The sequence below is a fragment of the Mycolicibacterium sphagni genome (genome assembly GCF_002250655.1).
Taxonomy (GTDB): domain Bacteria; phylum Actinomycetota; class Actinomycetes; order Mycobacteriales; family Mycobacteriaceae; genus Mycobacterium; species Mycobacterium sphagni.
In genome coordinates this window covers 230008-343209 of record NZ_NOZR01000002.1, presented here as the reverse complement: position 1 = coordinate 343209, position 113202 = coordinate 230008, and the positions used below count along the sequence as shown (strand labels likewise).

The following is a 113202-nucleotide window of genomic DNA, read 5'->3' as shown; positions in this document are numbered from 1 at the left end:
CGAATGTCGTTCTGGCGTTCCACGATTACTGCGGCCCCATTGGTGGTGCGTTATGCACCAAGATCGCCAATACGCTTGCCGTACAAGCGCAGAACTACTCGAAGAGTCACAACGTCCCAGCGGTGATGGACGAGTTCGGCGCCACCAGCGACGCGTCGATCCTGACCAAGGAGATGGCGGCGGGCGACCGATACTTGATGAGCTGGTCGGAGTGGGCCTACACCGGCGTAGGGGACGTCACTGGGTCGCCCGACGTGGAGGCGCTGGTGTACGACCCGACGCTGCCACCGGTCGGCGACAACGTGAACACCGGCAACTTGGCGATACTGGCATCGCCGTACCCCCAACTGGTCTCCGGTACCCCGAACTCGTGGTCGTTCAACAACGGCACGTTCGACTTCAGCTATTCCACAGCGAAAGTCGACGGCTCCGGTGCTTTCGCCGACGGAGCGTTGACGACGATTTCAGTTCCCGCTGTGGAGTATCCGAATGGCTACACGGTAACGGTTACGGGTGGGCACGTGGTCTCTACCGCGAACGCCGCCCAGTTGGTCATCGCGTCAGACTCCGGCGCTGCCACCGTCAGCGTCGTTGTCAGCCCGGCCTGATGCTCACAGGGCTTCGTGGCCCTGCTCGCCGGTACGCACCCGCGTCAATGATTCGACGGGTGTCACCCAGACCTTGCCGTCACCGATCCTGCCGGTACGAGCTGCGGCAATGAGGGCGGTCACCACAACGTCGACATGGTCGTCGTCCACGACGATGTCCACGCGAGCCTTGGGGATGAAATCCACCCGGTATTCCGCGCCGCGGTATACCTCGGTGTGTCCCTTCTGGCGACCGTAGCCGCGAACCTCGGACACGGTCAGTCCGTGTACTCCGGCTTCGTCAACGGCGGTACGGATATCGTCGATCGTGAATGGCTGCACCACAGCAGTTATCAGCTTCATGGGAACTCGCCTCTAGTCGACCCGGCCGCCGACGAGAGCCTCGTCGGGATAGGCCTCTTCTTGGTGGACCCCGATATCGCCCTGCTCCAGCACCTCGTCGGGTGCGCGCAGTTTCATGAACAGGCTCAACACTTTCAGAATGGCGAAGGTGATAAACGCGTCCCAGACAATGATGGTCAGCGCGGCGCAGAGCTGAACCAGGATCTGCGCCGGATGGTGGCCCCACAACCAGCCCGCGGCGGTGACGTCACTGACATCCTTGCCGTTGCCGAGGTAGATGATGACATTCGGGTCGGCGAGGACGCCGACAAGTAGGCCGCCGATCAGTCCAGCCACGCCGTGAGTGTGGACGACGCCGAGGGTGTCGTCGACCTTGGTGAACAACTTGGTGCGGCCCAACCAATTCCACGACATCCACACCAGCGACGAGGTCACGACGCCGATGATCATCGCGCCGAAGCTGTTGACGTACCCGGCGGCCGGAGTGATGCCGACCAGTCCGACGATCATTCCGTTGACCGCGCCGAGGAAAGTAGGCTTGCGTTCGCGGCTCACAAAGATATCCCAGATGACCCATGTCAGCAGGGCACAGGCGGTGGCGAGGTTCGTATTGAGCACTGCCAGCGAGGCATTCGCGCCGGCGAAGTACGGGTCCCCGCCATTGAATCCATTCCATCCCAACCAAAGGATCCCGGCGCCAACCGCAGCCATCGGCAGGTTATTGGGTACGGCCCGTTCACGGTCGCGGGCCAGACGCGGACCGATCACTGCCGCGGCGACGAATCCGGTTGTGCCGGCCGCCAAGTGGATGACGTAACCACCGGAGTAGTCCAGCGCGCCGGTGCTGAACAGACTGCTGGCTCCGGCGTGAGCTTGTCCCCAGAAGCCGCCGCCCCAGACCATAAATGCGTTGACCGAGTAGGCGAGGGTGGACCACAGCGGAACGAAGATCAACCACACTTTGAAGCTGATTCGGCCGATCACGCTACCCAAGAACAACAGCGGGGTGATGGCGGCGAAGACGAACTGAAAGTACGCCAGGGTGCTCTCGGAGAATCGGAACTTGGGCATGGAACCGTCGAGCAACGGGATCAGTGCTTGCTCTTGGTTCGCCGTGCCCAGGATGGAACGGGGCTTTCCTATGACTGATTCGAGGATGCCCGGGCCGAGCTTCATCGGTTCGCCGAAGCCCATCTTGAAGCCCCACAGCACCCAGACGACCAAAACCAGCGAGAAGCCGGTGAAGGCCATCAACATCGTATTGACAGCCCACTTCTTCTGGACGATGCCGGCATACAGGACTGCTATGCCGGGGATGCTCATCAGCCCGACCAGGGTCGCGGCTACCAGCTGCCAGGCGTTGTCTCCAGGGTTGAGCCAGTCAGGATAAGGGTTCACTGCAAGCGCCTCCGGTCGATGGGTACGGCTTAATGCAAATGGCAAAATCTTGACCCGGATGCGTTTCCCCTGCGTGATCTCGTGTTAACTTTCGATGTCGCGTTGAATCAGCAATAACATTCACAATTTACTCACTGCAATTACACGTAGTTCGACAAGCAAGTAGACAGCTCGCGTGCAGAGATTGCGCAGCGATCTCACGGTATTTATGCCGCTCATTGCCATGGGGCGGACTGCAATTGCATGGCATAACCGGACGCGGCTCTCCGTTTATTCGACACAGGGGAGTGCGGTATGCCTAGCACGCTTAATTAATTGATCAGCGCAATTGGGCTATTGAGTAAGTGGCCTCTCCAGGACCACAATCGGCAAATAGGGAAGTGGCATGGTCGCAGGAGTTGTATGCAGATGCGTCGGCGTCTTGGTCGAGCCTGGGCCGCTGCCGTCGCACCGAGCCACAATCCGATGTTGCGTTGGACCGATCGGGTCCAGGCCTGGGTTCTGCTGGTGGCGATCATGCTCGGACTGGCCATCGGCGCGCTGTGCACGGCCGGCAGCATCCACGTCTTCCGTTCCCATCTCGAGCAGTATCAGGACTCACAGACACACCGCGCTGTCGCAGCGACCGTTGTAGAGACCGCTCCGGGGCACCCTCAGCCGCATCAGAACAGCACTCCGGTGATGGCGATGTGGCTGGTCGGCGCCGGCGGTGCACGAGGTGGAGAAAACCTCCTGTCGTACAGCGGGTGGGTTCGGTCGGGGCGACAGGTCAGCGGGGGCGATCATGTGCGCATCTGGATCGACGACGAGGGGTTACCGACCACCGCGCCGACGCCCTCCTGGCAAGCCGGCGTCGATGCAGCCGCGTTTGGCATTGGTCTTGGCCTCGTCGGCGCGATGGGGCTGGTCGCACTGGTGCGGTTGATCGCGATGCCGCTCGACCGCATCCGGCTCGCGCAGTGGGAAGCCGAGATCGCCACGCTTGCAGGAAAAGGACGGCGCAACCGCCCTCAGTCCTAACAGCCTCGTTTGTCAGGCTGCTCGAATGCCGGCGGCGCGACATTGCGTCTGAACGGCTTGGGCGTGCGCGTCGTGTTGCGCGTATGCCTGTCGGCACCACTCGCGGGCGGCATCGCCGCACTGGTGCTCAACACCACCGCCCATGGAACTCGCCAGGGCGACCGTGACACAGGTCTGTCTGGTGCCTTGCGGATCGGCGGCACGGCTTACCAGCACGCACACCAACGTCGCCACGATGATGGTGGCAAGGACGCATCCGGCCACAATTGCCGCCGTTCGTCGCTCCCGGCGGGTGAGTGGATTCGTGGGGGGCGTCTTTCCTGCGTTGGGCGTGGGCGGTTCCTTCTCGAGGTTGGTCAGTTCGTCCACCATAGACATTGGCCGCTGAATGGGCGCCTGTTATCCGCCGATACCCGAACGTATCAACCCATTCGGGTCGTACTTCTGGCGAATGGCGTTGAAACGCTGCAGATTCGGTCCTAGGTACCGGGACAGCGGGTCGCCGGCTTCTGGATAGTTGATGTATCCGCCCGCCGACGTCGACCCCAACGTCTGATGGGCGGCGGCCAGCCACATGTTGGCCGTGTCGGGAGCGGCCTCGGTGTACCACTGAACCGACGCCGCCTGCCGCCGCCACGGGAAGGCGCTGCCCGCCGGCTCGACGTCGCTGACCGCGCCCGAGAGTGATTCGACCACCGCCGTCGCCGAACCCGCGGAATCGGGCCACGCCGACATCGCAGCGACGATGGAATCGGCTGCCGCCGAGCTCATCTCGCCGATGATGTCCGAGCCGGCCACGAACGCTCGCGGCACCTTTGCGGCATCGCCGCCCTCGAAGTAGTGCACGAACTCGAGGCGGCTGAGTGTCTGGGTACGGGTTGACGATGCCGAAAGTCCGGTGGTGGTGAGCATCTGGCCGGCGACCGAAGCCCCGGTGCCCGGGGGTGTCGCCAAGATGACCGTGCACCGTCCGGGTCCGTCGCCCGCTGTGATGTTGACCATGCCCCAGATATCCCGCGGGGCGGCACTGAGCCAGCCGTGCCAGCCGGTGATCACCGCCGACGCGGACTCCATCGGGAAGGTCAGTGTGGCCACGTCGCGGTCGGTGGTGGGACAGGTGCGGAACGTCAATGACGTCACCACCCCGATATTGCCGCCACCACCGCCGCGCAGCGCCCAGAACAGGTCATCGTGATCCTGGGCGGACGCGGTCACCACGTCGCCGCTGGGCAACACCAGCGACGCCGACTGCAACGTGTCACAGGTGAGACCGCGCAGCCGCGCGTCCGAACCCAGCCCGCCGCCCAGCGTCAACCCCGCGACGCCGACGGTCGGGCAGCTGCCGGACGGAATCGACCGGCCCCGAGCCGCGAGCTGGGTCTGCACCGAATCCAGATCCGCCGCGGGCGCCAGCGTCACCACGTCACCGCCGGTGTCGACCGGCTTGGGCAGCCGACGGAGATCGAGCACCAGCGTTCCGTCGAGCGCTGAGGCGCCGAGATAGGAGTGGCCGCCGCTGCGCACGCTGATCCCGATGTTGTTCGTCGCGGCGAACGCCACTGCCTTCTGCACATCGGATAGGGAAGCCACGGTGACGACCGCCACCGGCGTGGAACCGCTGAACCGGGTGTTGAAGACGCCTTTGGCTGCCGCGTAGTCGGAGCTGGACGGCAGCATCAGGCCGCCGTCCAGTTGGCCACCCAGTGCGGTCCAGTCCGGCAGGGCCGGGCCCGACACCGCCGTAGGAGTCACCGATCGACACGAGCCCAACAGGGCTGTGCCCGCCAGCCCACCGAGTGCCCGCCGCACGAACGCCTGGCGGGAAATTTCCCCCGACATGGGCGGAATGCTAGTGCTACTCCAAGACGAAAACCGGGATCAACCGTGTGGTTTTGGTCTGGTACTCCGCGTAGGGCGGGTATGCCGCAACAGCCAGCTCCCACCAGTGCTCGCGCTCGTCGCCGGAGACCTCGCGGGCGGTCAGGGTGACGACCTTGTCGCCGTCTTGAGCGGTCACGGTGGGGTTGGTCTTGACGTTGAAGTACCACGACGGATGCGCCGGGTCGCCGCCCTTGGAGGCGACCATTGCGTAGCGCCCGTCTTCTTCGACGCGCATCAGCGGCACGTAGCGCTTCTTGCCGGACTTGGCTCCTGTGGTGGTGAACAGGACGATCGGCCGGTCCAGGACCTCGACGCCGTCGGTGGTGCCCTGCTTCAGGATCTGTTCGGTCTGGTCGCGCACCCATTCGGTGGGGCTCAGTTCGGCGTGTTCAGTCATGGCGGGCGCAACAGCGGCGGGTGCAGCCCTATTCCCGAAGTCTGTCGCACGCAGATTCACGACGATCCGATATCTCTGGCGGGGGAGTTGTGTCGCCCATGATGGCGAGGCATCCAATGCCAACGGAGGATCTGCGATCGTGCAACCCAGTAGCTATCTGTCGAACTTGTCCGCTCAGCGTCGGCACCACTTGCAGCCGTTCGTCTGGGAGTGGGAATGGCAGTCATTGGGCCACTGTGTTGGTCAACCCGGGGAGCTGTTCTTTCCCGAAGACAGCCCCCGCGGAGATCGCCGCAAGCTCGAGCAGCAAGCCAAGGTCATCTGCGGGAGTTGCCCTGTGCGGTCACGTTGCCTCGAGCACGCGTTGAAAACGCCTGAGCCATACGGAGTTTGGGGTGCGACAACGGCTCGCGAACGGGACGAGGGTGAGCTGCGGCGGCGGAGCCTGAGCCCCGCGGCAGCCGGCCGCTCGAGGCTGGCGCGGCTCGGTTAGCGCGCCGCGCCCACGAACGGGATCGAGGCCGGCGCCACTTCGGTCCGCGTGCCGTCGAACAGGCCGCGCTCACGCAGAATGGGGATGACCCCTTCGCCGAACCAGAACAGTTCCTCCAGGTGCGGGTATCCGGAGAAGATGAACTCGTCGATGCCGATCTCGGCGTACTCGGCGATTCGGTCGGCCACCTCGGCGTGACTGCCGACCAGAGCCGTGCCTGCACCGCCGCGCACCAGGCCGACGCCGGCCCAGAGATTCGGGGCGACCTCCAGGGTGCGCGCGTCGTGCCATGAGCCGTCGGCGCGGTGTGTCTGGTGCAGTGCGAGCATCCGCCGCTGTCCTTCCGACTGGCTGCGGTGCAGGCCCGCTTGTGCCGAGCGGACGGTCTCTTCGTCGAGCGCGGCCACCAGCTTGTCGGCCTGTGTCCATGCCTCGTCGGCGGTGTCGCGCGAGATGGTGTGAAGGCGGATTCCGAACCGGACGGTGCGGCCTTCTTCGCGGGCCAGCGCACGGATCCATTCGATCTTCTCGCTCACCGCAGCCGGCGGCTCGCCCCATGTCAGGTACACGTCGGCGTGGCGTGCGGCGATGGGCCCGGCTGCAGCCGAGCTGCCACCGAAGTACAGCGGCGGCACCGGATTCGGCGGGATGGCCAGCGAGGCTTCCTCAACGCTGATGTACTCGCCGTGTGTCGTGACCGTCTCGCCCCGCCACAGCCGGTTGACGATGTCGAGGAACTCATCGGCTCGGGCGTAGCGCGCGTCTTTGTCGAGATGATCGCCGAATGCCCGCTGTTCGTGGGCTTCTCCACCGACCACCACGTTGAGCAGAATGCGGCCGGGTGCATGCCGGGCGAATGTCGCGGCCATCTGCGCTGACAGTGTCGGGCTCACTAGTCCGGGCCGGAAGGCCACCAGGAAGGCGAGCGACGTGGTTTCGCGTGCGAGCAGTGCGGCCGTGATGAACGCGTCCTCGCACCAGGCGCCGGTCGGTATCAGCGCTCCGGTGAAACCGAATGTTTCGGCGCCGCGCACGATCGAGGCGAGATAGTCGATCGACGCGTCGCGGTCGCTGTGGGCAGCGCCCGCAGGTGTGCCGTGACCGCCACCGACGATCAGGCGGCTGTCGCCGTAGGTGGGAAGGAACCAGTGCAATTTCACGGACATGGCGTGAACACTAACCAGACTGCGGCAAGCCGGAAAACGCGTCGATCTCCGTCAGCGAGGGGGTCCGGTGCAGTACGTACGCGGCGGAACGGTCCAGATGCGTTGGTGCGCTCCAGTCGGGCACAGGTTGTAGTCCGCCATCTCATAGCGTTGCAATACTTTGAATTCCGCTGATTTTTCGGTGCACAAAACCGACCTGAGGGTGTCGGTGCGGGCGGAGTGTCCTTGCACCGTGGCGTAGCAGTGATCGACCAACAGGTTCGGGATGAAGCAGACCGTCGAGTCGTCGTTGGTCCAGCGTGCAAAGTCGGTGTCGGCCTTTGCGCCGTCGGGGCACGCTGCATCCCGTCCACCGGTGCTGACCACCTCGAAGACTCCCGCCGCATTGGTGCACTCGGTGATGTCGTGTGCCCCGATCGCACCCGATGCCATCGCTTCGCCGGTGATGCACTGGCCGATTTTGACTGGGGGAGGGACATTTTCAGCCGCGCTGGAGTCGCCGGCAGCCATCGTTGCCCGGATGACGACTGCCACGAGGCTTATCGCGATCAGGATCGAGCCGCCGATGATCAGACCCCGACCGGCGGTGGGTCGTGGGGGCGGTGCCGGCGGATAACCCGGCGGCGGGAAACGGCCGGCGTAGGGCGGGTACAGGGGATAGCCGGGAACAGGCGACTGATATGGGGGCTGGGCGCGTCGGGACTTCGACCGGTCGTGTAGTCCTATGACCAGCAGAATGATGCCGATAATGGGGAACAGGAGCAGTCCGATCAGGCGGCCGAAATTCTCGGCTGCGTTGCCGTCGGCAAGCAGCGCAGCAGAGGCGGTGTAACTGAGCAGGGTCACTGGTCGTTGACTCTAGCCTCGATCGGATTAGCCTGCGGACATGATCTTCAAAGAGGAGTCGGCATGACGCCCAGGGTGCAGGTGGCGGTCCTCGACGACTACCAGAACGTTGCTCTCGAGATGGTCGATTGGTCGGTGGTGGCCGAACGCGCCGACATCACGGTGTTCAACGACCACGTGTTCGACTCCGACGAACTCGTCGCGCGGCTGGCGGCCTTTGATGTCATCTTTGTCATGCGGGAGCGAACTCCACTGCCGCGCAGCATCATCGAACGTCTGCCCCGGCTGAAGATGATCGCCTCCACCGGGCCGTTCAATGCCTCCATCGACATGGCGGCCGCCGAGGAGCACGGTATCCACGTCGGAACCACCGGTGGCACTGTGGCGTCGACCGTCGAGCTGACCTGGGCGTTGATCCTGGCCGGAGCCCGCAATCTCGTCGGCGAAAGCGTCTCGGTCCGCGATGGTGGCTGGCAGACCTCAGTGGGGCGCGAACTGTCTGGGCGAGTGCTCGGCGTTCTCGGGCTGGGCCGCATCGGGGCTCGGGTGGCTCGCATCGGCGAGGCGTTCGGAATGGATGTCATCGCTTGGAGCCAGAACCTCACCCCGGAGGCGGCCGCCGAAGCCGGCGCGACATATGTCGGCAAGGAGGAGCTGTTCGGCCGAGCCGACGTGCTGACCATCCACATGAAGCTCAGCGAACGGTCCACCGGCCTGGTCGGCGCCGCCGAACTGGCCCTGATGAAGCCAACCGCTTTGCTGGTCAACACCTCTCGGGGACCATTGATCGACGAGGCGGCGCTGGTCGAGACCCTGACAGCCAAGCGCATTCGCGCCGCCGCGCTCGATGTGTTCGACACTGAGCCGCTGCCCGAGGGGCATCCACTGCGCACGCTGGACAACGTCATCGCCACACCGCACATCGGCTATGTCGCCGACCGTCCCTATCGGATCTTCTTTTCCGATGCTGTCGCGGCAATCGCGCAGTGGCTTGACGGGCGCTGATCAGTAGGCGTTCGGATCCTGTTGGACGGCAGCGGGAACCGGATGCTGATAGAGCCGTGAAGCGTTCTCCCAGGTCACCTTTCGGACGATGTCCGCAGGGAGGCCGTTGATCTGCTCACGGATGGTGCGCTGGGTGTGCGGCCACGTCGAGTCGCAGTGCGGGTAGTCGGCCTCGAGCAGGATGTTGTCCGCCCCGATTCGCTCGTACTGGATGAACGACGACTGGTCTTCGACCGCGCAGAACCAGAAGTTGCGGGTGAAGACCTCCGCCGGTGTCAGGGTTTCGCCGAGCGCCTTCCACGTCCCGTACATCTCGTGATAGCTCAGCATGTGATCGAGTCGGTCCAGAAGCCCTGCTACCCAGCCGATTCCACCTTCGGACAGGCATATCTTCAGGTCGGGGTGGCGGCTGCACACGCCTGAGTACAACCAGTCGACCGCCGCGGTGATGGCGTAGGCGAAGAACAGCACGCCTGCGACGTCGGGCGGCGCATCGTCGGTGGTCGACGGGGACGTGCCCGACGATCCGATGTGCAGGTTGATCACCGTCCCGGTTTCCGCGCAGGCGGCCATCATCGGTTCCCAGTAGCCCGAGTGGATGGTCGGAAACCCCAGCAGTGCGGGGTTCTCACTGAATGTCACCGCATGGAAGCCGCGTTCGGCGTTCTCGTAGATCATCTTTGCGCCGACCTCGGGATCCAGCAGCCACGGCAGCTGACAGGGAATGATCCGGCCCGGGTACGTGCCGGCCCAGGAGTCGATATGCCAGTCGTTCCACGCCCTGACCGAGGCCATCGCCAAGTCGCGGTCGGTGGTCACCTGCTGCAGCCGCTGCCCGGCGAAGCCAGGGAGGAACGACGGAAAGTTCAGCGACGCGTACACGCCGTTGAGGTCCATGTCGGCCACCCGGGCATGGATATCCCAGGCGCCACGGCGCATTTCGTCGAACCGGGCCGGCTCGAAGCCGTACTCCGACACCGGCCGTCCGACAACGGCATTGAATCCGACGTTGGGCAGCGACTGGCCGTCGTAGACCCAGGTCTGCCCGCCGTCCGCGGTATCGACCACCCGTGGCGCCCGGTCGGCGAATTTGGCCGGCACCCGTCCCTCGAAGGTATCCGGCGGCTCGACGATGTGGTCGTCGACGGAGATGACGGTGTAATAGCGTTCTGCGCGTTCGGGTTCGGGCAGGAAAGTGACCCTGCGTTCGGCACCGGTCTTGGCGGTGGTGAAGTTCAGGTTCGACTGCAGCTCGTCGATGGAAGCCATGGGTTGAGCTCCTTTCAGTCCAGCACGCCGCGGTCGGCCTTGATGGTCATGCGGGCCGCGCCGGCCCAGTACACGTCGGCTGCCCGTTCGATCAGCGAGGCTTGCATGCCGATCATGTCGCCGCGGTTCATCTCCGACGGAGTGCGGCCGGTGACCATCACGTCGTAGGCCAGCCGGCACACCCGCTCGATAGACACCGCGCGATACACGGCGGCGGCCAGATCCTGCCCGGTGGCGATGACGCCGTGATTGGCCAGGATCACCAGGTTGGCCGAGCCGATCTGGCCGGCCAGTTCCGCTGCGCGCCAAGGGGCGTCGATCTCACCGTCGTACTTCTCCACCAGATACATGTCGTCGAGGAACAACGCGCCGGTCTGGTGGACGAGCTCGGGCAACACGCCAAGGGCGGCGATCAGGCTGACGTAGTAGGGATGGTTGTGGATCACCACCCGAGCGTCGGGACGCTGCCGGTGAATCTCGGTGTGCAGATGGATCGCCGGGGTGACATCCCAGCGGCCGCGGACCACATGAGCATCCTCGTCGACCATGCAGATGTCGGATGCGGTCAGTTCCTGCCACCACAGTCCCCACGGGTTGACGTACATGTCGCTTTGCCCGTCGGGCTGCCAGGTGATGTGCCCCGCCATGTTCTCGGCGAAGCCGATGTCGGCGAGGTGACGGAATGCCACCGCCATCTTCTGCTCGTCGGTGAGTTCGACGCCGATCGGTGGCGTCTTGGAAGGCGCCCACACGCCGAGGCCGCCCCGGCGCACTTCTGGTGTGGTCATGATCGCTCCAGTATCGACCGGATATTTTCGCGGAGTAGGCCTTTGGCGATCTTGCCGCCGGAGGATCTCGGAAGCTCGTCGAGCACCTCGAGCCGTTCGGGCAGCAGTTCCTTGGACACGCCCTGGGCCAGCAGGTGCTCGACAAGGTCGGGCAGTTCGAGGGTGTCGCCGGCTTTGGTGAGTTCGACGAAGACGCACACGCGTTCCCCGAAGAGGGGATCGGGCATCGACACTGCGGCAGCCACCGCGACGGCGGGGTGGGTGTCGACCACCTCCTCGACTGCCACCGCACTGATGTTCTTGCCGCCCCGCAGGATGAAGTCGGATGTGCGTCCGGCCAGGGTCAGGTAGCCGTCGCTGTCCAACTCGCAGATATCGCCCATCCGCATCCAGCCGTCCTTGGTGAACAACCTGTCGTGGTCGGTGCCGCCCAGGTAGCCGAGGCTGGTGGCCGGACCCCGGCAAACGGGCTGTCCGCGACCGGTTTCCGTCACATCGTCATCGCCGTCGAACAGGCGGACCTGCATCTCTGGGACGATCCGGCCCGCGGTGCGCAGCCGGTGGTGCAGCGAGTCCTTGAGCGTGGTGGCGCTGAGCAAGCCGGTCTCGTTGGAGCCGTAGAACTGCAGGATCGTGACGCCGGTCAGCTCTTCGAATTCGGCGGCCTGCGCATAGGGCAACGGCTCGCCGCCGGTGAAGACGACCCGCAAGCTGGACAAGTCGTATTCGCGGGAGGCCTGATTCGCCAGGAGCATCATCAATTGCGTACTCACACAACACAACACCGTGACGCGATGACGTTCGATCGCGGCGCACGTCGCGCTCGCGTCGAACCGTTCGATGCGTACGGTCGTCGCGCCCAGGTAGATCGGCGTGGTGTGGGAGGTCCAGATCCCGAACCCGAACGGGGTGGGAATGACAGGAAGGAAGACGTCGTCGGCGCGCAATTCGCCATTGGCGGCGGCCTTCTGGTGGAAGTAGTGCCAACGATTCTGGGTGTGCACGACACACTTGGGCAGCCCGGTGGTGCCCGAGGTCGAGTTGATGAGGAAGGTGTCGTCCGGGCCTACCGGCGAGAGTTCGTCCGCAGAGCCCGGGGACGTGTCCACCGTGAGGTCACCGGATCCGAGCACCAGGGCCTTCACCGAAGCGTCGGCTGCCGCCTCGGCGCCGTGCGCGGCCCGGGCCGCGTCGCTGACCAACAACGAAGGCTGAGCGGTCCGCATGATTTGCGCGGCCTCCCGGACCCCGGCGCGCGCTCCGAGTCCCACACTGACCGCACCGCAGCGTTCGATGGCCACCAGCAGGACGTGGATGGCGATGCTGTCGCTGTGCCAGACAGCCACCCGCTCACCGGGCATCACGCCAAGGCGGTGCAGCTGCGAGGCCAGGTTTGTGGCGGCGTTGTCGAACTCCGACCACGTCAGTGCCTGCTCCGGCGCGTCGAGAGTGAAGTCGACGTATGCCGGCTTGCCCGGCGAGGATGCGGCGTTGCGGCGAACGCACTCAGACAGAGTGGTGTCCGTCCACCAGCCCTCGGCCCGGTAGGTCGCCGCTTCGGCGCTGGTCGTGACAGCAGCGTCCACAGCCATCACCAAATCATATGAAAATAAGGCGCCGCGTCAATGGTCTCTCTGACGCACCATCGTGGGATCGACCGTTCCCGCAGATCCGGGGTAGTGCTGCGCATTGATCAGGTGGGCGGCGGCGAGGTCGTGGGCCAGCCGCGCATCCCCGGCATCGATGGCGTCGATCACCTGTCGGTGTTCCTCGAGGACCGCCAACCGCTCGTCGACAGGCACGATGCTGTGGTCGCTGACCTGTGTGGACCAGCCCTGTTCGTGTGCCGACCAGAGCGTCTCCAGTGCGCCCGCCAGCATGATCATGGTTTGGTTGCCGCAGTAAGCGACCAGTGCTTCGTGGTAGCGCCGACTCGCCGAGATGGCCCGCTCGAGATCGTCGGCGGCGTCGACGGCTTCAGCGTGCAGTTGGCGCAGCGCCGGGACGACGGCGCGCTTTCGGTCGACTCGCTCGGCGCACAGCGCTGCGCACGCCGGCTCCATCTGCCGAAGCGCCCCGCCGACGTCCGACAGGCTGACTTCCTGGGAGCCGAGCACCAAACCGATCGTGTAGGCGACGTTCGCGGCGTTGGGTCGGCGCACCACCGCGCCGCCCAACTTGCCGCGCCGCACGCGCAGCAATCCCTCGGCTTCCAGGATCCGCATGGCTTCGCGCAGCGACGGCTTGCTCACCGGGAACTCGCGCAGGAGTTCGTCCTCTGTGGGAAGGATGCTGCCGTCAGCGAGCTCACCCAGCAGAATGCGCCGTCGCAGGTGGTCGGCGATCTGCTCGGCGAGACGACGGAATTGAACAGTTGGCTCTGACACTGACCGGTTTTCTATCGTTCTTCCAAATCATCTGCATCGTACAAGCGTGAACTTGACGGCCGCGGTACCGGTCCCAGCTCCTATTGAGCGTCGACCAAAAGCCCTCCAGGACAATGACATCCATCCGCCGCGGCCCGGGTGACCACTTGGCGTCCAAGGGTGCGTCACAACCGTCCGCGCAGCCGGGTCGGCCGAAATGATCCAATGGGTGTAGCGTCAGCGGTGGCTGTGACTCTCAGCCGGTCTGGGACGGGTTTAGCTGTCCGCTGCACAACCCGAGGAGCGTCGGCTCCGGACCCTTACTTGCCGATATCTTCTGCGTGTCGGGATCACTCGTTGCTGAATCATGTGTGGCCCCTCCTCGCCATCAGCCCCATCGCCGGGATCTGACTGATCGCCACCAACGGATTCGCCGCTGTCGAACAGAACAGACTGTCGCATAACAACATTCACTACCTACGCACCACATTCACCACCTACGCACCACCCGAACCCAGGGAGCCGAAATGGCCACCACCACCGTCATCGTCATCGCGTTCTTGGTACTCGCCGCGATCCTTACCGCTGTCGCCCTCGGCTTTGTGATAGTCGGTAAGCGCAAGCAACACGGCCGCATTGAAGCTGGGACGATCCGCGCCGACGCCGCCGAAGAGTCGCACATCGTGGGTCAACGAGAATCGCTCGCTGACGAAACCGCGGCCCGCGCTCGCGTCGCTCAAGCCGAGGCAGACGTCAAGGTGGCGCACGCGGCAGGCCTCCAACACCAGGCCGACGCCCGTCGTAGCGACGCGGTGCACGCCCGTGACGAGGTGAACCGGCAGTACATGCGCGCCGATACGGTTGATCCGGATGTGCACACTCCCGACGCCGAGAATCCCGACGAGACACCGCGCGGGGAAGGTGAAACCGGCGCCGCACCAAACCCTCGGCCGATCGGCGGGGTCAGGTGACGGCGAGGGATCATCGCGTCGAGCATCGCCGGAAGAACCGGTGGTGACTCCGAATTCGGAGCATTGGAGTAACGTGCCGGGCTTGACGGGTGTCGTCGTACGCGACGGTGCCCACCTCGGATCGTCCGACCGCTCGTCTTCGGAGACTGACGCGGAGGTGGCCACGCGTTTCGAGCGGGATGCGATCCCCCTGATGAGAAACCTCTACGGCGGCGCGCTGCGGATGACGCGCAACCCTACCGACGCCGAGGATCTGGTGCAGGAGACCATGATCAAGGGTTACGTCGGGTTCCGATCGTTTCATGACGGGACGAATCTCAAGGCGTGGCTGTACCGGATCATGACCAACGCCTACATCACGACCTATCGCAAGAAGCAACGACAACCGCTGGAGTATCCGACCGACCTGATCACGGACTCGCAGCAGGCCTCGTCCGCCGAGCACACCTCGACCGGGCTGGCCTCCGCCGAGGTCGAGGCGCTGAATTCCCTACCGGATACTGAGATCGTCGCCGCTCTGCAAGCGTTACCCGAGGACTACCGGATGGCGGTCTACTACGCCGACGTCGAGGGCTTCCGGTACCGGGAAATCGCCGAAATCATGGCTATACCCCTCGGCACCGTGATGTCGCGGCTACACCGCGGACGACGACAGCTGCGTGCCCAGCTCAGCGACGTCGCCATACAACGCGGATTTGCCCGCGGGCAGCGGGATGACGTCAGGGGTGTTGCCTCGTAAGTCCCCGGCTCTCACCCGTTGTCCGCAGCGCCCGTTCGGGTAACTCGCTGTGCACCGCTGACGTACCAGGGTTTGGCGTGGCATGTCGTGGCGATGACCACGGTCGGTCAGGACGCGGACTGTGTGGACGGCGTCGAACTGCCGATAGTGCGGGTTGAGATTTCCCGGGTGTCGAGTCCGGGCGAACGTGCGCAGGCAATCCAGCCTTCGCCTCGGTGGTGGGCTTACTTGTGGGCGGGGCGCTTCAGCAGGTACTGCAGCCAGCGGACGTCGAGCAACATGAATCTCAAGCTAGGGCCCAAAAATAAGGTGGCGGCCCTCTAGCGGTAATACGTCGCTAAGAAAATTTGCCAGAGCGCCATTATGTTCCGGCTCGACACCGGCCCGCTCGATGGGTTTTGCCCCGCCAATCTGGCGATCAGCCTGCTCGACTGTTACTCGCTTGGAACCACTTCGTGTCCGTTTGCCAACGCATCCTCGACGCACGACCAGTAGCTGTGCTCCCGCTCGGTCAGGTGGTTGTCGATGATCGCGCCGAATGCCGCGGCCTCGCGGGCGAACCGGGTCGGGGCATTCGGCAGTGCGTCGGGACCCTCGAGCCGGAAGCAGCTCGGAGCCAGCGGGCCGAACAACAGGGCGCGCCGCAAGGCTGGCCAGTTCTCCAGCCGTGGCTCGACACCCGCGGCACGGGCGAACGCCACGGCCGCCAGATTCATCCGGGTTTTCCGCGGCCCGATGGCACGGCTGACGGCCACCGACGCGCGCTGGTCGGCGTCACTCGCGGCGTCGACCACACCGCCCCAGGTGTAGGCGATCCAGCGGGCCTGCAGCTCAAGGGGCACGAAGTAACCCCCCGACTGGTCCCACATCCCCATGAATGCCAGCCCCGGCAGGTCGGGATGGAAGGTGTAGCGGTCGGTGTCGAAGCCGCCACCGTCCAGGTTCAGGGTCGCCCGCACGTCGTCGCCCAGGAACGGCAGGCTCAGCGCGAAGCCGGTGCCGAACACAACGCCGTCGAACTCCTCGGCGTGCCCGTCGCCGAAGGTCACCGTGCTGCCGGCGACCGACCGCAGCCAGGGCCGGACGCTGATCGCCCCTTCTGCGACTGCCGGCAGATAATGCTGGCTGAGCGTCACGCCCGCGGCGAACAGCGACTCGGCAGGACGCGGGGCGCCGTACTGCTCAGGGCTGCCCACGGACTCGACCACGATCTCCTTGAGCTGACGATCGACCTCGGCGGGAGCCAAGGCTTCGTCGGCGAGCACTCCGTACCGGGTGAACATCCGGTGATCCGACGGCACGCCCGCGACGAACTTAGGTAGCACGTAGCGCTGCCGGCGGTGGGTCACCACAACGCGGGCGGCACCCCGACTGGCGAGCTCGGTGGCGATCTCCAGCGCGCTGACCGCGCACCCCGCGACCAACACCCGCTTGTCTCGATATGGCGACGGCCCCCGGTACTCGTATGAGGTGATCGCACCGGCCGAGCCGGTGAAACCGTCCAGGCCAGGAACGTGGGGCAGCACCGGGGTGTGGAATCTGCCGGTGGCCACCACCACCTTGTCGAAGGCCTCGTGCCCGCTGCCGTGGTTGACTAGCCACCCGCGACCGGTCTGGGTGACGGCCTCGACGCGAGTGCCGCATCGAATCCGCGACTTCAGGCCGAACAGGGCGGCATAGCGTTCCAGGTAGGCCAGGACATCGCGGGCCGACGGGAAGACGAGGTCGCCGTCGTGCGCGAGGTCGCTGAACGCGGTGAGGATGCGACTGGTGTTGGTATGCATGCCCGGCCACACGCCGCTTCGGCCGGCAGCCGCGGTCCACTGACCGCCCAGCGTCGGGCCCTGCTCGAAGATCGACGGCTCGAACCCTTGCGCCAGCAGCCAACGCGAGACCGCCAGCCCCGCAGGGCCGGCCCCGATCACCGCGACCGTCGCCGTCATCTGTGAAACTCTCCCACGTGCGGGCCGTCTCGATACGATCTTGTCGATTCCAGGGGAGGGGGCCTAGATGGCCGGTAGCACGGTAATTCCGGCGCTTGCGGGTGCGGCACTGATTGCGGCGGTCGGTCTGGCGAGTCCCGCGGTGGCGGAACCGCCCCCGACCCCTGGCATCGAGGTCGACGACGAAAGTGGCCGGTGCACAGCCGGTTTCGCCGCACAAGGCAATGATGGCAGTTACTACCTGCTGACCAGTGGGCACTGCGATGCGCACGATGGTTCGGATTGGACCTACGGCGGCGACGACACGGTGCTCGGGAAAATCAGTGCCAGCGAGGTCCACGGTGACAAGAGGGACGCCGCCATCATTCGCCTTGACCCCGGCGTCGGTGCCCCCAACGGGGACGTCGGCGGTCGTTATCAGGTGCGGGATGTGTTGAGCGCCAGTCAAATTAGCATTGGGATGCCGTTCTGCAAAGTGGGTGCAGTCACCGGGGAGACGTGCGGTGAGATCAAGGGCGTCGAGGGCGATGTGGTCGAGGCCAGCGTCTACAGCCTGGAGGGGGACAGCGGCAGTCCGGGCTTCGTGAAAAATCCCGACGGCACCGTGAGCGCGGTGGGCATCCTGATGTCCTCACCCGACGGTGACGACTACACGACGTACTTCACGATGGTGCAGCCCTTGCTCGGGCAGTGGGGATTGCGGATTCTGCCCTGACGCTAGCGGTAGATCGCCGGCCCGACGAGCCGTGCTCGCGAGGTCAGGCCGGCTGGCCGTACACCGCTACCAGGACCGATCGGTCCAGGCTGTTCACCGACCAGACGCCCATCGCGGTGTTGGCGCAGTTGGACATGATCGCGAAAGCGGCAGGGTCGTAGTACCACTGATTGATCACGTCCAGATTGTTGATCGCCAGTGCCGGATTGATGGCTACGGTTTGGGTGACCGTTCCCTTGAAACCGGCTGCGGCGGCGCGGCTCTGGGGTGTGGAGCCGTCGGATCCAAGATCGCCGTCCAGGGACCGGTTGTTGAGGACGTCGTCGGCGTGCCACTCCGCGGCCTGCGTCAGTGCGGGGTTCTTCTTGACGTCCCCGGTGCACCCTGCCTCGTGCTGGACGGTGTAGACGTTGGCGACTACACCGTTGTTGAGACGGGTGTTGTCGGCGTGCGCGACCGGTGCGGCCACGGCTGCCAGCAAGGTGGCCGCGCTCGCGGCGATACCGACCCGAATGCCTTTGTTTACCAACGTCTTTCCTTACTATGCGGACGGGACGTAGCCGGCTGCGGACTGCCGCAGCTGCCAGATCGCGGCGGGGCAGAGCTCTTGAGCGGACTGGCTGATCAGATACGACGCCTGGAACTCGTCTGTGGTGGAGAAGTCGGACTTGATGGTGTTGACCAGCTGGCCGTACTTCACGCCGGAATTGATCTGATCGCAGAGGCCATGGCCGTAGGCCAGGGCGGCGTCGGCGTTGGGGAAGTTGTAGCCGGGCCGGACGGTGACGTTGACCAGGTAGCCGATGTCATCGGCATGCGCCGGCTGGGCGGTGGCGAGCACGCTCAGCGTGCCCAATGTGGCCAAGGCGCCGGCGACGAGCAGACGAGGTGCAGCGATAGGCATTGCCATATTGTGTCCCATCGATGATCGGCGCAGGTCGGCGGAGCGCAGGGGATCGGCGCAATATACATCGACGCTGCTTGCCGTGATCTAGTATTCGGCCCATGATTCGGCCGATCCACGCGGTGTCGATGGCGTTTATGTTGGCTCTCAGCGGCTTCGCCGCAGGGGCCGTCGCGCATGCCGGACCCCTTCCGCCGTGCACGTACACGCTCTCCCCGCCCGTGGTCGGGCCGAGCGGGGTGACCGCTACCGCGGAACTGGCGGGATGTGGGCCGGCCGGCGGTCCGTATTCGGCAGTGGCCTGCCTGCTGGGGGCTGACGGTGTCACGCACTGCGCGCAGGCGCACGGAGCGGATCCCGCGGTGATCTCGGTGCCGTACAAGCCCGGCGCGACGTACACCGCGACCGGCCGTGGCTGTCCGATATGGCTCGGGCAGAATCCTGCGCCTGATTGCCAGCTCCTTGGCCCGTTCACCGCAACTCTCTAAGCGGTAATGACGTGTCGATCGACAAGGCCGCGGTAATCGCGGGCAGTATCCGGCTTGCCTCCGGCGTCCACTTCCTGGTCGACCCGATGGGTGCCAACAGACTTTGGGGTGAGCCCAACGACCCCGGGCCGTCGGCTCGGCTGCTGCTGCGGTCGATGGGCTATCGCGACGCGCTGATCGGCGGACTGCTGCTGTCGGCGGGGCTTCGCGGCCGCAACACCCGGGGCTGGTTCCTTGCCTCGGGCGGCGCTGATGCCGCCGACCTGCTGGGCGGGTCGAGCGTGCACAGCGATCTGACCCGTGGCCAGCAGATCATCGGGCTCGGCGGTGCGGTGGTCGGCATCGGCGTCGGCCTGTGGGGCGCCACCCGGCGCCGTAAGACCGCGCCAGAGGTAGCTCCCTAATCCCACGTTGCATGCGAGATCCCTGGTGGCCGGCACAACCCGATCGACTATCAACGCTTCGAGAAGCGCTGAAGGGACAGCCATGCAGATGTGGGAACTGGTCGCCCGCGAACGGATCCGTGACACCCTCGCGCTCTACAACTGGTCCGGTGACGCGGGACGCATCGAGGATCTGACCCAAACCTTTTGTCCGGACGGCAAACTCGAGGTGCGCGGCACCGTCGCGGCTGCCGGCCGCGCGGCGATCGCCGAGTTCCTAGGCGGGGTCACCGTCCCGTCGGCCGACGCTGGGGTCAAGCGGATCGTCCGGCACACCCTGACCAACATCCGGTTCACCGAGCTGACTCCTGAGCGCGCGCAGGTGTCGTCGTACTTCACGGTGTTCACCGAGATGGGCCTGGACCATTACGGCCGATACCGCGACGTATTCGCCCCGGTCGGTCAGCACTGGTTGATCTCCCACCGCTTCGTTTCGACCGACTGGCGTGCGCCGAACTCGACGATGGCGGCACCGTCGTCAGTGTTCTGATCACCCATCAAGTTCATCGAGTCTGCGCCCGGTGAATCGAGTCTGCCGACAGATCGCAGAATTGGCCAAAATCTCGATCTGACCGCAGACTCGATGCCCCGGGCCCTCAGGCCTGCAGACCCGACGCCATCGCGTTGCCGAACGCGATCAGGGCGACTCGGCCGATGGCCAGGGTGGCCTCGTCGAAATCGTTGTTGTCGCGGTAGGCCAGCTCGAGCATTCGGTCGGCCATCTCGACGCCGACCTGCATGGCCCGCGGGTCGGTCTCGCCGGGGATGAGCCCGGCAGTCACGAGGATGTCGTGCAGCCGGTTGGCCAGGGTGCGCATCCTGGCGTGGACGTGACTGGTGACCGTGGGGGAGGTGCGCCCGCCCAACCACAGCCCGGCCGCGCTCGGATGTTTGCGGTAATAGTCGACATGCAGGTCGAGCTCGCTATTGAGCAAATCGGCGATCGACGTAATCTGCCAAGTCTGCTCGGCCGCTACGCAGCGGGCGTCGATCTCGGCGCAGTGCCGTTCCATCAGCTCATCGAAGATGGCGTCGCGGTCGGCGAAGAACCGGTACAGCGAGGGATAGGACACCCCGGCGCGGTCGGCGATCGTGCGAGTGGTCGCGGCGTCCACGCCCTGCTCGTCGGCGATGGCCGCGGCCGCATCGAGAATTCGCTCCACGGTCTGGCGGCTGCGGGCCTGGACGGGCGCCCGCCGCGGAACCGACACCGTGGTCATCGCCTACCTCCCGGGAACTCTTGACAGCTGTCGGCGAAACTATAACACTATTCGCGTTATAGTTTTGCTGTTCGAACCGGAGAGTGCCCCGATGACCGTGAACTCCCTCAGCCAGGCCCGCCCAACACAGCCGCTCCGCGGCCACGTCGATGTGCTGATCGTCGGTGCCGGGATCTCCGGCCTCGGACTGGGCCACTACCTGGTGACCCAGCAGCCCGGAAAGACGTTTGCGATCGCCGACAGCCGTGACGCGATCGGCGGCACCTGGGATCTGTTCCGGTACCCCGGCATCCGGTCGGACTCCGACCTGCACACCTTTGGCTACGAGTTCAAGCCGTGGACTTCGGACAACGCGATCGCCGACGCCCACGAGATCCTCGACTACCTGCACGAGGTCATCGATGAGGACGACTTGGCCCGCCGAATCTATCTGCGGCACAAGGTGGTGCGAGCCGACTTCGATTCGGATGCCGCGCGGTGGACGGTCACGCTGGAACGCGACGGCGAGCAGTCCGAGGTGACCTGCGACTGGTTGTTCGGCGCGACCGGCTATTACGACTACGCCGGTGGGCACCGCCCACAGTTCGAGGGCGAAGAGGACTTCGAAGGTCTGATCGTGCACCCGCAGTCCTGGCCGGAGGACCTCGACTACGCGGGTAAGAAGGTCGTCGTCATCGGTAGTGGCGCAACCGCGGTCACGTTGATTCCCGCGATGGCCGGCGATGTCGAACACATCACCATGCTGCAGCGCTCGCCCTCCTACGTGATGCCGCAGCCACGCAAGGACCCGATCGCCAACTCGTTGCGAAAGGTGTTGCCGGCCAAAGCCGCCTATGCCGCGACGCGGCGGTTCAACATCGGCAAAGGCCGATTCATCTACAACCTGTGCCAGCGCAATCCGAAGCTTGCCCGCCGCATCATCCACGCGATCAACGTCAAGGCATTGCCCGAAGGCTACGACGTCGACACCCACTTCAAACCCACCTACAACCCGTGGGATCAACGCTTGTGTGCGGTGCCCGACGCGGACCTGTTTCGCTCTATTGCGCGGGGCAAGGCTTCGGTGGTGACCGACCGGATCGCTCGCTTCACCAAGAGCGGCATCCTGCTGGAATCCGGTGCGACGCTGGAGGCCGACATCATCGTCACCGCAACCGGTTTGAAGCTGCTTCCGTTCGGGGGCATCCAGGTCGCCGTCGACGGTGAGGTCAAGGATGTCCACCAGTCGCTGGTCTACAAGAGCTTCATGCTCTCCGATATCCCTAACCTGGCGTTCGCCTTCGGCTACACCAACTCGTCGTGGACCCTGAAGGTCGGGCTGGTCTGCGAACACCTGTGTCGCCTCATGGGGTACATGGATCGGCACGGCTACAGCACTGTCGTTCCCGTGGTGGACAATCCGATGATCGAGAAGCGCCCCATGCTGGACTTCTCCGCCGGCTATATCCAGCGCTCGGTCGACCTCTTTCCGCAACAGGGCACGAGCGGGCCCTGGACGGTCGAGATGGACTACTGGTCTGACCATTCCCGGCTGCGCAAGGGTGCGGTCGACGATCCGGCGCTGCGTTTCGGCACCACGGTTGCGGCGCCGGCGGTTTCGGCATCGGGCGCGACCACGGCATGAGCAGGCCTGCCTTTATCGAGGTCGACGGGCGGCGCACCCGGGTTCGGGCCGACGGCGATCCGGCTAACCCGCCGGTGCTGCTGGTGCACGGCATCGGGCGCAGCATGGAGGACTGGGCTCCCCAGTACGAACGGCTGGCGGGCTCCTACCGGACGATCGCCGTCGATGTTCCCGGCTTCGGATTTTCCGAACGAACCACGGAACCAATCACATTGGTGAGGCTGGCGCGCGGCGTCGCCAGCACCCTCGACACGCTGGGCGAGACCCGTCCCCTGCACGTCGTCGGCAACTCACTGGGTGGGGCGATCGCCCAGCAGCTGCTGGTCGAACAGCCTGACCGGGTCGCCAGCCTGTCGTTGATCAACAGCGCGGGCTTCGGCAGCGAGGTCACCCTGTTGCTGCGCATGCTCACCATGCCGGTGCTCGGCCCGATGAGCATCCGAAAGCCCAACCGAATGAGTGCCGTGTTGTTCGAGCGTGCGATCCACGCCGACAAATCGGTGGCTACCAAGGAGCGCATCGATCACGCGTTCACCGTCGGGTCGCAGCCCGGCGCCGGCGCCGTAATGCGCGAAGCCGCAATCGAACTGGGGTCGCCGCGCGGGGTGAGACCTGAGTGGCGCCGCGAACTGGCCGCCGGCGTGGCCCGCACGCCCCGCCCGACGCTGATCATCTGGGGCAGCCAGGACCGCATCCTGCCGGCACACCACATCGAGGAGGCGATGCGGGTCTACCCGCACGCCGAGGTGCATCTGCTCAACGGGGTCGGCCACATGCCCCAAATCGAATGCCCGAAGCGATTCGCCGACCTGCTGCTGCCATTCCTGGCGCGGGCCAGCGACTGATCAGCGGGTGCTGATCAGTCGGGTCACCGCGCGCATCACCTGACGGCTGGCCGCATGCTTGAGCCGGTCGGGCAGCGGCGGCGTCAGCGGAGTTGCTGTGCCCAGTCGGGGAAACAACCGCAGAGCATTGCCGCGGTCGATCGCGTCACGCTGCGGGGCGTCCAGTCCCGGATAGGTCTCCAACCCGGCGGTGAACATCGCGCCGGCCACCACCGGTGCGAAGGGGAAGTCGGACCCGAAGGTGATGTGTCCCGGTTTCGCGAACGCGAGCAGCGTCGGCAGGGCGGCCGCGCTGGACGACAACGCGGTGTCGAAATAGAAGCTCGCGAAATCGTCCAGGCTGTCGGCGGCGCTGCGCCCGATATCGCTCATGATCGCCAGCGCCATGCGGTGTGAGGCGTAGGGCACGAAACCGCCTGCGTGGCTCAGGATGAACTTGATGTTCGGATACTTCTGCCGAATACTGTTGCGCACCAGGAGATATGCGGCGCGCGTGGTGTCCAGCAGGAAGTCGGTGGCGAACGGCGGTACTCCGGACACCGGCGGCCCGGGCAGATCCGCGGGGTGGATGAACACGACCGCCGACCGCTGGTCGAGGGTGGCGAACAGGTCGTCCTGGCCGTCCTCGCCGAGGTACACACCGGCGTTGTTGGCCAGTAGCACCACCCCGTCGGCGTGAAGTTCGTCGAGAGCGCGGGCAGCCTCGGCGGCCGCTTCCCGGATGTGGGGCAGCGGCACCGTGGCGAAGAACCCGAACCGATCCGGTTGGGCCGCAACCGCAGATGCGAGGTAATCGTTGATGTCACGAGCCAGCGCAGCGGCGTCGGCGGCCGCGGGGAGAAACGAGGTGCCGGGCGTCGATACCGACAGGATCGCGGTGGAGACGTCCAGCGTGGCCATTGCGTCCAGCGCTGCCTCCGGGCTCCACTCGGGCATTTCGCGGCCGCCGGCCTCGCCGACTCCGGCTTTCCGCAACGCCGCGCGGTAGCCGGCGGGAATGGCGTGGGCGTGGGTGTCGATGCGTGCCATGGTGCGGTCCTCTTCAGTCGTCAGCGATACCGGCTCCGGCCAATGCCGGCACGGTGTCTTCGCGGTGCAGCACCGACTGCGCGCCAGTCTTGAATCGCCCGAACAGGTCGACGATATTCTGCCCCTGCGGGGTGTGCCCCCACATGCTGATGCCTTGATGAGTGGTTGGTTCCCAGGTCGATTCGTCGACGACGATCGGATTCCAGCCCACCTCCCACTCGAAGCCCGACGGGCTGACCGCGTAGAACGACAGTTCCTTGTCGTTGGTGTGCTGGCCGACCGACAGCGCGATATCGAACCCGAGTTCTTTGACCCGGTGATGAGCTGTGGTCATGTCGTACAACTCGGCGACCTGTATGTTGCAGTGCTGGATTCGCGTGCGAATCGGGTTGAGCGGCAGGCGTGTCGTCGCGGCGATCGCGACCGTGTGATGCCGTTCGTTGACCCGCAGGAACCTGATCTTGAACTTCAGGCCGCTGATCGTCTCGTCGATGTAGTCGGAGAGCCGCGCGTCGAACACGGTGCTGTAGTAACCGCGCATCTGGTACGGATTCTTGGTGGCGATGGCGACATGACCCATCCCGGCCGCCCCGGTGACGAATCCGCCACCGGCACCTAGCCGCAACGGTTCACATCCGCTGTGCGGACTGACATAGATCTCCTGGTCCAGTCCGTTGGGGCCGGGGAACCGGGCGAACCGCTCCACACCGCGCAGCGCGGCCTCTTCGGCGGAACCCTCGCTCACCGGCACCCCGTGGCTGCGTACGCGTGCCTCGATGGTCTCGAACGTGGCGTGATCGTCGACCTCCCAGCCCAGTGCGGTGGTGTCCTCGGCGGATCCACGGTGCAGCAGGAAGCGGCAGGTGTTGTCATCCAGACGAAACCGCAGCACATCGCTGTGGGTTTCGTCGAGATGCATGCCGATGGCATCGCGGCCGAACCTGCGCCAGTCGGCGAATTTCTCGGTCTCGATGACGAGGTAGCCCAGGTGAACCTTGCCGAACACTGTCATGCGACGGCCAATGTCGAAGCAGGGGAGAGGAAGTCGGTGACAAGCTGGTTGAACAACTCCGCGCGTTCCCACTGCATCCAGTGTCCGGTGTGCGACGTCATGACCAGCTCTGCGTTGGGCATGAGGCGCTGCAGCAGCGGGCCGCCCGAGGGTCGGTTGACCTTGTCGTCGCGGCCCCACAGGACGAGCGTGGGATTGGGCACTTGCCGGATGCGCTTATCCCGGGTCAGGTCCATGCGCCACAGCGTGCGTAACCCCGACGGTCGCTGTAGCGGCGGGTTGGCCACCACCTCCGGATCCAGCGATGCCCGGTAGCGCAGCTCGATGAGGTCCTCGGGGACTGCGGCACCGTCATACACGAGGTAGGTGCGGATGAAGTCCGCCAGCTTCTCTCGGCTCGGGCCGTCGCCGCCGTAGTACGACAGCAGGCTTTTCAACCCGGCGGTGGGCAGGCCCCGGGTGGTCCCGATACCGCCCGGCCCCATCAGGACGAGCCGTCCGACCCGTTGCGGAGTGTCCAGCGTCAGGCGCAGCGCGGCCGCACCGCCATAGGAGTTGCCCACCAGATGGGCTGACTGCAAACCCAATTCGTCGAGCAGCCCGCGCACCATGTCGGCGAGGTAGCCGAACGGGTCGGCGTGATCGAGGTACTTGCTTGACTGCCCGTACCCCGGCATGTCGGGCACTACCACCCGGAACTGGCGGGCCAAGGCGTCGACGTTGCGCGAATAGTTCGACAGACCGGATGCGCCCGGGCCGCCGCCATGCAGCAACACCACCGCCGGTCGGTCACCCCCGGAGTCGGCTGTGAAGATGTCGGCGCCCTTGACCCGCACCGTGTATTCGGATGTCAACTGCGTCATGCGTAGTCCTTTTCTCGTCTGAACGGCGCGGTGAATCCGCTCGGTGGTGGGGGCAGCGGTTGGCCGTTGCTGCATGCGGCGTAGACGAATCCGTCCGGCCGAACGGCTACGACCGCTGCCTTCTTCGACTCCAGCCAGGCGGTCAGCTTGCCGTCGCGGTCGACGATGCGATCGGCGCCCGGAGTGCCGCCGCAGGGGGCAACTCTCAATGCCGAGATACCGGCGGACCGCCACGCCTGGAAGGGCTGTTCCAAGCCGGTGTGCAGCACCACCCATCGGCCGCCGACGACATCGTCGAGGCGTACGTGGTCGCCCTTTTCATCGAGGACCCACGGCTGAGGGATCAGCCAACCTGTGGCCGGGTTGCCGTTCTGGGCGAGCAGCCCTGTGCGGTAGCGCGCGTCGGGCAGCCAGCGGTTGTTGCGAAGCCAGCTCGTGAAGGCGGGGAACTTACCGGCGAAGCGAAAGACGCGATTGCGCAGGGCCGCACGAATAGCGTTGCGCTCAATGATGATGTCGCCGACTTTCACCGCGCGGTTCGTCACGTCTTTGACATGCGGCAGCCGCTCAGTCTGATACGTGTCGAGCACCGAATCCGGGAGAGACTTGGATAACACGGCGTGCAGTTTCCAGCACAGGTTCGCCACGTCGCGTACCCCTGCGCACATGCCCTGACCGATCCACGGCGGCATCGCGTGCGCGGCGTCTCCGGCGAGGAAGACCCGGCCCGCCCGCCACCGGTCGGCGAACCGGACGTGGTGGTTGTAGCAGGCGCAGCCGATGATCGCGACATTCGCCTTCGTAATACCTTGGCCGGCAAGGACATGCCAGATCGCTTCGTCGGTGAGGAGGTCTTTCTCGTCCTCCTGATCGCGCACCGGGAACTCCCACCGATGGTGTCCCAACGGGGTGGGGCAGTCGACGGTGGGTCGCGCGGGGTTGCAGTGGAAACGCAGGCGATCGTGGCCGGGCCATTCCTCGAGGACCTTGGTGTCGATCACAATCCAGCGCTGCGAATAGGTCTTACCGGTGAAGCCGATACCCAGCTGCCCCCGAATGGCACTCGAGCCGCCGTCGGCGGCGATCACATACGTGGCCCGGATGCGCTTGAACTCGTCGCGGGTGAGGTCGGCGAGCATCAACTCGACCGAGTCGGGGTGCTGGACGAGGCGCAGACAGTCGTACTCGAGCAGGACCGAGACGTTAGGAAAGCGGTCGACGCCGTCGCGTAGCGTCCGGTCGACGGCAGGTTGGTAGATGAACTGTTGGGGTGGGTGCCCGTTACCGCGGTCCGCGGGGAGCAGCTTGATGATGGAGACGCCGGCGGGGTCGACGAAGTTGGCTCCTGCGCCGGGCTGCATATCGGCGTTGAGCCGGTCGGCCAGTCCGACCTGCTGCCAGATGCGCATCACCTCCTCATCGGTCGAGATGGCGCGAGCCCGGAAGTAGATATCCCGATCACGTTCTATGACAACGACATTGAGGCCGAACTGGCCTAGCAGGTTGGCGGCGGTGGCGCCGACCGGACCGTAGCCGACGATCGCGACGTCGTAGTTGGCTTCGTCACTCATGGCTGGCTCTCATCCGTGGTCCTCGTCGACCTGGGCTTGTTCTGTAGTGATCGGTACGGTAATGTAGCGATCACTACAGAGTCAAGAGGTGGGAACCGATGGCCCCGAAAGAAGCGAAAACCCGTCAGCGCCGGGCCGACGGCGAGATGTCCCGCGCCCGAATCCTGGACGCGGCCACCGAGATCGCCGGGGAACGTGGCTACGAGGGCACCAGCATCGGGGCGGTCAGCGCCAAATGCGGGTTACCCGCCAGCTCGATCTACTGGCATTTCAAGGACAAAGACGACCTGATCGCAGCGGTCATCGAGCGCAGTTTCGCCCATTGGTTGAAGGTCTGGCAGCTGCCGGAGGACCTGACCGGTCGGGACCGGCTGATGGAGGTTGCCGTAGGTACTGCCAAGGCGTTCATGGATTCCCCGGACTTCCTGCGGCTCGGGCTGATGCTCGCCCTGGAGCGCCGCCCGGTGGAGCCCCGCGCGCGGGCGATGTTCGTTCAGGTTCGCGAACAAGCCTTCGAGGCGTTGACCCGTAGCCTCGTCGATCTTGCCGCCGGATTGACCGGGGACCAGGTGCGCCAACTGGCGGCCTACGCGGTCGCCGGCGCCGACGGTTTGTTCATCGCCAAGGAGATCGGCGGTGACAGTGTGGATCTCGTCGCGATGTTCGAGATGCACGGGCAGGCGCTGTGGGACATTGCCCAGCGCATGATCGGCGAGAACTAGTCGACGGGCACGTCGATGATCGGTCGCTGGACGCCCGCGCCGGGTCCGTCGAAATGCCACCACTCGCCGGAGTAGGGCGCCAAGCCGCCATCGGACATCGCGGCGCGCAACCGGGCGCGGTTGGCCTGGGCGGCCGCGCTCACCCCGTCGGTGGCATACGCCTGGGCCCGCGCGGAGAAGTCGTCGAAGTCAGTGCCCATGTCGACCAGCTGGCCCTGCTCGGCGATGGTCACGTCCACCGAACGGCCGGCCTCGTGACTGCGCGAGAACGGCCCGGGCTTGGCCACCCACGCCGGATTGGGCACTGCGTCGAACATCCGGACCTGGACGTCATGCGGGCGGTAGCAATCCCAGAACACCAGCACGCCGCCCTGGGCTCGGAGCGTCTCGGCGGCCTTTGCCAGGCCCGGCGCCATCGACTCGTGCACCAGGCACCGTGCGTCGGCCGGATACAGCGGGACGCCCACGAAATTGTGCGGCGTGGCGTAGCGCATGTCGATCACGGCGTCGGGAACCACGGTCCGCACATCGACGAAGCCGACCCCGGCAGCCTGCGGGCTGACCGGTGGAACGTCGCTGCCGGGGGCCGCGGCCACCGGTGCCGCCACCGCCAGCGCGGCAGATAGGGCGGCGGTCAGGAGGGTGATGTCAGTGCGGCGGGGTCTCATTTGAGCTCACGATGCGCTGATCGGCGGTCAGGAGCAAGTTGTCAAAGGCCGATCGTTGAGGCGCAGTGTCGGTCTGGGCGAGACCGATGAAGTCGGCAACCACCTGATCGGCCAGGACCCGCAGCTTGACGTTGCCCTCCTGGGAACGCCAGCGCAGCAGGTCGAACGCTGCATCCGAGGCGATGCCATAGACGACCATCAGCATGCCTTTGGCCTGTTCGATGATCGCCCGGTTCTCGGCGATCTCGGCGATCGCTGCGCTCAGTTGTTCCTGCTGGTGGTGTTCGGCCGGGCTGACGTCGACATAGAAGCCATGGGTGCCGACGACCGCGCCGGACTCGTCGCTCAGCTTGTCGGCCACCACGATCACGTGATGGATCCGTCCGGCGGTGTCGATGATGCGATGTCGGGTGCTGAAGGCCTGATGGTGGCGGCGGACCTCGTCAAGGGTGGTGGCTACCTGCTGGTAGTCGTCGGGATGCTTGTGTGACAGCACCAGCTCGGTGGTGGGCGAGACCGTCCCCGGCTTATAGCCATGCATGGCCTGGACCTCGTCCGACCACTCCCAGCGTTCGTCGTCGAAGTAGAACCGAAACCAGCCCACCTGCGCCGGACGCATATCCGCCGCATCGACGTCGCCGTTCCCCGCCTCTGTCGGATTCTCGTCCGCAACCATCGCCGCCCCTCGCCCCAACGGACATCGCTGCCAAGCCGTCTACAAAACGCCGCACGTTCGGGATACCGACGATCGCCATGAAGGCAGAACCCATCGCCATCCCAGGTTCTGCGGGCTAAAAATTTCTACACCGTCACCAGCCGCGTTTTCAAGCGGCCCCACCCATGGCGATGAGCCTGCTGGGTGCCGTGAGGTTGTGGTGACATGAGTGACGGGTGTAACAAAATGATGCGATCGTCGAAATCACCGGTACAGGGCGCTCACGGGCGCGTGGGCGCCGCCCTGCCGGACCCGCGGAGGACACGACGGTGAAGACCATGATGAACACGCGACGCGTCTGCCTGGGGCTCGGCGCGCTGGGCGTTTCGGCGGCATTCCTGGCGGCCCCGGCCTGGGCTGACCCGGCCGATCCCGCAGTTCCGGGACCGCCGGCGGTGGTTCCCGCCGACCCCGCCCAGCCGGTGGCCGCCCCGGTTGCAGCGCCGGCCCCGGTCCAGCACTTGTCCAGCCCCGACAACCTGCCCCCGGGCACGACTAGCGATTCCGCACCGGAGGGCCGGCTGAACTACCTGCGGGACCTCTTGCACGCCATCCGCACCCAGGACGTGTCGGGTAGCGATGCCTTGCTGTTGCTCGCTCAGCGCCCCATGGATGCCGGGGCCGCCCCGCCGCCTGGCGTGGCAGCAGGCCCGTCCGGACCGGTCGGCTCCTCCGCGGCGCCGCCCGCGGTCGACGCGAGCGCGCCGTCGCCTGCACCTGTGGGCTAGGTCTGGCAGTCCGCCTCGACGACGCGTTTACCGCGGTTATGAACCTTTGCCGAGGGTGAATTGATTGACGTCGATGTAGCCGACGCGGAACATCTTGGCGCAGCCGGTCAGGTACTTCATGTACCGGTCGTAAACCTCTTCGGATTGGATCGCGATCGCCTGGTCGCGCGCGCCTTCCAGCGCGGTCGCCCACTGATCGAGGGTGCGGGCGTAGTGCGCTTGCAGGGACTGCACCCGCCCGACGGTGAAACCTGCTGCGGCGGCACGTTCTTCGACCATGTGGATCGATGGAAGTCGCCCGCCCGGGAAGATCTCGGTGACCATGAACTTGACGAACCGCGCGAACTCGAACGACAGCGGTATACCGCGGTCGATCATCTCGTTGGGGTGCAACCCGGTGATGGTGTGGAGCAGCATGACGCCGTCGTCGGGCAGTATCTCGAAGGATCGGGCGAAGAACTCGTCGTATCGTTCGTGGCCGAAGTGCTCGAAGGCGCCAATCGACACGATGCGGTCGACGGGTTCGTCGAACTGTTCCCAGCCCTCCAGCAGGACCCTCTTGGTGCGGGCGTTGTCCGAGGCGTCCAACAGTTGCTGCACGTGGGCAGCCTGATTCTTGCTCAGGGTAAGTCCGACGACGTTGACGTCGTAAGACCGCACCGCCCGCATCATCGTCGCGCCCCAGCCGCACCCGACATCGAGCAGTGTCATTCCGGGCTGAAGTCCCAATTTGCCCAGCGCCAGGTCGATCTTGGCGAGCTGGGCCTGCTCCAGCGTCATGTCGTCGCGCTCGAAGTAGGCGCAGCTGTAGGTCTGGGTGGGATCGAGGAAGAGGCGGAAGAAGTCGTCCGACAGGTCGTAATGGGCCTGGACGTCGTCGAAGTGTGGGGTGAGGTTGCCGCCCGGCGGCTCGTTGCCCATGAGTCAGCTAATCACGTATCGCCGGGGACGCCTACCACTACTTCGTTGCGCCGCAGGAACGGGACCGTCCACGGCGGATCGTAGAACCAGGAGAGCGGCTCGCCGGCAGGCTCGATGTCGTTGCGGCGCAAAGTATCCAGGAGCTGGCGGGCGCGCGCGGCGACTGCATCGGGGCTGATCGGGCCATTGAACCGCAGCACCGCGACCGTCTCGCCAGGCACGGGCACCAGATCGACCCGGTCGTCGTTCGGAGTGGGCAATGTGTCCAGGGTGTACTTCGACGGCATGAAGAACCGGACGACCCACTCCCCGGACGGGCTGAGCTGGGTTGCCACCGGCGCCGTCATCGCGATCTTCTGGCTCTGCTGCTGGGTGACTGGCGCTGTCATTGCGATCTGGGCCTTGGCGGAGTTCGCGCCGAAGATGTAGCGAGCCAATCGGCGGAAACCTTCATTGCGGGCCGACACCTCCTCCGCCGAGACCGCGGTCTCGGCGGCGATACGTGGTCCGTACCGCCGGATCTCGACACCATCAAGCTCACGTTCCACGCTGAAGTGGGGCTCCTCGGTGCCGCTGCGTATCCCGATGATCGAGCCACCGGCCTCCGCGACCTGTGTCAGGGCGCTGGCGATTTTGTCCAACATCACGATCTCCTCCAACCCCAGTCAACCGGTTCGCCACCGTATTGTCTCGCGATCGCGACCACGAATTTCTGACGGCGAGGAGGCTACGCGCGCGGCCTGCTGGCGGCTCGGCCACGCGCGGCGTATATCGTCCGGGCATGAGTCGGGTTTCGATAATTACCGGTGGTGCAGGTGGCATGGGCCTGGCCACGGCCAAGATCGTCGGTCAGGACCACACCTTGGTGCTCTGCGACGTCAGGCAGGATCGCCTGGACACCGCGGCCGCCGCACTGAGCGACCTTGGTATCACGGCGACGGCCGTCAACTGCGATGTCACCGATCGCAGTGCCGTCGTCCGACTTTTCGAGACGGCTTCCGGCATCGGACCGATCGCCTCGGTCATCCACACCGCCGGGGTCAGCCCCAGCATGGGTGACGCCGAGTACGTCAACACCACCAATGCGCTCGGCACGCTCAATGTCAACGAGGTGTTCTTCGCGGCCGCGCGCGAAGGCTCCGCGATCGTCAACGTTGCGTCGATGGCCTCGCACATGCTGCCCGAAGAGCTCGTCCCGACAAAGCATTTCGACCTCGCCTTCACCGACGAGAAGCGATTCCTGGCCGAGCTGCTCGCGGCGTGCGACATCGCGGGGGAGGAGATGCGCTCCGGGCTGGCCTACAGCGTGAGCAAGACGTTCGTGCGTTGGTACAGCTCGTCGCAGGCAGAACGGTTCAACAGCAGGGGGCTGCGAATCGTCTCGGTCTCACCGGGATCCGTCGACACCGAGATGGGCCTGCTCGAAGCGGATGCTGGCGCCGGCGCGATGGTCGCCAACGCCGCGGTGCCACGCTGGGGCAAGGCCGAGGAGATGGCCGAGCTGTTCGCCTTCTGCGCCAGTGACCGCGCCGGCTATCTCACCGGGACCGACATCCTCAACGACGGTGGCGTCATCGCCTCGATGAGGGAGCGCGCTCGGCAGGCCGCCGAAAACGCCTAGGGGCGAGTCAGTTTCGCATAACGTGCGCGGTGCTGGTCGGTGGATCCGAACTCGTACTGCAGCACGGTGAGCCGCTTGAAGTAATGGCCGATCGCCAATTCCTCGGTCATGCCCATCCCGCCGTGAAGCTGGACTGCCTCCTGGCCCAGGAATCGCGCGGCCCGGCCGATGGTCGCCTTGGCTGCCGAGACCGCCCGGGCTCGGGTATGCGGCTCGGCCTGAAGATTCAACACCGCGAGATAAACCGCCGCGACGGCCTGCTCGAGTTCCATGTACATATCCACCATCCGGTGCTGCAACACCTGGAAGTTGCCGATCGGCTGACCGAACTGCTGCCGTTGCTTGCAGTACTCGACGGTGTCAGACAGCACCTTTCGCATAGCTCCGACCGCCTCGGCGCAGACCGCAGCCGCGCCCTCGTCCCGGGCCTGGGCCAGTGACGGCACGGCGTTCTCGGCCAGCAGCGCGTCGAGCGGCAGGCGAAGGCCGTCGAGCTTCAGGTCGGCGGCGCGGCGATCATCGATGGTGCGGTAGCCGTGTACTTCCAGACCGGGTGGGGGTGCGGCCGGGTCGAACTCGGTGAGGAACAGCGAAACCCCTTGATCCTCATCGGATGTCCGTGCGGTGATCAGCAGGTGGGTGGACAGCGGCGCGGCGGTGACCACTATCTTGTCGCCAGTAAGCACCCATTCGTCGCCGTCACGGACCGCCTGTGTCGATACGCCGCCGTCGGGTTCGGCGCCGGCCAGGGCGACGATCGCGCTGCCCTCGGCGATACGCTCCAGAAGCGCTGCGGCAGCCGGGTGGTCGGCACGCTGCAGCAGACCACCGGCGACCACGACCGTGTCGACGAACGGCTCGATCACCAGCGCACGGCCCAATTCCTCGGCGATCACCATGATTTCGACCGGGCCGCCGCCGATTCCGCCGACCGACTCCGGAAAGGCCGCACCCAGGATGCCGAGCTCGTCGGCCAGGCTACGCCAGATGTCGGGCTGCCAGCCCGAACCGACTTTGGCTGCGGTGCGGCTCTTCTCGAGGTCGTAGCGGGTGGCCAGGAACTTGCCGAGGCCGTCGCGCAGGAGCTCTTGTTCTTTGTTGAGATTGAAGTCCATTACAGCCCCAGGGTCGCTTTGGCCAGGATGTTGCGCTGAATCTCGTTGCTGCCCGCATAGATCGAGCCGGCACGGTCGTTGAAATAGCGCAGCGCCGCCACCGCCTGCCACGGCTGCCCGCTGACGTAGCCGTCGGCCGGTGGTTCGAAGTCCGAGACCGGTCCGCCGGGGCGGGTCGCGTGCGGCTGATAGACCCGCCCGCGCGGTCCGGCAGCCTCCATCGCGAGTTCGGTGATGGCCTGCGAGAGTTCGGTGGACAGGATCTTCAGCATCGACGATGCGGCGCCGGGGTTGCGGCCCTCGGCAACCGTTGTCAGGACCCGGTATTCGAGAATCTCGAGTACTTCGGTGCGGATGCGGATGTCGGCGAGCTTGGCGGCGAACGCCGGGTCGTCGATCAGAGCGCCCCCGGCCGGGCCCGGCTGTTCGATGGCCTCGGTGGCGATCGACTCCGCCATCACCTGCAGCGCGGGTGCTGTTGCGCCGCCGCCGCGTTCGAACTCCAACAGGTATTTTGCCACCGTCCACCCGTCGTCGATCTCACCGATCACGTTGGATTTGGGCACTCGCACTGCGTCGAAGAAGATCTGGTTTTGCACCTTCTCGCCGGAGGTCATCACCAGCGGACGGATCTCGATGCCCGCGGTGGCCATGTCGATGAGCACGAACGTGATGCCTTGCTGCTTCTTGGCCGAGCGTGAGGTTCGCACCAGGGCGAAGATCCAGTTGGCCTCGGTGGCGTGGGTGGTCCAGATCTTGCTGCCGGTGCAGATCAGGTCGTCGCCGTCGTCGGTCGCCGACATCGTCAGTGCCGCCAGATCCGAACCGGCCTCGGGTTCGGAGTAGCCCTGGCAGAAGAAGACCTCACCGGTGAGGATGCGCGGCAGAAAGAAACCCTTTTGCGCACGCGTGCCGTAGGCGATGATCGCGTGGGCGACCATCCGGATGCCCATCGGTGACAAAGACGGCGCCCCGGCCAGGGTGGATTCGCGGCTGAAGATGTAGTGCTGGGTCAGCGTCCAGTCGCAGCCGCCGTGCTCGACCGGCCAAGCGGGGGCGGCCCAGCCCCGCTCGTGCAGGATCGCCTGCCACGCCATGCTGGCTTCGTGGTCGGCGTAAACGCTCGTCATCAGCCGGCCCGCTTGACGCAGATCCGGAGTGAGCTTCTCGTCGAGGAATGCCTGCACCTCGTCGCGGAACTCGAGATCCTTCGCCGACCACGACAGGTCCATCAGCTGTCCCCTTATCTGCGCACGGCTGTTTTCAGAAATTACCGTAGCCCGTCCGCCTCGGGCCGCGTGCCGTGGGTGGCGTCTGGAGTCATTTTGCGCGGGCTGGTTTGAGGTGCCAAGCGCGGGGGAACAGTGCTGGAGGCTGCCGCCAGGCGCCCCCCATACGTGACACTGAGAGGCCCGGTCCCTGCACAAGGGACCGGGCCTTTCGTCTGCGGTAGTTTGCAGCTCAGTGTCTGCCGCCGAACTGCTCATCGCCGAGGTCGCCGGACTGATCGACGCCACACAGGGCCGCCTGATCGTGGGGATCACGGGGCCGCCCGGCGCGGGGAAGTCGACGGCGGCCCAGATGCTGGCCGCCTACTTCGAGGGCGCTTCCTATCTGCCGATGGACGGCTTCCATCTGTCCAATGCCGCGCTGGATCGGCTGGGCCGTCGCGGGCGCAAAGGGGCGATCGATACCTTCGATGCGGCCGGCTACATCGCCGCGCTGCGCCTGGTCGCGCAGGAGTACGGCCGCCGCAATGTCTATGTACCCGCCTTCGACCGGAACCTGGATGAGCCGGTGGCCGACGGCTACATGGTGCCCGCCGATAGTCGGCTGGTGCTCACCGAAGGCAACTATCTAGGCGTCACCGACGGAGACTGGGCTCAGGTGCGTCCGTCGCTGAACCGGCTGTACTACGTGGACTGCCCGGTAGCGGTGCGCCGGGCACGGCTGGTGCGCCGGCACACCGAGGGTGGCCGCGCGCCGCAGGCCGCCGCCGCGTGGGTCGACGACGTCGACGAGCCCAATGCGCAGCTCATCTCGACAACACGGGAGTTCTGCGATCGCGTGGTCGACGGCTAGCAGCAGCGCGCGGTCGGGTTGGTGTCGGCGGCATGGTGGCGCTCGCGCCAGTACTGCGACTCGCTGAGCACCGGCTCGCCGGGGTGTGTGCGGGCGCGGTGCTCGACGTAACGGCGGTAGTGGCTATCGCCCATCAATGCGGCTACGTACCAACGGATTTGGCGTACGGCGCGGGTAGCGCGTCCCATTGCTTCTGCACCTCCTTCTCCGTAGAGGTGGCGCTCAGGCCGGACGGTCCGAAAATTGTCGACGGCACCGGGGTGTCCTCAGTCAGGGCTCGGCTGCCGCCGCGCATGGCCCGAATCGCCACGATCACACCGGCAAAGACCACGACAATCACCAGGACGGCGAACACGATCGACAAGGTGCCCTGGATGAAGGTGTTACGGATGACGGCGTGCAGCTGGTCGGTGTTCTTGGCCGAGCCGAACGCGGCCTTGCCGGCCTCCGCGGCGGCGCGGTATTGGAAGTGCTGGGTCCAGTAGCCGAGCTTGGGATCGCCGGAGAAGATCTTCTGCCATGAGGCGGTCAGCGTGACCATCAGATCCCACAGCAGCGGGATGCCCGGGATCCACGCCCACTTCAGCAGACCCTTCTTGATCACCACGACGGTCACCACCGTCAGTGCGATCGCCGCCAGCAGCTGGTTGGCGATGCCGAACAGCGGGAAGAGCGTGTTGATCCCGCCGAGCGGGTCGGTGACGCCCATCAACAGGATGGAGCCCCAGCAGGCGACCACGACCAGGCTGCAGACCCACGCCCCGACCCGCCAGCTCGGGTTGCGCAGCCGCTTGAGTGGGCCGCCGAAGTTGGCCAAGCCGTCGGAGAGCATGAACCGGGCCACCCGGGTGCCGGCGTCGACGGTCGTCAGGATGAACAGGGCCTCGAACATGATCGCGAAGTGGTACCAGAACGCCCGTAGAGAGGAGCCGCCGAAGACCTGATGCAGCACCTCGGACATGCCGAACGCCAATGTCGGCGCGCCGCCGGTGCGGGAGATGATCGAGTGTTCCCCGACGCTCTTGGCGGCCTCGGTGATCTCCGGCCCGGTGATCGGCGCGCCGGACAAACCCAGGCCGTTGACGTACTTCGCGGCGGTCTCGGCGGTGGTTCCGGTTTGGGCCGACGGCGCATTGATCGCGAAGTACAGATGCTGGTTGAGGATCGCGGCGGTGATCAGCGCCATGATCGCCACGAACGACTCGGTCAGCATGCCGCCGTAGCCGATCAGCCGCATCTGGCTTTCCTTCTCCAGCAGCTTCGGGGTGGTGCCGGAGGAAATGAGGGCGTGGAAACCCGACAACGCACCGCAGGCGATGGTGATGAACAGGAACGGGAATAGCGAGCCGGCGAACACCGGGCCCGAACTGTTCTCGGCGAACTGCGAGATCGCCGGCGCGTTCATGACCGGCCGGGCCAGCAGGATGCCCACCGCGAGCAGCGCAATGGTACCGACCTTCATGAACGTCGACAGGTAGTCGCGCGGCGCCAGCAGGAACCACACCGGCAGCACCGAGGCGGCTAGTCCGTAGATGATGATGCACCACGACAGCGTGATCTTCGACAGGGTGAACCAGTCTGCGCCCCAATCGGTTCCGGCCACCCAGCCACCGCCGGCCACAGCCGCCAGCAGTAGCACGACACCGATCAGAGAGACCTCGGACACCCGGCCGGGCCGCAGGAACCGCAGATACAAGCCCATGAAGATGGCGATCGGGATCGTCATCGCGATGGAGAACACGCCCCATGGGCTTTCGGCGAGTGCCCCCACCACGACCAGAGCGAGCACCGCCAGCAGGATGACCATGATGACCAGCACGGCGACGATGGCCGCGGCCCCGCCGACGGCGCCCAGTTCGTCGCGGGCCATCTGTCCCAGCGACCGGCCACGGCGACGAGTGGAGATCGCCAGCACGAGGTAGTCCTGGATGCCCCCGGCGAACACCGCGCCGATGATGATCCAGATGGTGCCGGGCAGATAGCCCATCTGCATGGCCAGCACCGGGCCCACCAGCGGGCCGGCCCCGGCGATGGCGGCGAAGTGGTGCCCGAACAGCACCCGCCGGTCGGTGGGCATGTAGTCGGTGCCATTCTCGAAAATCTCAGCCGGTGTGGCGTAGTCGTCGCGCGGACGGACGATCTTCATCTCGATCAGCCGGGCGTAGAACCGGTAACCGATGACATAGGTGCAGATGGCCGCGATGACGAACCACACGGCGTTGACGGTCTCGCCACGGAAGAACGCGATGACCGCCCAGGCGATCGCGCCGAGGACGGCAACGCCGCCGAACATCAGTTTGTGCCGCAAGGTGATCGGCGATCGGTCGATGATGGCGACCGGCGGCAGGTCCTTCTCGGTGCGGATGTAGGTGACGTCGCCTCTGGTTTCCTCGGTGCGTTCCGACGGCGCGGCGGGCGGTGAAGCCACAGTGTTTCTCCCTTGACGTGGCGTGCAATGTCGGACTGTGCGCCGATCCTTTCATTCACAGGTTCGGCAGTTCGAGGAACGCGGAAACGCTGCTCGACGATTCGGGTCGCTGGTAGCGGCCCCGCGCTGCAGTTCTTAGTGTTACCACAAGTTTCTCTTAAGTTTCTTAAAATTGGGGTACGGTCACTGCTCGTAGGGATGGCCGACAGCGCACGCGCGTGCGGAACGGAGGCGACGAGAATGGCCGAGCTTGGCTCACACGCGGTGGTTTTGGGTGCCGGCATCGCGGGGCTGCTCGCCGCTCGCGTGCTCACGGAGTTCTATGAGTCCGTCACGGTGATCGACCGTGACGGACTGCCCGATCGTGCCGAACACCGCACGGGAGTGCCGCAGGGGCGGCATCTGCACAGTCTTCTCGGCCGCGGCACGCAGGCGATCGGCGAGCTGTTTCCGGGGCTCCTGGACGAGCTCGGGGCGGCAGGGGCTGTGGTCGACGACGGCGACGACCTGTCGCGGCTCTATGTGCGGGTCGGGCGGTATGAGCTGAATCCTTCAGGTCGCCTGGCTGATCCGCGACCATTGGCCGCATACCAGGCCAGTCGCCCGTTCCTGGAGTTCCATCTCCGTCGTCGCGTCAACGCACTGGGGAATGTCACCATCCTCGACCGGAACAACATCGTGGCTCCGGTTCTCGCGGACAATGCTGTCAACGGCGTGCGAATCATCAACCGCGACAGCGGAACCGCCTCGACTGTGTCGGCCGATCTGATTGTCGACGCAACAGGGCGGGCGGGGCGAACCGCGCACTTCCTGGCGAATCAGGGCGTCGGCGTCGCGCCGGAGGAAAGGGTCCCGTCGGCCGGCGGATACTCCAGTCAACTGTTGAGCATCCCACCGGGGCGCATCGCGCAGCGGATGGCATTCGTCAATCAAGGCAGCAGGGCTCCGGGTGCGTTGCTGGTTGCCTACGAACACGACACCTGGATGTTGGCAATCTCCTGCCCCGCTGAATCTGGCAGCCCACCAACTAGTTTCGCGGACATGTTGCAAGCGGCGGAGTCGATGCTGCCGTCGACGATCATGGCAGGCCTGCGTGACGCGACGTGTGTGGGGGAGATCTCGGTCTCCCGCAACACCGCCGCCGTGTGGCGACGCTACGACCGAATGCCACACCTTCCGTCCGGTCTGGTGGTCGTCGGCGACGCGTTCTGCAGCCTCAATCCATTACACGGACAAGGTATGACGATGGCCGCGGTGCAGGCGCTCACGCTGCGTGACTGCCTGCGTGCGGGCAAGACCGATCTGCCGCAGCGCTTCTATCGCGACGCCGCCGAACACATCGGGCCGGTGTGGGCGGCGAACCGGGCGAACGACCGGCCGGCACCCCCCGCCGCGGAACGCGCCTCAGCGCGATGGCTGAACTCCTGGATTCAGCGGGCGGCATTGCGGGCCGCAAGTGCGGATATCGCTGTGGCCGAACGAATTCTGCGGGTGCGAGGCCTCATCGATTCGCCTGTGCGGCTGCGCGAGCCATCGTTCTTCGCGCGCATTCTATTAGCCAATCTCCGGCACCCGCGGCCCGCGCTCTACGTCCCGGCTCCTCCAATTCATTCGTCAGTGAGCCAGACCGACGAACGGGAGATCCGTGCGCTTGTCGACGGTCAGGCTAAGCGCCGCAGAGGGCGAACCGAGATCACCAGGCTGCGATACCTGACGCCCGATGTGGCCCTGATCCAGGCCCGCGCCGCGATAACGGGGCGGCTGCGGTGCAGGATGCGCCGCAACACCAGTGTCGCGGTACGCACCGATAACGGCTGGCTGCTGGCCTTTTCGCAGAACACCACATACTGAGGAGATCCTCACATGCTTGAGATGGCCTATCGCGCAGCCCGCGGCAGAGTCAATGAACTCGCTGCCTCGCTCAGCGACGACCAGCCCATCCCGCCGCGCTAGTCCCGTTCGTAGAACGCTCGGACCGTATCGATCGTGTCAGCCTCGGCGGGGCTTTTGTCGTCGCGGTAGCGCAGCACCCGGGCGAAGCGCAGTGCCATGCCCGCGGGATACCGGCTCGAGCCCTGCACCCCGTCGAACGCGATCTCGACGACCTGCTCGGGCCGCAGCTGGACGACGTACTGGTCCAGCGGTCCGGTCGCCAACTCGGTGAACCGCGCCGTCTGCCAGTCCAGCATCGCGTCGGTCATGCCCTTGAAAGTCTTGCCCAGCATCACGAAGCCGCCGGTCTGCGGATCCAAGGCGCCCAGATGGATGTTGGACAGCTTGCCCGTCCGCCGGCCAGATCCCCACTCCACGGCGAGCACCACCAGGTCCAGGGTGTGCACCGGCTTGACCTTCAGCCAGCCCGCGCCGCGACGGCCCGCCTCGTAGGGGGAGGTGGGCGATTTGGCCATCACACCCTCATGGCCGGCGGCCAGCGTCGCGTCCAGAAAGGCTTGCGCGGCAACGGCATCACTGGTGGAGAGCCGGTCGACGCGGTGTTCGGCAGGCGCGATCGCGTCCAGCGCGGCCAACCGGGTCTGGGTCGGCTCGTCGAGCAGATCTACCCCGTCGAGATGGAGGATGTCGAAGAAGAACACCGAAAGCGGTTGTGCCGCACGGGCTGCTGCCACATCGGTGCTCTTGCCGAACCGCGAGGCCGTGACCTGAAAGCGGTGCGGCCGGCTGTCGGGGCGCAGGGCGATGGCCTCGCCGTCGGCGATTATGTCGGTGACCGGCAGCGCCAGCGCGGCGTCCACGACCTCGGGCAGCCGGGCGGTCACGTCGTTGAGGCTGCGGGTGTAGACGGTGACGTTGTCGCCGCTGCGATGAATCTGCACGCGGGCGCCGTCGAGCTTGGCCTCCAAAATGGCGTCACCGCCGAGGCGTTCGAGGGCATCGACCACGCCAGTCGCGGTCTGGGCGAGCATCGGGCCGACCGGGCGGCCCACCGTCAACGTGAACTCGCTGAGCGCGTCGGCGCCTCCGGACAGCGCCGCGGCGGCCACCGCAGGCAGGGCACCACCGAGCATGGCCGCGCGGCGCACGGCCGAAGCGGGCAGCCCGGCGGCCTTGGCGACGGCGTCGGCCATCACCCCGGCCAGCGCGCCCTGGCGCAATTCGCCGCCGAGCAGCCGGCGCAGGAACACCTGCTCGGTGTCGGTGGCCGCGGCGAACAGTCCCGCAAGAAGCTCGGCTCGCCGGGCCTGGGAGCCCTTACCGACGACTCCGCCGATCTCGGTGAATGTCGCGTCGACGGTCAGCACGGTCAGCGTCGTCTCTGTCGCGGGGCCGGGCAGCGAACGCAACGCCGCCCAGCCCACTCCGATCTGACGTTGCGGCAATTCTCCGGAGAGCCACGACACCACGACCTGCGCCAGCCGTGGGTGGCTCGCCTGGGTGAGCAGTTCGGCGAGCCGCGCCACCTTCGCCAGCCGTGACGACGTCGCCGACACATCGGCCGAGGCGGCCGCGACCTCGCCAAGCAACATGTCTCCAGGTTGGCACGGCCCCCCGACACGAGCCTGTGTCAGGCGACCTCGAACGACACCGAGGGCCAGCCCGTTGCGCCGTCGGGCGCCGGCGGCGCCTGCTCTTCGGTTTGCACCGCGCCGGTGTTGTCGGTGGCCCTGGCCGTGACGGTGTGGAAACCGGTCTGGCTGGCCGTCCACGGGAAGCTCCACAGCCGCCAGGTGTCGTTCGAGTAGGACGCCCCGAGCTGGGCGGGCTGCCACGGCCCGTCGTCGATACGCACCTCGACGGCCTTGACCCCGCGGTTCTGCGCCCACGCCACTCCGCCGAAGGTCACCGGCCCCTTGGTGACCTTCTGCCCGTCGCGCGGCACGTCGATCCTTGACTCGGTCTTGATCGGGCCACGCTCCGACCAGCCGAGCTTGGTCCAGTAGGCCTGGACCCGGTCGAAACGGGTCAGCTCCAGGTCCACCACCCACTTGGTGGCCGAGACGTAGCCGTACAGGCCGGGCACCACCAGCCGGGCGGGGTAGCCGTGCTCGACCGGCAGCGGCACGCCGTTCATCCCGATCGCCAGCATCGCCTCGCGCCCGTCGGTCAGTGCCTCGACCGGGGTGCCGGCGGTGAACCCGTCCACCGATGTCGAGAGCACCATGTCGGCGTCCGGATGGATTCCGCTGTCGTGCAACAGGTCGGACACTCGGTAGCCGGTCCAGCTGGCGTTGGAGATGAGGTTGCCGCCGACCGGGTTGGACACGCAGGTCAGCGTTACGACCTTGGTGATCGGCTCGAACTTCTTCAGGTCGTCGAAGGTGTAGCTGACCTCGCGGTCGACCATGCCGTGGATGCGCAGCCGGAAGTCGGCGCGTGCGAGTTGCGGGACGCTCAGGGCGGTGTCGATGCGGTAGAAGTCGCCGTTGGGGGTGATGAAGCTGGGGAGTTGAACGCCCTGGGGCGTCACGTCGGCGGCGACGGGTGACGGTTGCGGGGCCGACGGCAGGGCGAAGCTGTTCCTATCGCCGGACACCGAGTGCAGGCGGCGGTTGACGACCACGCCGGCGACCCCACCGAGCAGCCCCAGTCCGGCGAGGCCGAACGTCAGTAGTGACAGTCGGCGTCCCGGGTCGACCCCGGTGGATTCAGTGGCCCCGGTGGCTTCGGCGGGCTTGGCCTCAGTGTCCTCGGCGCTCCCGGCGATCCGCTCGGAGGTGAGTAGGCGAAGCACGGCGATACCGCACACCGCGCCCAGCAGGGTGGGGACGATGTCGAGCGCTTCGGCGCCCGGGCGGGTCAGCACGGCAATGCTGCCGACCACCGCGGCCACCAGGAATGCCACCGTGCCCGCCGGGACGCGGGAGCGCTCCCAGATCGCGGCGGCGGCGGCCAGCACCCCGATCACCGCGATCACCGACACTGACAGGAACAGTTTGTCGGCGGTACCGAAGGTCAGGATCGCCCATTCCTTGACCGGCCCCGGAGTGAGGTTGATGACGGCGGTGCCCACTGCGGTCCTGGCGTCGGCGGCCGGCGGGAAGAACGCGGCCGTCAACTGGACGACGCCGAGGGCGACTGCGGCAGACGCCACCCCGGCACCCATGCGCTGACCGGTTGAGGATCGGGCCATACGAGCCAACCTACCGTTGGGTAGACACCCTTGTTCATGACCGTTTTATGACGAGCGGTAACGTGCGTACCGGCTCGGACGCCACCGGGTGTCCGCGAATGGAATAGCGAACTGTATGCGGCACGGTGAGCGTGCCGGTGTCAATCGACAGGAGTATCGGATGGAGATCTCGGGCAAGAAGGTAGTCGTCGTGGGCGGCGCATCGGGCTTTGGGCGGGCGAGTGCTGAACTGCTGGCCTCCCGTGGTGCCCAGGTGGCGATTCTCGACCGCGAGGGCACCGACGGCCCGGAGGTCGCGGCCGGCGTCGGCGGGCCGTTCATCCCGGTCGACGTTACCGATTTCGCGGGCACCGAGAAGGTGCTGGCCGAGGCGGTCGACAAGCTGGGCGGCCTGCACGTCGTGCTGACCACCGCCGGTGGCGGAGTCGCGGAGAAGACATTCGGCAAGAACGGCCCGCATGCCCTGGAGACGTTCCAGAGCACGATCAACCTCAACCTGATCGCCAGCTTCAACATCAGCCGGCTCGCCGCCGCGCACATGGCCAACAACGAGCCCGAAGAGGAAGAGCGCGGCGTCATCATCAACACCGCCTCCATCGCCGCGTTCGAAGGCCAGATCGGCCAGGTGGCCTACACCGCCGCCAAGGCTGGCATCGCCGGCATGTGCCTGACCATGGCCCGCGATCTGGGCCCGGTGGGTATCCGCGCGCTGGCCATCGCACCGAGCCTGTTCGCCACCGGCCTGACCAAGGGCATCCCCGACGAGTTCGCCAAGGCGCTGACCAAGGATGCGGCGTTCCCGAAGCGCCTCGGCAAGCCTGAGGAGTTCGCCAAGCTGGTGTCCGCGATCGTCGAGAACCCGATGCTCAACGGCCAATGCATCCGGCTGGACGCCGGGCAGCGTTTCGCCCCCAAGTAATGCCGCTGTGGTAAGGCATTAGAGCACTAGGCACCGCCGCCTCGAGGAGGACCCGATGGGTATCGCACTGACCGACGACCACCGTGAACTCAGCGAGGTAGCACGCTCGTTCCTGACCGCTCAGAACGCCAGGGCGGCGACGCGGGCACTCCTCGCCGACGATGCCGAGGAGACCCGTCCGCCGTTCTGGTCGGAGCTGGCCGAACTGGGTTGGCTCGGGCTGCATATCGGTGAACAGTACGGCGGTTCGGGTTTCGGCCTGCCCGAACTGGTGGTCGTCATCGACGAGCTCGGGCGCGCGATCGCGCCGGGATTGTTCGTGCCGACCGTCGTCGCCTCGGCTCTGGTGTCAGCCGTGGGCAATGACGAACAGAAAGCTCGCCTGTTGCCTGGCCTGGTCGACGGATCAGTCACGGCGGCAGTCGGATTCGGCGGCGACCTCACTTTGTCCGGTGAGGCTGCCAGTGGCGACGCGAGCGTGGTGCTCGGCGCCGGGCTGGCCGATCTGCTGGTGCTGGCCGCTGGCGCGGACATCCTGCTGGTCGAGCGGGGCGCCGACGGTGTCTCGGTCGAGGTACCCGGAAGCCTCGACAGGTCAAGGGGCTCCGGACGGGTGTCGCTGGGCGGTGTCTCGGTGTCCGGCAATGTGCTGGCCGGTGCTCGGCCGGTGGCAATTGCCTTGGCCCGCACGCTTTTTTCCGCCGAAGCCGCGGGCGGCGCGTCCGACTGTGTGGACACCGCCGTCGAATACGCCAAGGTGCGTGAGCAATTCGGCCGCACCATCGCGACCTTCCAGGCCGTCAAACATCACTGCGCCAACATGATCGTGGCGTCCGAGTCGGCCATCGCCGTCGTGTGGGACGCCGCGCGCGCCTTCGGTGAGGACGACACCCAGTTCGAGCTGATCGCGGCCGCCGCGGCGGCGTTGGCGTTCCCGGCCTATGTCGGCAACGCGGAGTTGAACATTCAGGTGCACGGGGGCATCGGTTTCACCTGGGAACACGATGCGCATCTGCACCTGCGGCGGGCGCTGACCGTGCAGGCACTGCTCGGCGGGGACGGCCCGGTCACCGACGTGTTCACCCTGACCGAATCGGGCTGCAGCAGGGCCAACAGCCTGGACCTGCCGGCCGAGGCCGACGAGCTGCGCGCCCAGATCCGTGCGGACGCAGTGGAACTCGCCAAGCTTGACGAGAAGGCGCAACTCGACGAGTTGATCGCGACCGGCTACATCATGCCGCACTGGCCCAAGCCCTGGGGTCGTGCGGCGGGCGCCGTCGAACAACTGCTGATCGAGGAGGAGTTTGCCGCGGCCGGGGTCAAGCGACCCGACTACGGCATCACCGGCTGGGTGATCCTGACGCTGATCCAGCACGGAACGCCAGGGCAGATCGAGCGATTCGTCGAGAAGGCGTTGCGCAAGGACGAGATCTGGAGCCAGCTTTTCTCCGAGCCGTCGGCGGGCTCGGACGCCGCGGCTGTCAAGACCCGTGCCACCCGCGTGGACGGCGGCTGGAAGATCACCGGGCAGAAGGTGTGGACCAGCGGGGCGCACTACTCCAAGCGCGGTCTGGCCACTGTCCGCACTGATTTCGACGTGCCCAAGCACGCCGGCATCACGACCGTGATCCTGGACATGGAGGCCCCCGGCGTCGAGGTGAGGCCCCTGCGTCAGATCACCGGCGGCGCCGACTTCAACGAGGTCTTCTTCAACGACGTCTTCGTCCCCGATGAGGACGTCGTCGGCGAACCGAACTCAGGGTGGACCGTCGCACGGGCAACGCTGGGCAACGAGCGGGTCAGTATCGGCGGCGGCGCCGGCACCATCGCGCCGGCCGCGGCATGGCTGGTGTCGCTGGCCAAGCGATACAGCGAGCGGCATGCCGGCGCGATTCAGTGGGTCGGCAAGTTCCTCGCCCGAGATCAGGCGCTGCGCCTGCTGAACCTGCGCCGCGTGGTCCGCGCCCTCGAGGGCGCCGGCCCCGGCCCGGAAGGCAACATCACCAAGCTCATCCTTGCCGAGCAGTTTCAGGAGCAGGGCACGATTGCCGCGGCCCTGGTCGGGGCCGACGTCGCGCTCGATGGGGGTGAGGGTGAAATGGCCGGCCGCACAGCGCTGGGGTCACGCGCCCTGTCCATCGCCGGCGGTACGTCGGAGATCACCCGCAACCAGATTGCCGAGCGCATCCTGGGCATGCCGCGTGACCCGCTGATCAAGTAATGGGCGCAGGGGTGCACCGGCCGCGAGGGTGACCTCAATGCTGCGGGTGCTTGCCTGAAGAACAGATCGTCGCTAGTGCTGCTTGGGAAATAGCTGCGGGAACATGTCGTGAAGTCGTTGCCGCACACTGGGTTCCCGCTTGGGTGTGGCTGCGGGTGTGGACGGCGGCGCGGCCAGAGTGGAGGCGGTGGCGGCCACACTCCACGAGGGACTGGGCGGCGCTGACGGCTGCGGGGCGAGTGCGACCGTGCTCACCGGCAGTGTCGTCGACGTGGCTGCGGGTGCCTGCGGGTGAGACTGCCCGATGGGGCGCGACGACTCGTGCGACACGGTCACCACGGCGGCCACCAAAACGCCGAGCACCAGGATGCCGAGCGCGCCCAGGACCGACGAGACCCAGCGGCGATGTGGCGGCTCGGTACCGAGCGGCAACGGTTTTGTGGCGGGGGCGTCGACGGCGAACTCCGGCCGTGTTGTGGCGTTCGTCGACATGCTTCACCTCCGGTTTTTCGTCTCGGCGGCTGATACTAGCGGCGGAGCCCGAAAACCAGCTGTGAACACTTCGGCAACCTTGTCCCCCCTCTCGTCATGGGGCATGCTGCCTGGCGTGGCAGGCACCGAAAAACTGGTTCTGGGCGCGAGCGGATTCCTCGGCTCACACGTAACGCGGCAGCTGGTCGAGCGCGGTGAGACGGTCCGCGTCATGCTGCGCCCCAGCAGTTCGACCCGCGCGATCGATGACCTGCCGGTGCAGCGCTTCTACGGCGACATTTTCGATGATGCCGCGTTGAAGGAGGCGATGGACGGCTGCGACGTCGTCTTCTACTGCGTCGTCGACACCCGCGCCAACCTGCGTGACCCCGCACCGCTGTACCGCACCAACGTCGAGGGCCTGCGCCACGTGCTCGACGTCGCGGTGAACGCCGGCCTGCGCCGGTTCGTGTTCACCAGCACCATCGGAACCATCGGGCTCGGCACAGGCGGAATCGTCGACGAAGACACCCCGTTCAACTGGGGCGACAAGGCCGGCGGCTATATCGGCTCGCGGGTGGCGGCCGAAAAGCTGGTGCTGGACTACAGCCGCGACAAAGGGCTGCCCGCCGTGGCGCTGTGCGTGTCGAACACCTACGGCGCGGGTGACTGGCAGCCAACTCCGCACGGCTCGCTAGTGGCCGCCGCAGCGGCCGGCAAACTGCCGTTCTACATGGGCGGGATGGCCACCGAGGTGGTCGGCATCGAAGATGCCGCGCAGGCGCTGGTGCTAGCCGCCGATCGCGGCCGGGTGGGGGAGCGCTACATCATCTCCGAGCGGTACCTGCCCTACCGCGACCTCTACGAGACCGCCGCCCGCGCCGCTGGCCGCCCCGCGCCCCGATGGGGCATCCCCAAGCCGGTGATGAAAGCGATCGGAGTGCTGGGCGGTGCCGCGGCTGCCGTCACCCGTCGCGATCTGCCACTCAACCCGACCACGGTGCGGCTGATGGGCATCATGGCGCCGATGGACCACGGCAAGGCGGTCCGCGAACTGGGCTGGCAGCCGCGCGACGTCCACGAGTCGATCCGGGAGGCCGTCGAATTCTTCGATCGGCGCCGACGTGACCACCGGGGTCGGTGAGAAGACCTCCGGCTGAGCGTCGGATGACTACGGTAGTGAGGTGCGTGCGGGCCGGCTGATCCACCGATCACGTGGAAGGCTCGGATGAGCGGGCAGAGCGCGCGCTATCGAATCGGGTACGCGGCGAGTCTGTTCGGGTGGGTGGCGGTGCCCTACCTGGCCGGTTCGGTGTTGTCCTGGGAGACATTCGGCGCGGGCATCGGGCCGGCGTTCTTCCCGCCGGCCGGGGTGACAGTCGCGGCCATGCTGCTCACCAGGCGGGCGTTGTGGCCGGTGATAGTCGCCGCCGTCGTGGTGATCGAGTTGGCCGTCGACTTTCACTACGGGACTGGCCTGCCGACGGCAGCCGGATACGCGCTGGCCAACTCGGTGGAGCCGCTGATCGGGGCGTCGCTGGTGCGAGCCTGGTGCAAGGGGCCGCCAGATTTACGCGAGCGAAACGATTTGGCGCGGTTCGTAGCTGGGGCGATGGTGCTGGGGCCATTGGCCGGCGGCGTGATCGGTGGGTTGGTCACCGCAGCCCACGAGCACACCTGGTGGCCGATCGCCATCTTGCACTGGTGGGCCGGCAGCGGTGTCGGCGTTCTGATGGTGGGCGCGCCAATTCTCCTGTGGCGCTTCCAATCCCAGATCCTGCGTTCTCGGATTTTCGAGACGTTCGCTGTCCTGTTCGCCATGGGTGGTCTGAGTGTGGTGGCGTTCCGGCTCGAACTACCGCCTGCGTTGTTCTTGCTGCCGGTGATGGCGTGGGCCGCGTTGCGCCTCGATATGATCGGCGCCGCCCTCTGCGGAGGGGTGCTGGCCTTCACTGCCAATCTCATGGCCAACCTTGGCTATACGACCTTCGAGAATCTGGATCTGCGTGCGCCGGGGCAGCTGGCGGTCGCCCAGGCCTTCATCGCCGTCGTCGTACTGGTCGCCATGTTGACGGCGCAGGAAGCTGCCGGGCGCGTTACCGCGGTGCGGCAGCGTCAGGCGGAGCGACGGGAACGAGCCCGCCTGGAGACGCTCGCCAATCTCGGCCGGCTGCTGTCAGGCGCGTTCACCCAGAAGCAGATCAGTGACGCCATCGTCGGGCAGGTGATCAACGACGCGGGCGCCCAGGCTCTCACCGTCGGACTGGTCAACGACGAGCGCACCCGGCTCGAGTGGGTGGCGATGGGCGGCTATCCCGATGTCGTGACCGAGCAGGACCAGTTCGCCGGCGGCGTGATGTTGACCGATTCCAGCGCGGCCACCGACACCGTGCGTACCGGCAAGCCCGTCGTCGTTCGGACGGTCGCCGAGTATCGCCGGCGCTATCCCGACAATGCCAAGTGGTTGGTCGCCAGCGGTGGCGCCTCGGTGGTCGGCTGGCCATTGACGGTAGGCGGCAAGGCGATCGGCGTGCTGGTGCTGGCGTGGTCCGAACCGCAACCGCTCGATACCGCCCAACTGGCCTACACCTCGGCGGTCGCCACCATGATCGGCCAGGCACTGGTGCGCGCGCGGATGTACGCCGACGAACACGCCCGCGCGGCGGTGCTGCAGGCTGCGGTGTTACCAAGCAGCCCGGCCATCATCGCCGGGGTGAACGTCGGGGTCAGTTATGAGCCTGCCGATACGGTGCAGGGGCTCGGCGGCGATTGGTATGACGCACTCGAATTGCCGCATGGGCGGACCTATCTGGCAGTCGGCGACGTGGTAGGCCACGGCTTGCCCGCCGTGGAGGACATGGCGCAGCTGCGCAGCGCCGGACGTGCCATGGCATTGCAGGGTCTGCCACCGGCGCAGCTGCTCGCCGAGCTCAACACGTTCGCCCGGCTGGCCAGCAATGGAAAGTTCGCGACAATGGGTGTGGCGGTGCTGGATCCGTCGTCGGGCACCCTGTCCTACGCGTCGGCGGGTCACCCGCCGCCGTTGTTGCGGCGCTCGTCGACCGGAATGGTGATCCGCCTCACCGGTGCCCACGGTCCGGTGCTCGGCCCCGTCGACCGCGCGTCCTACAGCGAAGGGCGCGTGGAGGTTCGCGACGGCGACATCCTCGTCATGTACACCGACGGGCTCATCGAACGGCGCGGCCAGGACATCGAATCCGGTATGACGCGCGTGCAGAAGCTTGTCACCCAGTGGAACGGCGAAGAGTTCCTGCCGTCGGCCTGCCGGCTACTGACGCAGACGCTGGCTCCGCCACCCCGAGACGACGACGTGTGCGTGGTCGCGGTGCGCTTCGGATGAGCAGCAGCGCTGCGATCCCAGGCACTATCGACGACGCCGCCGCGGCCGCACTCACCTCGTGGGTGCGTCGGCACGAAATCGGTTCGGCGATCAGCGATATCGAACCACTGGCCGGCGGCACCCAGAACGTCGTCATGCGGCTGCGGCTGGACGGTCGCCCCGTGGTGCTGCGCAGGCCGCCGCCCCATCCACGCCCCAATAGCAATCGCACCATGCAGCGCGAGATCGCAGTGCTGCGCACCCTGGCCGGCAGTGCGGTGCCACATCCGGAATTCATCGCCGGCTGTGAGGATCTCGACGTGCTCGGCGTGGTCTTCTACCTCATGGAGGACGTCGACGGTTTCAACCCCCTCACTGAGGTGCCACCGGCATACGCGACCGATCCCCGGATGCGCCATCAGGTCGGCCTGAACTACGCCGCCGACCTTGCCCGCCTGAGCGCAGCGCACTGGCAGGGCCGCCCGCTGCAACAGCTGCACCGGCCGGGATCCTTTCTGGCACGTCAGGTTCCGAACTTCCTCGGGCTGCTCGAGAGCTACCGTCACGAGCGCTACCGTCACGAGCGCTACCGGCCAGAGTCGCTAGAGGTCGACCGGCTCGCGAACTGGCTCGAAACGCACCGCCCGCCGGACGGCGAGCCCGGCATCATGCACGGCGACGCGCATCTCAACAATGTCCTGCTCCGCCGCGACGTGCCCAAGGTCGCCGCATTCGTCGACTGGGAGATGTGCACGGTCGGTGACCCACTGCTGGATCTTGGCTGGATCCTGGTCTGCTGGCCCGACGATCCCGACCCGATAAACGCCGGCCGGGAGCTGGCCGCGCTCGGTGGTCTGCCGAGCCGCACCGAACTGGTCGCCGCCTACGCCGATGCCGGCGGTCGGTCCACCGAGCACCTGGACTGGTACGTCGCGATGGCTTGCTTCAAGCTGGCCATCGTGATCGAGGGCACGTATTCGCGGTATCTGGTGGGGCAGGCGCATCGCGAAGCCGGTGAACGCCTGCATGATTCAGCCAGTCGGCTGATCGGACTCGGGGAGCGGGTCACGGCGGGGGACAGCCCCTTCGTGTGACCGGGTCAGTGCTGCGGGTGATCGGCCCGCGCGCAGGTGCACTGCTGGACCGGCGGCACGTCACGCATCACCTGGTCGACATGCTCGCCACAGCCAGCCCAGGTGGTCTTGTGGCAGCTCGGGCACTCAACGGGATAGCACATATCAATTCCTCCGCGTGGAAGCTTATGCGACAGATTCGACGTTATGCCGCCGAGGGTAAATTCGAGTGATCGATCTGAGGAGGTCACCATGGTTGGTGATGACGACGCCATTAAAGCGGTCCTCAACCGGCTACGTCGCGCACAGGGTCAACTTGCCGGTGTGATTTCGATGATCGAGCAGGGCCGGGACTGCAAAGACGTGGTCACCCAGCTCGCAGCGGTATCGCGGGCGCTGGACCGGGCCGGCTTCAAGATCGTCGCGACCGGGTTGCGCGAATGTGTTACCGGCACCTCCGTCAGCGGTGGCGCGCCGATGAGCGAGGCCGAGCTGGAGAAGCTTTTCCTGGCGCTCGCTTAACTCGGTTGCACCGCACCCGGGCCGAGGTCTAGCCTGGCGTCCGTGCATCGTGCGCTTGTCGTAGTAGCTACCCGCAGCGGGGTCTGATCCAGACCGACCCCCCGCTGTGGGTCGAAACTACGACGTCGGTCAGCCTCCGTTCGACGAGAAGACCGATCCATGACTCCGCACAGCACTTCGATCTCCGAATCCATCCCGCGTTTTGGCGTCCCGCTGCCTGTCGGCCTGCGTGAGCACGCCGAAGCCATGCCGTGGAGCGTGTTCACCGCCACCTACAGCCCCAGCGGCGGCCCGGTGCGCCTGGGCGCCTGGGAATGCGATGACGCGCCCCGGCTCAGCCCGCAGCCTCGCCGGTTTCGCGCGACGCTGGCCGTCGGCGACCGCATCGAGACGGCGACCGTCCACGCCAGCGGCCCGGTCGCCGCGCTTACTGCGATGCTCCACGAGCGGGGGATCGCGGTGGAGACGACGCACTTTCACCAGCTGGCCTCCGGCCCACACACCGCGACGTTTGTGGAGGGCAGTGACGGCCAGCGCCGGGAATGGGCGATGGGCTGGTCGGAAGACCCCACCCAGTCGGCGCTGCGCGCCGTCGTCGCCTGCGCCAACCGCCTCCTCGCGGCTTGAGTTCCTCGCCGCTGAATTGCTCGTCCAAGCTGACGTTCCGCCGGGAACGTGCGAGCAATCCCGACAGTTCGTCGATCTCGGCGTCAGTGCAGGGGTCGTAGCACGATCGGCATTCCGTCCATCGGCACCGGCATGCCGCCGTAGTCCTGCCGCGGCTCATATCCCGGGCGCGGCAGCTCGAGCCGGTAGCGGCGCAGAAGCCGGTGCATGATCGTCTTGATCTCCAGCTGGCCGAACACCATGCCGATGCACTTGTGCGCGCCGCCGCCGAACGGGGTGAACCCGTAGCGATGCTTCTTGTGCTCGTTGCGCGGCTCGGCGAACCGGGCCGGGTCGAACGTGTACGGGTCGGGGTAGATCTCCTCGAGCCGGTGCGTCATCCCCGGGTAGTAGATGACGTTCGTGCCCTCGGGCAGGTAGTAGCCCAACAGTTCGGTGTCGCGCACGGTGCGGCGCATGGCCCACTGCACAGGTGACACGAGCCGGATCGACTCGTTCATCACCAGGTCCAGGGATTCCAGCTTCTCCAGCGCCTCGATGTCGAGGGGACCATCGCCGAGCCGGTCGGACTCGTCGCGGCAGCGCTCCTGCCACTCGGGATTGGCGGCGAGGTAATAGGACATCGTCGTCGCCGTGGACGTCGACGTGTCGTGCGCCGCCATCATCAGGAAGATCATGTGGTTGACGATGTCGTCGTCGGAGAACTTGTTACCGTCCTCGTCCTCGCTCTGGCAGAGCACTGACAACAGATCGGAGCCGTCTTTGCCGCGACGCTCCCGGACCCGCTCCTCGAAGTAGCTTTCCAGGTATTCGCGTGCCTTGAGGCCCCGCCACCACGTGAACGGCGGGATGCCGGTGCGGATGATGGCGTTGCCGGCCCGGGTGGTCACGGTGAAGGCCTTGTTCACCTTGGTGACCAGTTCGCGATCGGCGCCCGGCTCATGGCCCATGAACACCATCGAGGCGATGTCGAGGGTGAGCTCCTTCATCGCCGGATAGAGCAGGAAGCGCGGGTCGTTGGCCACCCAGTCGTTGGCGACGACTTGTGAGACGACCTTGTCGACCTGCTCGGTGTAGCCGACCAGCCGGGTGCGGACGAATGCCTCCTGCATGATGCGGCGGTGGAACATGTGTTCCTCGAAGTCCATCAGCATCAAGCCACGGTTGAAGAACGCCCCGATCATCGGGGTCCACCCCTGCTGCGAGTAGTCCTTATTGCGGTTGGAGTAGATCGCCTGTCCCGCGTCGGGACCCAGCGCCGCCACCGTCGGGATGATCGGCGAATCGAGCAGCATGACCGGGCCGTGCTTGCGGTATTTCTGCAGCCAGAAGTCCGGTCCGCCACGGAACATCTCCACCATGTGGCCGATGATCGGCAGGCCGGCATCGCCCATCACCGGTTTGAGGTCGCTGCCGGCCGGTGGCGCAGCCATCTCGTGCTGCGGCCAATCACGCGCGTTCAGCCGCTTTTCCAGCCGGCCCATGCCCGGCAGCGTCAGCATCGGCGATGTAGTGACTCGGCGTTTCGCCTGGTCCAACAGGTAGTTGGGGGTGCTGATCGTGGTCATCAACGCTCCTGTGAAACGGGGGACTGGCATCCGGGGAGATGTGGCCGGGGCCACAGGTATCCCCATCCTCGCCAGTTTTCTTGACGCATGTCAAGTTTCACTTCGGTCGTGGCGTGGTGCAAGGTAAACGGGTGACCGCGCACCAAGAACCCGTCGAGGCGCCTCGCCGCCGCGGCGACAAGCAGCGGCACGCGATCGTTGCGGCCGTGCGCGAATTGCTCGAAGAGAAGCCGTTCGCCGAGCTGTCGGTCAGCACGATCAGCGATCGTGCCGGGGTCGCCCGGTCCGGCTTCTACTTCTACTTCGACTCCAAATACGCCGTGCTGGCGCACATCGTCGGCGAGGCCGCCCACGAACTCGAGGAGCTCACCCACCAGTTCGCGCCGCGCGGCGCTGATGAGACGCCGACGGCATTCGCCAAGCGGATGGTGCGTAGTGCCGCCGCGGTCTACGCCCACAACGACCCCGTGATGTCGGCGTGCAACGCCGCGCGCCACACGGATGCCGAGATCCGGGAAATCCTGGACGGATTCAACGACGCCGTGATCGATCAGATCGTGCCGATTGTCGAGGCCGAGATCCGGAACCACACCGCCGACCCGATCACTGCCGACATCAGGGGCCTGGTCCGTACCCTCGCCGCGACGACGGCGTTCACGCTATCCGGGGAGTCCGCCTTCGTCGGATCCGAGAAGAACCTGGACCGCTCGGTCCAGGTTCTCGAGAGTCTCTGGCTGCATGCGCTTTGGGGCGGACGGGTCGGCGACTAGCCCATGGCTGATGGCTTCGCGGGCAAGAGGGTGTTCGTCACCGGCGCGGCCAGCGGTATCGGCCGTGCCACCGCGCTGCGGCTAGCCCGCGATGGCGCCGAACTGTACCTGACCGACGTCAACGCCGATGGCCTGGAACAGACCGTGGCCGACGTCCGTGCGCTGGGCGCCGAGGTGCCCGAGCATCGGGCCCTGGATATCGCCGACTACGACGCGGTCGCCGGATTCGCCGCCGACATCCACACTCGCCACCCGGCGATGGACATCGTGATGAACGTCGCCGGGATCTCGGCGTGGGGCACCGTCGAGCAACTGACCCACCGGCACTGGAAGTCGATGATCGATGTCAACCTGATGGGCCCTATTCACGTCATCGAGACCTTCCTGCCGCCGATGGTCGCCGCCGGCCGGGGCGGCCAACTGGTCAACGTCTCCTCGGCCGCCGGCCTGGTAGCTCTGCCGTGGCACGCCGCCTACAGCGCGAGTAAGTATGGGCTGCGCGGACTTTCGGAAGTCTTGCGATTCGACCTGGCCCGCCACGACATCGGCGTCTCCCTCGTCGTGCCCGGCGCCGTCGACACCCCGCTGGTGCAGACAGTGCAGATCGCCGGTGTCGACCGCGACCACCCGAAGGTGCAGCTGTGGGTCAAGCGATTCAGTGGTCACGCCGTGACGCCGGAGAAGGTCGCCGAGAAAATCCTGGCCGGGGTGACCAAGAACCGGTATCTGATCTACACCTCGCACGACATCCGCGCGCTGTATGCATTCAAGCGGCTGGCGTGGTGGCCCTACAGCGTGGCGATGCGGCGGGTCAATGTCTTCTTCACCCGCGTGCTGCGGCCGCGTAGCGCGAACACTCCGCCGCCGGCCTGAATCATCAAGTGGGCGGCGCTAATTCCAGACGCACTCCGAGTAGGCGGATCGGGCGGTCGAGCTCGAACAGATCCAGCACGCGCAGGGCAGTGGACGTGATCACCTCGGCGTCGACGGTCGCCCGGTCGAGTTTGCGGATCTTGGTACGGGTGTAAAAAGTGTTGGTGCGCACCGTAACTGCCACTCGGGTAACGATGCGGGACTGGGCCACCACGTCGGCCAGTGCTTGGCGGGCGAGGTCGATGACTGCGACATCCATCTCGGCGCGTTCGGTCAGATCGCGCGGGAACGTCACCACGTGGCTGCGGGAGCGGGGGATCCACGGCTCGGCACTGACCGTCGCGTCGCCGCCGCCCTTGGCCAGCAGTAGCAGCCACAAGCCGGTGCGCGGCCCGAACGTGGCGGTGAGCAGTTCGGCGTCGGCGTGAGCGAGTTCTCGGACAGAGGTAATGCCAAGACTGTCAAGCTTTTTGGTGGTCTTGGGCCCCACACCCCAGAGCGCATCGACCGGGCGCGCGCCCATGACTTCCATCCAGTTGGCGTCGGTGAGGGTGTAGACGCCGTCGGGTTTGCCGAAGCCGGTCGCCACCTTGGCGCGCTGCTTGTTGTCGCTGATGCCCACCGAGCACACCAGCCCGGTCTCGACCGCGATCGTCGTGCGGATGCGTTCGGCCAGCTCCATCGGGTCGGCGACCTGCGCCCCGACATAGGCCTCGTCCCAGCCCCACACCTCGACGGGATGGCCGAGGTCGCGCAGCAGGCCCATCACCTGGTCGGACGCCTCGTCATAGGCAGCCGGGTCCGACGGCAGAAACGTCGCGTCCGGACACTTGCGCGCGGCACTGCGCAGGGGCATCCCGGCATGGACCCCGAAGCCGCGGGCCTCATAAGACGCGCACGTCACCACTTTTCGCGGTTCGGTGGGATCGCCGCTGCCGCCGACGATCACCGGCAAGCCAACCAGTTCGGGGTGGCGGCGCAGTTCGACGGAGGCCAGGAATTGGTCGAGGTCCACGTGCAGGACCCAGTCGCGCGGTGCGGGCGCTGTCATCTCCCGCACAGCTTGGTCGCGACGCTGTCCCACGCGTCGCCCAGGCTGTCGAGCGTGCGGCCGCGCCCGAGTTGATGGGTGACGTAGTCGGCATCCAGAAGTGCCAGCAGCGCGTCGGCTTGGGCGTCGAGATCGCCGGTCGTTCCCGCAGCTTCGAGCAGGACCCGGACGTGGGTACGCATCACGGCGAGCGGCGCATTGTGGCGGGTGTCGGGATCGCGGTTGGCTTCGGACAGCAGTGCGCGATGGGTCTGTGCGAAACGCAGCCGTTCGCGCCCGAAAGCCAACAGCCGCTGAAGGGGAGGAGCGTCGGGACCCAGCGGCGGCGGCCCGAACAAGAAGGCTTGCTGGATGGCACGCTCATCCTCGTCGAGCAGCACCATCATGAGGCCGGCTCGGCTGCCGAAGCGACGGAACACCGTGCCCTTGCCCACTCCGGCCGCCGCGGCGATATCGTCCATGGAGACGTTGTCGGCACCGCGTTCGGCGATCAGGGTGCGAGCCGCGTCGAGCAGCAGAAGCCGGTTGCGGGCCGCGTCGCCGCGCTCTTGTGGCGCGGAAACCGGCAGCTCGCTGGCCCGTTCGATCGCGCTCACTCCCACACTTTAGCTCAGCGGGAAATAAACCGGACCGTAGTCCGGTTGCGGCATGCGAGGATCTGGACAACAGAAGGGATCGCGGACATGGCCGATATCAAGGTTCTGACGCTGGTAGGCAGCCTGAGGGCGGCGTCGGTCAATCGCCAGCTCGCCGAGCTGGCGGTGGAGTCGGCGCCCGACGGCGTCACGCTGAATATCTACGACGGCTTGGGCGAGCTGCCGTTCTACAACGAGGACATCGACACCGAGGATGCGCCCGCCGCAGTGGTGGCATTGCGCGCGGCGGCCGCGGAGGCCGACGCCACGCTGGTGGTGACGCCCGAATACAACGCCAGCATCCCGGGCGTGCTGAAGAACGCCATCGACTGGTTGTCGCGACCCTTTGGCAACGGCGCGCTCAAGGGCAAGCCGCTAGCCGTCATCGGGGCCTCGTTCGGCCAGTACGGCGGCGTGTGGGCCCACGACGAGACGCGTAAGTCGTTTGGCGTCGCCGGGCCCAGGGTGGTGGAGTCGGTCAAGCTCTCGGTGCCGGCCAAGTCCTTCGACGGGAAGCATCCGCGCGAGAACGCCGAGGTTGCCGCGGCGGTGCGCGACGTAGTCGGCAAGCTCGCCGCCGAGGTGAGCTGAGCGCGTCGCCGCAGCTCCTAAAGCCGCCGGTGCCAGTGCACCGGCGGCTTTGCTGTCTGCGGGGGTTGTGAGGTCTCGGCAGGCCGGTGATGTCGGTGCCCGGTGGTACACCTATGCACGGTTGTTCGCGTGCGGCGTGTTGTGAGATGCGACACGCCGGGCGAAACCCCGTCGAGGCGCTTACGACCAGGGAATTTCACAATTGTTATTCAGAACATGTTGTATCTCTTCTCGCTGTCGGCCACTAGGTGTAGTGTTCGTCAGGCCGACAGACCCGAGATTCACAGGGCCGCCGGATCGCCGGAACCGAAGCTGAGATGTCGGTCCGCGCGGCCCCGGCAGCCAGGGAATTTCACGGTCCGACAGCTCGCTGAACGTTCATGAGTGCCTGCGCACAGACCATCCCGTGACCGTCTTGAGTCGATCTCTATGTTTCGCTGAGGAGCCATTCGCAGATGACCATCACCGTGTACACCAAGCCCGCCTGCGTGCAGTGCAACATGACCTACAAGGCCCTGGACAAGCAGGGGTTGCCCTACGACGTCGTCGACATCACCGAGGACTCGGAGGCTCGCGATTACGTGATGGCGATGGGCTACCTGCAGGCGCCGGTCGTGGTTGCCGACGGCGATCACTGGTCGGGATTCCGCCCGGAGCGGATCAAGGCGCTCGCCGGTGCCGTACTGAGCGCCTAGCGGTCCGGGCGCCACGAGGAGCGAAGTGATGAATCCGGATGGCAGCCTGGCAGGCCCGGAGCGGTTGGTGTACTTCTCCAGCGTCTCGGAGAACACCCATCGCTTCGTGCAGAAGCTGGGCGTGCCCGCCATCCGGATTCCTCTGCACGAGCGCATCGAGGTAGACAGGCCTTACGTCCTGCTTCTGCCGACCTACGGCAGGGGGCGCGGCGACAGCCCACGGCTCGACGCCAAGGGGTATGTGCCCAAGCAGGTCATCGCGTTTTTGAACAATCCGCACAACCGCTCCCTGATCCATGCCGTGATCGGGGCAGGCAATACACAATTCGGTGCCGAGTACTGCTTCGCGGCCAGGCTGGTCTCGCACAAGTGCAAAGTGCCGCTTCTATATCGCTTCGAATTAATGGGAACCGCGGAGGACGTGGAAGCCGTCCGCGCGGAGTTGGCGAAATTCTGGGAGGACGAGGACACGTGGCACCTACAGTCACAGCTGCAGAGCCTGTAACGACTTCGGGGCATGCGTTGCCCGGGGAGACCGATTACCACGCGCTCAACGCGATGCTCAATCTGTACGACAAGGACGGCAAGATCCAGTTTGACATGGATCGTCTGGCCGCTCGCCAGTACTTCCTCGAGCACGTCAACCAGAACACCGTCTTCTTCCACAATCAGGACGAGAAGCTCGACTACCTGATTCGCGAGAACTATTACGAGCGTGACGTTCTCGACCAGTACTCGCGCAACTTCGTCAAGACGCTGACTGATCGCGCCTATGCCAAGAAGTTCCGCTTCCCGACCTTCCTGGGCGCGTTCAAGTACTACACCTCCTACACGCTGAAGACGTTCGACGGGAAGCGTTACCTGGAGCGCTTCGAGGACCGTGTGGTGATGGTGGCGCTGACGCTGGCCGCCGGTGACACCACGCTGGCCGAGAAGCTGGTCGACGAGATCATCGACGGCCGCTTCCAGCCGGCCACCCCGACCTTCCTCAACTCGGGCAAGGCCCAGCGCGGCGAGCCGGTGAGCTGCTTCCTGCTGCGCATCGAAGACAATATGGAGTCGATCGGCCGCTCGATCAACTCCGCACTGCAGCTGTCCAAGCGCGGTGGTGGAGTTGCGTTGCTGCTGACCAACATTCGCGAGCACGGCGCCCCGATCAAGAACATCGAGAACCAGAGCTCGGGCGTCATCCCGATCATGAAGCTGCTGGAGGACTCGTTCTCCTACGCCAACCAGCTCGGTGCACGCCAGGGCGCGGGCGCGGTCTACCTGCACGCCCATCACCCCGACATCTACCGCTTCCTGGACACCAAGCGGGAGAACGCCGACGAGAAGATCCGCATCAAGACCCTCTCGCTGGGCGTGGTGATTCCCGACATCACCTTCGAGCTGGCCAAGAAGAACGAGGACATGTACCTGTTCTCGCCGTATGACGTCGAGCGGGTGTACGGCGTTCCGTTCGCCGACATCTCGGTCACCGAGAAGTACCACGAGATGGTCAACGACGGCCGGATCCGCAAGACAAAGATCAAGGCCCGCGAGTTTTTCCAGACGCTGGCCGAGCTGCAGTTCGAATCGGGCTACCCGTACATCATGTTCGAGGACACGGTCAATCGAGCTAATCCCATTGATGGAAAGATCACGCACTCGAACCTGTGCTCGGAGATCCTGCAGGTGTCGACGCCGTCGCTGTTCAACGAGGATCTGTCGTATGCCAAGGTGGGCAAGGACATTTCCTGCAACCTGGGCTCACTGAACATCGCCAAGGCGATGGACTCGCCGGACTTCGCGCAGACCATCGAGGTGGCCATCCGCGGATTGACCGCCGTCAGCGACCAGACGCATATCTGGTCGGTGCCGTCGATCGAGCAGGGCAACAATGATTCGCACGCCATCGGCCTTGGCCAGATGAACCTGCACGGATACCTTGCACGCGAACGGATCTTCTACGGATCCGAAGAGGGCATCGACTTCACCAACATGTACTTCTACACCGTGCTCTACCACGCACTGCGGGCGTCGAACAAGATCGCCATCGAGCGCGGGTCGTCGTTCAAGGGCTTCGAGAAGTCGAAGTACGCCAGCGGTGAGTTCTTCGACAAGTACACCGACCAGGTGTGGGAGCCGGCCACCGAGCGGGTCCGCGAATTGTTCGCCGAAGCGGGCATTCGCATTCCCACACAAGAGGATTGGGTGCGGCTTAAAGAGTCGGTGCAGGCCAACGGCATCTACAACCAGAACCTGCAGGCCGTGCCGCCGACCGGCTCAATCTCCTACATCAACCACTCCACCAGCTCGATCCACCCGGTGGCGAGCAAGATCGAGATCCGCAAGGAAGGCAAGATCGGGCGGGCGTACTACCCGGCGCCGTATCTGACGAACGACAACCTGGAGTACTTCCAGGATGCGTACGAGATCGGCTACGAGAAGATCATCGACACCTACGCTGCGGCCACCCAGCATGTGGACCAGGGCTTGAGTCTGACGCTGTTCTTCAAGGACACCGCCGACACCCGCGAAGTCAACAAGGCGCAGATCTATGCCTGGCGCAAGGGAATCAAGACGCTCTACTATATCCGGCTTCGCCAGATGGCGTTGGAAGGCACCGAGGTGGAAAATTGCGTCAGCTGCATGTTGTAGCGCTCAACACTGCAAACTGAATTGCCGAAACGCCGACTACGGTTGGCGTCCCTGGGAGGTGGCTTTCTCAGGCTGATGATGGCAGCCGCAGTGTTTCAGACCGTTGGTCCCGTGAACTTTCTCGTGGGTCTCGCAGTATCAGAAGTCATTGGATACCTGTCAACGATCATCGCTAAGGGGGTCATGCGTATGGGAAAAGTAATAGTGAAATGCGCTAAGGAGCGCACGGTTAAAACCGGTAAAGACCACCTCCCGCTTTCCAGGGTTACCCTGCTGACGAGCCTGTGAAAGCCAGGCGAAAAAGCGAATGGCGCGACCTCTAGCGCGCGACGGTTAGTGGCCAGTGATCACACGCAAATCGCGAACAAGCTTGCGATAACTGGCCACTCGGCGCACGAAGACGCATCTGCTCGTCTGCTGCATTGAGACAGCACTGAGAGCGATGTTGGCGAATTTTTCGCCCTCAGTGCGGTCTCAACGAGCCTTCGGCGCGCGCGCCGCTTTCACCCGGCGCTCCTCGGCCAGCACCGCCTGGTAGCTCTCGCGCTCGGCGACAAGCCAGTCCGGCTTCTCCTCGAGCAGCGCATCGATCTGCTCGGTGGTGAGCGCATCGGTGACGCCGCCGCGAGTCAGGCCGGAGATCGAGACGCCCAGCTTGGCCGCCACCAGGTTCTTCGGATGCGGCCCATTCTTACGGAGGTCCTTGAGCCACTGAGGCGGGTCCGCCTGCAGTGCGGTGAGCTCGTCGCGGGTGATCGCATTCTCCTGGAACTCCGCAGGCGTCGCAGGCAGGTAGACGTCCAGTTTTTTCGCCGCCGTGGCGGGTTTCATGGACTGCGCGTTAGGCCTGCTCATGCGGTCAGCCTATCGGTAGCCTGATGCCGTGACCCAGTCCTTGCTCACCCTCGGGTACGTCCCCGGTGGGACGCCCGCGAAGTGGGCGCGGACCTGGGCAGAACGCCACCCGGCTATTCCGCTGACGCTGCGCGCCGTCGCCGCCGCTGATGCCGCCGCCGAACTGCGGGACGGCACCGTCGATGTGGCCTTGCTCCGGCTGCCAACCGACACCTCCGGATTGGCCGTCATCCCGCTCTACGAGGAGACGACGGTGGCTGTGGTGCCTGCCGACCACCTCCTCAGCGCCGCCGACGAGATCACCGCCGCGGACCTCGACGGTGAGCCGGTCCTGCTGCCACTCGACGACGTCGTCGCCTGGCCCGAGTCGCCCGGCTCCTCCATTGATCACCGACCCGAAACCACCCAGGATGCAATAGAACTCGTCGCCGCAGGCATAGGTGCGCTCATCGTTCCGCAGTCGCTGGCTCGGCTGTACCACCGTAAGGACCTCACGTATCGCCCGATCGCTGACGCACCGACGTGCGTCGTGGCGCTCGCCTTCCCGGAAGGTCCGCCGTCGACGCTGGTCGAGGAGTTCACCGGGATCGTCCGCGGCCGCAAGCCCGGTTCGTCGCGCGGCCAGGGGGCCCAGCCGGCACCGAAGCGCAGCGCGCGGGAGAAGACCCTGGCCAAGCAGGCCGCCCGCGCCGCCGCAGGAAAGGTCGCCAGTAAGCCGGGTCGGGTCGAGCGCGGACGACGATGACCGTACTCATGCCGGCGGCGTTCATCGGGCACGGAAGCCCGATGAACGCACTTGAGCACAACCGCTACACCGCGGCGTGGCGTGCGTTCGGCCAGTCGGTCCCGCGTCCCCGCGCAATCCTCGTCGTCAGCGCGCACTGGTACATCAATGCCACCGCGGTCACCGCGATGGCGGTGCCGCGAACCATCCACGACTTCTACGGTTTTCCCGCCGAGCTCTTCGACATGCAATATCCCGCACCGGGACTGCCCGAGCTCGCCGACGAGATCGCCGACGTGGTCGAGCCGACCTGGGTGGGCGCCGATATCGACAGCTGGGGCATCGACCACGGCACCTGGTCGGTGCTGGTGCACGCGTTCCCTGACGCGACGGTGCCGGTGGTGCAGCTGGCCATCAACGCCGACAAGCCGCTGGAGTACCACTTGGAGCTGGGTGCCAAGCTGGCCACCCTGCGGGAGCGCGGCGTGCTGATCCTGGGCAGCGGCAACATCGTCCACAACCTGGCCGCCATGAACCCGGTGTTGGGGGACAAGGCATTCGACTGGGCGCAGCGCTTCGACGACCAGGCCCGCACGCAACTGCTCACCGACCCGGCCGGTGCCGTTCGTCTTCGCGAACACCATGACTACGCCGCGGCGGTGCCCACCCCGGATCACTTTCTGCCGATGCTGTATTTCGCCGGATTAGCGGCCGAAAATGGCCACGGCGTCGAGGTGCTCGCCGACGGCTGCGCCTACGGGTCACTGTCGATGACGTCCTACACCGTCGGGTTGGACCCGATGCCACAGCCGAGCGAGGGCCGTGGCTCAGCCGCACTCGCCAGCGGCGTTCCCGCCGACGAGACCAACATTTAGCCGATCAAGTCGGACCAGAACCGCACCGTCGGCGTCGGCGCCTGCCAAACGTCGGGATCGGCATCCCCGAGCTCGCGGTCGACGTAGGCGAAAATCCCAGTGCTGCAGCAGGTTACGTCAGTCTGATACACCGACAGCACGGGGTGGCCGAAGCTGCCGCGGCCGGCGGGCAGGTAGTGGTTCGCATGCACCGGCACCAACTGCGGCACCCGCGCCAGATGGTAGTTCGCGCTGCGCAGAGCGTCCTTCATTCGGGCCGGGCGCACACCCCACTCGGCGCCCCAGAATTGTCGCCACTCGACGGCGAACAGGATTCCCTCGGCGGGGAGCTGTAGCCGTTGTTGCAGGCTGCGGCGCGGTGCATCCCGCCAGTCGGGCCACGATTCCCCCACAGGCAGCCCCGCGGACAGAAACGCTCGATGGTCGTCGGCGAACTCGAAACCGAACTCGGCCTCGATAGCTGCCAGCTCATCCTCGGCGAGGCCGGGCGTCATCGTCACCGCGCCGTCGTGTGGCATGCGAGCAGACTAGGTGTGGGAAGGGCTCTGCTGCTTCTTGTACAACGACTTCAGCAGGAAGTCGCGGAACGTGTGGTTGTCGAGCAACTTGAGCCCGGTCTCGGAGACCTTCGGGTAGCCGGCGAGCTTGTTGAAGAAGCGTCCGCGCCGGTACTCACGTCCCCAGGCCGCCTCCATGCGCTGCTGGTAATTGGTGAAGTCGTCCGGGCCACCGTTTTCCAGCGCCGCGATCGCGCATTCGCCCGCAGCCAAGCCCGATTCCAGCGCCTTGGAGATGCCCGCACCCGAGACCGGCTTGCCCGCACCCAGCGAGTCGCCCGCGAACAGCACGCCGGGACGCCAGGGCGGCCACGCCGTGAATCCCATCGGCAGGCGCCAGGCGCGAACCGTCTTGTTCTTCTTCAGTTCCTCGACCGACGGCAGCTCCCACTCGGCAGGCAGGGTGTGCAGGAAGTCGCCGAAGAAGTGGGTGGCGTTGATGGCCTGCCAGTTTTTGTAGCTGTTGACGTAGCCCAGGCCGATGTTGAACCGGCCGCCCCCCATCGGGAAGATCCAGCCGTAGCCCGGCAGCTGATCGCCCTGGAACAGCAGCTTGAGGTAGATCTCGAAGCGGTCGGAGTCCGGCCGGTTGGCGTGCATCTCCGAGCGGATCGCGATGGCCGAGTAACCGTTGTAGTCCGAGTCGATCTTGAGCCCGCGTTTGAGCGGGGAGTAGGCGCCGTCGGCGGCGATGACCGCGTCGCCCCACACCTTCTCACCGCTCTTGAGCACGACGCCGACCACCCGGCCGCGCTCGTCGAGCTCGGGGCCGGCGACCTCGGCGCCCTGACGCACCACCGCGCCGGCCGACTCAGCATGCTTGAGCAGCATCGTGTCGAGTTCGGTGCGGCTGGCGGTACGGCCGTAATCAGGCATCCCAGGCCGCTTCGGGAAAGACAGTTCCCACTGCGACGGGCTGTAGACGGTCACGCCGCTCACCTTGTGGAACTCGGAGACCTCTTTAGCCAGGCCCATCTTCTGCAGATAGCTGACGGCCCGCGCGGTGAGGCCGTCGCCGCAGGGTTTGTCCCGCGGAAACTCGGCTTTGTCGAGGACCACCACTTTGGCGCCGGTTTGCGCGGCCTGCCACGCCGCCGCGGATCCCGACGGTCCGCCGCCTGCTATCACCAGGTCGAATCGCTCGGTCACTAGCCTCGTCTCGCTTCGCATATCGGAGTCCCTCGATGCTATCTGAGAACGCCGCATCGCTCCGCTCGACGGACGCCGGTGTGATCGTCGTCGCGCAAGGTCGGCCCTGGTCAACCCCTGCTGCGAGTACAGTGCTTGACGTGCGCAGAGTCTCGAGATCGCGATCCGGCACCGAGCCGGGCAAGGTCGACGCGCGCAGCGAGCGCTGGCGGGAGCACCGCAAGAAGGTCCGCGCCGAGATCGTCGACGCCGCGTTCCGGTCCATCGACAAGCACGGACCCGACGTCAGCCTGCGTGAGATCGCCGAAGAGGCCGGCACCGCCAAGCCGAAGATCTACCGTCACTTCACCGATAAGTCCGACCTGTTCCAGGCCATCGGTAAGCGGCTTCGCGACATGCTGTGGGCGGCCATCTTCTCCAACATCGACGCCGCCACTGACCCCACCCGCGAGGTCGTTCGCCGAGGTGTGGCCGAGTACGTGAACCTGGTCGAACAGCACCCCAACGTGTTGCGCTTCATGCTGCAGGGCCGGTTCCCCGAACAATCGGAATCCACCCAGCGCGCGCTCAACGAAGGCCGCGAGATCACCATGGCGATGGCCGAGACGTTCAACAACGAGCTGCGCGAGATGCAGCTCGACCCCGCGGCGCTGCAACTGGCAGCGTCGGCCGCCTTCGGGGCGGCCTCGGCGGCGACCGACTGGTGGCTGGGTCCGGACCCCGACAGCCCGCGCCGGATGCCGACCGATGAGTTCATCAACCACCTGACCACGATCATGTTGGGCACGGTCAACGGCACCGCCGACGTGCTGGGCGTGAACCTCGATCCCGACCGTCCCATCCACAACGCCATGCAGCGGCGCGCCGCCGCCGGCTGAGCTCGCGAACCCTTAGGCGATACCGCCGGTATTGGGTACTTTGGTGGCATGACCGTTGCCGAACCGACCGTCGCCAACACCACCACCGAACCCGTCCATACCCGGGCCCTGGTCATCGGCACCGGATTCTCCGGGCTGGGCATGGGGATCGAGCTGCAGCGGCGGGGCGTCGACTTCCTGATCCTGGAAAAGGCCGACGACGTCGGCGGAACCTGGCGCGACAACAGCTACCCGGGTTGCGCCTGCGACATCCCGGCGCACCTCTACTCGTTCTCGTTCGAGCCCAAAGCCGACTGGACCTATATGTGGTCCCTGCAACCGGAGATCTTCGACTACCTCAAAGGGGTGGCCGACAAGTACGGCCTGCGCCGCTACATCCGCTTCGGCGCCCATGTCGACCGAGCCCACTGGGACGACGCCGAATATCGCTGGCATGTCTTCACCAGAGAGGGCCGGGAGTACATCGCCCAATTCCTGATCTCCGGCGCCGGCGCGCTGCACATCCCGGCGGTGCCCGACATCGAGGGGCTGGCCGACTTTGGCGGCGCCGCGTTCCACTCCGCGCAGTGGGACCACGGCGTCGACCTCACCGGCAAGCGCGTCGCGGTCATCGGCACCGGTGCCAGCGCCATCCAACTGGTACCGGAGATCGTCGACCAGGTCGGCCAACTCCAGCTCTATCAACGCACCCCGGCCTGGGTGCTCCCGCGAACCAACAACCCCATCCCGGCCTGGATGCGCGACGCGTTCGGGTCGGTACCCGGCACCCGGGCGTTGCTGCGCACCGGCATCTACTGGTTCCAGGAAGCCCTCGGCTTCGCGATGACGCAGCGGCCCGAGCTGCTCACGCTGGGGGAGAAGGCTGGCAAGTGGAACATTCGCCATCAGGTTCGCGACCGTGAGCTGCGGCGCCGGCTGACCCCGAAATATCGGCTGGGTTGCAAGCGAGTCCTGTTCTCCGACAGATACTTTCGTGCCATCGACAAGCCGCATTCCGAGCTGGTCACCGATTCGATCGCCCGGATCACCCCGCACGGCATCGTCACCGCCGACGAGCACGGTCGTGAGACCAAAAGACAGACCGACGTCATCGTGTTCGCGACGGGATTCCACGTCACCGACTCCTACACCTACGTCGGCATCAAGGGCCCCGGCGGCGAGGATCTGGTGGACCGCTGGAACCGGGAAGGTGTGCAGGCCCACCGCGGGATCGCTGTCGCGGACATGCCGAATCTGTTCTTCCTGCTCGGGCCCAACACCGGACTTGGCCACAACTCGGTGGTGTTCATGATCGAGTCGCAGATCCGCTACGTCGGCCAGGCGATCGATGCCGTCGAGAAAGCCGGGGCGCAGGCATTGGCACCCAGTCGGTGGGCGCAGGATACGTTCAATGCCGAGTTGCAGCAGCGGCTCGGCGGCGCGGTCTGGAGCACCGGCGGCTGCAGCAGCTGGTATCTCGACGAGCACGGCAAGAACCGCACCTTGTGGAGCGGGATGACGTGGCAGTACTGGCTGGCGACGCGATCCCTGAAGCGCACGGAGTACCGGTTCTCCGGCTGAGTTCGCCCGACACGCCGGGGTGAATTTCCCCGTGCGTTGGACCTGTGTGTTCGGGGTCGGAGAAACACAACTTATTGTGTTGCGGCGTGTCGTCGGACCCCAGGGGTAGTGTTTTGGTGGTCAGCCCGAAACGGGGCAAACAGCGTGGTGAAGTGGGGTTTCGGTGAGCGATGGAGCGAAGCTGATCGACCGGGCAACGGCGATCAACTGGAACCGTGTCATTGACGAAAAGGACGCGGAAGTCTGGGATCGCTTGACCGGTAACTTCTGGCTACCGGAGAAGGTTCCGGTATCCAACGACATCCCGTCGTGGGGCACGCTGACCGCCGACGAGAAGCAGTTGACCATGCGGGTGTTCACCGGGCTGACGCTGCTGGACACCATCCAGAGCACGGTCGGCTCGGTCAGCATGATCCCCGACGCGCTGACCCCGCACGAAGAAGCGGTGCTGACCAACATCACGTTCATGGAGTCGGTGCACGCCAAGAGCTACAGCTCGATCTTCTCGACGCTGTGCTCGACCACCGAGATCGACGAAGCCTTCCGCTGGTCTGAGGAGAACGTCAACCTGCAGCGCAAGGCGCAGATCATCCTCGACTACTACCGCGGCGACGATGCACTCAAGCGCAAGATCGCCTCGGTCTTCCTCGAAGCGTTCCTGTTCTACTCCGGCTTCTACCTGCCGATGTACTGGTCGAGTCGGGCCAAGCTGACGAACACCGCCGACCTGATCCGGTTGATCATCCGTGACGAGGCTGTGCACGCCTACTACATCGGCTACAAGTTCCAGAAGGGCTATGCGCTGCAGACCGAGGAGCGCAAGCAGGACCTCAAGGACTACGCCTACGAGCTGCTGTATGCGTTGTACGAGAACGAGATTGAGTACACGCAGGATCTGTACGATTCCGTCGGCCTGACCGAGGACGTCAAGAAGTACCTGCGCTACAACGCCAACAAGGCGTTGATGAACATGGGCTTCGAGGCGCTGTTCCCGCGCGACGAGACCGACGTCAATCCGGCGATCTTGTCCGCGCTGTCGCCGAACGCCGACGAGAACCACGACTTCTTCTCCGGGTCGGGCTCCAGCTACGTGATCGGTAAGGCCGTCGTCACCGAAGACGCGGACTGGGACTTCTAAGAAGCCACAGCTGGGCTGTCGAATCCTCCGACGGGATCGCCGAGACCAGCGGACGGGGTCGTGCCCCCATTTTGCCCGCCATCTTTACCAACCGGGTCCTCGACTCTCGGTATCGGAGAGGCCTCGTCGAACCGTCGGCGGGTATCCGCGATTATTTGGTCAGCGTTTTCGATCATGCCGTTGATGCGGTGATTCTCGCGACGTATGGCACGAGCCAGCTTGACCACAGCGACGGCAACGGCAGCTGCGGAACCCAAGGCGATTATCTCCATGCGCGCGACCTCTGTTTATGGCCAGACTTTGTTGATCCGACGCGGGGAACATATGCCGTCGTCGGGTCGAGCACAAGATTAGCCAAGTGTGGGATTCTTTGCACTTTTTCCATATCAACCCTAGCAAGAAGTGGTGCACAGGGATTTGCCAGGAATGGCACGCTTTCTGCGCTGGTTGTTATGCGGGCTGCAATGCAATGTTTGCGTATACGTCAATTAATGCGTCTTGCCCTGACGGCTGGAGTCGCAAGTCGGCTGTCGGCCGTCGACGTCAGTTCACCGCGCCGCGGGTGACTTGGGGCGCGGGTGTAGCCCGATGCCGCGACAGCAAGCGACCTGCTTGACCCGGTGCACCGAGCTGAAGCATTGCGGCCAAGGCTGTTTCGAGGATCACTTCCTGCTGTACCCGACTGCCGCCGATCGAGGGGAGTCCGGGAAGCGATTCCAGGAGATAGTCGAGCGCGGCACGCGGTTCGCCTTCGGTCAGCGCGATCAGGCCCTCGCCGATGAAACGTAGCGTGTTGGCCTGTTCTTCGGACGCGCCGGGAACCTTGATGGCGCGGATAGCCGCGGGATCATTCGCGGCAGCCAGTACCAGCAGTGCGTGGAACGCGATGAACGGCGTTTGAGGTGAATACGCAAGCGAGCCGGCCTCGGCGAGCACTGGCATCGGATCCGGTGGGGTTACCCAATCCGGGTGCAGGCGCGCCCGCCAAGCCAGCGAACCGGCGTCGACCAGACAGCGCACATCCCGCGACTGAGGCGGCGCAAGGAACGTGGCGTACCGACGCGCGGCCGCGGCGGCGTCGCCCATCGCCAGCTCGTGCAGCGCCGCATGCCACTGGAAATGGGGGAGATAGCGCTGCGTGCTGCCGTCGCTGGGGATCCAGTCCGTCAGCCACTTCAATCCGGCTCCGTGCGCGTCGGTTTCGTAGTGGACGTGTGAAAGTGCATGCGCCGCATTGCCATTGCCCGGATCGAGTTCGAGTGCGGCGTCAGCCAGATCGGCCGCGTCATACCAGAGTCCTTGTTCGGTGCGGCCGTACGCGCGCAAGCCCAGATACCACGGCGCCTCACCGTGTACACCAGTGAACTGCTCGACGTACTGCCACGCGTCCGGCAACGCATCGCCGGCGCCGGCGAACGCGATCGACGGGGCCAGCACGAGCAATGCGACCGCGTCATCCGGCACGCGATCGAGATGTTCGATCAGGGCTACAGTGCCCGCGGCATTGCCCTCCTCGCACCACGTCGCGATCGCCTCGACGTGGCTGCGGTCCTCGGCGGAGCCATGGGCGAGTGCGGCCCGCGCCCGCGCCAGATGCCCGGCAACCGCATCGCGGCCACCCGCGCGGTCCGGCCGCTCGGTGGCGATCATGGCCAGCGCGACGTGCGCACGCGCGTGATGCGGATCCTCGGCGACGGCGGTGGCGAACGAGATCGACGCGCCGTCCTGGACGGCGAGCAGGCGACGCACGCCCTCGGCGTAGGACGCAGGCGCACCGGTCAACACCGGCGCCGGTGCCCTGATGATGCCGGGTCCACGCACCGGGCGGTCGTGGGTGTCGTCAGCGATCAGCTTGGCGACGGCGGCGGCTTGCGCGCGGATTTCGGGGATCGCGGTGGTCTCCCACTCCTCACCCTGCCGGATCGAACCGAGGCAGACGATGCCCGGGACCGTCGCACCGGTGTCGTCGATGAGGCGTCCGTCCGCGTCGAGCCGAACGCCGATGCCGCACGGGTGCACGGATGCCACGCCCGAGGCCAACAGGTTCGCCCACAGTGGGGAGCGCTGCAGCGATCGCCGGTCCCACGCGGTGCCCGTGGCCACGACCACCGCGTCACCGTGTTTGCGGACCGACTCGTCGGTGGTGGTGAGCAGCAAGTCGACGCCGTCACCGCGCAGCGACACGTCGGCGACCTCGCCGGCCACGACGGTCAGTTGGCCACCGCCGATGGCGGCGTCTATCGCGTCGGCAACCGTCGGCGGCATGCGGTGACGCAGGATTTCCCACTGCCGTAAGTCTTCTCGTAGGAATCGGCGTTGGTCTTCCCATCCCAGCGATCGCCACAGCCGCGATGTCCGCGGCCGTATCCCGTCGATCACCTGCCGCCAGTTCAGGCCGGCCTCGCGTGCATCGGCCAGGTCCGCGGCCAGTGCGGCGCGCACGTTTTCCAGGGAGATGTCGGCGCCGAGCGCATCGAGGTGCGGTACCTCGCAAGGGGCACCCATGTTGCGGAACCGGTGCGGGAGAGCGCCGTGCCGCGAGATCAACGTGATCGTGGCACCGCGCGCGATGAGATGCAGAGCGACGTCAATGCCGGTGAGTCCCGAGCCGATCACCAAGACGTTGGACGGGCGTCGTGCCCCCAACGCGGCCAGCGCCCCGGGCGCCCATGGATCCACCACCACCTTGCCGTCGGTGTCGGCGGCCAGCACCGGCGCGAATGCCCGTTCCAGTGAATCGGGCATGCCGCCATCGGGGCGCCCCGACGCGAGCACGACGGTGTCTGTCGACACCGAGCGCCCGTCGCTCAGCTTCACCTGCGCCGGCGCGCCCGGCACCAATCCGACCACCTCGGCGGTCTCCATCCGCACCTCGGCGGCGGCGAGTTGTTCTCGCAGGTAACGGCCGTACGCGAGACGCGGCGCGAACCCCTCGAACGTCGAGACGGCGTGTTCGTTCAACCATCGGCAGAAGTGATCGGGGTCGTCGGGCCATGCGGACATGCGCGGCGCCGGAACGTTCAGCAAGTGGGCTGGATCGCTCGTACCGTAGGCCGCACCCGTGCCGGGGCGGCCGGACGCGTCGATCAGCGTGATCTGCGCGTTCGGGTCATGACGACGCAGATGGATAGCCGCGAGCACACCCGCAGCTCCACCACCTACGATCGTGAACCGCATCACGCAGGCATGCTAGCTGTCCGAGGTGGATGGGGATCGGAATCCTCGGATGTCACAGGGTGCTAGCCCGCAAAGGGTGAATCGCCCCTGGCTGCCGTATATCGCCAGCGAAATCAGCAGTGCCACCGAGACCACGACGACGAGCGACGTGCGTACAGCGTCGCCCGTAGCGACCCCGACCCCCGAAATCCACCGGATGTGAAGAATCCAAAGTAGTTGTGGATCAACAGGATTGCCATCGCAATGGGGATCGCCTCGAAATAGTGATCGTAGAGGCCCGCCGACTGGCCGAGCAGTACCACGGTGGTGAAGCGGCTGGCGAGGAACGACAGGAGCGCCACAGCACCGGCCGTTTGTCCCGGCAATCGGCGCCCAAGTGCTCAGGGTTTTGGGACCGGTGCTTTCAGTCCGGGGGATCTTCCCGGATGCTGCTTGTGTGCCCACACCCGAACCGTTCACCGCTGCGGGCGTCGACGGCATCCGCATCGCCGCTGACCGGCTCGGCGACCCGGCGGCCCCATCCGTGGTGTTCCTGCACGGCGGCGGGCAGACGCGCCGCTCCTGGGCACGGGCGGCGGCCGCGGTGGCGGCGCGCGGCTGGCAGGCGATCACCGTTGACCTGCGTGGGCACGGCGAGTCTGACTGGTCAGCCGACGGCGACTATCGCGTGGTCAGCTTCGCCGGTGACGTGCTGGAACTCCTGCGCGAACTGCCGCCGCGGCCGGTACTCGTCGGCGCCTCGCTGGGCGGGTTCACCGGCATGCTGCTGGCCGGTGAGCTGGCGCCCGCCGCGCTACGGGCGCTTGTCCTGGTGGACATCGTCCCCGACATGGATCCGTCCGGGGCCTCGCGAATCCATCAGTTCATGTACGACCGCATGGAGTCGGGCTTCGATTCGCTCGAGGAGGTGGCCGACATGATCCAGGAGTACAACCCGAACCGGCGGCGGCCTGCCGATCTCGACGGCCTGCGCGCCAACCTGCGCCACCGCGACGGCCGTTGGTACTGGCATTGGGATCCGAAGTTCATCGACGGCACGGCAGCGCGCCCGCCCATCGAGGTGACCGAGGTGGAGCGGATCAACGCGGCGGTCGACGCGATCCTCACCGCCGGTGTGCCCATGCTGTTGGTGCGCGGCCAGATGAGCGACCTCGTCACCGAGGACCGCGCCGCGGCGTTTCTCGAGCGCTTCCCGCAGATCGAGTTCGTCGACGTCGCCGGTGCCGGACACATGGTCGCCGGCGATCGCAACGACGCCTTCGCGGAGGCGGTCGTGGAATTCCTGGCCGGGTGCAGCGACGACAGGTGAACGCGGTGTGAATCGGCGGCGAACTGTGTGGCCGGTGCTGGCGCAGTGTGGACTCAACCGAGAGACTTTCCTGGTGACCGCTACGTCGCTCGTGCACTCGATTCTCAATTGGCTCCGCGTCGGCTACCCGAACGGTGTTCCCGGTCCCGACCGGGTCCCGCTGTTGGCGCTGCTGCGTTCCACCCCGCTGACCGAGGACCAGGTCAAAGAGGTCGTCGCCAACCTCACGGCGAAAGACTCACCGGCGCTGGAGGGCGGCATCGATGAGGACGAGATCGCCGAATTCATCAAGGACGTCAGCCATCACGATGCCGGACCGGAGAACGTCAAGCGCGTCGCAGCCACGCTGGCCGCGGCCGGTTGGCCGCTGGCCGGCGTGACCGAGGACACCGTCAGCGAGTAGCTACTCCCCGCGCAGCGATGCGGTGTCGATCACGAAGCGATACCGTACGTCGCTGGCGAGCACCCGCTCGTAGGCTTCGTTGATGTAATCGGGTGTGATGACCTCGATCTCGGGTGTCACACCGTGTGCGGCGCAGAAATCCAGCATCTCCTGCGTCTCGGCGATCCCACCGATCAGCGATCCGGAGAGGCTGCGCCGACCGAAGATCAGGGCCGACGCCGGTACGGCCATCGGATGCTCAGGCATGCCGAGCTCGACCAGCGTGCCGTCCAGCGCCAGCAGGCCCAGGTATGCGTTCAGGTCGAGATTGGCCGACACGGTGTTGACGATCAGGTCGAACTTTCCGGCCAGCTTCTCGAAAGTCGTTGCGTCACTTGTGGCGTAGTACTCGTCCGCGCCAAGCCGTAGGCCGTCTTCCATCTTCTTCAGCGACTGGCTCAGCACGGTCACGTGGGCGCCCATCGCCTTGGCGAGTTTCACCCCGACGTGGCCCAGGCCGCCGAGGCCGATGACCGCAACCTGCTTGTTCGGTCCGGTATTCCAGTGCCGCAGCGGCGAATAGAGCGTGATGCCTGCGCACAGCAGTGGTGCTGCCGCGTCCAGCGCGATGCTGTCGGGAATCCGCAGCACGTAGTTCTCGTCGACGACGATCGCGCCGCTATAGCCGCCCTGGGTGGGCTGTCCGTCGCTGCCGACACCGTTGTAGGTGCCGACCATGCCCGGATTGCTGCAGTACTGTTCAACGCCGGCTTTGCAGTTGGCGCACTCGCGGCAGGAGTCGACGAAACAGCCGACGCCTACGCGGTCGCCCACTTGGTACTTGGTGACCTCGGGCCCGACTTCGGTTACGACACCGGCAATCTCGTGACCGGGCACCATCGGGTACTTCACGTCACCCCACTCACCGCGCACGGTGTGGATGTCGGAGTGGCAGATGCCGGCGAAATGGATGTCGAGCTTGACGTCGTGGGCGCCGACGTCGCGGCGGGTAATGGTGGTCTTGGCCAACGGCTCCGTGGCGGAGGTGGCGGCATACGCGGTAACTGTGCTCATTGTTGTCTTGTTTGTCCTTGTGTTCGCGTCTCAGGCAGCACTGATCGACTCAGCGTTTCGGTAATAGAAAATGTCGCGACGCTGCGACGGTGGGTATAACCCAGCGCGGCGGGTGCCTAATCCCGGTTGAGAGATTTATAACCCGTCGGCGCGAACCGCGCCGTTGAATGACACCCGCTGATAGGTGGCGACGCCGGCCAGCGTGTACGGGTCACGGGCGATGATGTCGGCGACGTCCTCGGTACTGATGTCTGCGCTGAACAGCAGGCCACCAAGGCCAGACTCCTGCCTGCCGGCGACAAGTAGACGCCCGGCGCCGACCTCCTCGCTCAGCCAGGCCAGATGGGCCGGTCGGGTCTTCTCGACCACCTCAGCCGGTTGCGTATACGTGCCGATCAACACATGGAACACAGTGACGAAGATTACCGCTAATTGATCGGCGCGTTGAGCCAGCGCAGGTCGTCGAGAATGCCGCGCGCGGCGACCAGGCCCTGGCCGGTCTGCCACACCTCGTTGTTGACGATGAAGACCCGGTTGTCGCGATTGGCCGACAGCGCACGCCACGGCGCGCTGTCGAGGATCGCCGGTGCCCGGTCCTTTGCCGCCTGCGACGCGAACGACAGGTACACGATGTCGCCGTCGGCAGGGGAGAGATCCGCCGTACGGTCCAGATCAGCGTCGGAAATCCCGATCTCGACGTAGGGCTTGTCGGTAAATCGTTGTGCCGCAGGGCGATCCACCCCGACATCGGCCAACACCGAGGCCGGGAAATTGTCCGCGCCGTACACCCGCATGGTGGTGTCGGTGATTTGCACGATGGAGGCCTGGAAGTGGGCGGCGTCGTTAGCGATGCCCTTCTGCTTGGCCTGCTCGGCGAAATCGCCGACCAGGTCGCCGGCGGCGTCAGCGCGTCCGGTCGCCGCACCGGTGGTGCGCAGATTGTCCTGCCACTTGGCGCCGGGTGCGTCGGTGAACACCGTCGGGGCGATGGCCGACAACGCCTCATAGGACTGCGGGGTCAGCGCCTGCGAGCCCAGGATCAGATCCGGCTTGGCGGCCGCGATCGCGTTGAGATCGGGTGCGCTGCGGGAACCGGCGCCGGGCACGTTGTGGATGACGGTGCCCAGATACGACGGCTGGCTGGTGGCCCCGTCGGGCAGCGCGGCGGCCACGATCCGGGATTGCAGACCCAGCGCGCACAGCGCGTCGAGCTCGTCGCCGGCCAGCACGACGATGCGTTCCGGGTCGGCCACCACCGTGGTCTCCCCGGCGGCGTGCCGGATGGGGCCCGGCGGCGCCGGATCCAGCCGGGCCGGCTCCGGCGCACACGATTCGTCGGGCCGGCGCTGATTTCCCAGGACGCCGGCACCCGCGATCTTGGTGGTACTGGTGACGACGCTGCGCGTCGCCGCGGCCGGCTTTTCCGGTGAATCTGAGCACCCGCTGACGACCGTCATGGCGACCGCTGTGAGAACCGCCCCGGCCGCCATCACGACACCCGGACGCACGACGCCGATCAGCACGACGCCGACCGTAACACCCGGCTGTCACAGGCCCGCTGAGCTGCGGCCGGAGGTGTCGCCGCCACAAATACGACAGAATGTAGGACCCACACCCCATCGGCGGCGACGGACGGTTAGGATCAACTACACGTTCTCGGGTGCGCTAACTGATTTTGGAGGACCGTTGACTGCCGTTGTGCCTTCGCGGGGAGAACTCGAGGCCACTCGGCCCATGCCTGCACGGATGGGCCCCAAGGGCAATCTGATCTACAAGTTGGTGACCACCACCGATCACAAGCTGATCGGCATCATGTACTGCGTCGCCTGCTTCATCTTCTTCTTCCTCGGCGGTTTGATGGCGCTGTTCATCCGCGCCGAGCTGGCCGTTCCAGGTCTGCAGTTCCTCTCCAATGAGCAGTACAACCAGCTGTTCACCATGCACGGCACCGCGATGCTGCTGTTCTACGCGACGCCGATCGTGTTCGGGTTCGCCAACCTGGTACTGCCGCTGCAGATCGGCGCCCCCGATGTGGCCTTCCCCCGGCTGAACGCGCTGTCGTTCTGGCTGTTCGTCTTCGGCGCGATGATCGCGCTGGCGGGCTTCATCACCCCGGGCGGTGCCGCCGACTTCGGCTGGACCGCCTACACCCCGCTGTCGGACGCCATGCACAGCCCCGGGGCCGGCGGTGACCTGTGGATTCTCGGCCTGGCCGTCGGTGGTCTCGGCACCATCCTCGGCGGCGTCAACATGATCACCACCGTGGTCTGCATGCGCGCTCCCGGCATGACCATGTTCCGGATGCCGATCTTCACCTGGAACATCTTCGTCACGTCGATCCTGGTGCTGGTGGCCTTCCCGCTGCTGACCGCCGCGTTGTTCGGCCTGGCTGCCGACCGCCACCTGGGCGCGCACATCTACGACCCCGCCAACGGCGGCACCATGCTCTTCCAGCACCTGTTCTGGTTCTTCGGCCACCCTGAGGTGTACATCATCGCGCTGCCGTTCTTCGGCATCGTGTCGGAGATCTTCCCGGTGTTCTCCCGCAAGCCGATCTTCGGGTACACCACCCTGATCTACGCCACGATCAGCATCGCGGCGCTGTCGGTCGCGGTGTGGGCCCACCACATGTACGTCACGGGCGCCGTGCTGCTGCCGTTCTTCTCGTTCATGACGTTCCTGATCGCGGTGCCCACCGGCATCAAGTTCTTCAACTGGATCGGCACGATGTGGAAGGGCCAGCTCACGTTCGAGACGCCGATGCTGTTCTCCATCGGCTTCCTGGTGACATTCCTTCTCGGTGGCCTGTCGGGTGTGCTGCTGGCCAGCCCGCCCCTCGATTTCCACGTGAGCGACAGCTACTTCGTGGTCGCACACTTCCACTACGTGCTGTTCGGCACGATCGTGTTCGCGACATACGCCGGTATCTACTTCTGGTTCCCGAAGATGACCGGACGCCTGCTCGACGAGCGGCTGGGCAAGCTGCACTTCTGGCTGACCTTCATCGGCTTCCACACCACCTTCCTGGTGCAGCACTGGCTGGGCAACAAGGGCATGCCGCGCCGCTACGCCGACTATCTGCCGTCCGACGGCTTCGAGACGCTGAACATCGTGTCCACGATCGGCGCGTTCATCCTGGGTGTGTCGGTGCTGCCGTTCGTCTGGAACGTCTTCAAGAGCTGGCGCTATGGCGAGGTCGTGACCGTCGACGATCCGTGGGGTTACGGCAATTCGCTGGAGTGGGCCACCTCATGCCCGCCGCCTCGGCACAACTTCACCGAGCTGCCCCGGATCCGTTCGGAGCGACCCGCTTTCGAGCTGCACTACCCGCACATGGTCGAGCGGATGCGTCGCGAGGCTCACGTTGGGCGTGCGCACGGCCCGGATGACGGTGACGTGACCCGCCTCGACGACGAGCACGTCCGTACCTAACGCGGGATACCCGACCTTTCAGGTATGACCATGTCCAAGGTGTCGGTGCTGATCACCGTCACCGGTGTCGATCAGCCTGGCGTCACCTCGGCGCTCTTCGAGGTGCTGGCCCGTCATGAAGTGGATCTGCTCAACGTCGAGCAGGTCGTGATCCGCGGGCGGCTGACGCTGGGGGTGCTCGTCTCGGGCCACGCTGACGTGGCCAATGGCACGCAGCTGCGCGACGACGTGACCGATGCCATCAACCGGGTCGGGCTGGACGTCACGATCGAACGCAGCGATGACATGCCGATCATCCGCGAGCCATCCACCCATACCATCGTGGTGCTCGGTCGCCCTATCACCGCGGCGGCGTTCGGCGTGGTGGCCCGCGGGGCGGCCGCGCTTGGGGTGAACATCGACTTCATCCGCGGTGTCTCCGACTACCCGGTGACTGGGTTGGAGCTGCGGGTGTCGGTGCCCGCCGGGGTCGGCGGGGAACTGCGGACGGTACTGGCCCGGGTGGCCGCCGAGCAGGGCCTGGACATCGCGGTCGAGAACTACAGCCTGGAACGACGGGCCAAGCGGCTCATCGTGTTCGACGTGGACTCAACGCTGATCCAGGGCGAGGTCATCGAGATGCTGGCCGCGCACGCCGGCGCGGAGGAGGCCGTCGCGGCCGTCACCGAAGCGGCCATGCGCGGGGAGCTGGACTTCGCGGAGTCGCTGCACCGTCGGGTGGCCACGCTGGCCGGCCTGCCCGCCGAGGTACTCGACGAGGTCGCCGATCAGATCGAACTCACCCCGGGGGCGCGCACCACCATTCGGACGTTGCGGCGCTTGGGTTTTCATTGCGGGGTGGTGTCGGGTGGCTTCCGTCAGGTCATTGACCCGCTGGCCCACGAACTGATGCTGGATTTCGTGGCGGCCAACGAATTGGAGATCGTCGACGGCAAACTGACCGGACGGGTGGTCGGCGAAGTGGTCGATCGGGCCGGAAAAGCTAAGGCACTGCGCGACTTCGCCCAGCAGGTCGGGGTTCCGATGGAGCAGACCGTGGCCGTCGGTGACGGCGCCAACGACATCGACATGCTCGCGGCTGCCGGCCTCGGGGTGGCGTTCAATGCCAAGCCCGCGCTGCGAGAGGTCGCCGACGCGTCGCTGAGCCATCCGTATCTGGACACGGTGTTGTTCATCCTGGGGGTCACCCGCGCTGAGATCGAGGCTGCCGACGCCGTCGACGGCATGGTGCGCCGGGTCGAGATCCCGACGGAGTAAGCGGGTTTCGTCGGCTAGATCACCACGGCCGTCGTCTCGGGGGCGGTCGATCCGGTGATGCTGCGCCAGGCCCGGCCAAGCAACTCGATGGCTTCGGTCAGCTCGTCGTCTGGCAGTGCGAACGGAATTCGGACGAACCGCTCGAGTGTGCCGTCGACGCCGAAACGCGGACCGGGTGGCAGTTCGACGCCCAACCGGGAGGCCGACGCGCACATCGCCGAACTGACCGGGGCGGGCAGTTGCACCCACATCGACATCCCACCCGTGCCGGGCAGCGGGCGCCAGTCGGGGAGGTGCTCGTCGAGCAGTTCCAGCAGCAGCGCGCGCCGCCCCCGCAAGATCTCCCGGCGTTCGGGCAGCACGTCATCGGCGCGCTCGGTGAGAAGCCAAGCCGCAGCCAGTTGTTCGATCACCGACGTGCCCAGGTCGATCGACGGGCGCACCGCGCGGACGGTCGCAAGCACGCTCGGCTCGGCCCGGATCCAACCGATCCGCATACCGCCCCAGAACGACTTCGACATCGAGCCGATCGTCATCACCAGGTCGGCCCGCGAGGTCATCGAGGCGGCCAGCGGCGGTGGCACTGGCTCGTCGAGCCAGACGTCGGTCATGGTCTCGTCGATGATCGTGCGGGTGCGCGTCTCGGAAATGATGACGCACATCCGCTTTCGATCGGCAGCCGACATCGACAGCCCGGTCGGGTTGTGGTTGTCGGGCACCAGGTAGGCCAGCGTGGGCGCAAGCTGCCGCACCGCGGCGTGGACGGCGTCGAGTTCCCAACCCTCGCCCGTCATCGCGACCGGAACCGGCCGCGCTCCCGCGGTGGCGATCGCGGTGAGCACACCGTGATAAGTGGGCTGCTCGACGAGCACCCGATCGCCCGGCTGCGCGTAGGTCGCCAGGATCAAAGCGATCGCGTGTTGTGCCCCGCTGGTCACCATCACCTGCTCGGGGGTGGTGGGAAGCCCTCTGGCGCAATAGCGTTCGGCGATCGCGGTACGAAAGGCCAAGACCCCGTGCATGTCGTGGCCGGTGTGCTGCAGGTAGGAGGCCGACTGGCGGGCGGCCTCGGTGAACGCTTCCTGCACCGCGCTGGCCGGTGCGGCCAGTGACGCGGAAGCCAGGTTGATCGCGGCCGGCACCTCGCCGGGCACCGGCACCGGGGTGTGGGGAAGTGCGATCGTGCTGCGCGCTCCTCGCCGCGCATGCAGGTAGCCACTCTCGCCCAGTTCGGCGTACGCGGCGGTGACCGTGGTGCGCGAGACCCGCAGCACGTCTGCCAGCATGCGCTCACTGGGTAGCCGCGACCCGACCGGTAGCCGCCCGTCGACGATCAGCATCCGCAACCCGTCGGCCAGCGCCTGATAAGAAGGGCCACTGCGGCTTGAGGTACGCCAGTTGCCCAATTCACGGGCCAATAGGTCCGGATCTAGGGCCCTGGCCGCCATTGTTGTCGCCATTTGCATGCCAGTATGCGTCAACTGGCTATTGATCGGCAAGCCAGTTCGCCGCAACCATGGCTGTCATGAGTACCTGGTTCTCCCGAGTGGCCCACCGGTTGGCCGCGTTACTGGACACCGATCACGGCCCGTGGAATCCGACAACCACCGGATGGTCCAGAGGGGATGAGATCGACGCCGACGTTCGCCGGATGCGCGGCGACCTCGACGCACTGCGCGTGCGGTTCTCCGACCACCGGTGAACGCCACGCTGCGCGGGGTCGCGCTGCTGATTGGCCTGGCCTGCTACGGCCTCTCGATGGCGATGATGGTGCGCGCGGGACTCGGTCTCGATCCGTGGGACGTGTTGCACCAGGGGCTGACCCGGCACACCTCGATGAGCATCGGGGTGGCCTCCGCGGTGGTCGGCGTCGTCGTGCTGCTGGCTTGGATCCCGCTGCGGAACAAACCGGGTATCGGCACCATCGCCAACGTCATCGTCATCGCGATGACCGTCGACGCCGGGCTGGCCGTGCTGACCGCACCCGAATCGATCGGCGCCCGGATCGCCGTCATGCTGGGCGCCGTCGTACTCAACGCCGTGGCCACCGTCCTCTACGTCGGTGCCGGTCTCGGGCCCGGTCCCCGTGACGGACTGATGACGGGACTGGTTGCGCGGAGCGGACTTTCGGTGCGCTTGGTGCGAACGGCGATCGAGGCCACCGTGCTGAGTGCGGGTTGGCTGCTCGGCGGCAGCGTCGGCGTCGGCACGGTGATCTACGCGTTCGGGATCGGGCCCATGGTGCAACTGGTGCTGCGGCTGACACCCAAGCCGGTACTGGCCGTCAGCGGCTGGGCGCACATCGTTGGACACACCCGAAATCGCAACGACCCCAGAAGTACGGAGCGCGGCGAATGCGGCACGATGGTGCAGTGCCCGACGCCGCCGACGAGGTCGACCCCGACCTGCTGATCGACTTCCGGAAAGTTTCGCTGCGCCGCGGGGGTCGGGCCTTGGTCGGGCCCGTCACCTGGCAGGTCGAACTCGACGAACGCTGGGTCGTGATCGGCCCGAACGGCGCCGGCAAGACCTCGCTGCTGCGCATCGCCGCGGCGATGGAACATCCGTCCACGGGCACCGCCTACGTGCTCGGCGAGCGCCTGGGCCGCACCGATATGGCCGAACTGCGCCAGCGGGTCGGGCTGAGCAGCTCGGCGCTGTCCCAGCGGGTGCCCGACGACGAAGTGGTCCGCGACCTGGTCGTGTCGGCCGGCTACGCCGTGCTGGGCCGGTGGCGGGAGACCTACGAGGACGTCGACTACGCCCAAGCCGTCGACACCCTGGAAGGCGTCGGCGCCGAGCACCTGGCCGAACGCACTTACGGCACCCTCTCAGAAGGCGAACGCAAGCGGGTGCTCATCGCCCGCTCGCTGATGACCGACCCGGAGCTGCTGCTGCTCGACGAACCCGCGGCCGGCCTGGACCTCGGCGGCCGTGAGGAACTGGTGGCGCGGCTGGCCGATCTGGCCGCCGACCCCGATGCGCCGGCACTGGTGCTGGTCACCCATCACGTCGAGGAGATCCCGCCCGGCTTCAGCCATGCCCTGATCCTGTCCGAGGGCCAGGTCGTGGCCAGTGGTCTGCTGCATGACACGCTGACATCGGAGAACCTGTCCGCCGCGTTCGGCCAATCGATCGCGCTGGAGACTATCGACGGCCGCTACTTCGCCCGGCGCGTGCGCAGTCGCGCGGCCCACAGGAGGCGATTGTGACCGATAAGCCCGAACCACTGCCGATCCGTCCGGCGGCGACGGTGATGCTGATCCGGGACACCCCTGACGGTGTCGAGGTCTTTCTCATGCGCCGGCACCGCGCGATGGAGTTCGCCGGCGGAGTGATGGTGTTCCCCGGCGGCGGGGTCGACGACCGTGATCGCAACTCCGACATCGCCTGGTACGGCCCCGGGCCGGACTGGTGGGCCGCGCGGTTCGGCATCGACGAAGACCTCGCCGAAGCGCTGGTGTGCGCCGCGGCCCGCGAGACGTTCGAGGAATCCGGGGTGCTGTTCGCCGGGCCTGCCGATGATCCCGACGGCATCGTCGCCGACGCGTCGATCTACCGCGACGCCCGCGCGGCCCTGGTGGACCGCAGCCTGTCGTTCTCGGAATTCCTGCGGCGGGAACACCTCGTGTTGCGGGCCGACCTGCTGAGGCCGTGGGCCAACTGGGTCACCCCCGAAGAGGAGCGCACCCGCCGCTACGACACCTACTTCTTCGTCGGCGCCCTCCCGGACGGCCAGCGCGCCGACGGCCACAACACCGAATCCGAGCAGGTGGCGTGGACCAGCCCTGAGGACGCGCTGGAGGACTTCGCCGAGGCCCGGTCGTTCCTGCTGCCGCCAACCTGGACGCAGCTGGACTCACTGGCCGGGCGCACGGTCGGCGAGGTGCTGGGCCTGGACCGCCAGATTGTGGTCGTGCAGCCCAATTTGGCTGTCCGCGAAGGTAATTGGGAGATCGAGTTCTTCAACAGTGACCGTTACAACGCAGCCCGCAACCGCCGCAGCCCGGCGGGTTACGGCGGCGAGTGACGTGCGCGAGTTCGTCAGCATCCATGTGGGGGGCCAGCACCCGGGCGTCGGGGTGCTGCTGGTGTCCCGGCCGCCGACCAACGGGCTGACCCGGCAGACCTACCGCGAGCTCATCTCGGCGGCCGGTGAGCTGGCCGACCGCACCGACATCGCCACCGTGATCCTGTTCGGCGGTCACGAGATCTTCTCGGTCGGCGACGACGTCCCGGAATTGCGCACGCTGAACCGCGCCGAAGCCGAAGCCGCCGACCTGCTGCGCCGCGACGCGATCGACGCCGTCGCGGCCATCCCCAAGCCGACCGTCGCGGCCATCACCGGCTACGCCCTGGGCGCCGGACTCAGCCTGGCGCTCGCCGCCGACTGGCGGGTCAGCGGCGACAACGCCAAGCTGGGCGCCACCGAGATCCTGGCCGGTCTGGTCCCCGGTGGTGGGGGCGGTGAACGGCTGGCTCGGGCGATCGGTCCGGCGCGGGCCAAGGAGATGGCCTTCAGCGGCCGTTTCGTCGATGCCAAGGAAGCGCTGACGCTCGGGCTGATCGACGAGATGGTGGCTCCCGACCTCGTCTTCGATGCCGCCGCGGCCTGGGCGGACCGGTTCGTGGACATCGCACCCAGCGCACTGGCCGGTGCGAAGGCGCTGATCGATGGCCGCCTCGATGCCGGTGAGCAGGCAGAACGCTACGGCGAGGTCTTCGCCGCGGGCGAGAGCAGTTAGGCTGCCCTGCATGAATCCGAAGGACCACGGCACTGTGTCTGATGTCGCGGGCGACCCCGCTCCGACTCCGCACGCCACCGCTGAGCAGGTGGAAGCGGCGTTGAAGGACAGCAAGCTGGCCCAGATCCTGTACCACGACTGGGAAGCCGAAACCTACGACGACAAGTGGTCGATCTCGTACGACAAGCGCTGCGTGGACTACGCCCGCAACCTCTTCGACGCCACCGTGCCGCCGGAGGAACTGCGTGAGCTGCCCTACGACCGTGCGCTGGAGCTGGGCTGCGGCAGTGGTTTCTTCCTGCTCAATCTGATCCAGGCCGGGGTGGCCCGGCGCGGCTCGGTCACCGACCTGTCGCCGGGCATGGTCAAGGTCGCCACCCGCAACGGCGAGAACCTGGGCCTGGACATCGACGGGCGGGTCGCGGATGCCGAGGGTGTGCCCTACGAGGACGACACGTTCGACCTCGTCGTCGGGCATGCTGTCCTGCACCACATTCCCGACGTCGAGAAGTCGTTGCGTGAGGTCGTCCGGGTGCTCAAGCCTGGCGGGCGGTTTGTGTTCGCCGGCGAACCCACCAGCGTGGGCAACACCTACGCCCGGTCGCTGTCGACACTGACCTGGCGGGTGGCCACCAACGCCACCAAGCTGCCCGGCCTGGAGGGCTGGCGACGGCCGCAGGCCGAACTCGACGAGTCGTCGCGCGCGGCGGCCCTGGAAGCGGTCGTCGACCTGCACACCTTCGACCCCGACGACTTGGAGCGGATGGCCCGCAGCGCCGGCGCCGTCGACGTGTCGACGACGACGACGGAGTTCACCGCCGCGATGCTGGGCTGGCCGCTGCGCACCTTCGAGGCCGCCGTGCCGCCCGGGAAGCTGGGCTGGGGTTACGCGAAGTTTGCATTCAACAGCTGGATCGGGCTGAGCTGGATTGACGACAACGTCTGGCGCCGCGTGGTGCCCAAGGGCTGGTACTACAACGTCATGATCACCGGGGTCAAACCGTCCTGATCTTCGGGCGCGACGACGTCACCTACCTCACCAGTGACGCCGGGGAGGCGGCGCTGGCCCAGGTCGCAGGCTATCCGCTGACCGACGCCAGCCGCGTGGCCGACGTGGCCGCGATCCGGAGGGGCTTCGCCGAGCGCAGCACCGCGCTGATCGAAACGACCCTGCTGCGCCGCAAGGCGGCCGCCAAGCTCGGCGAGCTCGCCGACGTGACCGGGTGGCTGTTCACCGACGATGCGCTGCAGCAGGCCACTGCGGCGCCGGTGGCCCGGCACCGGGCTACCCGGCTTGCCGGTGCGGTGGTGCACGACGCGACCTGTTCGATCGGCACCGAACTGGCGGCCCTGCGCTCGACCGCCGCCACAGTCATCGGCAGCGATATCGACGATGTGCGCCTGGCGATGGCGCGCCACAACGTGCCCGATGTGCCCCTGTTCCGCGCCGACGCGCTGCACCCGATCAGCCGTGACGCCGTGGTCCTGCTGGACCCGGCCCGGCGATCGGGCGGACGGCGACGCTTCGATCCCCGCGACTACGTCCCGCCGCTGGACGCGGTACTCGACACCTACCGCGGGCGGCCCACCGTCGTGAAATGCGCGCCGGGAATCGATTTCGACGCGGTTCGCGAACTGGGCTTCGACGGCGAGATCGAGGTGACTTCGGCCGGCGGCTCGGTGCGCGAGGCTTGCCTGTGGTCGGCGGAACTGGCCGGCGGGGGAGTGCACCGCCGGGCTTGTGTGCTCGACCGCGACGAGGTGGTCACCGACGCCGAGCCCGACGACTGCCCGGCCGGCCCCGCCGGGCGCTGGATCGTGGACCCCGACGGTGCGATCGTGCGCGCCGGGCTGGTCCGGCATTACGCCGCCCGGCACGGACTGTGGCAGCTCGACCCCGACATCGCCTATCTCACTGGCGATCACGTGCCTGCCGGTGTCCGCGGGTTCGAAGTGCTCGACGAGCTGCCGTTGCGGGAAAAGGTGTTGCGGCAAGCGCTCTCACACCATGACTGCGGGCAGCTGGAGATCCTGGTGCGCGGGGTCGATGTCGACCCCGACGCGCTGCGGCGCCGTCTGCGCCCGGCAGGCCACTCGTCAATCTCACTGGTGATCACCCGGATCGGCTCGGGCGCAGGCGAACGCACGGCGGTGTTCCTGTGCCGACCGTCTCCCGTGAGGCGCTAGCCACGGGTACGCTGGCGGCGACGGCGCCGGTGCCGTCTCCACAGCGCGAGGACGATCGGCGAATGCGCATACTCAGCCTCACCGCACTACTGGCCGCGGGCGTCCTGCTGGGCGAGGCGAACATCGCGGTCTCCGGCGCGCAGAGCGAGTGTACGACGTTCGGCGGCGCGGTCGAGGCCGACAACATCTGCCACGTCCACAGCACCACCCCCAGCTACACGATGGATCTGCGGTTCCCGACCACCTACGCCGACGAGCAAGCCGTCATCGACTACCTGACGCAGAACCGCGACGGATTCACCAACGTCGCGCAGGTCCCCGCACTGCGCAGCATGCCCTACGAAATGGACGTCACCACACAGTCATTCACCTCGGGGCCGTCCAGCGGCGGCACCCAGAGCGTGGTGCTCAAGCTGTTCCAAGACGTCGGCGGCGCGCGCCCGACCACCTGGTACAAGGCATTCAACTACGATGTGGCCCAACGCAAACCGGTCACCTTCGACACCTTGTTCACGGCGGACGCCAAGGTGCTCAACGCGATATTCCCGGTCGTGCAACATGAACTGGAGCGCCAGACCGGCCTCACCGGCGTCATCGCCACCAGCGACGGGCTCGATCCGTCGCACTACCAGAACTTCGCCGTCACCGACGACGCGGTGATCTTCTTCTTCGGCCAGGGCGAGCTACTGCCCGCGGACGCCGGCGCCACGTCGGCCTCGGTACCGCGGGCCATCCTGCCGCCGCTGCAACTCTGATTCAGGCAGGGTCGAAGCTGTACACCTGACCAGCGCTGGTGCTCACCACGACGCGGCGATCAATACCGACCGAAACACCCACCGGGAACCCGTCGGCCTGCGGCAGGGGATAGCTGTTGAGGGTGTGGCCGTCGGCCGGATCGAACGCCAGCAACGACAGACCCGACGGCGGGTTGGCGTCCACCGTGTAGGCGACGCTGCCCGCCCGGCTCGACGTGCTCAGCGGTGTGACATCGTCGCGGCGCCAGGCCACGTCGGCATGATTACCGCCGTCCTTGAGCGCGACGAGGTGAGAATTCGGTCCGCCGCCGCAGAGAATCGCTCCCTGTGGCGACACAGACGGTGGGGTTTGCGGCTGAAAGTCCAGCGGCACAGACCATTTCACCTTGCCGTCAGAAGTATTCAGCGCCCAGATCTTCTGGTCGCGACCGGTGACGTACACGGTGGCGCCGTCGGCGGACGACACCGGTGCGGCCAGCACTCCGGCGGCGATGGCGTCGCTGGTCCACTCTTTGGTGAGCAGCGGTGTTTGCCCGGGGTGGTACTGCAGGCCGACCAGGGTCGACGCCTTGGCGCCGGGCAGCCACAGGCTCACCACGATCATGTGGGTCGACGCGGCGAACGCGGGCGGCGCGGCCACCGGGCACAGCGGCTGGCCATGAGCGCAGTCCGCCAAGCCGCGGGTGGAATCGGTCGGGTCGAGGCCTTCCACGAGGTCGAGTGGGGTGCCGGTGACGTCACCGCGATGCGAGTCGAACACCAGCACCTGCCCGAGATGGGTGATCACCAACAGCTGACCGCCGCCGAGAAACCTTGTGGTGGTGGGCATTCCGATGACCTGCTGGCGCCAGCGGACCCATTGGGTGGGTGGGAAGGACTCCATCAACCCGGGCTGGCCGATGAACAAATTGTCGAACTGGTCGAACAGCGGGCTGGCGAACCCGCCGCCGAGCACCTGGCGGATGCACCAGCGCTGGCGGCCGTTGTTGTCGTTCTCCCACACCATCAGCGAACAGCCGCCCGCCGTCTGGCCGTTCACCGCGAGGTAGCCGATGTCGCCGAGTGCGGCTCCGGCGCCCAGCTCACCCTTGACCGAGCGGCTCCAGCGCAACCGCAGGGCAGATGCCCCGGCGGTGCTGGTGTAGCTGCTGTTGGCGGCGTCGCCGTATTGCGCGGACCAGCCGTGTGCCGCGGTCGAGTCGACCCAGGAATCCGTATTGCCGCAACCGGCCAAGCCGGCCACGACCAGCGCGGTCGACGCCGACGCCAGCAATCGCCGCAGCACCCGTGTCACCTTTCCATCACGCCATCCCGAACCGGACAGTACAGGCGAGGGTAACCCGTGCCGTCGCTCCGTTAGGCTCTCAGCCCATGACGTCGATGTGGGGTTCGCCGATCCACAAGCGGTGGGTGGGTTCGCGCCTGCGCGACCCGCGCCAGGCCAGGTTCCTGACCAGGGAATCGTTGCGCTGGGTGATCGCCAATAAGGCCTACACGCCCTGGTATCTGGTGCGCTACTGGCGCCTGCTGAAGTTCAAGCTGGCCAACCCGCACATCATCACCCGCGGCATGGTGTTCCTCGGCAAGAACGTCGAGATCCACGCCACCCCCGAACTGGCGCAGCTGGAGATCGGCCGCTGGGTGCACATCGGCGACAAGAACACCATCCGCGCCCACGAAGGCTCGCTGCGGTTCGGCGACAAGGTGGTCCTGGGCCGTGACAACGTCATCAACTGCTACCTGGACATCGAGCTGGGTGACTCGGCGCTGATGGCCGACTGGTGCTACGTCTGCGATTTCGACCACAAGATGGACAGCATCGAGTTGCCGATCAAGGACCAGGGCATCGTCAAAAGCCCGGTGCGCATCGGCCCGGATACATGGATCGCGGCGAAGGTGACGGTGTTGCGGGGCACCACGATCGGCCGCGGGTGCGTGCTCGGTGCGCACGCCGTGGTCAAGGGGGAAATCCCGGACTTCTCGATCGCGGTCGGCTCGCCGGCCAAGGTGGTCAAGAACCGCAAGCTGGCCTGGGAGACGTCAGCGGCGCAGCGCGCGGAACTGGCTGCGGCGCTGGCGGATATAGAACGCAAGAAGGCCTCGTCGCTAGAGGCCTAAGTCACGCGGTGGCCGGCATGCCTGGCAGGCGACCGACGGGCAAGATCCGCTTCGACGTCAGCGGACCCGCGCCGGGCTACGGTCACCATGAACAACAGCATGCAGGATCTGCTGATCTGGACGCCCTGACTACCAGTCGATGGCAAACGCTTCGGCCAAGACCAACCGGCCGGCGTCGGTCACGGACACCGCGCGATTACGCGGGGTGCGGGCCAGCCAGCCCGCCGACATGAACCTGTCCAGCACAGCGCGGCCTACGCCGCCGCCGAGATGGTGGCTCTGCTCGGTCCAGTCCACGCAGTAGCGGATCAGCGGGCGCCCACTGGTCGGCAAGGTCACGCCGAGATCGACGAGGAACTCCCGTCCCGTGCCGGTCAGTTCGTAGGGGACATCGCGCCCGAAGTTGCTGGGTGAGTCGTGCCGATCGCGCTCCGGGTCGTAGCGGCCGTCACCGCCGATCAGGGCCCCGCGCTCCAGCAGGGCTGACATGACGGCCACACCGAGCCTGCCGGCGAGGTGGTCGTAGCAGGTACGCGCCGCGCGCAGCCGGGCCGCGCGGGTGCCTTCGCGCAGAGAGCGCACCGGGCGCGGCGGCGAGAGCCGCACCAGGGCTTCCAGCAGCTCGCCGACGTGCGGGCCGGCTAGCCGGTAATAGCGGTGCCGGCCGTGGGCTTCCACCCGTAGCAGACCCGCCTCGGTCAGTTTGGCCAGGTGACTGCTAGCGGTGGATCGGCTGACCCCGGCCTCCTCGGCCAGCACGCTGGCCGGCAGCGCCCGCCCGTCGTCGAGCGCGAGCAGCACACTGCAGCGGGCCTGATCGGCTAGAAGGGATGCGACAGCGGCGATGTCGGCGTCGCCGTGGCTCGGCAATGCGGCGGCATCACGCATGACTGGCCTCCTTTCGGGGCGTGGGAATGCTGTCCTCTTCCGGCTTACCCCACCGCACCGACACCAGCCCGGCGATCAGCTGCACCGCCGCGCCCACGATCATCGCGGCACGGACGCCGCCGCCGGAGCCGTACAGCGTGCCCATCGCGGCCGTGCCCACCGTGATCCCGGTCAGCCGCGACAGGTTGACCAGGCCTGAGCCAAGTCCGGTGCGCCGCGCCGGCACTGTCGAGAGTGCCAGGCTGACCGCCGGGCCGGTGGTGATGGCCAGGCCCGCACCAGTGAGGACCAGCGCCGTTTCGATCCAGCAGATCGGGGCTCTCGGCCCGACTGCGCTGTATAGCAGCAACGCAGCGGCCAGCGTCGTCAGCCCGGCCGCGATCGCGGTCCTGGGGCCGGTGCGCCGCGCCACCATGGTCACCACCGGGATCAGTGCCAGGTACGTCAGCGGCATGGGCAGGAATTGCACGGCGGTGGCCAGCGGACCGGCGCCGCGCTGCTGCTGGAACGCCAGGCTGTTGACCAGCACCAGACCGTAGGTGCCGAAGGTCATGGCGAAGGTGGCGATGAGGCCCGCGACCAGCGACCGGTGGCCCAGCAGGTCGGGCGGAACCATCGGGTGGGCGATACGGCGCTGCCGTATGACGAACGCCGCGATGCAGCCGACGGCGACAGCGATCAGGCCGGTGTTGGATACGGCGTCGAGGTGGCGGCCTTGAACGAGCGCCAGGGTCAAGGCGGCCAGGCCGGCGGCGCTGAGGAGTTGGCTGCCGATATCGAGGCGGACGTGCCGCGGATCCGCCGACTCCGGCAGATACCGGTAGCTCATGGCCAGGGCGACGACGCCAACGGGCACGTTGAGCCAGAAGATGGCGCGCCAGTCCACCGACTGGGTCAGCACACCGCCGATGATCGGCCCGAGCGTGGTGCTGGACGCGGCTGCGATCGCCCACGCCGCAGTCGCGCGGGCCCTCCCGCCGGCATCGGGGAAGGCGGCTGCCGCGATGGCCAGCCCCTGGGGCAGCATCAGCGCAGCCGCCACGCCCTGGACAGCGCGACCGGCCAGCAGCATCGGCAGTGACGGTGCGAGCGCGCAGCACAGTGACGCGGCCGAGAAGACGACGACGCCGGCACGTAGCAGCCGGCGTCGGCCGAATGCGTCGCCGAGTGCCCCTGCGCCGAGCAGCAGCCCGGCGAACGTCATGTTGTAGGCGTCGACCGTCCACTGCGCACCCGTCAAGCCGCCGCCCAGGTCGGTGCTGATGGCGGGCAGCGCCAGATTGACGGCATTGCTGTCGATCAGGCCCAGCACGAGCCCGAGGTAGGCGGCGACCAGGGTCAGTGTCGAGGAGCGGATTGCAGGCATATCCGCACGCTAGGTGCGGAATGATTCGATGCCCGTCGAACTATCAGCGCCCCGGGAGGGCGTGCTCGATGATGGGCCGGCGCGGCAGTGGCTCGCGTTCCCGGCGTTTGGCGGCCAGGTACACCTGGGATGTCTCGGCGGCCACGGTGTGCCAGTCGAAGTCGGATGTCAGCCGGTCGCGCGCGGCATTGGCCCGTTGCTGGGCGGCGGCGGGATCGTCGAGGACGCGGCGCACGGCGTCAGCCAGCGCGGCGACGTCGCGCGGTGGGAAGGACACCCCGGTCTCGCCGTCGATGACGGCCTCGCCGAGTCCGCCCACGTTGGCGGTGATCAGCGGGGCGCCGGCGGCGGCCGCCTCGAGCGCGGCGATGCCGAACGGCTCGTAGTGGCTGGGCAGCACCGCGGCGTCGGTCTGGTGCAGCAGGCGCAGCAGCTGGTCATGGTCGACCCGCCCGGCGAAGTGAACCGCCTTGAGCACCTTGTGCTTTCGGGCCACTTCGACAAGCCAGTCCTGCTGGGTGCCGTCACCGGCGATGGTCAGCGTGGTCCCCGGATGGGTGCGGCGGATGCGCGGCAGTGCCGCGATCGCCTCATGCACGCCCTTCTCGTATTCCAGCCTGCCGATGTACAGCAGCTGCGGCGGCCCGGTGTGGGCCCGGCGGGGCGCGAACGGCCAACGGCTGGAATCGATTCCGTTTCGGATGACGACGATCTCGGACAGTTCGGGGCCGAACAGGTCGGAGATCTCGTCGGCCATCGACGCCGAGCAGGCGATCAGCGAATCGGACTCCCGGACGAACCACGACTCCACCGCGTGCACCTGACGGCTGATCTGCCCGGACACCCAGCCTGAATGCCGGCCCGCTTCGGTCGCGTGCACCGTGGAAACCATTGGCACATCGAAGAATTCGGCCAGCGCGATGGCCGGATGCGCGACCAGCCAGTCATGGGCGTGCACGACGTCGGGCTGCCAGCCCTTGGCCTGCAGGGTCAGCCCGGCACGCGTCATCGAGTGGCCCATGGCCAGCGTCCAGGCCATCAGGTCGGTGCTGAATTCGAACTCGTGCGGGTCCTGCGCGGCGGCGATCACCCGCACGCCTTCATGGACCTCGTCGGTGGTCGGGTGGGTGCTGGGATCGGTGCGCGACGGCCGCCGCGACAGCACCACCACCTGGTGGCCTTCGGCGGCAAGCGCGGTCGCCAGCTGGTAGACGTGCCGGCCCAGCCCGCCGATGATCACCGGCGGGTATTCCCACGACACCATCAGGATTTTCACGGCAGCCGCCTGGCATCCAGCGCGCCGAACAACCCGTCGGCGCGGTTCCATCCGGCGGCCAGTCGCTCGGCGGCATCGCGCCGACCCGACGCCAGCGCATCGGAGATCTCTCGGGCGGCGTGGGCGTGCAGATGCGCGCGGTAGCGGGCGTAGTCGGCCGCGGAATCCTTGCTGACCATGAACGGCCAGTCGCTGGACACGGTGAGCAGCGTCTCGCGCAGGATCTGGTCGGCCACGAAATCCCGGCTGGGGGCGCTGCCGCTGTGTGCCAATGCCTTGTCGATGGTGGTCAGGGCGGTGTCGACGACTTCGGTGTTGAGCTGCACCAGATCGGCCACCTGCTCGCCGGACCACACTTGCCAGTCCTTACCGGAACCCCAAGAGCTGGGCGGCAATTCGACGGGTGTGCCAATGAATCCGGCAGACCGTGCATCGCTCAGCGTGCCGACTCGCACCCCGGCCTCGGGTAGGGCGCGCAGCAAGCGCTCCAGCCAGATCGGGCCCTCGTACCACCAGTGCCCGAACAGCTCGGTGTCGAAGGCGGCCACCACATGGGCGGGGCGGCCGATGCGGCCACTCTCGCAGATCAGCCGCTCGCGGACCATTCCGACGAAGTCGGCGACGTGGGTGTCGATCGCTTTGTCGGCGCGCTGCGGGTCGTAGGGCGCCTTAGCGTCGGAGTCGACGTTGCGGCCGGTGACGCGCGCCGGCTTGAGCCCGGTCAGGTGGTCGTAGGTGTGGAAGTCGCGGTAGGCGGCATGCCCGGGATAGCCGGACTTGGGCGACCACACCCGGTAGCTGACCTGCAGGTCGCGACCGAATGCCACCACGTCTGTCGTCCCGACCGGCCGGCCCAGTGCGGTGTCGCCGTGCAGCGACGGCCCGTCGACCATGAAATGTCCGACTCCAGCGGCGGCGTAATCGTGCTCCATGCCTGGGGCGTAAGCGCATTCAGGGGCCCAGATGCCCTTCGGGGTGTGGGCGAAACGCTGGCCGGCATCAGCAAGGCCCTCGCGCAGCGCGAACTCCCGCAGCCGCGGATTGAGCAGCGGCTGGAACGGGTGGGCGAGCGGACCGCCCAGCAGTTCCACGGTGCCGGCGTCGATCAGTTCGCGCAGCAGCGGGCTGGCGCCGTGCCGCCAGAGTGTGCCGAACTCCTCGATCGCCCGGCTGGCCTCGTCGTATTCACGAATCCCGAACTCGCGCAATGCTTCGGGTGTAGTTGCGGTGCCAGGCTCGGCACCGGTCGGGGTGCGTAGGGTGGCCGCCTCCAGTGCGCGCAGCTGCCAGTTGGCCAGCCAGCGATGCATGCCGTCCAGACAGTACGGGTCGTCGAGCTGCGCGGTGACCACCGGCGTCATACCGAGCGTGATCACCCCGCGACGGCCCTCGGCGGCCAGCGTGCGCAGCACCCGCATCAACGGCAGGTAGGCCGCCGACCACGATTGGTAGAGCCATTCCTCGCCGACCGGCCAGCGGCCGTGATGGGCCAGCCATGGCAGGTGGGTGTGCAAGACCAGGGTGAACTGGCCGGGAATTGGGTTGACGCTCGCCCGTTGATTCGCTCCGCAAGCGTCGCTCATCGGCGCACCGCGATTGCCACCAGATCCAGGCTGTCGTCGATGTCGCGCTCGCTCGCGTCAAGCACGTCGAAGTCCTCGCAGCGCACGGCCGCTACGTCGGCCAGCAGGTCATCGGCCCAGGCGGCATCGGCCAGCGCGCGGGCGATCTGGGCGTCGATGATCGAACCGCCATGCCGTTCGTCCAGCGCGACCAAGCCGGAACCGTGAAAGACCCCGCTCATCGAGCGCAGAGCGAAGCCGCCGTCGGTGAGCAGCTCGGCCAGTTCGGCGGCGTTGAGCTCGCGGGTGTGGAATGGGTTGACCGGGGTGTCCAGACCGGGGGAGAACGTGATGCGGTTGGGCGTCGACATCAGCAGCACGCCGCCGGGCCGCAGCACCCGCGCGCATTCGGCGACGAACTGTGGCTGATCCCACAGGTGCTCGATGACCTGGAAGTTCACCACAACGTCAACTGAAGCGTCGGGCAGCGGAAGCGCCGCCAGATTGCCCTCGAGCATGGTGACGCGGGGGTAGCGCGCCCGCACGTGGGCCACCGTCGCCTGGTCGTAGTCCACAGCCACCACGCGATTGGCCACCGAGGCGATCAGGTCGGCGCCGTATCCTTCGCCGCACCCGGCCTCCAACACGTCGCGACCAGCGCAAAGGTCGAGGAGGCGGCGATAGACCACCTCATGGCGGCGGAACCAGTAGTTCTCTTCCGCCAGCCCGGGGATGGTCCGTTCGCCGGTCAGCGGTAAACCGCCGTCACCTGCGTCAGTCACGAATGCGCTCATTGCAAGGCAGGCTAACCCGAAGTTGGCGGTTCGCGAACTGCACGGTACCGATGGGCTGCTAGAACACAAACTTCGACCAGCTATGGTGTTCGTGCGAACCACTCTAAGTTACTGGCTAGTAACATGATGTGAGTTGCGGAATGACCAAAATGTCTTGCGACCTTCTCTGGCCGCAGGACGCCTGCCAGGAGGACGTAGAAGACTCATGACGAACATCGTGGTCCTGATCAAACAGGTCCCAGACACGTGGTCCGAGCGCAAGCTGTCCGACGGTGACTTCACGCTCGATCGCGACGCCGCCGATGCCGTGCTGGACGAGATCAACGAGCGCGCCGTCGAAGAAGCCCTGCTGATCAAGGAGCGGGAAGGCGACGCCGGCGGCACTGTCACGGTGCTGACCGCCGGCCCGGAGCGCGCCACCGAGGCGATCCGCAAGGCGCTGTCGATGGGCGCCGACAAGGCCGTGCACCTGCTCGACGCGGGCTTGCACGGCTCCGACATGGTGCAGACCGGCTGGGCCCTGGCCCGCGCGCTGGGCGCCATCGAGGGCACCGAGCTGGTCATCGCCGGGAACGAGGCGACTGACGGCACCGGCGGTGCGGTCCCGGCGATCATCGCCGAGTACCTCGGCCTGCCCCAGCTGACGCACCTGCGCAAGGTGACAGTCGAGGGCGGCAAGATCACCGGTGAGCGGGAGACCGACGACGGCGTGTTCACCGTCGAGGCTTCGCTGCCCGCGGTCATCAGCGTCACCGAGAAGATCAACGAACCGCGCTTCCCGTCCTTCAAGGGCATCATGGCCGCGAAGAAGAAGGAAGTGGCCACCCTGACGCTGGCCGAGATCGGTGTCGAGGGCGACGAGGTCGGCCTGGCCAACGCCGGTACGACGGTGGTGGCGTCGACGCCGAAGCCGCCGAAGACCGCTGGCGAGAAGATCACTGATGAGGGCGAAGGCGGCAAGAAGATCGCCGAGTACCTGGTCGCTCAAAAAATCATCTAAGACCCGTCCCGGACCAACACAGAACAAGAGGCGAACGAACCGCTATGGCTGAAGTACTTGTGCTCGTTGAGCACTCCGAAGGTGCGGTGAAAAAAGTCACCGCCGAGCTCATCACCGCCGCCCGTACTCTGGGCGAGCCCGCCGCCGTCGTGATCGGTGCCGAAGGCACCGCCGCGCCGCTGATCGACGATCTCAAGGCCGCCGGTGCGGCCAAGATCTACGTCGCCGAGTCGGCCGACGCAGAGGGTTACCTGATCACCCCCTTCGTCGACGTGCTGGCGTCCCTGGTGGAGTCGGCCACGCCGGCCGCCGTGCTGCTGGCTGCCAACGCCGACGGCAAGGAGATCGCCGGCCGGCTGGCGGCGCGCACCGGTGCGGGTGTGCTGTCCGACGTCGTCGAGGTCAAAGAAGGTGGAGTGGGTGTCCACAGCATCTTCGGTGGCGCGTTCACCGTCGACGCGCAGGCCAATGGTGACACTCCGGTAATCACCGTGCGCCCCGGCGCCGTCGAGGCCGAGCCTGTTGCCGGCGCCGGCGAGCAGGTCAGCGTGGAGGTGCCTGCACAGGCCGAGAACGCCACCAAGATCACCTCGCGCCAGCCCGCCGTGGCCGGTGACCGTCCGGAGCTGACCGAGGCCAGTGTCGTGGTCTCCGGTGGCCGTGGTGTCGGTAGCGCTGAGAAGTTCTCGGTGGTCGAGGACCTGGCCGACTCGCTGGGCGGCGCTGTCGGTGCCTCGCGTGCCGCCGTCGACTCCGGTTACTACCCGGGCCAGTTCCAGGTGGGGCAGACCGGCAAGACGGTCTCGCCGCAGCTGTACATCGCGCTGGGCATCTCCGGAGCGATCCAGCACCGCGCCGGTATGCAGACCTCCAAGACGATCATCGCGGTGAACAAGGACGAGGAAGCGCCGATCTTCGAGATCGCCGATTACGGCATCGTTGGCGACCTGTTCAACGTCGCGCCGCAGCTGACCGAGGCGGTCAAGGCCCGCAAGGGTTAATCACGTCAGAAAGGCCCCCGCCACCGGTTTCCGGTGCTCGGGGGCTTTTCGCTTTTATTGGTCATCGAGAGTGCACGAACACGTCATGCGGGCGTTGACATCCCGCCGACCGCCTCGGCAACCGTTCAGCTATGAGCACTGCCTCTGTACTCATAGCTCCTGACCAGAACGAGACCGCCGCCTTGCGCGGCCCCCGCTACTCGCTCCTGCTGTCCACCGACCCCACCCTGATCGAAGCGGCGCAACGGCTGCGCTATCAGGTGTTCACCACCGAACCCGGTTACGCGCTCTCAGATGGCGACGGCCACTCCCCGGGTCTGGATGCCGACCGGTTCGACGAGTTCTGCGACCACCTCCTGGTGCGTGAGGACATCTCCGGCGAGATCGTCGGCTGCTACCGCATGCTTCCGCCGCCCGGCGCGATTGCCGCTGGAACCCTCTACACTGCAACGGAATTCGACGTCGTAGCGCTCGACGGGCTGCGGCCCTCACTGGTGGAGATGGGCCGCGCGGTGGTGCGGACCGATCACCGCAACGGAGCGGTGGTGCTGCTCATGTGGGCGGGCATCCTGGCCTATCTGGACCGCTGCGGCTACGACTACGTCACCGGGTGCGTCTCGGTGCCCACCCGCGGCGAGGGTGTCCCTGGTAGCCAGATCCGCGGGGTGCGCGACTTCGTGTTGCGCCGCCACGCCGCCGCTCCCGAGCACACCGTCTACCCGTACCGCCCGGTCGTTCTCGACGGGACAGCCCTGGACGACATCCCGCCGCCGACCAGGCCGACCATCCCGCCTCTGATGCGGGGGTACCTGCGGCTGGGCGCCCGGGTCTGCGGCGAGCCGGCCCACGATCCGGAGTTCGGCGTCGGCGATTTCCCGGCCCTGTTGGACAAGCGGCAGGCCGACACCCGCTACCTCACCCGGCTGCGGTCGGTCTCAGCGGCTACCGAGATGGCCGGCGGCATGGGGGGCCAGGCATGACCGCCCCCGAGCACGCCTGGCTGCCCCGGGCGTTGTGTGACGACAGCTGCGTCCGCGCCGGCGGCGCCCCGCCGTCACGGCGGGTGATCGCGAGCCTGCGCGCCACCGTGCGCATCACCTCGGCACTGATGTTGCTGATGGTGGTGCCGCTGCTGGCGGTGCCGCTACCCGGCCGAAGCCGTGTGCAGCGGTTGTACTGCCGGACCTTCCTGCGTTGTCTCGGTGTGCGAATCACTGTGTCGGGCGGGCCGATTCGTAACCTGCGCGGTGTTCTGGTGGTCAGCGGGCACGTCTCCTGGATCGACATTTTCGTCATCGGCGCGGTGCTGCCCGGTGCCTTTGTCGCGCGCGCCGATTTGATCGACTGGCCCGCACTCGGCCTGGCCGCGCGCATCATGAAGGTCATCCCCATCGACCGCGCGAGCCTTCGCAGGCTGCCGCAGGTGGTCGCACAGGTCGCCGACCGGTTGCGCAATGGGCAGACGGTGGTCGCCTTCCCGGAGGGCACCACCTGGTGCGGCCTGGCCTACGGACAGTTCCGTCCGGCGATGTTCCAGGCCGCCGTGGACGCCGGCCGGCCGGTTCAGCCGCTGCGGCTGACCTACCACCACCGCGACGGACGACCTTCGACGGTGACGGCGTTCGTCGGCGAGGACACCCTGTGGCAGTCGCTGAGCCGCACGGTTCGGGCCCGGCTGACCGTCGTCGACATCGAGGTGGCCTCGTTGGAGCTGCCCGGCACCGACCGCCGCGAGCTGGCGGCGCGCTGCGAGGTCGCCGTGCGCGGGCAGATCGCGCCGCGCTTCGCCCACGCTCACGCGCACGCACTGGCGGGATAGGCCTGCTGCTGCCGGTATCCTGGACGGGCTATGAGCCCGACCGCCGGTCCGGTGTATCTCGACCACGCTGCCACGACCCCGATGCTTCCTGCTGCCATCGAGGCGATGACGGCTGCGCTGGCCACCACCGGCAACGCGTCCTCGCTGCACACCGCGGGCCGCGCCGCCCGGCGCCGGATGGAGGAGGCCCGCGAGAGCATCGCGGCGCGACTGGGCGCCCGCCCCTCCGAGGTGATCTTCACCGCGGGCGGCACCGAGAGCGACAATCTCGCCGTCAAGGGCATCTACTGGGCCCGCCGCGACGCCGAGCCCACCCGCAACCGCATCGTCACCACCGCCGTCGAACACCACGCGATCCTTGACGCGGTCACCTGGCTCGCCGAGCATGAGGGCGCCGAGGTGACGTTCCTGCCTACCGAGGCAGACGGTTCGGTGACCGCGGCGGCGCTGCGCGACGTCTTGCTCGAGCACGGCCCGGAAGTGGCGCTGGTCTCGGTGATGTGGGCCAACAACGAAGTCGGCACCGTCATGCCGATCGCCGAACTGGCCGCCGTGGCCGCCGAGTTCGACGTGCCGATCCACAGTGACGCCGTCCAGGTGGTCGGCCATCTACCGGTCGACTTCGCCGGCTCCGGCCTGTCGGCGATGAGCCTGGCCGCCCACAAGTTCGGCGGCCCGACCGGTGTCGGCGCCCTGCTGCTGCGCCGCACCACGGCCTGCGCGCCGCTGCTGCACGGCGGCGGGCAAGAACGCGATGTCCGTTCCGGCACACCGGATGTTGCCGGTGCGGTGGCCATGGCGGCGGCACTCGATGTCGCTGTCGAATCCCTCGAAGCCAGCGGTAGCCGACTGCGAGCGCTGCGGGAGCGGCTCATCGCCGGGGTGCTGGATTCCATCGCCGATACGAATGTGAATGGGGCACTTGGTGATCGGCGTTTGCCGGGCAATACCCACTTCACCTTCCGCGGTTGCGAGGGCGACTCCCTGCTGATGCTTTTGGACGCCAACGGCATCGAGTGCTCGACCGGATCGGCGTGTACGGCCGGAGTGGCCCAGCCGTCGCACGTCCTGCTGGCGATGGGCGCCGACGCCGAAGCCGCACGGGGTTCGCTGCGATTCTCGTTGGGCCACACCAGTACTGAGGCCGACGTCGACGCGGCACTGCGGGTGCTGCCCGCCGTCGTCGAGCGGGCCCGCCAGGCTGCACTGGCCAGTTCGTCACCGGGAGCGCTGCGATGAGGGTACTGGCCGCGATGAGCGGTGGCGTCGACTCGTCGGTGGCCGCCGCCCGGATGGTCGATGCCGGCCACGAGGTCGTCGGCGTGCACCTGGCGTTGTCGCGCTCTCCGGGAACCCTGCGCACCGGCTCACGCGGCTGCTGCTCCAAGGAGGATGCCGGCGACGCCCGCCGCGTTGCCGATGTCCTCGGAATTCCGTTCTACGTCTGGGATTTCGCCGACAAGTTCGCCGAAGACGTTATCGACGATTTCGTGTCGTCCTATGAGCGCGGCGAGACCCCCAACCCGTGTGTGCGCTGCAACGAGAAGATCAAGTTCTCCGCGCTCGCGGTCAAGGCGCTGGCGCTGGGCTTCGATGCGGTGGCCACCGGCCACTACGCGCGGCTGTCCGAGGGCCGGCTGCGCCGCGCGGTCGACAAGGACAAGGACCAGTCCTATGTGCTGGGCGTGCTGACCGCCGGGCAGTTGCGCCATGCGGCGTTCCCGGTCGGCGACACCCCCAAGCCGGCGATCCGTGAGGAAGCTGCCCGCCGGGGGCTGTCGGTGGCCGACAAGCCCGACAGCCATGACATCTGTTTCATCCCGTCCGGCGACACCCAGGCCTTCCTCGGCGCCCGGATCGGCGTGCGCCGTGGAGCCGTCGTCGACGACGCCACCGGCGCCGTCCTCGCCGAGCACGACGGGGTGCACGGATTCACCATCGGCCAGCGCAAGGGGCTCGGCATCCCCGGGCCAGGGCCGAACGGCCAGCCGCGCTACGTCACCGCCATCGATGCCGACACCCAGACGGTGCGGGTAGGCACGGTCGAGAACCTCAACGTCCGGTCGCTGACCGGCGCGAGCCCGGTGTTCACCTCCGGTGTCGCCCCGGCCGGTCCGGTGGAATGCGAGATCCAGGTGCGTGCGCACGGCGAGGTGGTCTCCGGTGTCGCCGAACTTGTCGGCGACGAGCTGAAGGTGGCGCTGCGCACCCCGCTGCGCGGTGTGGCGCCGGGCCAGACGCTGGTGCTCTACCGGCCGGACCCGGCCGGCGACGAGGTCATCGGCAGCGCGACGATCCTCAACCGCCCGGAATCTTGTTGAGCATGTTGGTCATGACGATCTCGGGCACCGAGTCAGGGAACCCGCAGAAGGTCACCTCCGCCAGGACCGAGGCCTTCAGCCGGTAATCACGGCCGCACCGGCCGGGCCGGGTGCGCAATGAGTCGGTGTCGGTGTCGACCTCGCCCACCAGGTATGGCCCCTCGGGTCCGTCGGCGCAGCGGTGCACCGCAGCCGACAGCGTGTTGAACGCCTCCCGTGCAGAGGCGTCGTCAAGGTAGGCCGCCGCCGCCTCGGAGATCAGGGCGTGGCGGGGCGGGTGCTGAAAGCTGATCTTGTGGAAGTCCTGGAATTCGGTGCCGAAAGTGTCGGTCTCGGCGAAGACGAAGCGGCAGTCCCGGGGCACGGACTCGGCGAGTGACTCGATGTCCACCGGCGACTTGCCGTCCATGGTCGGGATGATGGTCAGGTCCGGGCCGCCGCCGGTGATGGCCTGCATCTGGGCCTGGGTCAGCAGTACCTGATCGACGTCGACGATGCCCGGCGGGTGGTAGGGCGGCTCGCTTGCGGCCCGCAGCGCCGACCCGTCTGTCCACTGGGTGCACCCGGTCAGCACGGCCGCCGTCGCGCAGCAGGCCAGCCCCGCGCGCACCGTCATATCCCTCACGTTAGGCCCCCGGCTGCGCGATATCCGCGGGCTGTCCAATACGGTTGGCCGGTGAGTGATTTCGCGGCGGGCACTGGGATCGGTTCGTGGCCCGGTTCGGCGCCGCGGGAAGCCGCCGGCATCGTGGTCGGCGAATTGCACCGGCTGCCTCATCTGGTTGAGTTGCCGGCGCGCGGCGTGGGCGCCGACATGATCGGCCGGGCGGGCGCGCTGCTGGTCGACATCGCCATCGACACCGTCCCGCGCGGATACCGCATCACCGCACGACCCGGTGCGGTCACTCGCCGGGCGATCAGCCTGCTCGACGAGGACATCGACGCCATCGAGGAGGCCTGGGAGAAGGCCGGCGGGCCCGGTTCGGGACGGCCGGTCAAGGTCCAGGCGCCGGGTCCGATCACGCTGGCTGCTCAGCTGGAGCTGGCCAATGGCCATCGGGCGCTCACCGACGCCGGGGCCGTGCGCGATCTGACGTCCTCACTGGCCGAAGGGGTGGGACGGCACCGCGCGGAGCTGGCGCGCAGGCTCGCGACGACGGTGGTGGTGCAGTACGACGAGCCGCTCCTGGCGGCCGCGCTGGCCGGCCGGTTGACCGGGGTGAGCGCACTCAACACCGTGCATCCGGTCGACGAGGCGGTCGCCATCACGCTGCTCGACGAATGCGTGGCCCGCGCGGGCGCCGAGGTGCTGCTGCACAGCTGTGCGGCCAAACTTCCGTGGAATATCGTGCAGCGCAGCTTAATCAACGCGGTATCAGTCGATACGAGCACGCTGGGCGATGCGGACTTCGACGGTCTGGGGGAGTTCCTCGACTCGGGGCGCGCCGTGGTCTTTGGGCTGGTGCCGACGAGCGCGCCGGCGAAACGGCCGTCGGCCGAGGAGATCGCCGCCGCGGCGGTCGCGATCACCGACCGGATCGGCTTCTCCCGCAGTTCGGTTCGCAACCGGGTCGGCATCAGCCCGGCCTGCGGGCTGGCCGGCGCGACCGCGGCGTGGGCGCGGGACGCCGTCGGCTTGTGCCAGCGGGCAGGCGAGGCCGTCGCCGACGACCCCGACGCGATCTGAGCGGGTAGCCGCCCGGCCCGGAATTCGAGTGTCGCTCTACTCGCGACCCCTTCCACCCTGCGCACCTAACGTTCGAACTGGCGGCGGGCCAACGCCGCAACGGCGAGCGGGGGTGGCGATGACAGTTCTCGGGGAACGCGCTGTTGTGCTGGGGGCCAGCATGGCGGGGATGCTGGCCGCGCGGGTGGCTGCCGAACACTACCGGGAGGTGGTGGTAGTCGAACGTGACGCGCGATCCGAACAGCCGGCGCAGCGTCGCGGCGTTCCCCAGGGCTGCCATGGCCACGTGTTGCAGGCCGGCGGCGTGGCCGTCCTCGACGAACTGTTCCCCGGGATCCTCGGTGACATGGTCGCCGAGGGCGCCCCGGTGTGGGGCGACGGAGACCTCGGCCGCGTGATTCTCGAGTACGCCGGCCACCGCTTCCTGCCGTCGGGTCACCTGTTGAATCCGGTGACGTCCTGCCTGCCCAGCCGTCCGTTCCTGGACTGGCATGTGATGCAACGGCTTTCCGCGCGGCCGAATGTCACAATCCTCAGCGGTCACGATGTGATCGGCCTGACCGCGTCGAGGGATCGGCGTCGGGTGACCGGGGTGACGATCGCGCGCCGCGACGCCACCGAAGCCTTCGTCCTCGGCGCGGATCTGGTGATCGACGCGACCGGCCGTGGCTCCCGCGCCCCGGTCTTCCTCGAGGAACTCGGCTACGACCGCCCGACCGAGGACGAACTGGTGATCAGCCTGGCCTACACCAGCCAGTGGCTTCGTATTCCGTCCGGCGCGATTGCCCAGCACATGGTTGCGACATTCCCGAAGACCAGCGATCCGTCGACGGTGGCGCTGCTCAACCACGAGAACGACACCTGGCTGATGACGGTCGGGGTGATGGCGGGGAAGGAACCCGCCGCGGACTTCGCTGACATGCTGCGGATTGCGCGACGGCGCATTCCCCGGCACATCCTCGAGGTACTCGAGTTGGCCGAACCCGTCGGTAAAACCAACCATTACCGGACTCCGTCGAGCCGGTGGCGTCGCTATGACGGGATGGTCCGGCGGCCCGAGGGTTTCGTTGTCACCGGCGACGCGGTGTGCAGCTTCAACCCGATCTACGGTCAGGGCATGACCGTGGCCGCGATGGACGCGATGGCCCTGCGACGCTGTCTGCGCGTCGGCGACGGGGATCTGCCTCGCCGGTTCTTCCGGGAGAGCGCCAAGACCATTGGTGTGGCGTGGCGCAACGCGATCAGCGCAGACCTGGCGTTGCCGGATGTCGCGGGCGAGCGAACGTTGGGAATCCGCATCAACAATAGGTTCTCGGAATGGGTGCTCACCGCCGTCGAGACAGATCTGGTGGTCACCAGCCAGTTCTTCCGTGTGCTCGGAATGCTGGATTCGCCCGCACGGCTGATGCGGCCCTCGATCCTGGCTCGGGTTATCCGCGCCAATCGTGCACGCACACAACAGGTTCGCGAACCGGAGATGTCGCCGTCGGGTTAGGTCGACCGCCCCGCGTCGATCCCGGCCAGAAACAGGTCGATGCCGGCGAGGAATTGCTCACGGTCGTCATGCTCGGGCAGCTGCGCGGCGATCTGGTGGACGAACGGGTATTTCGCGGGATCGTGCTGCGTCCATTGGGAGGCGATTGCCGTAAGGAAGGCTGAGCGATCCGTCTCGCGCGGAACCAATTGCATGACGGCGGCGTATTGCGTCGCGAGGCCCAAAAGGTAGCTCACGAGCGCGGACGCCGAATTAAACTGTGCCTCTTCGGCAATGCTGAGTGCCTGGAGCTGTGTGCCGACGCTTTCGAAGATGTGGACCATAGCCGGCTGCCATGGCTCGCGGGCCAGCTGGGTTCCTACCCACGGGTGGGCATCGATCGCGTCGAACACGCTGAGGGCAATCATGCGGATCGCTTCTCGCGGTGAGCCATAGCCGTCGCGGTCGGTCACGACACCGGAAATGACGGCGTCGGCGGCGGCGACAAGCAGGGCATTTTTGTCAGCGATGTGCCAGTAGATCGCACCGCTGCCGGTGGACAGACGAGCGGCGAGGGCCCGGAAGGTCAGCGCGCTCTCACCGTCGCGGTCGAGGATGTCGATCGCGGCTTCGACGATGCGCTCCTTGGACAGGGCATCCGCGCGCCGTCCGTTCCGTTGCGTTTTCGCCGCCATGAGGAGCCATTTTGACACTACTGGAACGGTGTTCCAAGATGGGTTCTGGAACGACGTTCCAGTGATGATCGACGTGAGGGGCGTGGTGAGGCCAACAATCTCCATTGTCGGTGCCGGGCTGGGTGGGCTCACGGTGGCGCGTGTGCTTCACGTGCACGGCATATCCGCCACCGTCTACGAAGCCGAAGCCTCGGCGGGGGCTCGTACGCAGGGCGGCCAGCTCGACATCCATGAGGACGATGGGCAGCGCGCACTCCAGGCGGCCGGCCTCACCGACGAATTCCGCGCGATCATCCACGCGGGGGCCCAGGCGTCGCGCGTGCTCGACCCACACGGGACGGTGCTGCTCGACCAGCCCGATGACGGCGAGGGTGGTCGTCCCGAGGTCCTGCGCGGCGAGCTGCGCCAGATCCTGATCGACTCACTGCCGCCGGGAACCGTCCGGTGGGGCCACAAGGTCGCCGAGGTCCGGCCCCTGCCCGACGCCCGGCATCAACTCCTCTTCACCAACGGCTCGACGGTGACGAGCACGCTTCTTGTCGGCGCCGATGGCGCCTGGTCGAAAGTCCGGGACGTGCTCTCCGCGGTTGAGCCCGAATACCTCGGGGCAACGTTCATCGAGACCTACTTGTTGGACGTCGACCGCCGACACCCCGCCGCGGCGCATGCGGTCGGCCGCGGCGCGATGTATGCGCCCACACCTGGGCGTGGCATCGTGGCGCACCGCGAGGCGGGAAACGTGATTCATGCGTATGTCCAACTGACCCGGTCTGCGGAGTGGGTCGACGATATCGACTTCACTGACGCCGCCGCTGCCACCGCTCGAGTAGCGGCCGAGTTCGACGGTTGGGCAACAGAACTCACCGCATTGATCACCGACGCCGACACCGCACCGGTACCGCGCATGATCTACACCCTTCCGACCGGACACCGGTGGGAGCGTACGGCGGGCGTCACGTTGATCGGCGATGCCGCACACCTGATGCCGCCGTCCGGTGACGGCGCCAACCTGGCGATGCTCGACGGCGCCGAGCTCGGCAAGGCAATTGCCGACCGTCCCAACGACATCGACGCGGCACTGGCCGACTACGAGGCGGTTATGTTCCCGCGTAGCCACGCGATGGCCGTCGAGGCGCGCGAAACCTACGACCTCTGTTTCGGAGAGCGCACGCCGGCACGGCTCATCGATCTGCTCTCCGGCACGGGCTGAGGTGCACACCGAACCTAGCTGTCGAGCAGGCGCACCAACCGTGCCGGGGCTTGCAGCCGAAACGAGGCGTCGACCAGTTCGGCGACCTCGGCCCAGTCGATTGTGGCGGCGTCGAGATCCAGCCCCATCCAGCCGTACGGACCCAGGTAGGCCGGGTAGAAGAAGCGCTCGTCCTGCTCCAGCGCGACGCGCTCGCTATCGTCCACTTTCACCAGCAGTGCATGGTTGTACCGGGTCATCGGGCCGCTGGGGTTCTTGCGGCTGCCGCCGTAGACGGCGAACATCTTGGGCGCCGAGAACGTCGGCCGGCCGTGGGAGATCTTCTCGGTTGCCTCGGGGAATGCCAACGCGATCTGACGCACCCGGGCCAGTACCGGATCGGCGTCGTCGAACATGATCGGATGGGACATGGCTCAAGATTGCCACGGCTGAAAGTCGTCAGCGGCCTCCGATAACCTTCGACTGTGGCTCCAGAGACGTCCGATCCCGCGGTTGACCCCATCGATCCGGATGTGCGCCGGCGCTGGCAGGACCTTGCAGACGAGGTGCGCGAGCACCAGTTCCGGTACTACATCAAGGACGCGCCGATCGTCTCCGATGCGGACTTCGACACGCTGTTCAACGAGCTGCTGGCCCTCGAGGAGCAATACCCTGAACTGCGCACGGCAGATTCGCCGACACAGCTTGTCGGCGGCGCCGGCTTCGCCACCGACTTCGCCGAGGCCGCCCACCTGGAGCGGATGCTGTCGCTGGATGACGTCTTCAACACCGACGAACTAGCGGCCTGGTCCAATCGGGTGGAAACCGAAATCGGCCGCGACCCGCAGTACCTGTGCGAGCTGAAGGTCGACGGGGTGGCGCTGGCCCTGGTGTACCGCAACGGGCGGCTCGAGCGGGCCGCGACCCGCGGCGACGGCCGGGTCGGCGAGGATGTCACCAACAACGCACGGACCATCGACGACATCCCCGAAAACCTCACGGCATCAAAGGAATACCCGACACCTGCCGTTCTCGAGGTGCGCGGTGAGGTCTTCTTCCGGCTTGCCGACTTCGAGAACCTGAATGCCAGCTTGGTCGAGGAGGGCAAGGATCCGTTCGCCAATCCGCGCAACAGTGCGGCCGGCTCGCTGCGGCAGAAGAATCCGGCGGTCACCGCGCGGCGTCGGCTACGGATGATCTGCCACGGGCTGGGCCACACCGAGGGCTTCACCCCGGCGACGTTGCACGACACCTACCTGGCGCTGAAGGCGTGGGGGCTGCCGGTTTCCGACCACACCACGCAGGTGGCCGGGCTGGCCGCCGTTCAGGAGAAGATCGCGTACTGGGGCGAGCGGCGCCATGAGCTCGAGCACGAGATCGATGGCATCGTCGTCAAAGTCGACGACTTCGCGCTGCAACGCCGCCTGGGGGCGACCTCGCGCACACCGCGGTGGGCGGTCGCCTACAAGTACCCGCCCGAAGAGGCCCAGACCAAGCTGCTCGACATCCAGGTCAACGTGGGCCGCACCGGCCGAGTCACCCCGTTCGCTGTCATGACGCCGGTAAAGATCGCTGGATCCACCGTCGGGATGGCTACCCTGCACAACGGCTCGGAGGTCAAACGCAAGGGTGTGCTGATCGGCGACACCGTGATGATCCGCAAGGCCGGTGACGTCATCCCCGAGGTGCTCGGACCCGTCGTCGATCTGCGCGACGGTACCGAGTGGGAGTTCGAGATGCCCACTCACTGCCCGGAATGTGGCACCCCGCTGGCCCCGGCCAAGGAGGCTGATGTCGACATCCGCTGCCCGAATTCCCGGTCATGCCCGGCGCAACTGCGCGAGCGGGTCTTCCACCTCGCCGGCCGCGGCGGGCTGGACATCGAAGGCCTGGGCTACGAGGCGGCCACGGCGCTGCTAGCCGCCAAGGTGATCGGCGACGAGGGCGACCTGTTCAGCCTCACCAGCGCCGACCTGCTGACTTCCGATTTCTTCAAGACGAAGGACGGCGCGCTGTCGGCCAACGGCGCCCGGTTCCTGATCAACCTGCAGCAGGCCAAGGACCGCCCGCTGTGGCGGATCCTGGTGGCGCTGTCCATCCGCCATGTCGGGCCCACGGCGGCGCGCGCGCTGGCCGTCGCCTTCGGCAGCCTTGAGGCCATCATGGCGGCCACCGAGGAGCAGCTCGCCGATGTGGAGGGTGTCGGGCCCACCATCGCCGCCGCGCTGGTGGAGTGGTTCGCGGTCGACTGGCACCGCGCGATCATCGACAAGTGGCAGGCGGCCGGTGTGCGGATGGAGGACGTCCGCGACGCCGCGATAACCCCGACGCTGCAAGGACTTTCGATCGTGGTCACCGGCTCACTGCCCGGCTTCTCCCGCGACGAGGCCAAGGAGGCCATCATCACCCGCGGCGGCAAGGCGGTCGGCTCGGTGTCGAAGAAGACCTCATTCGTGGTGGCGGGGGACTCGCCGGGGTCGAAGTATGACAAGGCCGTCGAACTCGGTATCCCGATCCTCGACGAGGACGGGTTTCGCACCTTGCTGGCGGAGGGACCGCCACCAGCTGAGGCGCCAGAGGCCGTGGACTGACCTAACGAAGGATCGTCGCGACGATGCCGGCCAGGTAGCCCAGCCGGGCCACTTCAGACGGCCGGAACAGCGGCCCGCCGGGTCGGCCCAGCAGCACCGCCGTGGTCGGTTCACCCAGCGGCGCCGCCGCCAGCGTGGTGTCCATGTCCCGCCACACCTGCGGCACCCAGTCGGCGGTGCCGTCGAGCGCCTCGGCGTGAGCCAGCGGCAGCCAGGGCGCCGACGTCGCCTCGGTTTCCGGCGCGCTGCGGCTGCCGACGATGCGTTTCAAGCCTGACTCCGAGATGCGGGCCACCGTGCACCAGCCCACTCGCAGCACGCGGGGTGCCTCCTCGGCGAGCACTTTCAACTTGGCGTCCCCGTCGCCGGCCGCGGCGATGTGGTCGATCAGCTCCAGCTCGCGGTGGGCCTCCAGTAGGCCGGTGTGCGGCCGGATGCTGTCCACCCGGACACCCTCGAGCCGTTCGGCGGCCGTGATCAGCATGTCGGGCATCGCGCCGGCCGGCAGGTCGACCACCAGATCGTCGATCGCGTACCCCGATCCGCGCTCGACGACGTCGAGCGACAGGATGTCGGCGCCGACCGTGCCCAGGGCGACGGCGAGCGAGCCGAGGCTACCGGGCCGGTCGACCAGCTGGACCCGCAGCAGATACGAAGACACGCGCACACTGTCGCACAGCAATCTGGACTCAGCATGCCGGCAGGGTCGGCTGATCAGCCCCTCAGCAGCAGCCGGACGCAGGCCGGATGGGCGGCCAACTAGGCTTGAGCACCGTGTCTCAGATCTCCCGCGACGACGTCGCCCGGCTGGCCAAACTGGCCCGGCTGGCGCTGACAGACCAAGAACTCGACAGCTTCGCCGGCCAGCTTGACGCCATTTTGGGGCACGTCAGCCAGATCCAGGCCGTCGATACCGGCGATGCGAAGCCGACTGGGAGCCCGCTTGCCAGTGTGAACGTCAGCCGGGCCGACGTGGTTCAGCCCTGCCTGACCCAGGAGGAAGCCCTCGCCGAGGCGCCTGCCGCCGTCGACGGCCGGTTCGCAGTGCCACAGATCCTGGGAGAAGCCGAATGAGCGAGTTGATCCGGCTCGACGCCGCCACCCTCGGCGCCAAGATCGCAGCCAAAGAGGTGTCCTCGGTCGAGGTGACGCAGGCCCATCTGGACCAGATCGCCGCCACCGACGAGAAATATCACGCGTTTCTGCACGTCGCCGCGGATGAAGCGCTGGCCAGCGCGGCGGCCGTCGACAGCGCTGTCGCGGCCGGGGAGACGCTGCCGTCGCCGCTGGCCGGTGTGCCGTTGGCGCTCAAGGACGTCTTCACCAGCACAGACATGCCGACCACGTGCGGGTCGAAGATCCTCGAGGGCTGGGTGTCGCCCTACGACGCGACCGTCACCGCCCGGCTGCGGGCCGCCGGCATCCCGATCCTCGGCAAGACCAACATGGACGAGTTCGCGATGGGCAGCTCGACGGAGAACTCCGCCTACGGCCCCACCCGCAACCCGTGGGACACCGAGCGGGTGCCCGGCGGCTCGGGTGGCGGCAGCGCCGCCGCGCTGGCCGCGTTCCAGGCGCCGCTGGCGCTGGGCTCCGACACCGGCGGCTCGATCCGCCAGCCCGCGGCACTGACCGCCACGGTCGGGGTCAAGCCGACCTACGGCACGGTGTCCCGCTACGGACTGGTGGCGTGCGCGTCGTCGCTGGATCAGGGCGGGCCGTGCGCGCGCACGGTCCTCGACACCGCCCTGCTGCATGCGGTGATCGCCGGGCACGACCCGCGCGACTCCACCTCCGTAGAAGCCGAGGTGCCCGACGTCGTAGCCGCAGCGAAGGCCGGTGCCGCGGGTGACCTCGCCGGCGTGCGCATCGGTGTGGTCAAGCAGCTGCGCAGCGGTGAGGGATACCAGCCCGGCGTGCTCGAGTCCTTCAACTCCGCCGTCGAGCAGCTGATCGCACTGGGCGCGCAGGTCACCGAGGTCGACTGCCCGCACCTGGACTACTCGCTGTCCTCCTACTACCTGATCCTGCCGTCGGAGGTGTCCAGCAACCTGGCCCGCTTCGACGCCATGCGCTACGGCCTGCGCGTCGGCGACGACGGCACCCACAGCGCCGAAGAAGTGATGGCGCTGACCCGCGCCGCCGGATTCGGCCCAGAAGTCAAGCGCCGCATCATCATTGGCACCTACGCGCTGTCGGCTGGATACTACGACGCCTACTACAACCAGGCGCAGAAGGTCCGCACGCTGATCGCCGCAGACCTGGACGCAGCGTATCAACACGTGGATGTGCTGGTGTCGCCGGCCACTCCGACCACCGCATTCCGGCTGGGGGAGAAGGTCGACGACCCGCTCGCGATGTACCTGTTCGACCTGTGCACGCTGCCGCTGAACCTGGCCGGGCATTGCGGAATGTCGGTTCCGTCGGGCCTGTCGCCCGACGACAACCTGCCGGTCGGACTGCAGATCATGGCGCCCGCGCTGGCCGACGACCGGCTCTACCGGGTGGGTGCGGCCTACGAGGTGGCCCGCGGTCCGCTGCCAACCGCGATCTGACGAGGCAGGATAGGGCTCATGCGTATCGGAGTGCTGACCGGCGGCGGTGACTGTCCGGGCCTGAATGCCGTGATCCGGGCTGTTGTGCGGACTTGCGATGCCCGCTACGGCTCGTCGGTCGTCGGCTTCCTGGACGGCTGGCGCGGCCTGCTGGAGGACCGCCGGATCCAGCTGCACAACGACGACCGAAACAACCGGCTGCTGGCCAAGGGCGGCACCATGCTGGGTACCGCCCGCACCAACCCCGACAAGCTGCGCGCCGGACTCGACGACATCAAGCAGACGTTGGAGGACAACGGGATCGACGTGCTGATCCCGATCGGCGGCGAAGGCACGCTGACCGCCGCGCACTGGCTTTCCGAAGAGGGCGTGCCCGTCGTCGGCGTACCCAAGACCATCGACAACGACATCGACTGCACTGACGTCACATTCGGCCATGACACCGCACTGGAGATCGCCACCGAGGCGATCGACCGGCTGCACAGCACCGCGGAGTCGCATCAGCGGGTGATGATCGTCGAGGTGATGGGCCGCCATGCCGGCTGGATCGCGTTGAACGCGGGGCTGTCGTCGGGCGCCCACATGACGCTGATCCCCGAGCAGCCCTTCGACATCGAGGATGTGTGCCGGCTGGTCAGGAAGCGCTTCCAGCGCGGCGAGTCCAGCTTCATCATCGTGGTCGCCGAGGGGGCCAAGCCGGCCGAGGGCACCATGCAGCTGCGTCAGGGCGGCACCGACGAGTTCGGCCACGAACGCTTCACCGGGGTTGCCCAGCAGCTGG

General features: G+C 66.8%; 112 protein-coding genes, 1 other RNA gene and 1 pseudogene (2 of these 114 cut by a window edge). 62 read left to right on the top strand and 52 right to left on the bottom strand.

Features of this window, described 5'->3' with window-relative positions; all coding sequences use genetic code 11:
- Positions 1-608, top strand: the 3' end of a protein-coding gene (locus CG716_RS30640; protein ID WP_272938263.1) for a cellulase family glycosylhydrolase. The gene continues 1426 nt to the left of window position 1, outside the view; only the last 608 of its 2034 coding nucleotides appear in the window; its start codon lies beyond the left edge, outside the window; it ends in the stop codon at positions 606-608.
- A 3-nt stretch (positions 609-611) separates the two neighbouring features.
- Here the strand turns inward: CG716_RS30640 and CG716_RS03690 are convergent, their stop codons facing one another.
- Together CG716_RS03690 and CG716_RS03685 are read right to left on the bottom strand one after the other, a co-directional pair.
- Positions 612-950, bottom strand: coding sequence for a P-II family nitrogen regulator (locus CG716_RS03690; RefSeq protein WP_094476518.1), 339 nt, complete (start codon positions 948-950; stop codon positions 612-614).
- Positions 951-962: 12 nt separating this feature from the next.
- The gene (locus tag CG716_RS03685) at positions 963-2348 is read right to left on the bottom strand and encodes an ammonium transporter (RefSeq protein ID WP_094476516.1); all 1386 of its coding nucleotides are present in this window, start codon (positions 2346-2348) and stop codon (positions 963-965) included.
- A gap of 402 nt (positions 2349-2750) precedes the next feature.
- Between CG716_RS03685 and CG716_RS03680 the strand changes: the two genes are divergently transcribed.
- On the top strand, positions 2751-3368 hold the full coding sequence (locus CG716_RS03680) for an Rv1733c family protein (RefSeq protein WP_094476514.1): 618 nt from the start codon (positions 2751-2753) through the stop codon (positions 3366-3368).
- Between the two features lie 12 nt (positions 3369-3380).
- On the opposite strand, the gene CG716_RS03675 is transcribed toward CG716_RS03680, so the two are convergent.
- Genes CG716_RS03675 through CG716_RS03665 form a run of 3 tightly spaced genes read right to left on the bottom strand, consistent with a single transcriptional unit; the run spans position 3381 to position 5646 of the window.
- Positions 3381-3737 carry a hypothetical protein gene (locus CG716_RS03675; RefSeq protein WP_133066860.1) on the bottom strand — a complete coding sequence of 119 codons (357 nt, stop codon included), beginning with the start codon at positions 3735-3737 and terminating at the stop codon, positions 3381-3383.
- Between the two features lie 30 nt (positions 3738-3767).
- Positions 3768-5207 carry an FAD-binding oxidoreductase gene (locus CG716_RS03670; RefSeq protein WP_094476510.1) on the bottom strand — a complete coding sequence of 480 codons (1440 nt, stop codon included), beginning with the start codon at positions 5205-5207 and terminating at the stop codon, positions 3768-3770.
- A 16-nt stretch (positions 5208-5223) separates the two neighbouring features.
- On the bottom strand, positions 5224-5646 hold the full coding sequence (locus tag CG716_RS03665) for a nitroreductase family deazaflavin-dependent oxidoreductase (RefSeq protein ID WP_094476508.1): 423 nt from the start codon (positions 5644-5646) through the stop codon (positions 5224-5226).
- On the opposite strand from CG716_RS03665, the gene CG716_RS03660 reads away from it, so the two are divergent.
- The gene (locus tag CG716_RS03660) at positions 5645-6139 is read left to right on the top strand and encodes a WhiB family transcriptional regulator (RefSeq protein ID WP_094476506.1); all 495 of its coding nucleotides are present in this window, start codon (positions 5645-5647) and stop codon (positions 6137-6139) included. The genes CG716_RS03665 and CG716_RS03660 overlap by 2 nt on opposite strands.
- Here the strand turns inward: CG716_RS03660 and CG716_RS03655 are convergent.
- Positions 6136-7305, bottom strand: coding sequence for an LLM class flavin-dependent oxidoreductase (locus CG716_RS03655; RefSeq protein ID WP_165774009.1), 1170 nt, complete (start codon positions 7303-7305; stop codon positions 6136-6138). The genes CG716_RS03660 and CG716_RS03655 overlap by 4 nt on opposite strands.
- Positions 7306-7356: 51 nt before the next feature.
- Positions 7357-8151, bottom strand: a complete 795-nt coding sequence (locus tag CG716_RS03650) for a hypothetical protein (protein WP_094476504.1) — start codon at positions 8149-8151, stop codon at positions 7357-7359.
- 63 nt (positions 8152-8214) lie between these two features.
- Here CG716_RS03650 and CG716_RS03645 point away from each other — a divergent pair, with 63 nt between their 5' ends.
- A complete protein-coding gene (locus CG716_RS03645) occupies positions 8215-9156 on the top strand; it encodes a D-2-hydroxyacid dehydrogenase family protein (protein ID WP_094476502.1) in 942 nt (313 codons plus the stop codon).
- Here the strand turns inward: CG716_RS03645 and CG716_RS03640 are convergent, their stop codons facing one another.
- From CG716_RS03640 to CG716_RS03625, 4 genes are read right to left on the bottom strand one after another with little or no spacing between them, the layout of a single operon-like run.
- Positions 9157-10425, bottom strand: coding sequence for an amidohydrolase family protein (locus CG716_RS03640; RefSeq protein ID WP_094476501.1), 1269 nt, complete (start codon positions 10423-10425; stop codon positions 9157-9159).
- Positions 10426-10439: 14 nt separating this feature from the next.
- Positions 10440-11213 carry a class II aldolase/adducin family protein gene (locus CG716_RS03635; protein ID WP_094476499.1) on the bottom strand — a complete coding sequence of 258 codons (774 nt, stop codon included), beginning with the start codon at positions 11211-11213 and terminating at the stop codon, positions 10440-10442.
- Complete coding sequence (locus CG716_RS03630; protein ID WP_094476497.1) at positions 11210-12805, bottom strand: class I adenylate-forming enzyme family protein; 1596 nt, start codon at positions 12803-12805, stop codon at positions 11210-11212. Before CG716_RS03630 ends, CG716_RS03635 begins: the two co-directional genes overlap by 4 nt.
- Before the next feature lie 30 nt (positions 12806-12835).
- Positions 12836-13600: a FadR/GntR family transcriptional regulator gene (locus tag CG716_RS03625; protein WP_094476495.1), complete on the bottom strand. Its 765-nt coding sequence runs from the start codon at positions 13598-13600 to the stop codon at positions 12836-12838.
- A gap of 506 nt (positions 13601-14106) precedes the next feature.
- Here CG716_RS03625 and CG716_RS30055 point away from each other — a divergent pair.
- Together CG716_RS30055 and CG716_RS03615 are read left to right on the top strand one after the other, a co-directional pair.
- On the top strand, positions 14107-14550 hold the full coding sequence (locus CG716_RS30055) for a hypothetical protein (protein WP_165774008.1): 444 nt from the start codon (positions 14107-14109) through the stop codon (positions 14548-14550).
- Positions 14450-15289, top strand: a complete 840-nt coding sequence (locus CG716_RS03615; RefSeq protein ID WP_094476491.1) for a sigma-70 family RNA polymerase sigma factor — start codon at positions 14450-14452, stop codon at positions 15287-15289. The genes CG716_RS30055 and CG716_RS03615 overlap by 101 nt, the downstream gene beginning before the upstream one ends.
- Before the next feature lie 434 nt (positions 15290-15723).
- Here CG716_RS03615 and CG716_RS03605 read toward each other — a convergent pair whose 3' ends face one another.
- Positions 15724-17232, bottom strand: a complete 1509-nt coding sequence (locus tag CG716_RS03605; RefSeq protein ID WP_094476487.1) for a flavin-containing monooxygenase — start codon at positions 17230-17232, stop codon at positions 15724-15726.
- A 67-nt stretch (positions 17233-17299) separates the two neighbouring features.
- Between CG716_RS03605 and CG716_RS03600 the strand changes: the two genes are divergently transcribed.
- On the top strand, positions 17300-17947 hold the full coding sequence (locus CG716_RS03600; RefSeq protein ID WP_094476485.1) for a S1 family peptidase: 648 nt from the start codon (positions 17300-17302) through the stop codon (positions 17945-17947).
- Positions 17948-17990: 43 nt separating this feature from the next.
- On the opposite strand, the gene CG716_RS03595 is transcribed toward CG716_RS03600, so the two are convergent.
- Positions 17991-18461 carry a CAP domain-containing protein gene (locus CG716_RS03595; RefSeq protein ID WP_094476645.1) on the bottom strand — a complete coding sequence of 157 codons (471 nt, stop codon included), beginning with the start codon at positions 18459-18461 and terminating at the stop codon, positions 17991-17993.
- Between the two features lie 27 nt (positions 18462-18488).
- Positions 18489-18851, bottom strand: a complete 363-nt coding sequence (locus tag CG716_RS03590; protein WP_094476483.1) for a DUF732 domain-containing protein — start codon at positions 18849-18851, stop codon at positions 18489-18491.
- A gap of 101 nt (positions 18852-18952) precedes the next feature.
- Between CG716_RS03590 and CG716_RS03585 the strand changes: the two genes are divergently transcribed.
- From CG716_RS03585 to CG716_RS03575, 3 genes are all read left to right on the top strand, one after another.
- Positions 18953-19339 (top strand): hypothetical protein, encoded by a 387-nt coding sequence (locus CG716_RS03585; protein ID WP_094476481.1) that lies wholly within the window; start codon positions 18953-18955, stop codon positions 19337-19339.
- An 11-nt stretch (positions 19340-19350) separates the two neighbouring features.
- On the top strand, positions 19351-19743 hold the full coding sequence (locus CG716_RS03580) for a DUF4267 domain-containing protein (protein ID WP_094476479.1): 393 nt from the start codon (positions 19351-19353) through the stop codon (positions 19741-19743).
- An 82-nt stretch (positions 19744-19825) separates the two neighbouring features.
- Entirely contained in the window at positions 19826-20272 is a 447-nt protein-coding gene (locus tag CG716_RS03575) for a nuclear transport factor 2 family protein (protein ID WP_094476477.1), read from the top strand.
- 106 nt (positions 20273-20378) lie between these two features.
- Here CG716_RS03575 and CG716_RS03570 read toward each other — a convergent pair whose 3' ends face one another.
- Positions 20379-21002: a TetR/AcrR family transcriptional regulator gene (locus CG716_RS03570; RefSeq protein ID WP_094476475.1), complete on the bottom strand. Its 624-nt coding sequence runs from the start codon at positions 21000-21002 to the stop codon at positions 20379-20381.
- Positions 21003-21093: 91 nt separating this feature from the next.
- On the opposite strand from CG716_RS03570, the gene CG716_RS03565 reads away from it, so the two are divergent.
- Complete coding sequence (locus tag CG716_RS03565; protein ID WP_094476643.1) at positions 21094-22626, top strand: flavin-containing monooxygenase; 1533 nt, start codon at positions 21094-21096, stop codon at positions 22624-22626.
- A complete protein-coding gene (locus CG716_RS03560) occupies positions 22623-23471 on the top strand; it encodes an alpha/beta fold hydrolase (protein ID WP_094476473.1) in 849 nt (282 codons plus the stop codon). Before CG716_RS03565 ends, CG716_RS03560 begins: the two co-directional genes overlap by 4 nt.
- On the opposite strand, the gene CG716_RS03555 is transcribed toward CG716_RS03560, so the two are convergent.
- The 4 genes from CG716_RS03555 to CG716_RS03540 are packed head-to-tail and all read right to left on the bottom strand — an operon-like array spanning position 23472 to position 27946.
- Entirely contained in the window at positions 23472-24500 is a 1029-nt protein-coding gene (locus CG716_RS03555; RefSeq protein WP_094476471.1) for an amidohydrolase family protein, read from the bottom strand.
- 13 nt (positions 24501-24513) lie between these two features.
- Complete coding sequence (locus CG716_RS03550) at positions 24514-25512, bottom strand: VOC family protein (RefSeq protein WP_094476469.1); 999 nt, start codon at positions 25510-25512, stop codon at positions 24514-24516.
- Complete coding sequence (locus CG716_RS03545; protein WP_094476467.1) at positions 25509-26375, bottom strand: alpha/beta fold hydrolase; 867 nt, start codon at positions 26373-26375, stop codon at positions 25509-25511. Before CG716_RS03545 ends, CG716_RS03550 begins: the two co-directional genes overlap by 4 nt.
- Positions 26372-27946: a bifunctional 3-(3-hydroxy-phenyl)propionate/3-hydroxycinnamic acid hydroxylase gene (locus CG716_RS03540; RefSeq protein WP_094476465.1), complete on the bottom strand. Its 1575-nt coding sequence runs from the start codon at positions 27944-27946 to the stop codon at positions 26372-26374. The genes CG716_RS03545 and CG716_RS03540 overlap by 4 nt, the downstream gene beginning before the upstream one ends.
- A gap of 98 nt (positions 27947-28044) precedes the next feature.
- Between CG716_RS03540 and CG716_RS03535 the strand changes: the two genes are divergently transcribed.
- On the top strand, positions 28045-28668 hold the full coding sequence (locus tag CG716_RS03535; RefSeq protein WP_094476463.1) for a TetR/AcrR family transcriptional regulator: 624 nt from the start codon (positions 28045-28047) through the stop codon (positions 28666-28668).
- Here the strand turns inward: CG716_RS03535 and CG716_RS03530 are convergent.
- Together CG716_RS03530 and CG716_RS03525 are read right to left on the bottom strand one after the other, a co-directional pair.
- The gene (locus tag CG716_RS03530) at positions 28665-29336 is read right to left on the bottom strand and encodes a M15 family metallopeptidase (RefSeq protein ID WP_094476461.1); all 672 of its coding nucleotides are present in this window, start codon (positions 29334-29336) and stop codon (positions 28665-28667) included. The genes CG716_RS03535 and CG716_RS03530 overlap by 4 nt on opposite strands.
- Positions 29317-29955 carry a PAS and ANTAR domain-containing protein gene (locus CG716_RS03525; protein WP_234817707.1) on the bottom strand — a complete coding sequence of 213 codons (639 nt, stop codon included), beginning with the start codon at positions 29953-29955 and terminating at the stop codon, positions 29317-29319. The genes CG716_RS03530 and CG716_RS03525 overlap by 20 nt, the downstream gene beginning before the upstream one ends.
- 374 nt (positions 29956-30329) lie before the next feature.
- Here CG716_RS03525 and CG716_RS03520 point away from each other — a divergent pair, with 374 nt between their 5' ends.
- Positions 30330-30779, top strand: a complete 450-nt coding sequence (locus CG716_RS03520; RefSeq protein WP_094476641.1) for a hypothetical protein — start codon at positions 30330-30332, stop codon at positions 30777-30779.
- 36 nt (positions 30780-30815) lie between these two features.
- Here CG716_RS03520 and cmaA1 read toward each other — a convergent pair whose 3' ends face one another.
- Both cmaA1 and CG716_RS03510 read right to left on the bottom strand, forming a co-directional pair.
- The gene (gene cmaA1, locus CG716_RS03515) at positions 30816-31700 is read right to left on the bottom strand and encodes a cyclopropane mycolic acid synthase CmaA1 (protein ID WP_094476457.1); all 885 of its coding nucleotides are present in this window, start codon (positions 31698-31700) and stop codon (positions 30816-30818) included.
- Between the two features lie 11 nt (positions 31701-31711).
- Positions 31712-32344: an SOUL family heme-binding protein gene (locus CG716_RS03510; protein ID WP_094476639.1), complete on the bottom strand. Its 633-nt coding sequence runs from the start codon at positions 32342-32344 to the stop codon at positions 31712-31714.
- A 137-nt stretch (positions 32345-32481) separates the two neighbouring features.
- Between CG716_RS03510 and CG716_RS03505 the strand changes: the two genes are divergently transcribed.
- Complete coding sequence (locus tag CG716_RS03505) at positions 32482-33321, top strand: SDR family oxidoreductase (protein WP_094476455.1); 840 nt, start codon at positions 32482-32484, stop codon at positions 33319-33321.
- Here the strand turns inward: CG716_RS03505 and CG716_RS03500 are convergent.
- Together CG716_RS03500 and CG716_RS03495 are read right to left on the bottom strand one after the other, a co-directional pair.
- Positions 33318-34436: an acyl-CoA dehydrogenase family protein gene (locus tag CG716_RS03500; protein WP_094476453.1), complete on the bottom strand. Its 1119-nt coding sequence runs from the start codon at positions 34434-34436 to the stop codon at positions 33318-33320. The two genes, CG716_RS03505 and CG716_RS03500, sit on opposite strands and share 4 nt — an antisense overlap.
- Positions 34436-35668 (bottom strand): acyl-CoA dehydrogenase family protein, encoded by a 1233-nt coding sequence (locus CG716_RS03495; protein WP_094476451.1) that lies wholly within the window; start codon positions 35666-35668, stop codon positions 34436-34438. The genes CG716_RS03500 and CG716_RS03495 overlap by 1 nt, the downstream gene beginning before the upstream one ends.
- Positions 35669-35900: 232 nt before the next feature.
- On the opposite strand from CG716_RS03495, the gene CG716_RS03490 reads away from it, so the two are divergent.
- Complete coding sequence (locus tag CG716_RS03490) at positions 35901-36518, top strand: nucleoside/nucleotide kinase family protein (protein ID WP_234817688.1); 618 nt, start codon at positions 35901-35903, stop codon at positions 36516-36518.
- On the opposite strand, the gene CG716_RS03485 is transcribed toward CG716_RS03490, so the two are convergent.
- Both CG716_RS03485 and CG716_RS03480 read right to left on the bottom strand, forming a co-directional pair.
- Positions 36515-36652 (bottom strand): CstA-like transporter-associated (seleno)protein, encoded by a 138-nt coding sequence (locus tag CG716_RS03485; RefSeq protein ID WP_410430881.1) that lies wholly within the window; start codon positions 36650-36652, stop codon positions 36515-36517. The genes CG716_RS03490 and CG716_RS03485 overlap by 4 nt on opposite strands.
- A gap of 8 nt (positions 36653-36660) precedes the next feature.
- Entirely contained in the window at positions 36661-38946 is a 2286-nt protein-coding gene (locus tag CG716_RS03480; protein ID WP_094476447.1) for a carbon starvation CstA family protein, read from the bottom strand.
- A gap of 240 nt (positions 38947-39186) precedes the next feature.
- Here CG716_RS03480 and CG716_RS03475 point away from each other — a divergent pair, with 240 nt between their 5' ends.
- Positions 39187-40797: an FAD-dependent oxidoreductase gene (locus CG716_RS03475; RefSeq protein WP_094476445.1), complete on the top strand. Its 1611-nt coding sequence runs from the start codon at positions 39187-39189 to the stop codon at positions 40795-40797.
- Between the two features lie 98 nt (positions 40798-40895).
- Here the strand turns inward: CG716_RS03475 and CG716_RS03470 are convergent, their stop codons facing one another.
- Together CG716_RS03470 and CG716_RS03465 are read right to left on the bottom strand one after the other, a co-directional pair.
- A complete protein-coding gene (locus CG716_RS03470; protein ID WP_094476444.1) occupies positions 40896-42431 on the bottom strand; it encodes an ATP-dependent DNA ligase in 1536 nt (511 codons plus the stop codon).
- Between the two features lie 38 nt (positions 42432-42469).
- Positions 42470-44035 (bottom strand): molybdopterin-dependent oxidoreductase, encoded by a 1566-nt coding sequence (locus CG716_RS03465; RefSeq protein ID WP_094476442.1) that lies wholly within the window; start codon positions 44033-44035, stop codon positions 42470-42472.
- A gap of 160 nt (positions 44036-44195) precedes the next feature.
- Between CG716_RS03465 and CG716_RS03460 the strand changes: the two genes are divergently transcribed.
- Positions 44196-44954: an SDR family NAD(P)-dependent oxidoreductase gene (locus tag CG716_RS03460; protein WP_094476440.1), complete on the top strand. Its 759-nt coding sequence runs from the start codon at positions 44196-44198 to the stop codon at positions 44952-44954.
- 55 nt (positions 44955-45009) lie between these two features.
- A complete protein-coding gene (locus CG716_RS03455; protein WP_094476438.1) occupies positions 45010-47175 on the top strand; it encodes an acyl-CoA dehydrogenase family protein in 2166 nt (721 codons plus the stop codon).
- A gap of 72 nt (positions 47176-47247) precedes the next feature.
- Here CG716_RS03455 and CG716_RS03450 read toward each other — a convergent pair whose 3' ends face one another.
- On the bottom strand, positions 47248-47667 hold the full coding sequence (locus tag CG716_RS03450) for a hypothetical protein (RefSeq protein ID WP_094476436.1): 420 nt from the start codon (positions 47665-47667) through the stop codon (positions 47248-47250).
- A 115-nt stretch (positions 47668-47782) separates the two neighbouring features.
- Between CG716_RS03450 and CG716_RS03445 the strand changes: the two genes are divergently transcribed.
- The 5 genes from CG716_RS03445 (at position 47783) to CG716_RS03425 (ending at position 53208) form a co-directional block, all read left to right on the top strand.
- Positions 47783-48790 carry an NAD-dependent epimerase/dehydratase family protein gene (locus CG716_RS03445; protein ID WP_234817687.1) on the top strand — a complete coding sequence of 336 codons (1008 nt, stop codon included), beginning with the start codon at positions 47783-47785 and terminating at the stop codon, positions 48788-48790.
- Between the two features lie 84 nt (positions 48791-48874).
- Positions 48875-51007 carry a GAF domain-containing SpoIIE family protein phosphatase gene (locus CG716_RS03440; protein WP_094476432.1) on the top strand — a complete coding sequence of 711 codons (2133 nt, stop codon included), beginning with the start codon at positions 48875-48877 and terminating at the stop codon, positions 51005-51007.
- The gene (locus CG716_RS03435; RefSeq protein WP_094476430.1) at positions 51004-52080 is read left to right on the top strand and encodes a phosphotransferase family protein; all 1077 of its coding nucleotides are present in this window, start codon (positions 51004-51006) and stop codon (positions 52078-52080) included. Before CG716_RS03440 ends, CG716_RS03435 begins: the two co-directional genes overlap by 4 nt.
- 231 nt (positions 52081-52311) lie before the next feature.
- On the top strand, positions 52312-52581 hold the full coding sequence (locus CG716_RS03430) for a metal-sensitive transcriptional regulator (protein WP_094476428.1): 270 nt from the start codon (positions 52312-52314) through the stop codon (positions 52579-52581).
- A 159-nt stretch (positions 52582-52740) separates the two neighbouring features.
- Positions 52741-53208, top strand: a complete 468-nt coding sequence (locus tag CG716_RS03425; RefSeq protein WP_094476426.1) for a 2-isopropylmalate synthase — start codon at positions 52741-52743, stop codon at positions 53206-53208.
- Between the two features lie 83 nt (positions 53209-53291).
- Here the strand turns inward: CG716_RS03425 and CG716_RS03420 are convergent, their stop codons facing one another.
- Positions 53292-54776: a cytochrome P450 gene (locus CG716_RS03420; protein WP_094476424.1), complete on the bottom strand. Its 1485-nt coding sequence runs from the start codon at positions 54774-54776 to the stop codon at positions 53292-53294.
- Between the two features lie 131 nt (positions 54777-54907).
- On the opposite strand from CG716_RS03420, the gene CG716_RS03415 reads away from it, so the two are divergent.
- Positions 54908-55546, top strand: a complete 639-nt coding sequence (locus CG716_RS03415; protein WP_234817686.1) for a TetR/AcrR family transcriptional regulator — start codon at positions 54908-54910, stop codon at positions 55544-55546.
- 3 nt (positions 55547-55549) lie between these two features.
- Positions 55550-56419 carry an SDR family oxidoreductase gene (locus tag CG716_RS03410; RefSeq protein WP_094476420.1) on the top strand — a complete coding sequence of 290 codons (870 nt, stop codon included), beginning with the start codon at positions 55550-55552 and terminating at the stop codon, positions 56417-56419.
- A gap of 4 nt (positions 56420-56423) precedes the next feature.
- Here the strand turns inward: CG716_RS03410 and CG716_RS03405 are convergent, their stop codons facing one another.
- Together CG716_RS03405 and CG716_RS03400 are read right to left on the bottom strand one after the other, a co-directional pair.
- Positions 56424-57470, bottom strand: a complete 1047-nt coding sequence (locus CG716_RS03405) for a DNA polymerase IV (protein WP_094476635.1) — start codon at positions 57468-57470, stop codon at positions 56424-56426.
- Positions 57467-58066, bottom strand: coding sequence for a TetR/AcrR family transcriptional regulator (locus CG716_RS03400; RefSeq protein WP_094476418.1), 600 nt, complete (start codon positions 58064-58066; stop codon positions 57467-57469). The genes CG716_RS03405 and CG716_RS03400 overlap by 4 nt, the downstream gene beginning before the upstream one ends.
- 87 nt (positions 58067-58153) lie before the next feature.
- On the opposite strand from CG716_RS03400, the gene CG716_RS03395 reads away from it, so the two are divergent.
- The 5 genes from CG716_RS03395 to CG716_RS03375 all read left to right on the top strand — a co-directional run bounded on the left by CG716_RS03395 (position 58154) and on the right by CG716_RS03375 (position 62122).
- Positions 58154-58696, top strand: a complete 543-nt coding sequence (locus tag CG716_RS03395; RefSeq protein WP_094476416.1) for an NAD(P)H-dependent oxidoreductase — start codon at positions 58154-58156, stop codon at positions 58694-58696.
- Between the two features lie 455 nt (positions 58697-59151).
- On the top strand, positions 59152-59391 hold the full coding sequence (locus CG716_RS03390) for a redoxin NrdH (protein ID WP_094476414.1): 240 nt from the start codon (positions 59152-59154) through the stop codon (positions 59389-59391).
- Positions 59392-59419: 28 nt separating this feature from the next.
- Positions 59420-59896 carry a class Ib ribonucleoside-diphosphate reductase assembly flavoprotein NrdI gene (nrdI, locus tag CG716_RS03385; RefSeq protein WP_094476412.1) on the top strand — a complete coding sequence of 159 codons (477 nt, stop codon included), beginning with the start codon at positions 59420-59422 and terminating at the stop codon, positions 59894-59896.
- A 17-nt stretch (positions 59897-59913) separates the two neighbouring features.
- The gene (nrdE, locus tag CG716_RS03380; RefSeq protein ID WP_207760561.1) at positions 59914-62031 is read left to right on the top strand and encodes a class 1b ribonucleoside-diphosphate reductase subunit alpha; all 2118 of its coding nucleotides are present in this window, start codon (positions 59914-59916) and stop codon (positions 62029-62031) included.
- A gap of 22 nt (positions 62032-62053) precedes the next feature.
- An RNA gene (locus tag CG716_RS03375) (hammerhead ribozyme type II) lies at positions 62054-62122 on the top strand.
- Between the two features lie 383 nt (positions 62123-62505).
- Here CG716_RS03375 and CG716_RS03370 read toward each other — a convergent pair.
- A complete protein-coding gene (locus CG716_RS03370; protein ID WP_094476408.1) occupies positions 62506-62886 on the bottom strand; it encodes a DUF5997 family protein in 381 nt (126 codons plus the stop codon).
- 28 nt (positions 62887-62914) lie between these two features.
- Here CG716_RS03370 and CG716_RS03365 point away from each other — a divergent pair, with 28 nt between their 5' ends.
- Together CG716_RS03365 and ygiD are read left to right on the top strand one after the other, a co-directional pair.
- A complete protein-coding gene (locus CG716_RS03365; protein WP_094476406.1) occupies positions 62915-63631 on the top strand; it encodes a LysR family substrate-binding domain-containing protein in 717 nt (238 codons plus the stop codon).
- A gap of 8 nt (positions 63632-63639) precedes the next feature.
- Entirely contained in the window at positions 63640-64485 is an 846-nt protein-coding gene (gene ygiD, locus CG716_RS03360; protein ID WP_094476633.1) for a 4,5-DOPA-extradiol-dioxygenase, read from the top strand.
- Here ygiD and CG716_RS03355 read toward each other — a convergent pair.
- Both CG716_RS03355 and CG716_RS03350 read right to left on the bottom strand, forming a co-directional pair.
- Positions 64482-65003, bottom strand: coding sequence for a hypothetical protein (locus CG716_RS03355; protein ID WP_094476404.1), 522 nt, complete (start codon positions 65001-65003; stop codon positions 64482-64484). The genes ygiD and CG716_RS03355 overlap by 4 nt on opposite strands.
- A gap of 9 nt (positions 65004-65012) precedes the next feature.
- Positions 65013-66191 (bottom strand): NAD(P)/FAD-dependent oxidoreductase, encoded by a 1179-nt coding sequence (locus CG716_RS03350; RefSeq protein WP_094476402.1) that lies wholly within the window; start codon positions 66189-66191, stop codon positions 65013-65015.
- A 140-nt stretch (positions 66192-66331) separates the two neighbouring features.
- On the opposite strand from CG716_RS03350, the gene CG716_RS03345 reads away from it, so the two are divergent.
- The 3 genes from CG716_RS03345 to nrdF all read left to right on the top strand — a co-directional run bounded on the left by CG716_RS03345 (position 66332) and on the right by nrdF (position 69767).
- Positions 66332-67069, top strand: a complete 738-nt coding sequence (locus tag CG716_RS03345; protein ID WP_094476631.1) for a TetR/AcrR family transcriptional regulator — start codon at positions 66332-66334, stop codon at positions 67067-67069.
- Between the two features lie 48 nt (positions 67070-67117).
- A complete protein-coding gene (locus CG716_RS03340; protein ID WP_094476400.1) occupies positions 67118-68629 on the top strand; it encodes a flavin-containing monooxygenase in 1512 nt (503 codons plus the stop codon).
- 163 nt (positions 68630-68792) lie between these two features.
- Positions 68793-69767, top strand: coding sequence for a class 1b ribonucleoside-diphosphate reductase subunit beta (nrdF, locus tag CG716_RS03335; protein ID WP_094476398.1), 975 nt, complete (start codon positions 68793-68795; stop codon positions 69765-69767).
- A gap of 543 nt (positions 69768-70310) precedes the next feature.
- Here nrdF and CG716_RS03330 read toward each other — a convergent pair.
- Both CG716_RS03330 and CG716_RS03325 read right to left on the bottom strand, forming a co-directional pair.
- A complete protein-coding gene (locus tag CG716_RS03330) occupies positions 70311-72944 on the bottom strand; it encodes an FAD/NAD(P)-binding protein (protein ID WP_133066858.1) in 2634 nt (877 codons plus the stop codon).
- A gap of 12 nt (positions 72945-72956) precedes the next feature.
- Positions 72957-73279, bottom strand: a pseudogene (locus tag CG716_RS03325) (ABC transporter permease); the annotation flags it as partial.
- A 101-nt stretch (positions 73280-73380) separates the two neighbouring features.
- Here CG716_RS03325 and CG716_RS03320 point away from each other — a divergent pair.
- Both CG716_RS03320 and CG716_RS03315 read left to right on the top strand, forming a co-directional pair.
- Complete coding sequence (locus CG716_RS03320; RefSeq protein ID WP_094476394.1) at positions 73381-74253, top strand: alpha/beta fold hydrolase; 873 nt, start codon at positions 73381-73383, stop codon at positions 74251-74253.
- 73 nt (positions 74254-74326) lie between these two features.
- On the top strand, positions 74327-74656 hold the full coding sequence (locus CG716_RS03315; RefSeq protein WP_094476629.1) for a DUF3349 domain-containing protein: 330 nt from the start codon (positions 74327-74329) through the stop codon (positions 74654-74656).
- Here the strand turns inward: CG716_RS03315 and CG716_RS03310 are convergent, their stop codons facing one another.
- From CG716_RS03310 to CG716_RS03300, 3 genes are all read right to left on the bottom strand, one after another.
- Positions 74657-75709 carry an NAD(P)-dependent alcohol dehydrogenase gene (locus tag CG716_RS03310; protein ID WP_094476392.1) on the bottom strand — a complete coding sequence of 351 codons (1053 nt, stop codon included), beginning with the start codon at positions 75707-75709 and terminating at the stop codon, positions 74657-74659.
- A gap of 135 nt (positions 75710-75844) precedes the next feature.
- Positions 75845-76120: a YciI family protein gene (locus CG716_RS03305; protein WP_094476390.1), complete on the bottom strand. Its 276-nt coding sequence runs from the start codon at positions 76118-76120 to the stop codon at positions 75845-75847.
- A gap of 17 nt (positions 76121-76137) precedes the next feature.
- A complete protein-coding gene (locus tag CG716_RS03300) occupies positions 76138-77199 on the bottom strand; it encodes an iron-siderophore ABC transporter substrate-binding protein (RefSeq protein ID WP_207760563.1) in 1062 nt (353 codons plus the stop codon).
- 244 nt (positions 77200-77443) lie between these two features.
- On the opposite strand from CG716_RS03300, the gene ctaD reads away from it, so the two are divergent.
- Positions 77444-79141: an aa3-type cytochrome oxidase subunit I gene (gene ctaD / locus CG716_RS03295; protein ID WP_094476388.1), complete on the top strand. Its 1698-nt coding sequence runs from the start codon at positions 77444-77446 to the stop codon at positions 79139-79141.
- A gap of 24 nt (positions 79142-79165) precedes the next feature.
- Positions 79166-80398: a phosphoserine phosphatase SerB gene (gene serB, locus CG716_RS03290; protein WP_094476386.1), complete on the top strand. Its 1233-nt coding sequence runs from the start codon at positions 79166-79168 to the stop codon at positions 80396-80398.
- A 14-nt stretch (positions 80399-80412) separates the two neighbouring features.
- On the opposite strand, the gene yczR is transcribed toward serB, so the two are convergent.
- A complete protein-coding gene (yczR, locus tag CG716_RS03285) occupies positions 80413-81858 on the bottom strand; it encodes a MocR-like transcription factor YczR (RefSeq protein ID WP_094476384.1) in 1446 nt (481 codons plus the stop codon).
- A gap of 65 nt (positions 81859-81923) precedes the next feature.
- Here yczR and CG716_RS30045 point away from each other — a divergent pair, with 65 nt between their 5' ends.
- From CG716_RS30045 to CG716_RS03245, 8 genes are all read left to right on the top strand, one after another.
- Positions 81924-82100, top strand: a complete 177-nt coding sequence (locus CG716_RS30045) for a hypothetical protein (RefSeq protein WP_165773999.1) — start codon at positions 81924-81926, stop codon at positions 82098-82100.
- Positions 82097-82810 carry a membrane protein YczE gene (yczE, locus tag CG716_RS03275; protein WP_094476380.1) on the top strand — a complete coding sequence of 238 codons (714 nt, stop codon included), beginning with the start codon at positions 82097-82099 and terminating at the stop codon, positions 82808-82810. The genes CG716_RS30045 and yczE overlap by 4 nt, the downstream gene beginning before the upstream one ends.
- Entirely contained in the window at positions 82753-83610 is an 858-nt protein-coding gene (locus CG716_RS03270; RefSeq protein ID WP_094476378.1) for an ABC transporter ATP-binding protein, read from the top strand. The genes yczE and CG716_RS03270 overlap by 58 nt, the downstream gene beginning before the upstream one ends.
- Positions 83611-83654: 44 nt before the next feature.
- A complete protein-coding gene (locus CG716_RS03265; RefSeq protein WP_234817704.1) occupies positions 83655-84428 on the top strand; it encodes an NUDIX hydrolase in 774 nt (257 codons plus the stop codon).
- 1 nt (position 84429) lies between these two features.
- A complete protein-coding gene (locus CG716_RS03260) occupies positions 84430-85143 on the top strand; it encodes an enoyl-CoA hydratase (protein ID WP_094476375.1) in 714 nt (237 codons plus the stop codon).
- A 10-nt stretch (positions 85144-85153) separates the two neighbouring features.
- Positions 85154-86152 (top strand): class I SAM-dependent methyltransferase, encoded by a 999-nt coding sequence (locus tag CG716_RS03255; RefSeq protein ID WP_165774007.1) that lies wholly within the window; start codon positions 85154-85156, stop codon positions 86150-86152.
- A complete protein-coding gene (locus CG716_RS03250; protein WP_410430907.1) occupies positions 86152-87330 on the top strand; it encodes a class I SAM-dependent methyltransferase in 1179 nt (392 codons plus the stop codon). The genes CG716_RS03255 and CG716_RS03250 overlap by 1 nt, the downstream gene beginning before the upstream one ends.
- A gap of 62 nt (positions 87331-87392) precedes the next feature.
- A complete protein-coding gene (locus tag CG716_RS03245; RefSeq protein WP_094476623.1) occupies positions 87393-88085 on the top strand; it encodes an esterase in 693 nt (230 codons plus the stop codon).
- A 1-nt stretch (position 88086) separates the two neighbouring features.
- On the opposite strand, the gene CG716_RS03240 is transcribed toward CG716_RS03245, so the two are convergent.
- On the bottom strand, positions 88087-89370 hold the full coding sequence (locus CG716_RS03240; protein ID WP_094476371.1) for a BamB-related PQQ repeat family beta-propellar protein: 1284 nt from the start codon (positions 89368-89370) through the stop codon (positions 88087-88089).
- An 86-nt stretch (positions 89371-89456) separates the two neighbouring features.
- Here CG716_RS03240 and CG716_RS03235 point away from each other — a divergent pair, with 86 nt between their 5' ends.
- Positions 89457-90203, top strand: a complete 747-nt coding sequence (locus tag CG716_RS03235) for an acyltransferase (protein WP_094476369.1) — start codon at positions 89457-89459, stop codon at positions 90201-90203.
- A 129-nt stretch (positions 90204-90332) separates the two neighbouring features.
- Here CG716_RS03235 and CG716_RS03230 read toward each other — a convergent pair whose 3' ends face one another.
- From CG716_RS03230 to CG716_RS03210, 5 genes are read right to left on the bottom strand one after another with little or no spacing between them, the layout of a single operon-like run.
- Positions 90333-91091 carry an ArsR/SmtB family transcription factor gene (locus tag CG716_RS03230; protein WP_094476367.1) on the bottom strand — a complete coding sequence of 253 codons (759 nt, stop codon included), beginning with the start codon at positions 91089-91091 and terminating at the stop codon, positions 90333-90335.
- A complete protein-coding gene (locus tag CG716_RS03225) occupies positions 91084-92457 on the bottom strand; it encodes an MFS transporter (RefSeq protein ID WP_094476365.1) in 1374 nt (457 codons plus the stop codon). The genes CG716_RS03230 and CG716_RS03225 overlap by 8 nt, the downstream gene beginning before the upstream one ends.
- A 43-nt stretch (positions 92458-92500) precedes the next feature.
- Positions 92501-93733 carry a glycosyltransferase family 4 protein gene (locus tag CG716_RS03220; RefSeq protein ID WP_094476363.1) on the bottom strand — a complete coding sequence of 411 codons (1233 nt, stop codon included), beginning with the start codon at positions 93731-93733 and terminating at the stop codon, positions 92501-92503.
- Entirely contained in the window at positions 93730-95316 is a 1587-nt protein-coding gene (locus CG716_RS03215; RefSeq protein ID WP_094476361.1) for a 1,4-alpha-glucan branching protein domain-containing protein, read from the bottom strand. Before CG716_RS03215 ends, CG716_RS03220 begins: the two co-directional genes overlap by 4 nt.
- Positions 95313-96158, bottom strand: a complete 846-nt coding sequence (locus tag CG716_RS03210) for a class I SAM-dependent methyltransferase (RefSeq protein ID WP_420093168.1) — start codon at positions 96156-96158, stop codon at positions 95313-95315. The genes CG716_RS03215 and CG716_RS03210 overlap by 4 nt, the downstream gene beginning before the upstream one ends.
- 136 nt (positions 96159-96294) lie before the next feature.
- Here CG716_RS03210 and CG716_RS03205 point away from each other — a divergent pair, with 136 nt between their 5' ends.
- From CG716_RS03205 to mnmA, 6 genes are all read left to right on the top strand, one after another.
- Entirely contained in the window at positions 96295-97089 is a 795-nt protein-coding gene (locus CG716_RS03205) for an electron transfer flavoprotein subunit beta/FixA family protein (RefSeq protein ID WP_094476357.1), read from the top strand.
- A 44-nt stretch (positions 97090-97133) separates the two neighbouring features.
- On the top strand, positions 97134-98090 hold the full coding sequence (locus CG716_RS03200) for an electron transfer flavoprotein subunit alpha/FixB family protein (protein ID WP_094476355.1): 957 nt from the start codon (positions 97134-97136) through the stop codon (positions 98088-98090).
- 131 nt (positions 98091-98221) lie between these two features.
- A complete protein-coding gene (locus CG716_RS03195; protein ID WP_094476353.1) occupies positions 98222-99070 on the top strand; it encodes a GNAT family N-acetyltransferase in 849 nt (282 codons plus the stop codon).
- Positions 99067-99909 carry a lysophospholipid acyltransferase family protein gene (locus CG716_RS03190; protein WP_094476351.1) on the top strand — a complete coding sequence of 281 codons (843 nt, stop codon included), beginning with the start codon at positions 99067-99069 and terminating at the stop codon, positions 99907-99909. The genes CG716_RS03195 and CG716_RS03190 overlap by 4 nt, the downstream gene beginning before the upstream one ends.
- A 30-nt stretch (positions 99910-99939) precedes the next feature.
- Positions 99940-101148: a cysteine desulfurase family protein gene (locus CG716_RS03185; protein ID WP_094476349.1), complete on the top strand. Its 1209-nt coding sequence runs from the start codon at positions 99940-99942 to the stop codon at positions 101146-101148.
- Entirely contained in the window at positions 101145-102230 is a 1086-nt protein-coding gene (mnmA, locus tag CG716_RS03180; protein ID WP_094476347.1) for a tRNA 2-thiouridine(34) synthase MnmA, read from the top strand. The genes CG716_RS03185 and mnmA overlap by 4 nt, the downstream gene beginning before the upstream one ends.
- Here mnmA and CG716_RS03175 read toward each other — a convergent pair.
- Positions 102208-102846 (bottom strand): sensor domain-containing protein, encoded by a 639-nt coding sequence (locus CG716_RS03175; RefSeq protein ID WP_094476345.1) that lies wholly within the window; start codon positions 102844-102846, stop codon positions 102208-102210. The genes mnmA and CG716_RS03175 overlap by 23 nt on opposite strands.
- A 60-nt stretch (positions 102847-102906) precedes the next feature.
- On the opposite strand from CG716_RS03175, the gene CG716_RS03170 reads away from it, so the two are divergent.
- Together CG716_RS03170 and CG716_RS03165 are read left to right on the top strand one after the other, a co-directional pair.
- The gene (locus CG716_RS03170; protein WP_094476343.1) at positions 102907-103917 is read left to right on the top strand and encodes a uroporphyrinogen decarboxylase/cobalamine-independent methonine synthase family protein; all 1011 of its coding nucleotides are present in this window, start codon (positions 102907-102909) and stop codon (positions 103915-103917) included.
- 118 nt (positions 103918-104035) lie between these two features.
- On the top strand, positions 104036-105412 hold the full coding sequence (locus tag CG716_RS03165; RefSeq protein WP_133066857.1) for an FAD-dependent oxidoreductase: 1377 nt from the start codon (positions 104036-104038) through the stop codon (positions 105410-105412).
- Here the strand turns inward: CG716_RS03165 and CG716_RS03160 are convergent.
- Positions 105409-106086, bottom strand: coding sequence for a TetR/AcrR family transcriptional regulator (locus CG716_RS03160; RefSeq protein ID WP_094476339.1), 678 nt, complete (start codon positions 106084-106086; stop codon positions 105409-105411). The two genes, CG716_RS03165 and CG716_RS03160, sit on opposite strands and share 4 nt — an antisense overlap.
- Before the next feature lie 85 nt (positions 106087-106171).
- On the opposite strand from CG716_RS03160, the gene CG716_RS03155 reads away from it, so the two are divergent.
- Complete coding sequence (locus CG716_RS03155) at positions 106172-107296, top strand: FAD-dependent oxidoreductase (protein WP_094476621.1); 1125 nt, start codon at positions 106172-106174, stop codon at positions 107294-107296.
- A 14-nt stretch (positions 107297-107310) separates the two neighbouring features.
- Here CG716_RS03155 and CG716_RS03150 read toward each other — a convergent pair whose 3' ends face one another.
- Positions 107311-107706 (bottom strand): MmcQ/YjbR family DNA-binding protein, encoded by a 396-nt coding sequence (locus CG716_RS03150; protein WP_094476337.1) that lies wholly within the window; start codon positions 107704-107706, stop codon positions 107311-107313.
- Between the two features lie 90 nt (positions 107707-107796).
- Between CG716_RS03150 and ligA the strand changes: the two genes are divergently transcribed.
- A complete protein-coding gene (gene ligA / locus CG716_RS03145) occupies positions 107797-109866 on the top strand; it encodes an NAD-dependent DNA ligase LigA (protein ID WP_094476619.1) in 2070 nt (689 codons plus the stop codon).
- Position 109867: 1 nt separating this feature from the next.
- On the opposite strand, the gene CG716_RS03140 is transcribed toward ligA, so the two are convergent.
- Positions 109868-110527 (bottom strand): ACT domain-containing protein, encoded by a 660-nt coding sequence (locus CG716_RS03140; RefSeq protein WP_094476335.1) that lies wholly within the window; start codon positions 110525-110527, stop codon positions 109868-109870.
- A 113-nt stretch (positions 110528-110640) separates the two neighbouring features.
- Between CG716_RS03140 and gatC the strand changes: the two genes are divergently transcribed.
- The 3 genes in view from gatC to CG716_RS03125 are tightly spaced (at most 18 nt apart) and all read left to right on the top strand, a layout consistent with a single transcriptional unit that may run on beyond the window.
- Positions 110641-110940 (top strand): Asp-tRNA(Asn)/Glu-tRNA(Gln) amidotransferase subunit GatC, encoded by a 300-nt coding sequence (gatC, locus tag CG716_RS03135; RefSeq protein WP_094476617.1) that lies wholly within the window; start codon positions 110641-110643, stop codon positions 110938-110940.
- Positions 110937-112421, top strand: coding sequence for an Asp-tRNA(Asn)/Glu-tRNA(Gln) amidotransferase subunit GatA (gatA, locus tag CG716_RS03130; RefSeq protein ID WP_094476333.1), 1485 nt, complete (start codon positions 110937-110939; stop codon positions 112419-112421). The genes gatC and gatA overlap by 4 nt, the downstream gene beginning before the upstream one ends.
- 18 nt (positions 112422-112439) lie before the next feature.
- On the top strand, positions 112440-113202 hold the 5' portion of the coding sequence (locus CG716_RS03125) for an ATP-dependent 6-phosphofructokinase (protein ID WP_094476331.1). 269 nt of this gene lie beyond the right edge of the window; only the first 763 of its 1032 coding nucleotides appear in the window; it begins with the start codon at positions 112440-112442; the stop codon falls past the right edge of the window.

Coding starts and splice junctions, on each gene's coding strand:
- CG716_RS03690 (WP_094476518.1), bottom strand. CDS start 950: ATGAAGCTGATAACTGCTGTGGTGCAGCCATTCACGATCGACGATATC.
- CG716_RS03680 (WP_094476514.1), top strand. CDS start 2,751: ATGCAGATGCGTCGGCGTCTTGGTCGAGCCTGGGCCGCTGCCGTCGCA.
- CG716_RS03670 (WP_094476510.1), bottom strand. CDS start 5,207: ATGTCGGGGGAAATTTCCCGCCAGGCGTTCGTGCGGCGGGCACTCGGT.
- CG716_RS03660 (WP_094476506.1), top strand. CDS start 5,645: ATGGCGGGCGCAACAGCGGCGGGTGCAGCCCTATTCCCGAAGTCTGTC.
- CG716_RS03665 (WP_094476508.1), bottom strand. CDS start 5,646: ATGACTGAACACGCCGAACTGAGCCCCACCGAATGGGTGCGCGACCAG.
- CG716_RS03655 (WP_165774009.1), bottom strand. CDS start 7,305: ATGTCCGTGAAATTGCACTGGTTCCTTCCCACCTACGGCGACAGCCGC.
- CG716_RS03645 (WP_094476502.1), top strand. CDS start 8,215: ATGACGCCCAGGGTGCAGGTGGCGGTCCTCGACGACTACCAGAACGTT.
- CG716_RS03640 (WP_094476501.1), bottom strand. CDS start 10,425: ATGGCTTCCATCGACGAGCTGCAGTCGAACCTGAACTTCACCACCGCC.
- CG716_RS03635 (WP_094476499.1), bottom strand. CDS start 11,213: ATGACCACACCAGAAGTGCGCCGGGGCGGCCTCGGCGTGTGGGCGCCT.
- CG716_RS03630 (WP_094476497.1), bottom strand. CDS start 12,805: ATGGCTGTGGACGCTGCTGTCACGACCAGCGCCGAAGCGGCGACCTAC.
- CG716_RS30055 (WP_165774008.1), top strand. CDS start 14,107: ATGGCCACCACCACCGTCATCGTCATCGCGTTCTTGGTACTCGCCGCG.
- CG716_RS03615 (WP_094476491.1), top strand. CDS start 14,450: ATGTGCACACTCCCGACGCCGAGAATCCCGACGAGACACCGCGCGGGG.
- CG716_RS03605 (WP_094476487.1), bottom strand. CDS start 17,232: ATGACGGCGACGGTCGCGGTGATCGGGGCCGGCCCTGCGGGGCTGGCG.
- CG716_RS03600 (WP_094476485.1), top strand. CDS start 17,300: ATGGCCGGTAGCACGGTAATTCCGGCGCTTGCGGGTGCGGCACTGATT.
- CG716_RS03590 (WP_094476483.1), bottom strand. CDS start 18,851: ATGCCTATCGCTGCACCTCGTCTGCTCGTCGCCGGCGCCTTGGCCACA.
- CG716_RS03585 (WP_094476481.1), top strand. CDS start 18,953: ATGATTCGGCCGATCCACGCGGTGTCGATGGCGTTTATGTTGGCTCTC.
- CG716_RS03575 (WP_094476477.1), top strand. CDS start 19,826: ATGCAGATGTGGGAACTGGTCGCCCGCGAACGGATCCGTGACACCCTC.
- CG716_RS03570 (WP_094476475.1), bottom strand. CDS start 21,002: ATGACCACGGTGTCGGTTCCGCGGCGGGCGCCCGTCCAGGCCCGCAGC.
- CG716_RS03565 (WP_094476643.1), top strand. CDS start 21,094: ATGACCGTGAACTCCCTCAGCCAGGCCCGCCCAACACAGCCGCTCCGC.
- CG716_RS03560 (WP_094476473.1), top strand. CDS start 22,623: ATGAGCAGGCCTGCCTTTATCGAGGTCGACGGGCGGCGCACCCGGGTT.
- CG716_RS03555 (WP_094476471.1), bottom strand. CDS start 24,500: ATGGCACGCATCGACACCCACGCCCACGCCATTCCCGCCGGCTACCGC.
- CG716_RS03550 (WP_094476469.1), bottom strand. CDS start 25,512: ATGACAGTGTTCGGCAAGGTTCACCTGGGCTACCTCGTCATCGAGACC.
- CG716_RS03545 (WP_094476467.1), bottom strand. CDS start 26,375: ATGACGCAGTTGACATCCGAATACACGGTGCGGGTCAAGGGCGCCGAC.
- CG716_RS03540 (WP_094476465.1), bottom strand. CDS start 27,946: ATGAGTGACGAAGCCAACTACGACGTCGCGATCGTCGGCTACGGTCCG.
- CG716_RS03535 (WP_094476463.1), top strand. CDS start 28,045: ATGGCCCCGAAAGAAGCGAAAACCCGTCAGCGCCGGGCCGACGGCGAG.
- CG716_RS03530 (WP_094476461.1), bottom strand. CDS start 29,336: ATGAGACCCCGCCGCACTGACATCACCCTCCTGACCGCCGCCCTATCT.
- CG716_RS03525 (WP_234817707.1), bottom strand. CDS start 29,955: ATGCGTCCGGCGCAGGTGGGCTGGTTTCGGTTCTACTTCGACGACGAA.
- CG716_RS03520 (WP_094476641.1), top strand. CDS start 30,330: ATGATGAACACGCGACGCGTCTGCCTGGGGCTCGGCGCGCTGGGCGTT.
- cmaA1 (WP_094476457.1), bottom strand. CDS start 31,700: ATGGGCAACGAGCCGCCGGGCGGCAACCTCACCCCACACTTCGACGAC.
- CG716_RS03510 (WP_094476639.1), bottom strand. CDS start 32,344: ATGTTGGACAAAATCGCCAGCGCCCTGACACAGGTCGCGGAGGCCGGT.
- CG716_RS03505 (WP_094476455.1), top strand. CDS start 32,482: ATGAGTCGGGTTTCGATAATTACCGGTGGTGCAGGTGGCATGGGCCTG.
- CG716_RS03500 (WP_094476453.1), bottom strand. CDS start 34,436: ATGGACTTCAATCTCAACAAAGAACAAGAGCTCCTGCGCGACGGCCTC.
- CG716_RS03495 (WP_094476451.1), bottom strand. CDS start 35,668: ATGGACCTGTCGTGGTCGGCGAAGGATCTCGAGTTCCGCGACGAGGTG.
- CG716_RS03485 (WP_410430881.1), bottom strand. CDS start 36,652: ATGGGCGATAGCCACTACCGCCGTTACGTCGAGCACCGCGCCCGCACA.
- CG716_RS03475 (WP_094476445.1), top strand. CDS start 39,187: ATGGCCGAGCTTGGCTCACACGCGGTGGTTTTGGGTGCCGGCATCGCG.
- CG716_RS03470 (WP_094476444.1), bottom strand. CDS start 42,431: ATGTTGCTTGGCGAGGTCGCGGCCGCCTCGGCCGATGTGTCGGCGACG.
- CG716_RS03465 (WP_094476442.1), bottom strand. CDS start 44,035: ATGGCCCGATCCTCAACCGGTCAGCGCATGGGTGCCGGGGTGGCGTCT.
- CG716_RS03460 (WP_094476440.1), top strand. CDS start 44,196: ATGGAGATCTCGGGCAAGAAGGTAGTCGTCGTGGGCGGCGCATCGGGC.
- CG716_RS03455 (WP_094476438.1), top strand. CDS start 45,010: ATGGGTATCGCACTGACCGACGACCACCGTGAACTCAGCGAGGTAGCA.
- CG716_RS03450 (WP_094476436.1), bottom strand. CDS start 47,667: ATGTCGACGAACGCCACAACACGGCCGGAGTTCGCCGTCGACGCCCCC.
- CG716_RS03440 (WP_094476432.1), top strand. CDS start 48,875: ATGAGCGGGCAGAGCGCGCGCTATCGAATCGGGTACGCGGCGAGTCTG.
- CG716_RS03435 (WP_094476430.1), top strand. CDS start 51,004: ATGAGCAGCAGCGCTGCGATCCCAGGCACTATCGACGACGCCGCCGCG.
- CG716_RS03430 (WP_094476428.1), top strand. CDS start 52,312: ATGGTTGGTGATGACGACGCCATTAAAGCGGTCCTCAACCGGCTACGT.
- CG716_RS03425 (WP_094476426.1), top strand. CDS start 52,741: ATGACTCCGCACAGCACTTCGATCTCCGAATCCATCCCGCGTTTTGGC.
- CG716_RS03420 (WP_094476424.1), bottom strand. CDS start 54,776: ATGACCACGATCAGCACCCCCAACTACCTGTTGGACCAGGCGAAACGC.
- CG716_RS03410 (WP_094476420.1), top strand. CDS start 55,550: ATGGCTGATGGCTTCGCGGGCAAGAGGGTGTTCGTCACCGGCGCGGCC.
- CG716_RS03405 (WP_094476635.1), bottom strand. CDS start 57,470: ATGACAGCGCCCGCACCGCGCGACTGGGTCCTGCACGTGGACCTCGAC.
- CG716_RS03395 (WP_094476416.1), top strand. CDS start 58,154: ATGGCCGATATCAAGGTTCTGACGCTGGTAGGCAGCCTGAGGGCGGCG.
- CG716_RS03390 (WP_094476414.1), top strand. CDS start 59,152: ATGACCATCACCGTGTACACCAAGCCCGCCTGCGTGCAGTGCAACATG.
- nrdI (WP_094476412.1), top strand. CDS start 59,420: ATGAATCCGGATGGCAGCCTGGCAGGCCCGGAGCGGTTGGTGTACTTC.
- CG716_RS03370 (WP_094476408.1), bottom strand. CDS start 62,886: ATGAGCAGGCCTAACGCGCAGTCCATGAAACCCGCCACGGCGGCGAAA.
- ygiD (WP_094476633.1), top strand. CDS start 63,640: ATGCCGGCGGCGTTCATCGGGCACGGAAGCCCGATGAACGCACTTGAG.
- CG716_RS03355 (WP_094476404.1), bottom strand. CDS start 65,003: ATGCCACACGACGGCGCGGTGACGATGACGCCCGGCCTCGCCGAGGAT.
- CG716_RS03340 (WP_094476400.1), top strand. CDS start 67,118: ATGACCGTTGCCGAACCGACCGTCGCCAACACCACCACCGAACCCGTC.
- CG716_RS03330 (WP_133066858.1), bottom strand. CDS start 72,944: ATGCGGTTCACGATCGTAGGTGGTGGAGCTGCGGGTGTGCTCGCGGCT.
- CG716_RS03310 (WP_094476392.1), bottom strand. CDS start 75,709: ATGAGCACAGTTACCGCGTATGCCGCCACCTCCGCCACGGAGCCGTTG.
- CG716_RS03300 (WP_207760563.1), bottom strand. CDS start 77,199: ATGGCGGCCGGGGCGGTTCTCACAGCGGTCGCCATGACGGTCGTCAGC.
- ctaD (WP_094476388.1), top strand. CDS start 77,444: ATGCCTGCACGGATGGGCCCCAAGGGCAATCTGATCTACAAGTTGGTG.
- serB (WP_094476386.1), top strand. CDS start 79,166: ATGACCATGTCCAAGGTGTCGGTGCTGATCACCGTCACCGGTGTCGAT.
- yczR (WP_094476384.1), bottom strand. CDS start 81,858: ATGGCGACAACAATGGCGGCCAGGGCCCTAGATCCGGACCTATTGGCC.
- CG716_RS30045 (WP_165773999.1), top strand. CDS start 81,924: ATGAGTACCTGGTTCTCCCGAGTGGCCCACCGGTTGGCCGCGTTACTG.
- CG716_RS03270 (WP_094476378.1), top strand. CDS start 82,753: ATGCGGCACGATGGTGCAGTGCCCGACGCCGCCGACGAGGTCGACCCC.
- CG716_RS03265 (WP_234817704.1), top strand. CDS start 83,655: ATGCTGATCCGGGACACCCCTGACGGTGTCGAGGTCTTTCTCATGCGC.
- CG716_RS03255 (WP_165774007.1), top strand. CDS start 85,154: ATGAATCCGAAGGACCACGGCACTGTGTCTGATGTCGCGGGCGACCCC.
- CG716_RS03245 (WP_094476623.1), top strand. CDS start 87,393: ATGCGCATACTCAGCCTCACCGCACTACTGGCCGCGGGCGTCCTGCTG.
- CG716_RS03235 (WP_094476369.1), top strand. CDS start 89,457: ATGACGTCGATGTGGGGTTCGCCGATCCACAAGCGGTGGGTGGGTTCG.
- CG716_RS03230 (WP_094476367.1), bottom strand. CDS start 91,091: ATGCGTGATGCCGCCGCATTGCCGAGCCACGGCGACGCCGACATCGCC.
- CG716_RS03225 (WP_094476365.1), bottom strand. CDS start 92,457: ATGCCTGCAATCCGCTCCTCGACACTGACCCTGGTCGCCGCCTACCTC.
- CG716_RS03215 (WP_094476361.1), bottom strand. CDS start 95,316: ATGAGCGACGCTTGCGGAGCGAATCAACGGGCGAGCGTCAACCCAATT.
- CG716_RS03205 (WP_094476357.1), top strand. CDS start 96,295: ATGACGAACATCGTGGTCCTGATCAAACAGGTCCCAGACACGTGGTCC.
- CG716_RS03200 (WP_094476355.1), top strand. CDS start 97,134: ATGGCTGAAGTACTTGTGCTCGTTGAGCACTCCGAAGGTGCGGTGAAA.
- CG716_RS03195 (WP_094476353.1), top strand. CDS start 98,222: ATGAGCACTGCCTCTGTACTCATAGCTCCTGACCAGAACGAGACCGCC.
- CG716_RS03190 (WP_094476351.1), top strand. CDS start 99,067: ATGACCGCCCCCGAGCACGCCTGGCTGCCCCGGGCGTTGTGTGACGAC.
- CG716_RS03185 (WP_094476349.1), top strand. CDS start 99,940: ATGAGCCCGACCGCCGGTCCGGTGTATCTCGACCACGCTGCCACGACC.
- mnmA (WP_094476347.1), top strand. CDS start 101,145: ATGAGGGTACTGGCCGCGATGAGCGGTGGCGTCGACTCGTCGGTGGCC.
- CG716_RS03175 (WP_094476345.1), bottom strand. CDS start 102,846: ATGACGGTGCGCGCGGGGCTGGCCTGCTGCGCGACGGCGGCCGTGCTG.
- CG716_RS03165 (WP_133066857.1), top strand. CDS start 104,036: ATGACAGTTCTCGGGGAACGCGCTGTTGTGCTGGGGGCCAGCATGGCG.
- CG716_RS03160 (WP_094476339.1), bottom strand. CDS start 106,086: ATGGCGGCGAAAACGCAACGGAACGGACGGCGCGCGGATGCCCTGTCC.
- CG716_RS03150 (WP_094476337.1), bottom strand. CDS start 107,706: ATGTCCCATCCGATCATGTTCGACGACGCCGATCCGGTACTGGCCCGG.
- gatA (WP_094476333.1), top strand. CDS start 110,937: ATGAGCGAGTTGATCCGGCTCGACGCCGCCACCCTCGGCGCCAAGATC.